The sequence below is a fragment of the Dyadobacter sp. 676 genome (assembly GCF_040448675.1).
GTDB lineage: Bacteria > Bacteroidota > Bacteroidia > Cytophagales > Spirosomataceae > Dyadobacter.
In genome coordinates this window covers 5322134-5437476 of the sequence record NZ_CP159289.1, presented here as the reverse complement: position 1 = coordinate 5437476, position 115343 = coordinate 5322134, and the positions used below count along the sequence as shown (strand labels likewise).

The window sequence follows — 115343 nt, the reverse complement described above, 5'->3', positions numbered from 1 at the left end:
CCGGGAGTATTTCACCGCTGGTGCCCTCATTTTGAACCGTAAGTTGCCCTTTTCAATCCGCGGCCGCTTCACGCTGATATTTTGAATGCTCTTGCTGGGAATTTTCGTGTGGTTCCATAGGAGACACGATTTCACCGCTCAATTACTGAGTGAAACGATGGGCATCAGTGCATTGCAGATTGGGCTGCGGGTGGTACAGCGGCTACGAAAAGATGCCACTCGTATACTCATTTCGATCGTTCTAAGCAGATTATGCGCTTTTTCTTTTCTACTACGATTATAGCCTTTATGAATAAAAAGGTTCTAAAACGTATTCGAAACGGAAAATTAAAGCGCGGGAAAGAAATCTGCTCATTTCGTCAATTGACGAGCAAATCAGTGATCATAAAGAGCGCGTGACAAAAATCTGTACAGTTTGCAAGGAGTGCAGTTGACCTTGTTGCGCACTATTTCTTCCGGAGATGTAACATAGAGGGCTTCAAAATCAAATAGGACGCGTTGATAACGGACTCTAATTTTCAGGTAGGTAAGCCACGTCCATTTTGGTACACCCCGCGTTCGAAAGCGGACATTTCTGGTTATCCGATTTTTTACAAAAAGTTGCCAGAAACCTGGAATAAGGCATTCCCTAAACTGGTACAGCATTTGATCGGCATTACCCGGGAAAATAGATGATATCAATAGGCACAAAAATCCGGCAAGCGCAAGGCGGACTGGCTTCATCTCTCCGGTACCGTCACGCTGCTTCGGCCTTTCGCACCGTCCAAAAAGCAGGTAGCATATTCATCAAGTAATGCATTAGGCTTAGTCATGATACAAAACTATTTCAAGATCGCACTCCGTAATCTATTGAAAAACAAAGGCTATTCGGTAATTAACATTGCCGGCCTTGCCATGGGCATGGCCGTGGCGCTGCTGATCGGCCTGTGGGTTTTTGATGAGTTGTCGTTTGACAAAAATCACGAGAACTACGACAAGATCGCGAAGGTCATGCAGAGCCAGAACTTCGCAGGTACGATCCAGACGGGCGATGGCGTGCCGAAGCAGCTCGAACAGGAGTTGCGAAATAAGTATGGCAGCCATTTCAAATACATCGCCATTACCGGTGGCGGCGGTGAACATTTATTAAGTTTCGGGGATAGAAAGGTGACGCAGGTCGGACGTTACATGAGCCCGGACATCGCCGAAATGCTATCGCTGCAAATGTTGAAAGGTACTCGCTCGGGGCTCACGGACATGAATTCCGTGCTGCTTTCCGAATCTGCCGCGAAAGCCACATTTGGCGACGCGGAGCCGATGGATAAGATTGTCAGGATCGACAACAAAAATGCCGTGAGGGTAACGGGCGTCTACGCCGATCTGCCAGCCAATTCATCCTTCGCGGGTCTGGAATTCATAGCGCCCTGGAAACTACTCGAAAAAGACCTGCCCGAATGGCTTGGCTGGGGAAACAACTGGTTTAATATGTATGTGCAGATCGGCGACCATTCGGAGATGGACCAGGTTTCAGCTGCGATTGCCAAAGCGAAGCTCGACAATATCGACCGGGAGGAATCTAAATATGAGCCGCTGATCTTTTTGCAGCCGATGCGTAAATGGAATTTGTACTCCGAATTTAAAAACGGCGTCAATACTGGCGGGCGTATCAGTGTTGTATGGTTGTTCGGAATCACGGGATTGTTTGTGCTGATGCTGGCCTGCATCAACTTCATGAACCTCAATACTGCACGCAGCGAAAAACGAGCCAAGGAAATCGGGGTTCGCAAAGCGGTGGGTTCGGCCAAAACCCAACTTGCCGTCCAATTTTTGGGCGAATCGCTGATGGTGGTGATCCTGGCATTCACAGTTTCGCTACTGATCGTGACCGTTTCGCTGCCAGCCTTCAACCTGCTGGTCGATAAGCAGATCGCATTACCATTTGCATTACCTTACTTTTGGCTTACATGTATTGCGTTCATTCTGCTAACCGGCTTGGTGGCGGGCACTTATCCCGCACTTTACCTGTCGTCCTTCAAGCCAATCACTGCGTTAAAGGGTATTTCCTTCAACCAAAAGCGCGGCCAGCTGGCGGGTTCACCGCGGAAGATGCTGGTCGTATTGCAGTTCGCTGTGTCAGTGACACTCATTATAGGGACCATTATCGTCTACCGACAAGTGCAGTATGCAAAAAACCGCCCCATCGGTTACAGCCGTCAGCAGTTGCTGAGCAGTCCGATTAAGTCCGAGCAGATCATCAAGCATTTCGCCGCATTCCGCAACGACCTACTTAATACCGGCGCAATCGAGGAAGTAACGGCTACTGACTCGCCGGTGACCAACACTTATGTGACCAACAGCGGTTTTACCTGGAAAGGAAAAAATCCGGCCATGACCGACGAATTTGTCACACTCCGCATTACCCATGAATTTGGAAACACTGTGGGTTGGAAGATCAAGGACGGCCGCGATTTTTCCAGGAGGTTCGCCACGGATTCCGTAGGTTTTGTGCTCAATGAAGCTGCGGTAAAATATATGGGCCTGAAAAACCCAGTCGGCGAAATGATTCAGTGGGGCGACAATGGAAAATACAGAGTGATCGGCGTGATAGAGGACCTAGTGACGCAATCGCCGTACGAACCGGCCAAGCAAACCATTTTCTTTCTTAACTATAAGCGCCTCAACACAATAATTATCAAAATAAGACCCTCGGCCAGCGCTTCAACTGCTGTCGCCGGGATACAAGCCATGTTCAAGAAATACGATCCTGAAAATTTATTTCAGTACTCCTTTGCCGACCAGGAATATGCTCGTAAGTTCAGCGACGAGGAGCGTATCGCCCGACTTACCACCTTGTTCGCTGTTCTTGCCGTGCTGATTTCCTGTCTGGGGCTTTTCGGACTGGCCTCTTTCGTGGCTGAGCAGCGGACCAAAGAAATAGGTATCCGCAAAGTGTTGGGCGCTTCCATAGCTGGGCTTTGGATGCTGCTTTCCCGTGAATTCGTATTTCTGATATTGATTTCCTGTCTGATCGCTGGCCCATTGGCCTGGTATTTCATGAATGGCTGGCTGGACAAATATACCTACCGGATTGAAATAAGCTGGTGGATCTTCGCCGTGTCGGTGTCTGGCGCTGTGTTGGTGAGCTTGGTTACGGTCAGTTTTCAGGCAATTCGGGCCGCCTTGCTCAATCCTGTGCGCTCGCTCCGATCGGAATGATGTGAAAAAGGGCCCGTCCACTGTGAACAGCAACAATCACTGCTTGTAGCGTCTTCGCCGTCTTGCAACCCTTCGTTGTAAACGCTATCCGGATGCAGTAACAGAACGGACTCGGCCTGTGATATCAATAATCTTTTTCCATCGTCATGAACTATGGCATAATAGCTGCCTGGTGGCAACCCGGGGCCATTCGTAAAGTCTTGCTTGACATAAACCGTATCACTATTATCGTATAGTTTCAACGAAAATGCAGTTGAGAAGGTGTCATTGTAAGTAAAATCCAGGGTTCTAATATCCTGGTCACTGGAAGTTGACCCACCGCAACTCAATGTAGCCCATATTAACAAGCCTCCAATCCTCCAATTTCTTTCTTTTCTCATCAAGATACTTATCATAAAAGACCGGGGAAACTGCGCTGCAATTGTTGATCCCCGTGTCGCAAGCTTGATTAAAATTTGTAACACAGATATATCGTAAGCCGAATTTATTTGTCTAGCATCGTGAAGTCAAGAAGGTAAGTTATGCAAAAGGAAATGACAAATGGTAGGTAAGAAAGCGCATAAAATTCGACTCTGCTGTGTAGCCCGACAGATACCTCGAATATTTTCTCATCTCCGAGGTTTACAAAGGAACCGATGATGGCAACACTGAAATAGATTAGAATAAAGGTGCAGACATATGGTGCAACACGGCTGGGAAAGAGCATATTGAGCCAAAAAAAGCTAACCGGAAATAACGTAATTGCTGGCATAATTGTCCATAACATTGTTGATTCGGTCAAATTGATTATTGAGGATTCTGGCCTCGGTCTCCCTGCTCAGACACTGCAATGGCTGAATGCCTCGGACGCTTGTGTGCTCCCGGCTGCTGGCACAGGTATTGGCCCTATGATTGTCAAGGAACTGGCGCCTTTTGCTGTGAGCAGCCTTCAAGTAATTTTATTAAATCCAGGAACTGCATTTTTTCTTGACCTGGCTATCTACAATGATATTAGCTCATTTATGGTACAGACCTTTTTCCTTTGCCTTCTTTTCCAGGTCAAACAGACTGCTTGCACCGAATTTCGAGAAAATCCGGGACTTGAAAGTGCTGATTGTATTGGCTTGTACGTTGAGCATCGCCGCGATTTCCTTTACCCACTTTCCTTCCAGTAAAAGGTGCATTACCTGTTTTTCCCTGACTGAAAGCCGAACGCTCGCCAACGGATTAGTCGCGCCATGCCTTCCGGAAAATACTTCTAACAGCTGGCGCTGCACGTCCGCGCTTACGTACCGCTTACCGTTCAGCACCGTCGCTACCGCCCTTGCAGCTTCTTGTGGATCAACGGATTTTTCTAGGTAACCGTCTGCCCCGGCAACAATATAATGTATAGCCATCTGCTCTTCATCGGAGGCCGAACAAATCAAGATCCGCACGTCATTACGTGCTGCCCTGATCTGTTTAACCATATTTGTACCCGTACCGCCGGGGATATCGATATCAAGAATGATCAGCGCAATATCCGGGTTCGAAAAATGCCGTTCGGCATTATAATAGTTATCCTCCTCAATGAATTCAATTTCACTATACAAATCTTGCAGCATGAATTTCATGCTGTTCCGGATCATAAAATGATCGTCAACAATTAACACTTTCATTGGCTTTGTGAATGGGTCAAAGGATCCCGCTAGTTAATCAATGATGCGGCTCGTTCCAAGCCTGGTGGAAATTACGACCGTAAAGTACAAGCGATTACTGGCTACACCCGCTCGCTGTCGATTTGCATTTTTGCCTTCAGCTGCGGTATTGAGGCGACTCTAAGCTTTTCAAAGATAATCCTTTTGTAGTTGCTCACCGAGTTGGGATTGATACCGACTGTTTGGGCGATTTCATTTCTTGACCTTGACGAGACCAATAATCTGGCAATCAATTTTTCTTTGACAGTAAGCCGGATCGTTTCACAACTACTGGTCAACTGGGATAGCAAAAGTTGTTCTATATCACTGCTAACATACTTGCTTTGCGGGTTGGATGCCAAGGCGATCACCGCACTTTGCAGTTCCACCGCAGAAGCTTTGCTGGATACGAATGCGTTTGCACCAAGGCGAATGTAAAAGTGGACGTCCAGCGATTCGTCTCCCAAATCTACCAGGATACCCAAGTCAGGGAAATGCTCTCTGATGCGCTTGATCAAATAGACGGTCTTACTATCCTGGGTGGATACCGCATCCAGGATCATTATTTCAAAATCCTGCTGGCGAATTATATGATCAGCTAGTTGAAGGGAATTTACCTCGAAAAAAATTGTCAGTGGAAACCTTGCCGCTATCGTTGACCGTAGTCCCAAAGAAAAAACAGGGTTGTCGGAAATGATCAGAATATTCATTTCAATACAATGGGGCGTGAGTAGGGTTATTTATAAGTGGTAAAAATCCGGGCAGTAACTTACTGCCCGGATTCGGATCTGGTATTACCTGATCACGGCCACTTTGTGTGTGCTGATAGTGCCGTCGAACAGGGTCATGGTAATGGTGTAAGTACCTTGTTGCAGCTTCGAAACATCGATCCCTTCCGAGGTCAGCTTCTGGCTCTGGTAGATCTTTACACCGGCAGCGTTATGTAAAACAACTTGTTTGATCTGCTGATAATTGCGGATCATCAGCCTATCGCTTACCGGGTTCGGGTAAGCGGTGAGCTCGGAATGCACGTCCAGGCGAACGCTTCGGATAGCGCTGTAAGCAAAGGTTTCGTCGGCGTCGATCATTTTCAGACGGTACAGGTTTTCACCATTCACCGGCTGTTTGTGCTCGAAGTCGTAGCTCACCCTGCCTTTGCTTTCGCCTTTAGCCAATACGGTGCCCACTTTTGTCCAAGCTTTGCCACTGGTGCTATGCTCGATCTCAAAGCGGTCGGAGTTGGTTTCCTCGGTGGTTGCCCAGTTCAATATGGTTTTGCCTTCCTGGATGTGCGCCTGAAAGCTCACCAGCGTAACTGGCAGTGGCTTTTCCCATTCCAGGCTGTAAATCGCTGGACTGCCTTGAACACCTGCTGCATCCACCCAGGCATATTCGAACGAGGTGTTGATATCGCCGATCGTCTCTTGGGTAAACTGCACCTGTAATTTCAGCGGATCGAAACTGCGGATTTCCACACCTGCCATCACCGGCTGGCCGTTGTAAAGCAGGGTGGTATTAGTCGGCAGCGTGGTAATCACCACCGACTTACCCGACAAGCTGCCTGAGGTAGGTTGGTCTTCCGGATCACTACCGGTCAGCTCGGGCAAACTGCCGCTCAGGTTGACGATGTCGCCTACAGAAGGCTGGTCGATGATCCGGTGGTAGGGATCGGCCGAAGGCGCCACTTCGATACCGAAGTTGGCATTGGTAACATCCACGTTGACAACCTGCACGTTGGTCAAAACACCATTAACGGCATCATCGCTGCCCGCTCCCGCGCCTAGGTTTTCGCCCATGTTCAGCCAGCCGCTTGGAAGCGAAGGCGTGATGGAACCGCCTGCGGTCTGGTGCAGGACGATGCTGTAAGTATCCGCATTCACGAGACCGAAATCAAATGTGCCGTTCGCGCCTACCTCCACAGTCGAAAGCAATGTACCGTCGCTGCCGATCAACGAAACGTGCAGCCCGGTTGGGATCGCGACTGGCGATGTGGTGTTTACCGTTACATCGGTAAGTCCATTCGCATCGTGGAACACATTACCACGCAGCGATACGGGTGCTAGACACTCGGCGGCTGGTTTAATGCTAACCGGGACCGACTGTACCAGCTGGCATTTCGAATCGGTGTCGGTAATGGTTACCGTGTAGGTACGTGCTGTACCGGTGCTCACGGTCGGGTTGGCGATGAATGCATTCGAAAGACCGGTAGACGGGGTCCATACGTACTGGTAGTTGCCGGTCGAGGTTACATTGAGGCTCATTGCCACGCTGGCATTGCTACAAACCGCAAGCGGAGTTGCATTGGCCGCGATTGTATTCGGGTTCACTACAACCACTACCTCTTTGAAGTTGCTGCAACCCGAAGCCAGGTTGGTCTGCGTCAAACGGTAGGTGGTAGTTGCCGTCGGAGCGATGGTGGTGGAAGTCGCATTCGGTGAAGATACCCCGGCAGTTGGGCTCCATTGCCAGCTCGTTCCGGCCGCCGGACTGCCTACCAGGCTCAATGTAGTGGTTCCGCCCGCACAAATGGTAGTATTACCGGTAATATTGAACGCGGCGGGTGTGTTCACGGTCACTACTACCTGATCGGTGCTGGTGCAGCTTGCCGTTGTTACGGTGACGGTATAGGTCGTGGTGACGGTCGGACGGATGGTCGGCTGGGCCACGTTAGCTGCACCTACGATGCCGGCGCCGGTCCAGGCATAAGTCGCACCTTCGATAGCCGGCGTTCCGATCTGGGTCGATTCGCCCGGGCAGATAGTCACATCGCTGCCTGCACCCGCATTCGGAGTAACCTCGATTTCGTCGGTGAAAGTACAACCGCTTGGCAATGTCACGGTTACCGAATAGGTTGTGCGTTGAGTCACAGTCGCAGTCGGGTTAGCGACTGTGGCGCTGCTCAGGCCGGTCGATGGTGACCAAAGGAAGGTCGCGCCCGCCGGCGCTGCCGGGTTCCCGTTGGCCCCAAAACCGATGGCTACGCCCGCTGCCGAACATGCCGTAGCATCGTTGAGCGTTACAGCCGGTACCGGATTGACGGTAATGGTAACTTCGTCGACCATCGGCGAAGTACAGCCAGGATAACTGATTTGCAGGCTGTATGTGGTTGTTGCGGTCGGTGTGGCGATCGGGTTGGCACAATCCGTGCAGCTCAGGCCTGCCCCGCTCCATTGATAAGTTACACCCGGCTCCGGTGCACGGCCAAGCTGGATACTTTCCCCTTGACAAATGGTGTCCGCCTTGCTGGCATATTCGCCCGGGATCAGCTCGTTTCTGAGCGTCACGCTGTCAGTCGCCGCACAGCCTGATTCAGGGTCGGTTACGGTCAGAATGAAGGTCTGCCCGCCTGTGGCCGAGAATTCCACCTGTGGCTGCGGCATAGTGGCATTGGTCCCGTTGGTCCAGGCAGCCGATGTCGGTTGCCATGCGTAGGTCCAGTTGGTACCGGTTGGAGCGGGCGTTCCAAGGGTGACGGTCGCGCCGTTACAGATGGTACGATCAACGCCAGCGTCGACTACCACGCGTGCTACTTTCACGTTGACTGTATCGATTGTTTTACAGCCGTATACAAGGTCCTCAATTTCCACGACGTACTGCTGGTCTGCCGTCAGGGTTGCCATCGGGTTAGGGATCGAGTCATTGTCAAGTCCTACCGACGGGCTCCATTTATAGGCATATCCCGCCAGATTGGTGCCGATAGGCGTCGCACTGTTGTAACAAGCGAATTTATCGGCCAGATTAATGTTTGGCTTAGCCGCACCCGCCGGATTAATGTCAATGGATTCCGAGCAGGTAATTGAAGGATCATACTTATTGGTAATGGTCAGCGTGATCGTTGCCGGGTTGCTGGCCAGTACTTTCACTTCACGGGCAGTCGCATTGTCGACCAGGTTAGCTGGGCTCCACCTGTAATTCCAGTCGGTGGTATTGATATATTTCGGGGCCAGGCGCAATTCTTCGCCCGGGAACGATTTGGGACATCCTTGTGCGGAAATGGTTTCGATTTCCACGTCGCAATTGCCCCCGCACGGGATAATATTCACCTCCGAGAAGCAGGAAACGCCGTTGAGCGTAACAGTCCGGCGGAACACAGTGGTACCCGTATTACTTTTCAGGTAAGCGTCCGCACCACCGTTGCGGGTGCTCAGCACCGTGCCATTTCCGCTCACTACTGTCCATGTGTAAACGGCCTCGGGGCAGTTGGGAAAACCTTCGTGCGTCACCCAACGCGGGCCGCATTCCGTATCATCCGTATCCGAAGTGGTCGAGTTCAGTACAGCGACTTTCACCTCGTCCACGAAGCTGCAACCGTTTTTAACGGCCGTCACGGTGTAGTTGACCGAGCAGGTCGGAAGGCCGGACGAGCCGGCTGTAAATGTCGGGCGTGCCACATCGGTAGCATTCAAGAACTGGCCCGGCGTCCAGTTATAGGCATAAGTTGCATCAATAGCGCTACCGAGCTGTACCGATGAGTTGATACAGATCGTACGGTCGGGGCCAGCAAATGCGTTTACCCCGCCTGGTGCGGTTACAGGAGTAACGGTAATATCATCCGTAGTGGAGCAAGTAGTGCCGTCCTTTTTCGTAACAGTCACCGTGAGCCGGTAAACCGTCGCTGCTGTCGGGTTGGCGATCGGCTGGGCGCAGTTGGTGCAGCTCAGCGTTGTGACAGGGCTGCCTGAGACGCGCGTCCAGGCGTAAACCACAGACTGGCTTGCTACCGGTGCCGAGCCGATCTGCACTCCGCCGCTGCCCTGGCAAAACGACTGGTCGGGGCCTGCATTGGCGACGGCCGGCACGATCGTCACCTGATCCGTATCGATACAGCCCGAAGCATCGGTCACTTTCAACGTGTAGGTAGTCGCCTGGGTTACGGCCGGCGTTGTGAAATTCGCTGCCGAGCCCACGAGCGTACCACCGTTCGAGCTTCCTTGATACCATTGATAGCCGTAAGGGCCGGTGCCACTGGTAGCCGAACCGTTTAATGTCACGGTATTGTTACCCGTGCCGCAAACGTACCACTGCGGGCCGTTGGCATTGGCTAGAGGCGCGGCGTTAGAGCCGATCGTCACAGAAGCCACCTCCGAAACTCCCAGCGTATCGAATCGGCAGAAGTAGCTTTTGCCCAGCACTATCCGTCGATAATACAGCGTTTCGCTGGATGCCAGCGGCTGCAAGTCCTTGAATACTTCCCCTTCCATGTTGGTCCACAGGCCGGTCGGGCTGGTGGCCTTCTGCCATTGATAGGAAATGCTGGTCGAATAGCCTGATGGCGCTGTTATGCCCACTGCATTGCCTTGAATAACCTGCGGGATACCCAGGATACAGGCTTGCTGCGTCATCGGCGAAAGCGTGCTGGCGGAAAGGGTTACACCGTCCGGAAAGGGTCTTTCCGTGAGTTTGAGGACGTAACCGCTATTTAGTGTCGAAGCGGTCGACGAAAGGTTATACACACATTCGTTAGGATCGAAATCGGCGATCTGATCAAACCACCCTCCGACGAGAACCTCGCCATTCTGGTTAGATGAAATCCAGACTGGGTTATCATCACCGGGACCGCCGACGCTTTTTGCCCATTCGATATTGCCAGAAGTACTCGTCTTGGCGACAAATACATCCAGACCGCCAGCAGAAGTTAGTGTTGTAGAGCCAAACGTTTCAGATCCGGAATAATATCCGGTGATGTACACACTATTGTCGGGGCTTATGCTGATATAGCCGATATTGCTCCCCCAATCCTTGGCCCAAAGTCTGTTCCCGCTGTTATCTAACGCAACCAGACTTGTACCTGTATTGCCTGCTGACCAGGCACCTCCGTAAACGGTTCCACTACCATCTACTTTTACATCCCGTAGCACTACAACATCTGTGGTTTGATTGGACCAGATAAGGTTTCCACTGGCGTCTAGCTTCAGAATATACCCACTAGTTCCGCTAAGGGACGCGATACCGGTTGTATTGCCTTCAATTCCCCCGCCAACATAAATGTTGCCGGCGGCATCAGTATCCAACCCCCAAAGAACGTCATTGCCTGGCCCTCCAATCCTTTTTGCCCATTGAAACGCACCTGCACTGCTTAGTTTGGCCAGAAAGCCATCATTTCCTCCGGCAGAAGTCAATGATGTGGCTCCAAAAGTGGATACCCCAGCTCCAATATAGCCTGATACCAGAAGATTGCCGTCGGGAGCGATTGCAAGATTGAAGCTGTATTCGGAGGAAGGCCCCCCCCCCCATCCGCTGCGCCCATAAATAATTGCCGTTAGGGTCCAGTTTCAAGACATACGGGTCAAGACTACCTGCACTCGAAACCAGGTTGTTTACACCTGCGTTCGGGTTGAAGTCTACTGTTCCGATAAACAAGCCGCTGATATAGGTATTACCCGCGTCATCAGCAATAATGCCATAGCCCCTATCATCGCCGGTACCACCGACGCGCTTTGCCCAAATGAACTTGCCATTTTGGTCATACTTTGTTATGAAAATATCGTTGCTGCCAGCCGAAACAAGATTGGCTGTGGCCGCGCTTGGGTCAAAATCTACGGTCCCAGTAAAAAGTCCCGTCGCATACACATTTTTCGAAGCATCGGATGAAACGGCATAAACACGGGCATTCTGAGCCGCAGGCGATATAATGCCGTTTGCCCACTGCAGGCCTGCATCCTGTGCCTGTGCCTGCGTCCGGAAACCGGCCAAGGTTAGCAGCATAAAAAGTAAACTGGCGTAAAATGCCCGAAGAACACCCACAGCTTGAACGGCTGTTAATGCCTCGCCCCTCCATTTAGCGGCCTGTCTTATCCGATTAAAAAGTACGTATTTTTGCATATCCTTTGTGGTTGGTAAAAAACTGTAACTGCATTGAAATCACCCTCTTGTCTTTTCATACGCGTTAATTAGATATGATTTGAAGAATTTGCCTGCGTTGATTTGGGACATAAGTGTCCCATCTAGGTTATTTTGACCTGTTCAAACCAATGCAAACGCTATCATGTATTCACGCCACCGCAAGTGGATCCTGATTGCGGAAGCTGGTAGGCGATATCAGCTCATCCGGATGTCCGAAGGCCGATTATTTTTCCGGTGAAGTCGTACAACTATTTCGATGAAGCAAATGTAAGAAGCTACCATCAGACCATTTGTCGAGATTTGAAATGAAGAATAAAGAGATGTCAAGACAAAATTTATCGAATAAATACTACAATTTTTTGCTATAAAAGTTTATAGGATTGAGTTTTCAAAGGACTTGAGTAGATTAATTTCAGGCCACATATGTCGGAACGCGTGCCACACTTAGTTACAGTGGCAACAACGATCGCCGCCAGTAGATATGAAAGGATAAATAACAGTAGTTAATGTCTTGGGCGCCTAGTAGATTTAAGCCGTTATAACATTGCCAGAAACGCAATTGTTGATGTACGCTTTCCCTAGTTACAATGCCGTAGTTCAGAAATTACCTGAACCAAAGCCAACGACAATTTATTTCAAACTATCTTTTACGCTGCATTATGATGCAATAGGCGACGCAAGGCAGCTCCGGCGAATGCTCAAAGAAGTCTCTTTTGCAAATTGAGAAAGTGGTAGTTAAGAGTATAGTTCTATGTCATTGAATAATCTTGAATACCCGAGATTACATGATATTAAGCAAAGAAAGAGACCCCAGATTCATTACCCTAAGACGTGGCGGAACGTTGACGGATGCAGATCAGTGTTTGCCCGCCGTATAGGCCGCAGTTTGCGCAGAACATGTACCTCCGCTTTTTGAAGAGGCCAATCCAGCCAATAAACGGCCCAGGGAAGCGAGAGCGCTAATCCGGCCTGAGTCAAGGGAGAAATAACCATGAAGCAGGCGCATAATGCTGCCTTTGCCACCAACGGTTGAGGTCAATATTGGCAAGGGCAAGTTGCGGGTAGTCCCCTTGCGGTAAAGGTTCAATCACAAGTGGTGAAACAATGGCCGACTTTTTGGAGCGGACATGCGCCGCCTTTGTTTTTAGCGTTTTCATATCAAGTCTAATTTATTTGGATAAAAATAATTGAAGGCCTTGCGCTGGTTGAACCAATGCACGGCCAGCAGCAGCGGCCCGAAAAGCATCAGGGCAAAAGAGACGATTAAAACAGCCATCAAGAACGGTCGGCAGCAGTGCCGCCCAATAATTGGGAAATGCTGCCGAACGCCCTCGCCCCGCCGTTCAACGCGGCGTTTACCAATGATGAGGCGAATATGGTCCCGGCCAGCAAAAGCAACTCCCGGTTAGTGGTTATGAAAAGTCAGCGTGAGGCGTGTCCCGGGGCTCAGGCGCTCGATCCGGATACTTTTGACTACGCTCGGCGCGAGCTCTTTGACCATCACAAGGCCAATCCCCGTGGGCGGCTCCTCTTTTTCGCTGCGATCCTCGCTTTCAAACCACATGACCAGCTCCTGGGAAATGCCGCGTCCATTATCTTCAATATACAATCGTAGCGAGTCGGGTTGAGATAGTACATAGGCTTTGATTACACCATTGTCGGTAAACTTGTTGGCATTATCGATCAGGTTATGGACAATGATTTTCAAGAGTGGCACATTCGTAGTAACCAAGGTGTCCGAAGGGACCTGATTTACAAAGGTGTTTGGATGGATGCGTGAATTATTTCCATAAAGTAGCATTGTTTCGTCAATGAGCTGGTTTAGGTTGACGATCTCTGTCTGCGGCTCATGGTCATAAATGCGGAATTTAGCATAGGCGAGCATCTCTTCCAACGACGCTTTAACTTGCTTTATCGACTCTTCAATGTCTTTGCTGACACTGAAAGCCATCTTATGTTGCCCCTTGTCGATCATCTTTTGCTGTTCGGCCGCCACCGCAATTACCGCCCCTAATGGCGAGCGAACATCGTGTGCAATGGAAGCCATTAAGCGGGACTGTAAGCGCATCTGGCTGATTATACTGTCCTGCGATTTTTGTAGATCCCTGAGCGTTGTCCGCAGTTGAGCGGTTCGTACATTGACTTGTTTTTCCAGCGCAAGGTTCACCCGCCGCACGCGGTTGACACGGTTTCTAATGAGTTCAGCGGCAACGGCAATCAAGAGGATACTCGCTAATGAATAGAACCACCAGGTTTGGTACCAAAAAGGCGGCACGGAGATATCGATGGTTTTATATGAGAAGCCTTGCTGACCAAAACCGTTCATTTTTCTAACAAACAACGTGTAATTGCCTTTGCCTAACGTCAGGATAGTGATTAGAGCCTTGTTGCCCGACACCACTTCAATAGGCAACCAATCAGCTTCTGCCGGGAACGAACCTTTCTTGCGCAATGCATATGAAAATTGCAGATTGTTCTGGTTCCCGAAAAATGGTGTAAGCAACTCTATGCGGAGCTCCTTTTGGTTTTGGGAAAAAGACACTGCCTGCCCGGCTTGCTGGATGTGCCGATCAACCTGGATGCTGTTAATGACGATTGGCCGGTCAGGGACTTCTGCAGCAATGGTTTCCGGTTTATACCAAACCAGACCGTCCATTGAGGGAAGGGAAACATGACCGGAACCAAGTCGAACCGCGCACGGCTCGCATCTACCGTTGAATTCGTCACTGTTAAAGCCGTCCTCCCTTGAATAGAGGTGATAGTATAACCGGCTACCGTGGCGGGCATAACTTAAAAGATCATTTTTAAGCACCTGAAAAAGACCGTGATTAGTCGGTATCCAGAAGAACCCGTTACGATCTTCTACTATGCAATGCGTATTGGCCAGGTATCTCTCCCGGTCGAGTGGAAACCGGGTTAGTTTCAAATCTTTCAATAGAAAAAGTCCACTTTTATAGGTAGTAACCCAGACTTCTGATCCGTCAGTGGAAATATGCAGGCTTCTAACATAAATGTCATTTAAACCCTTTATCCTAATAACCTTACCAGTAGCCTTTTCCACGCGTAGGAGCCCATCCACTGTCCCAATCCACAAAAAGCCGGCAGCTTGCTGTATCCATGAAACCTCGGGTAGCGGACCGATAAACTGGGTAGGAGTGTTACCGGCCTTTAACGGCGTTTTGATTTGGAAAATGCCAGCTGTGAGGGTACCGATCCAAATCGTCGCGTCCGGGCCATAATATAATTGTGTGATTTCCGACGGAAGGTTCCAAGAGGCCTTCATTTTCGATCCTCCTGCGCTGATAAGCATTAATCTCTTTTGCTTTTTGCACCAGATATCACCATTAGCATCGACTACAATGCTGGTTTTGTCCCATGTCACGCTTTTTGTTACCAGAGGGATCTGGCGTGCGACGACTCTTTGGCCAACAGAATCTATTTCATAGACAATGCCCTGGCTCGACAAAATACTTCGGTTTCCCAATCTGGCCTGTCCATAATATACCTGATCAGTGTCGGGAAAAGGGACGGCATGGGTTGCAAATTTCTTCCTGGTCAGCACGAGTAACCCATTAATATGGCTACCAAGAAAAATCCGTTCCGCTTTTTGATCATAATAAACTGCTCTAATGATGTCCTTGGAGAAATTGAAGCCTTCCAAGATCAGCTTTGAGTCCAGATTTCCGTTCTCGCCCACCGTAATGTAATATAACGACTGGTTTAAGCGAATAAATGTTTGATTGCTCGCGTTGTTCCAGAAGATCTCAAAGGCACCGGGATCCTTCAAAGAAGGATTACCGGCCAGCGCGCCTTTGAATACAGCTGGCTCATATTTAAGTCGTTCAGAAGAGGCAGTAAATCGGGTAAGACGTCCACTTCCCCAGTGATAAAGGCTGTTATCCAAGCGGAAGAAACCCCAGGGGTGCTTGTTGGGAAAAGCCAAGTGCCCTTTTAGTTGGTTGTTATCATAATAGCGTAGCGTCTTCTGATCGTAAACAAAATAGCGACCCTGTCCTATGGGGGCTACGTAGGGCGTCAGACCGGGAATGTCATCAAGTTTAGGCAGGCGCTCCAGAAGGTGCCCCTTATACTGTGACGGATAGGTGAAAGGCAGCCCCGTGAGGTCCTTAACCAATGAGGTATCGGCAACAGCGGAACCCTGATAAATTCGGATGAAGCGGTGCTCATTGTTAATTGCGTAGAGGCCACGCGCAGTCGGTCGCGGATCAATACCGATATTACGGATGCTCCCTGATGTATACGTATTGCCGAAATTGTCAAAAACGGTAAATTCTTTTCCATCATAACGAACCAGACCACGTTCTGTGGAAAGCCACATAAAGCCCAGTTCGTCTCGTACGATTGAATACACGCTGTTTTGGGGAAGGCCGTTTCCGACTGTAAAATGCTCGCTGTGGAAGCGGCTAAGGTGACTCTCATCGCGCTGCTGAGCGAGAGCTCTTGAAAGGATAATGGTTGTCAATGTCAAAAGTGACAATACCCGGAGCGTTAAATTAGCCACTTATGAAAAGAGAACTTAGTAGTTTGCGATGTCGAATTTAAAAATTATTCTACAAATGACGTACAGTCGATCCCAATGTATGATCGCAAGCAGTACAAGGATCAAGATCAAGGAGACGGGACAAGGTGTGCGAAAGCGGTGTGGCGAGGGGTCAGAAAAGTCTCTAAATTCCTTCTTTCCTGAACAACGGAACGCATTTCTTTATCGGTATCGACAAGGGAATGCTAAAAAAGGCCCCAGTGGTCTTAGTAGTCTGTTTCTTTTCACGTCTCGTCAGGAAGCGCCATTGATAGATTAAACGCGCAAAACCCATAAATTTAGAAGGAATAGGTCATTCGCTCCTGAGCGATTTAACGGGGTTGGGCAATGCAGCAGCGATGGTTTTCATTCCAATCGATACCAGCACCACCAGCAGCATTGTTAACGCCAGGCCTACGAACAGGTATGGCGAGCGATGCCCGTGTAGCGTAATTGTCAAGGCAGGTGGTAGCCAGGAAGTATGTCACAGGAGGCCAATAGCGGTAACCAGGATTGTAAGCTTGAAATACTCGGAGGACAACAGTGTTAATAGATCACCTATCGTTGCGCCGATAACCTTTCTGATGCCCATTTTTTCCGTCGGTTTGGAAGCAGTGAAAGCAGCCAACGTGAATAACCCTAGACAGGAAATCACAACCGCGATAATGGTCAGAATAAAATATCTGGTATGAAGGCCAATAAGCCCGAGTTTGAGTTGATGATGGGATTCTTGCGTGAAGGAGATACCATCGTGATCTGGCAATTGGACCGACTTGGACGATATATCCGCGCACTTATTTGAACTGATTGAACATCTGGGAAAGAAAGGCATCCACCTCGCATTACTCAGCGATCCCCTTGATAAATGCTCCATTATTTCGGAGTGATCATTAAACCAGTTGGTCATTCAAAGCGCCAAGGATGATTAGAATTGCGGGACGGACGTCCGCCGAGCGTAGCGACGCCCGGCACAATCCTTCGCTGCAGCCGCGCTGACCATTTGCCAGGAAAACCTCAATCAATAATTTGAAAGGGTTTCCCGGATCTGGTTAGCACAGACTCCGTGAAATGTTAAATTCACATTTAATTCCAGAATCAACTCTATCATCACGACTTAAGTATCCATGAAAGGCATCGAACCGGCACCAACTATCTTTTCACTGTGGTTGTTAATCTTAATTTTGATAATTACTTCGCCTGTTTTTGGGCAAATCCGGCATGCCCACCCACAAAGTGATACCTACGCAGGCCTAATAGCTAAATCCGAGGAGTACTTTGCTGAAAAACTCAAAACGGATAAAATTGTAGGACTCAGCGCGGCAATTATCATGGATGGCAAGGTGGTTTGGAAGGAAGGATTCGGCTATTCCGACCGACAGACCAAAGTCCCTATGACGGTTAATACCGTAGTGAATATAGGCTCAGTAACAAAGACTTTTACCGCGCTTAGTGTCATGCAATTGGAGGAGCGTGGTCTTCTCGATATCCAAAAGCCCCTAACAACATATCTTCCAGAATTTCATCCCCTGGCACGCCCAGGAATTCATCTGGATTCGATTACCGTGAAAACGCTCATTACGCACACTTCCGGTATTCAATCAGACATATGGAGGAATTCAGATCTCGGTTCGGGGAAATATACAGACGTGCTCGGTTTCATCAACCAAACCCACCTGGTTTATCCGGCAGGATTGGCGGGACTATATTCGAATGCTGGCTACAACATCCTGGGGCATATGATCAAAGATGTTACCAAGACAGATTATGCAGATTATGTGCATAAAAATATCTTTAATGTTTTAGGGATGAAGCACTCAGGCTTCGCAATGGACCGGCTTGAAAATCGTACAAAAATTTATGCGTATGGCCAGCAGGCCCAAGAGTATGAATTACGGGATATTGCCTCCGGCGGTATTTACACGGATATGAACGACTTCACCAGATATGCTATCGGCCTGTTAAAGGCCTACCGTGGTGAATCGACCCGGCTGCTTAGGCAAAAAACAGTAAAAGAAATGTTTTCCCTGCAAAACGCCCATGTGCCATTGGAAACAAATAAGAAAGGACTTGGCTGGTTTATGTTCCGCAATGATTCAACTTTTGCTGTATACCATGCGGGTAGCGCCGGCTTTACACATGCCAAACTATTACTAATACCCGAAAGTAATGCAGCCGTAATAGTGATGACAAATACCGCCGAAGGCGGACAGGCGGCTGAGAATTTTTGCTTTAATCTGCTACCTAGGTTGGATTAAGTATCCCTGACCTGTTTCCTATACCTAATACCCATTCAGTGAGTACGGAAAAATACCAGGTTTTTCTTCCTGACAGCGTGTTGGAGAGATATTCCGGGATCTATGCCGAATCAAACTCCTATAACGTTGTTAGAATGGATGGCCACCAACTTGTGCTGGCAAACGGTGGGGCAAAGCTGGTATTGAAACCTGTTAGTGAAACGGAATTCATTCCTTACGACATTAGAACTACAGACACGATTCCCAGAAGTAATCAGCGTCTGATTTTTAAAGACATTAACGACAACATTTTTCTTTCTCGAAGAGTGAAAGATAGGGAATACAATCTGGGATACCGCCTGACGTCGATTGATCCTGCGATATGGTCAAAAAGAAGTGGCATCTATGAACATTACGGATATCAAATGTTGATTGGGGACAGTAAATTCAAGAGCGCTGAATTGTATTTGTCAACAGACAGCGTGCTTATAATCAGGCTTAAAACAATGGGTAGTTCTAATGAAATCCCGCTGGATGTAATCGATTCTGGTTACGCACTGACCAGTGGGGTAAATTCTGGTTTTGGAGGTTTCAACGTGAAATTTCGTGAAGATGATTCGTATCACATCCTCGAATTCGCTGGGCTCAGTTTTCGAATGTCCAAGTAAATTGGCTTAAATTAAAGTTAGAACTGCGGCGGCCAAAAGGCCTGGTTCCAAAGTACCAGAAGATAGCATATTTTGAAGAACCCTATTAGCTCATCATACCACAGGGATAGAGGCACTTCCCGTAAGGCAAAAATTCCCATGTCCAGTACGGTTCAATCAATGTCGAGATGATGCAAGTAAGCTGATTAGTGCTTGTGAGACCGGCGCCAAGATTGTAATCAGTTCACTCAACCGCTTTCTGCAAGTCGGTGCCTTTACCGTTCATCTGATCTGTTGCGCCAAATTCTTCCGTCGGGTTAAAAAAGTCACCACCTCCCAGAGATCCGATACCCACCGCATGCCTGTTTACGATTTTAACAAGGACCTTACAATTTTTCAATTGGCTCCATGCTTGCACCCGGCAAACTTCTAGACATCGATACACAAATTTTCCCAGGTAAGGAACTTCACCGATTCTACCTCCTCCGGCCCCGGAATGAAAGATTTCATGTCCTCCAAAAAAGAAGTTTGAGGTGGTTCCGAAAAGCGGCACACATTTTTGCACAACATGATGCAAAATGAAAGACCAAAAATCTGTAAAAAGTCGTCGGAGCTACGACGCTGAGTTCAAGCAAGAAATGATCAGAATGCTCATTTCGGGCAGAAGTGCTAGGGAAATTTCGGAGGGTTTTGGAATTGCCGAGAAGCGGTCCGCCGCCGCGGGTTCTCTATCGTTGGAGAAGAATGGCAACAAAAAAGACAAAAACGAATAACGGCGAAAATGGCAACGATAAAGCAGCGAAGCTAGCTGCGGAAGTTGCTAAGCTCCGTGCGGAAAATGAACGCCTAAAAACCGACCGCGAAATTTTAAAAAAGGCATTAGGTCTTTTGAGCCAGTCCGACTCAGGGACGTCTATGAGCTGATATACTCATTTTCACGGACAGAAAAGATAAGTTATCTGTGCTCGCTTTTTGAGCGGCCGCCGCGCGGGTTAGCCGGACCGCTTATTATCGCTACCGGCAAGGAAAGAGCCACAATGCAGATAAGAAATATAACAGGCCTAAGCATGAGATCCGGAAGGAGTTTATTCTGAATTTTAAGCGATACGGTAGCAGGCGCATCAAGGAATCCTTGAAGCAAAAGGGTATAAAAATCGGGCGCAGAAAAGTGGCTGAAATCATGCGTAGAGAAGGATTAAGGGCTATTCAGCCACCGAAATTTATTCCAAGGACAACAGATAGCGGACACGGGAAACGGGTATCACCCAATCTTCTGCTGAATCAGCCTAAACCAAGCAAACCTAATACTGCGTGGGTTTCTGATATTACGTACATGCCTTTAAAAGGTGGCAAATGGGCATACTTGTGCGTGTGGATGGATCTGTTTTCACGACAGGTGGTTGGCTGGCAATTGGCTGATAATATGCAGGAAACCCTTGTTCGGGAGCCGCTGGAAAGTGCTCTCCTGAGGCGCAAGGTAAAGCCGGATATGATCGTACATTCGGACCGTGGCGGTCAATATCTGTCGCACAAAATGAAGAAACTGCTTAAGACCTTTAAGCTGAAACAGAGCATGTCCCGTGCCGATGATCCGTATGACAATGCTTGGGCTGAATCGTTCTGGAGTAGGTTGAAAGCGGAACTGAATATGCCGAAAGGTGGATATGAGAGTCTGGAAAAATTGAAGACCGTCCTTTTTGAATACATTGACGGATACTACAATACAAGAAGGCTGCATTCTTCTTTAAACTATCTGAATCCTGCTGCCTTCGAGGCAGAATACTATCGGCAAACTGGGTGAGAATTGAGAAGTTAAATATTTACTAACCCGCAAAAGTGTAAACCAAAACAGAACCACGTCAGTTTGTATAAATTTTCTTATGTTAAATAGAATTCGAATGATGGAAAGAATCTTGCCGGCACTATGTTCGCTGTCATGCTTCTGCTAAGGCGCTTTATCCATCAGTTTGTGTCATGACCTAGTGAGTTTCAATATTGCGCTTTGCAACTGGTCAATATCAACTGGTTTTGCCAAATGCGTATCAAAGCCTGCTTCTTTCGCTTTTTGTACGTCGTCGGGCTGCGCGTAACCGGATAAGGCAATCAAAATAACTTTTCTACCCCACTCACCTTGACGCATCAGTTGCGCCGTCTGGTACCCATCCAGACCTGGCATTCCAATATCACAAAGAACAACGGATGGTTTACTTTGTTCGACCGCCTTAACCCCTTCGATACCGCTTGTGCAGATATCTACCTGATAGCCCTTTATGCTCAGAAGCATGGATGTCACCTTAGCCAAATCTTCTACATCATCGATCACCAATATTCGCAGCGGTGCTTTTTGCCCCCCCTCATCTAGCCTCGAAGCTTGCTCTTGTGCCGGCAAATTTAGTAAAGGCAAATACACCAGAAACTCGCTTCCTAACCCCAGCCCTTGGCTTCTCGCTTCGACCTTACCCCCGTGCATTTCTACAAGCCGCTTGACCAGGGTTAAGCCCACGCCTAGCCCTCCTTGCGAGCGCGCGAGCGAATTATCGCCCTGCACAAACAGCTCGAAAACAGATGTCTGCTGTTCAGTCGTCAAGCCAATTCCATTGTCCTTGACCTTTATGAGTGCCTCTTGGTTTTCCATTTCAAGGCTGACCCATACCTGTCCATCATCGCCGGTGTACCTGAGACTGTTGGTTAGCAGATTGTTGATTACCTGTGTTAACCGAGTTGGGTCACCTTCAACGAATAGCCCGGTAGGCAAGGCCGTAGTGTGGAGTAGTTTGCCCCGGCTCTCGTATTGAGGCTCAATACCTTTTACGGCTAGGGATATTAATGTGCTAACTTCCAACCGTTCCGTTTTGAGCACTATTTTACCTTGTGTGACCCGGCTTACATCAAGCAAATCGTCGATCATCCGCACTAAATGCGACGCGTGATTATCCATCATGTTTACCACATCCGCGAGCTGGCTGTCCGGCTGTTGTGTTAGTTTGAGTACTGCAATCCCATTGCACACCGTTGAGAGGGGATTCCGCAGCTCGTGCGCAAGCATCGCCAGGAATTCGTCTTCCGCTTGCTGGCCTCTTTCAAGGCGTCCTCGCTTCGTTTTTCGTGTGTCAGATCGCGCATTACTTTCAGAAGCCCAATAACGGTACCATCCTCATTCAGCAGGGGTCTGGTGACGCCCGAAGCATAAAAGCGCGAGCCGTCTTTTCGAAGATGCCAGCGCTCATTCGTGGCGCGGCCATCTTTGATCGCATTTTCTTTTTCAATTTCATGAGCACCTTTTGCCCTGTCTTCAGGAACAAAAAATATTTCTCCGGACTGTCCGATAATTTCTTCTTCGCTGTAACCCAGCATATACTCAGCCCCGGCATTCCAATGATTTACCCGCAAATCCAGGTCAAGCGCGATGATGGCGTAATCTTTTGCACTTTCCAGGATCGCGCTCTGACGCGCCTGGCTGTGTTGTAAATCCTGCTCTGCCTGTCGTCGTGCCGTGACATCGAACATCACACCACTCATGGAAACAGGCTGGTCCCCTGACCATTCCATTACCCTGCCATAGCCACTCATCCAGCGCTCGGACCCATCTTCCAGGATAGCGCGAAACTCGGTATCAAATTCAACGTCACGCGCCAAGGATTCACGCAGCAATTGATCTACGCGTTCCCTGTCGGCGGGATGAACGTGTTCAAAAAATGTTTCCGGGCGGACGGGATCGCCACCAGGTTCCAACCCGAAAATCTGGAAATGCCGCTCGTTCCAAACAACCCGATTCCGTACCAAATCCCATTCCCAGGTGGCCATATCCGCCGCCTCTGTTGCTATCCGCAGGCGCTTTTCCGATTCGCGCACCTGCTGCTCTGTCTCTGCACGCTCCACAGCTTCCCAGGTGCGCTCTGCCACGTCTTCCATAAGCGCCTGCTCAATTTGGGTCCAACGGCGTGGCGTGCTCATCGCCGCTGCCAATGCCCATATCACTTGTTGCCCTCCTCTCCGCAGCGGTACAACCAGCAAAGCACACAAGTTGATCGAAGAAAGCAACAACTTTTCCGCTTCACCGAAACGTGGGTCGGCCGCCGAATCCTCGACCATCATCAATTCCGTCATGAGCTGCCGCATCGTTTCCGGATAGTCTGATAGCTGGAACACCCCTGACATCGGCGAAAGGCCGGGGCGAACCTGCTCAGGGCCGACCGTTGAGAAGCCTTCCGCCTCAAAGACCTCGCTCACCCAGCAGCGGTCAAGGCCCAGGTGCTCAGCAAGCATCTTTACCGCATGCTCTTTAATGGACACCCCGTCAGTCAGTTCCCTGAACTCATCGCTCAAGCTCAGCAGAAATTTTTGTTGTTCTTCACGCTGCTTACGTTCGGTAATGTCGTCAAATACCACAGCAACCCGCCGGGTATTTGCGTCCCCAATCCTTGTCGCGTAAGTCCGGTACCAACGGGCGGTCGGCTGGTGCCATTGATCGAAGTGATTTGGCTCACCTGTCTCAGAGACGGTTTGATAGATTTCGTACCAGTAATCTTCCGTGTCAAGTAAAAGATCGCTATGACGCTTGCCGACAACATCTTTCAATCCTGTCTGCTTTTCATAAGCGGGATTTACTTCAATCCATTCCAGATCGACTAATTTCCCCTTTTCATTATAAATCAGCTCATATATGCAGAAGCCCTCATCAATTGAGTTAAAAATTGTTTGGTACCTATCTGTCGCCCTTTCCGCTATCTCGTCTTTTAACCGGAGAATTTCCGCTTCATCCTTTTTGCGCTGGGTAATGTCTTCCGTATTCATGACAAATCCATCACCCATTTTTACCAGGGTCTGGTGAAACCACTGACCATTGAACTGTTCGTGCGAATAATACTGTTCGTGGTCAATGATGGTCCCTTCCTCGGTTACCTGTACGAATTTGTCAAACAAACCGGCTTCGATTACCCCCGGGTTCTCTTGCAAAAGACTTTTTCCAGCCATCTCCCCGTAAAGCTGGTTCCAGGTTCTATTGGTAAACACCCAAACAAAATCAATGATTTTTCCGGCCTCATTCCTCACTGCTGTAAAGGCTTGGATCACATATTGCGAGCTATCCAGGGTAGTTTGCAGATTTTCTTTGGCTACCCTCAGCTGCTGCTCGGTGATTTTTAGCTTTGTAATATCCGATGTCGTCGTAGCGACACCATCGTTCAACTTGACTACCGATTGATGGAACCATCCATTGAACTGCTCATGCACATAATGCTTTTCATACTGCTGGGGCACACCCGTTTCGACCACGTGCTTAAAAGCGTCAAATATACCCTCCTGCACCACCCCGGGTTGCAATTGCAGCAAACTTTTGCCGATCACATCTCCGTAAAACTTTTCGGAAGCGTGGTTATTGAGAATCCATGTGAAGTCCACTATTTCCCCAGCCTCATCCCTGACCGCTTTAAAAACCTGGATCATATCCATCGACGAGTCCAGTGTCGCCTGATGTAATTTCTCGTCCGCTTTATGGCGCCCTCCGCCTTCCATATCTGTAAAAATGGCCAGCCAGTTTTTGATAGAGCCGTCGGCGTTCGGGATAGGCGCTGCCTGCATATTGCACCAACGCCAGCTATCATCCGCCGATTTCACCCGAAATTCGGCACTAAAAGCTTCAAGCCGGGCAACAGCTTCGCGCCATGAGTGAATCACCTCAGCCCGGTCGCCAGGAGAAATTGCATTTGCCCAGCCCATCCCTGAAAACTCAGTGAAGGTCTGGCCTGTATAGGCCCGCCAGCTGGGAGAATCTGTTATGACCTGCCCGGAAACATCCGCCTCCCAGGTTGCCTGGGCGAAGGATGCCAGAAATGTTTGGCAATCCGGGGGATTGACAGGAAAAAGTTCGCCATCTAGATGTGAAGGAGACGCCATGTTTACATTGTTTTGCCGCTGGACCGTATGGCTCGACTGCCTGCGCCAGTCTATCCATCTGATTAAGTTGTTTCATAGCTGGTCACTCCTACAAGTTGTAGCGGTAATTAAAGGCGGGTGGCATAGAAAGAAGCATGCCAGAAGCTTCATACGCAGACTAAGCTCAGACCCCTATAAACAACCGGCAGGATCGTACACTTATTTGCGTACTCCAAGTCCATTGCGAACCGGTGGACCGCGCTGACAAGCATGTCGGACATTTCACCTCGAGACAAATTAGAGAAGCATAACCCAAACCATGGGCCATTTTTACAGATGATTGGTATCGGTACACATTTGGCTGGCTTAAAGCCACGGTCACAGCAAACGGGCCCGAGCATACCGGCACGGCATCCCGCTCTTTCTGACGCCAGAGCTGGAACACTTCTGGGTGTCGCGGACTTAACAGACGATAACTTACGGGCCGTATTCGACTATATGCTTCCGTCCACGGCGCTCGATTGTCACCCTGTTTGTAGCATTCGTGGGAAAAAGCCGCGGCCAGATGGGAAGCCCATGTTCGATTTTTGGCGGTACGAGAATTTACCGCCGGTTGGAAATAATGACGGGCTCGTAGCTCAAATGGCCTTGTTTTAATGTAAGTATGCCATGAAATTACTGCTACGAGAAACTTCATTTTGCAACGCTGTTACTTGCACGTAATTCGCGCGAAACCATATATTCGGCCAGCTTACGTACAAATCATTGCTCCTAAGAAAGATATTTGTGAACCACTTAGAAAATTACTCGCTACCCACCCGCGTGTTGCTGGTCGAAGATTATGCCATTATAAGGCTCGCAACCAAAGTATTGATAAAGGAAACTTTTAAATCGGCCATCATTCACGAAGCCGCAACTCTACGGGATGGGATCAGTTGCTTGGAGGCACACGAAATCGATCTTGTCTTGCTTGACATTCAGCTTCCAGACAGTGAAGGGGTAGCAATGATTTCAAAAATCAGGATGGTGCAGCCAAAAGTAAGGATACTAATTTTTTCAGGCTTAAACGAGCAAATATATGGTTTACACTACATTAAGGCTGGTGCGAATGGCTTCTTGTCGAAAGACGCTACAAAAGACCAGATGCAGGCCGCGATTTCGGCCACTTTAAATGACAGACGTTTTTTGAGCGAAGTGATGCAGGGAAAAATCTTAAATGAAAACATGTACCCAGGTTTTGTTCCTGAGAACCCGTTGGAAGCACTTTCAATACGAGAGCTTGAAGTGATGGATATGTTACTGGATGGCCTTTGGGTCAAGGAAATTGCCAACCAGCTTGGTCTTACCGAAAGCTCGGTAAGTACTTATAAATCCAAAATTTTTGAAAGACTTGGGGTAACCACATTGATTGAATTGTATACCGAGGCGGAAAAATTTAGACAATGACGCGTCTGCCGCCAAATATCTTGCGGCTGAAAGCCGCAAGGAAGTGCTCTGGGCGAAAGGATTACATGCCATAAATTGCCCCGACCCGGTACAGTTCAATTTGGTTAGTGACTTTTAACTTCCGGTAAAGACGCTGTTTGAATGTGCTAACCGTGTTTTCACGGACGCCAAGATCATACGCCATTTCTTTCGTCGATTTACCGCGCATCAATAGCTGCATCACCATTAATTCACGGGTGGTCAATTTCGATATCGACGGATACTTACTTGCTTGAATTTTGGGTATGAGCTTACCTAAAAGATCGACGCTTAAATACCTTCCACGCTCTTTGACTGTTTGTACAGCCTTGAGAATTTGATCAGGCCCAGCCTGCTTGGAAATAAACGCATTGGCGCCCGCCTCCATGAACGGAACGGCAAAAGTGTTTTCTTCGAGCCTCGAATATATGATCACAGCGCATTCCGGCCACTTATATTTAATAACGCCCACCACTTTCGTCCCAATATCATGACCATTGTCAGGTTCTATGATAATAAAGTCGAACGGCGGCTGGTCAACTGGCCGTAAAGCAGCCGTTACCGAAGCCGCTTCCTGTACGTAGCAATCTGCAAAATGGCTTTCCAGCAATCCCCTCAGGCCAATACAAATGAGCGGCTGGTCATCAATGATCAGAAAATTCATCGGCAAAATAGTTAAAATGATTTTGTATTGCGCGCTTCAAACGGATGGCCTGGGCTATCAATAAACTTCGACAAGAGTCTTCTGCGTAATAAACTGCATTGCAAGCACTCAAATGTACAAGTATGGGGGAAAGGGAGCTAATTTAAGTCCATAGTAATATTATGATACCACTTATAAGTATTTGCTGGTGCTATATTAGTAAACGTTTTTGTTATACAAACCAGCCTATTTTTAGCACAACGTACTTTGTTTTTGTAGAATAAATTCTATATTTTTGTCTTCTGCCCTTTCAGATTGCCGTTCTATGCCCCAATTTTTTCGCATTGTCTTTACTTTCGTTTTCCTGATTTCCGTGTCTAGCCATATATCGGGTGCTGGATTTGAAGGTGACCTGCCGTCAAATTTTAACATTACCCATTTCACTGATGAGAATGGACTGCCGCAAAACAGCGTTAAAGCCATTACCAAAGACAACAGGGGAAACTTTTGGCTAGCCACCGAGCGGGGTCTTGTCCGGTACGATGGAAACAACTTTGTGGTTTTCGATGATTTTGGAAGCTCTTTCCCAAACCGAAATATTGCCTCATTCCATATTGCCCCGTTAAACGCAAAAGACGATTTTTTTGCCATCAACGACGATGGCACCTTTATAAGAATCACTTCCGGTAGGGCAATGATCGAACCGTCCTTTTATCGAGGCCAACTTAAGGCACAGCCCTTCGGCATGCACGGCCAGGATGGGTATTTGACCGAAGGTCTGCCGAGCATACGTCTCATGCATGTCAGTCCTGATCACTATATCATTCCTCTTGGCTTTGACCGCTATTATGTCTACGACAATATACGCCTGACTTATTATTCCTCAAAGCGACGGGTCAACAGTGTGCCAATCGAAGATAAAGGTTTTTGGGGCTTTTTCCGGCTAGATCAGGACCTATATCACATGGACGAAAACGGCCTATTGAATTTCCGGTTAAAGGATGGTCTGATTCAAAAATCCATCGTCAGGCTAACGGGCGATCTAGCAGGTAATGTGTCACGGCGTTCAGGCAAAAAACACAAGCTGTTTTGGAGCAATGCTTCTAACCAGGTTTTCCTTCTGGTCGGCAACAACTTGTATTCTCTTCAGCGCCAGCAAAATGGCGATCTTCGCTCTCGCCTGGTGCTCGATGGATTTGACTTCACCGGCAATTTCATCGTCTCAATATACCTTCACCCACTTACTGGCCGTCTGCTATTGGGTAGTCAGTTGAAAGGCCTTTTTGTTATAGACAAAAAACCTTTTCATGCCCTTACCACGACTGCGATGGGCACCGACAACAATTTTTACGCACAAGTACCCTATTCGGACAGCACAGTATTGTCCAGCCAGGGCCTCGAATTTGGTCTGACCGCAGGTGAAAAAAATACATACGTCAGACAAATGCTGAAAATCACCCGGCACATCGGTTGGGACAAATACAGCGTCTTGATGGACCACACTGGCCATATATGGGCAAGGAATTCACAGACGCTATTCAAGTTTGATCACGAGGGAAAGCGACTTTTGGCTAAATGGGTGTTACCAACAGCGATCACCCAGCTATATCAGGGAAAAGACGAACGAATCTGGATAGGGACAAAACTGTCGGGGCTTTACTTTATAGATCCGCAAAAGCCTTCGGCCGCTCCGGAATACTTTTCTTTGAATACTGCCGACAATATCTCATGGATCCAACATCAGAATGCGGATACCCTTTGGATCGGTTCAGAAAAAGGCCTTTATCGACTTTCAATTCACAGCAAAAAACTGATATCTGTTAAGGAACTGGACGGGATTTATATCCGTAGTCTCTATATTCCAGCGGATGGGAAACAGATATGGATTACTACCTACAAGGACGGCGTTTTCCTTTTCGAGAATGGGCGACTGACGCGGTTTCCCCGTGACAAAAAGAATTACCTGGCCAGTGCCCACTGCATCATTGAAGACAAAAATGGCTTTTTTTGGATACCAACAAACAAGGGGCTCTTTCAAATATCAAAAAATGACCTGCTACAATATGCGCGCAAACCATTTGATATTTATTATCATCACCATATAAAGACTGCCGGCTTCAACACGAATGAGTTCAATGGGGGCTGCCAGCCATGTGCGGTAAGACTGGCCAATGGCTATGTCTCACTTCCTTCGATAAACGGGCTCGTCTGGTTTCTTCCGGAAGATATCAGGCCGGAACTTCCAATGGGAAATATTTATTTAGAAGGAGTAAGCGTGAAAAATAAACCGTGGAAATTTTCTGCGAACAAACTCCATTTGGATGCTGATGCCAGCGAGGTCAGTTTGAAGATCAACGTGGCCTACCTGGGTAACCCCGATAACCTTAAACTGGCCTACCGGCTTGGCAAAGACGGTGATCCGCTAACTGGCTGGCGAGAAATTAACCCTAAGGATCCCGGAATCCTTCTACCGCATTTAGCGTCAGGAGAATACAGACTTACGATCCGAAAAGTCAACGGCTTCGGCCCGCGTAACTATCAATATAAACGTATCGAAATTTCCGTAGCCAAAAAATGGTATGAAACCTGGTGGTTCCGTCTGGCCACGATCGCGGTTCTAACTGCCGCATTCGGTCTCATTCTCAGGCTACGTACTCGAAGCATTGAATCGCAAAAACAAGCACTGGAAGCTCGGGTTGACGAAAGGACCAGGGATTTGGAACTGGTGCTGAAAGCACTGGGAAAGTCGGAAAAACAACTGGAACTGCAGCTAAGGCTGCATGTACATATGATCGCCTCGATTTCCCATGATATCCGTACGCCAGTCAAATACATGGGTGCGGCGCTGCAGTTCGTCCAGCGCAGAATAGAAAAGAACCAGACCGACGAAGCCGTTAGCGCTATTCACACTATGACCCGAACGATCACTCAGCTAGACCAGCTTATCAGCAACATCGTGACCTATATCAAACCCGAAGTGCATCGGCATTACAGCGATTTAAAATCTGTGAACCTGCATGAGCTCGTATCTGAGCGCATGTTAATCTTTAAGGAAATTTTTGAAATGAACGGTGGAAGTTTTCAGATCGCAATCCGAAGCCAGGAGCAGGTGTCCAGTGACCGTGAGCTGTTGGGTGTGGTCCTGCATAACCTGATTGACAACGCACTCAAAGCGAAGCCTGATGGCGCCATCACAGTATCTACATTCGATCAAAATGGGGATTTGCACCTTGTGGTGACCGATCAGGGGCCGGGTCTGCCTGCCGCTTTGCTACATTGGCTGAATAACACTGGGCAAACCGAAACTTCCAGTCTTCCAGAACAATATAATGGGCTCGGTTTCCCAATGATAAAAGAAATTTCAAAACTGCTTGGCATAAGAGTATTTGCGGAAAACAAAACAGGCGCGCACATTCACCTTATTTTTTCCAAGCCTGCAACCTAGCTTTCAGTGAAAGTTAATACTATCCCCTTCGTAATAAGCATCCATTTTCCGTGTAAGCTCTACCATGTTGGACACATTTAGCTTCTGAAAGATGCTCGCTTTCTGGGTACCGACCGTTGGGATGGCCACGTTTAGTTCTTCTGCGATTTCTTTGAGCCATTTCCCTTTCAAAAGTAAAGCGAGCACTTGTTTTTCCCTTGGAGAGAGCGCCCGCATCGGATCGACTGGTAAGGGCTTACCAGTGACCAGGTTTGCGACCATCACCTTTTGCACCTGCTGGCTGACATACTTTTTTCCGTTCAGGACAGTCGTGATTGCCTTTTTGGTTTCTTCCTCGGGGCTGTGCTTATGCAAGAAGCCGCTTGCCCCACTTTGCATATAGATCGGAGCATTAAAGAGCTCGTCCCGGGCCGTGCACACCAGAATTTTCACATCCGGCTGAATATTAGTGAAATGGCTGATCATTTCTACCCCCAACCCTCCTGGTAAGCCAAGATCGAGAATAATGAGCTCCATTTGGCGCCGACGTTGGTGGCCAATTGCCTGCTCGAAGCTATGAGCAAAGTAAAGTGCTGCGTCTTCGACCACGCTTTCTACCATAGCGCCCATGCCAAAACATACCATAGGATGGTCATCGACGATCAGAATGTTAGCCATAAAATAAAGCTTGTAAAAGTAGTTTGGAACGTCAGGCGATAAAGGTAGAAAGATATTGTAACGATTTGCAAGTCGATATCGCCAGCCCAGACATCATAATTTTTCGATTTGCAGGCCGATTTTGTCGAATTCATATGCCAGTAATGGTTACCAGGGAAATATCCGTAAGGATAGGCTGCTTGAAAACGTAGCGCTATGCACAAGGCAAGCAAGGTAGCAAACGGTTTGCCATGCCATACAACATCTGTAGGACCAATTGCGCAGGAGTACCATTGGGTACATTAAGACCCGAGTTGACTTTCCCGTCCAATAAAATTTCTGCATCCAGTAAACCACCCTCATAAATAATAGGACCCGATCCTTTACCAAAGTCAAGTTGAGCTTAAACTTGTCAAAAACATAGCCAGCGATTGCATAACGAAGATAAGAAGTGGCACATCTTTACTGGCTTGTAGAACCCGAACTTTTTCGTATCATAATATTACTATTTTGTCGAATTACTTCTTTTGGTACGTTTACAGCGTCAGGTCTTCAGCTCCTGTATAAGCAAACCAAGTCAATATGAAAGAACGGTATCATTAGCCTGCATCCGGAACTAAAAAGCTCATCAAAAGGCGGATTCTTTAAGAAAAGGTCAAAACCCACTTTGGCGGGACGGGTATTTTATGTTCCAAAATTTATGCAAACAGCAAATAATCAATTAATCAACACAAATAAATCAATATGAAAACATCTCGACTACTTTCCACCCTAGCGCTGGGAACAGTGCTGACAGCATCTTCCGCTGTATTCGCGCAAGTCAAAATTGGCACCAGCCCTACCACGATCAGCGCCAATGTAAACCTGGAAGTCCAGGCGACCAACAACCACAGGACGGTGATCAGACAAGACAATGGTTTTGTAGGTATTGGGACGATTACCCCCAACGCGCATTTGAACGTCGAAGCAGGTAATATGTCTGTCAGCAATGGAGCCGACAATACGTTTGACCCAACTGTTCTAGGGGCTGCCTCTATTGGGCGGGGGAATATTAACAGGGCCAACTGGGCCGTTTCGATCGGACAAGAAAACGCTGTCGCCGGGATCCGGTCGCTGGCAGTAGGTTATCAAAATAGCATCCCTGTTGCCGGCGACCACAGCTTTGTGGTCGGTCAAAGTAACATGGCCAACGCAATCAATAGCTTTGCCGGTGGGAACGGAAGTGTAACCTCGGGATCGACATCAATGGCGTTTGGCTTGACCGCACGGGCTTCCGGGGCTTACGCCATCTCGCTCGGGCGGGAGACCACGGCGTCAGGAACCAACTCCATTGCTGCCGGGTATTCGGCCGTCGCAGGCGGGAGTGCCAGCGTTGCCATGGGGAACGATGTATCGGCGTCCGATATTGGTGCCGTTTCCTTAGGATGGCTTACTCAAGCGAATGGTCCAGCCTCCGTAGCGTTGGGATACGCATGTTTTGCACAACAAAACGCCTCCATTGCAATCGGCAACAACGCAAGGGCGAACCATGCTGACGCTTTCGTTTTTTCAGACAATAGCAGTGGCGGCGTGGCGATAGGTTCCTGGGCAGACAACACGATGACCATGCGGTTTGGTGGCGGATACCGGTTCTATACCAATGGCTCGCACACCACCGGCGTGCAACTAACGCCGGGAGACGTTACGTGGGGTGCCATTTCGGATATCCGGACAAAAGAAGACATTTCCGACATTGAAAGTGGCGTTGCCACCATCATGCAATTGCGGCCTAAGAAATACCATTATAAAAAAGCAGAGAAAAAGCACTTCTCATTAGGCTTCATTGCGCAGGAAATGGTCAAAGTGCTGCCAGACATCGTGAATGTGCCAGAGGATAAGGAGGATTTTCTATCTATTCGCTATACAGAGCTGGTGCCGGTGCTCACCAAAGCGATTCAGGAGCAGCAGGCAGAAATTAAAGAACAACAAGCAGAAATCGACGTCCTAAAAGCAAGACTATCAAAAATGGACGCGTTGGAAGCAAAGCTGGCTGCATTTGAAGCGAAGTTGGAAACGGCTCCGGCGGCCAACAGTGCATCTGCCCAGCTTGTAAATAGCAAATAGTCCTTAGACTGGCGCATGTTACTGCTCCAAGATCATTCATTCAAAATACATCAGGATGAGAACCATATACAAAATGACCCTCGAAGCCAGTAAAAGGCTCGGGGCGGTTGCCCTTGGCATATGCGTGCAATGGGGGCTTGCCGACGTAGCCCTCGCCCAACAAGGCGGGCAGGGCAATACCACCATCTTTGGTGGTGCACAGATGACTTTCTTTGGCAACTACAATTTCAACACTGGCGGTGGTGGCGCTCAACCCGGCGTGATTTTGACGGAGCGCGCGAGTGGAAATTTTGGTATACTCAACTTTGCACCGTCCGCGACCACCGCAACTAATGCTTCCGACGCAGGGTATGTGGATGGATATGTACGAAAGTATGGTTCGGGGCAGTTCATTTTTCCCGTAGGCGACAATACCCATTTAGGGCAGTTTGCCGCTTCGGCAGACGGGACAATGGGCGCATACTTTTTTGCAGACCCGGGCACAGCCACAACAAGCAACCTGTTCACCGGGGGAAACTATACTGCTTTGCCTTCAGGAGGTCCGTTTGCGACCAGCTCCTTTGAAGCCAAGCTAAACGCGGTCAGTACAGTTGAATATTGGGATATTGATGGGGCTAACGCAACACCGTTGACGTTAACCTGGGATGCCGCCAGTGCGATCGGAAGTTTAACAGGTAACGAGCTCAACAAGCTAACCATAGCCGGGTGGAATGGTAGTCAGTGGATCGCAATCCCATCCAAGGTTGATACCACCTCGATCCTGGGAGGAAACAGCGATTTGACGGCCGGCTCAATTACGACGACAGCAGCGCTGGCCCCGGACACTTACACTGCCTACACTTTCGCGACCCTCATCGCGCCACTACCGGTCACCCTGGTCAGGTTCAATGCAGCAAAAGAAGGGCAAACAAGCCGGTTGCATTGGGCGACGACCGAGGAAACTAACAGCGACCGTTTTGAGATTGAACGCAGCGGTAATGGCAAACAGTGGAGCAAAATCGGCTCCGTTGCATCAAACGGCGAAAGCAGGATTACAAGGGAATACTATTTCATGGACACAACCCCATTACGCGGACAAAACCTATACCGTCTGAGAATGGTAGACAAGGACGAAACGTTTGCGTATAGCGGCATACGTAATGTCACGTTTGCCGAACTGGCTACCGTCAGTCCATATCCTAATCCAGTTTCAGACAGGTTCCATATCAAAGATTTTCAGCAAATCAAACAAGTAGTTTTACATAACGCCAGCGGCACAAAGGTTTTTGGCAGTCAGCGCATGACATCCGAGGGAATCGATGTGACCAGATTACAGCCAGGCCTTTACACGCTTACTATCGCCCTGTTCGACGGCACTATCAGCACACATAAAGTAGCCGTTACCAGGTAACGCTTTGTTTTCCACCTGGCAGCGATTGACGCCGGTCTTCTACATATTACAGTTTAAAACATATTTACAACTAGACGACAAGAATTATGAAAAAGACAATACTGATCGTGATGACGTTATCACTTTTCTCGTTATCGTTTGGTGCCGTAAAAGCCCAGGCACAGACCGGTAACGTTGGAATAGGAACAACCACCCCCGGTTCGAAGTTGACTGTCAACGGCTCATTTGCTGCTGCAAATACCATTGTTACAGCCAACTCTCATTTAGCCGGCGAAAACGAGTTCTTTATAACCTGGAACGGGACTGCTGCGGGCACTATTACACTACCAGCTTCCACAAGCGCACCAGACAGGACGGGTCGGTTGTATTTCTTTAAAAATACTTCCAACGTATACACGCTTACAATAGATGCGAATGGCAGTGAACTGATCGATGACACACCAACCCTGGTGTTGGAGGCAGGTGAGTCGGCCCTATTGGCAAAAACTGGCAACAACACTGCATCCGGCACAACTTACGAAGTGGGTATGCTCGCCAAGACATCAGTAAGGTACCTGTATTCCGTTTCATCAGCCGTCGAGCAGACCCATGCTGCCGGGGTTGCCGTGGATGCGGACTTCAGCACCATTGACTTCAGCTCCAACGGAGGTGTTGATTTTAATTTGGCAACCGATACCTGGACATGCCCGGAAACAGGTTACTATAATATTGAATTCTTCGAATCAGGTTATCTGACAGTAGCAAATTCGACATCGCATCGTGCCCTGAGTATTAAAAAAAATGGCGCCTGGGCCGCACCACTCCAATATTATACAATGACCAACGGAACCACACCAACTATGCGGTCTGGGGGACAAAATTCTTCAGTCGAATACTTGGTCAAAGGAGATAAAATTACGGCCTCTATGTCATTGTGTATTGGTTGCGGCCCTACCAGCATGAGATCGTTTAGCCGCCGCATGGTCATTTCCCGGCTTTAATGTTAAGGAAAATTTGAGGCTAACAAGCACTCATACATTGCAAGTCCGTTTTTTAACCTGGAAAAACATGAAAAAGGTATTTTTAAACTTTATACCGCTGGCATTACTCGCTGTTACCGCAAGAGCGCAGCTCTATAATAGTGGGCTTATGACCAATGACGGCGGGCTGATCAGTGATTGGGAAAATCAGTGGTTCAATGCGGGCACCGGTGTATACAACGGCAGCAATAACGGCATCTTTGAGCACCACGGGCCATCTGCCCAAACATTTGTCAACGACGGCATCTATAATGCATCTTCGGGTCATATCGATAAATTCCTGGGTCCCTTGGGAGCTACCGGTCCCCAGGAAATAGCCGGATCTTCAAGCCCTAATTTCTTTAATCTGGAACTGAGTAATGGCGCAGGGCAGCTTATTAACATTACCAATACGGCCGGTGTGAATGTGCGCAATCTGGCTACTTTTAGCAACGGCATTACCACCACAGTCCGCGCCAACACAGGTACAGGCGCATTGCGTTTCCAGAACGGCGCCAGCTACACAGGAGGTAATACCGACGCGCAGCACGTAAACGGATATGTGGGTAAAATTGGTAATGATGCGTTTACATTTCCTGTCGGTAATGGAACCGATTCAAGGACGCTGAGCATCGCGGCTCCTTCGAGTGCCACCGCGCAACTCACCACTGCCTATGATGCTACCAATGTAGAAAACGCCGCAGCGTTTGCAGGACCGATCCAATCCGTCTTTAGATTGGGCAGCTGGGATTGGATCGCAGCATCACCAGCTGATGACGACGGTTTAGCTGTGACAGTGTCTATACCCGACCTTACAGGATATGCGACCACAACCAACCTTCGTTTAATAGGCTGGAATGGCACGCAATGGATCGATCTGAGTGGTGCCGGGACTGCATCGGGCAATACGGAGAACAGCTCGCTATCAGGTACGATTCCGGCAGGAATAGCCATTACCCAAATTGGCATCGGCTCCACCGAGGTGCCACTGCCAGTTACCCTAGTTACTTTCAATGTAGAAAAGGAAGGCCAAACGGCTCGCTTGGAGTGGGCGACGACTGAGGAAACCAACAGTGATCGTTTTGAGATCGAACGGAGTGATAATGGTAAGCAGTGGAATCAAGTAGGTATAGTTGCATCCCACGGTGAAAGCAGGATCAGAAGGGAATACATCTTCGTAGATAAACGTCCACTTTCCGGCCAAAATCTGTACCGTTTAAAGATGGTGGACAAAGACGAAACATCTGCGTATAGTGCCATGCGGAATGTTACGTTTAGCGAATTCACCGCCGTCAGTCCGTACCCCAATCCTGTTTCGGACAGGTTCCATATCAAAGATTTTCAGCAAATCAAACAAGTAGTTTTACATAACGCCAGCGGTGTAAAGGTTTTTGGCAGTCAGCGCATGACATCCGAGGGAATCGATGTGACCAGATTACAGCCAGGCCTTTACACGCTAACTATCGCCCTGTTTGACGGCACTATCAGCACACATAAAGTAGCCGTTACCAGGTAACGTTTACCATTCCGGGCGGCAAGGTGCCGCCCGGAACAAATTATTTGCTTCTCACACACCAAATCATGGACAACAATACCTGCAAAGGGCCATCCGGTCTGGATCGAAAAGATTGGGTATCCATCATATTTTTTACCGTCCTACTCTCACTGGTTTACTATGCAAGAAACCTCTGATTAAAAAGTCCTTATCCTCCACTGTAAACAATTCACGAACATGAAAAAGTACTTTGCTGAATTCATTGGAACATTTTGGCTAGTGTTAGGAGGGTGCGGCAGTGCCGCACTTTCCGCTACATTCCCTGGCGTAGGCATTGGCTTGCTAGGTGTTTCGTTCGCTTTTGGCCTGACCGTTCTGACGATTGCGTATTCGCTAGGCCATATCTCGGGGGCTCACTTGAACCCGGCCGTCTCATTGGGCCTATGGGCAGGAGGCCGCTTTGAAGGTAAAAGTCTTGCACCTTACATGATTGCCCAGACGCTCGGCGGACTTTGTGGCGCATCAGTCCTATATTTAATTGTCACCGGCAACGGCAGTGCAATCGGCGATTTTGCTGCTAATGGTTATGGTGAGCATTCGCCAGGACATTACAGTATGACAGCCGCCCTGATGACCGAATTTGTCATGACCTTTATCTTTCTGATTATCATTTTGGGCTCCACCTACCCATCCGCGCCATTCGGCTTTGCGGGTATCGCAATCGGTCTGGGCCTTACCTTAATCCATCTGATCAGTATCCCGGTGACCAATACTTCGGTCAACCCGGCGCGGAGCATCAGTCAGGCAATTTTTGTTGGCGGATGGGCCATAGAGCAGCTGTGGCTTTTTATTGTTGCTCCTCTGGCAGGTGCTTTTCTGGCTGGTATGTTCTATAAAACGGTGCTTGCCAAGGATTGAGCAGGAAAACAACCAATTTAGAATAGACAATTATGTGAAAAAACGGATAATCTCCTGGCTTTGCCAGGAGATTATTTTTCGTAGCGGTGCCGACCATATATCCTATATGGTTGCGTTTATCGGTGATGCCTTTCAAAAGTAGACCGATAAAATATGAAATATCCTACTGGAAATTTCGTATAAATTGACTCACCCAACTTGCAATTGTAATCACCCACTTTGTTAACCTGAAATCAATGTCAAGCATCGTTATTATCGATCTACAACCGCTATCCTGCCTGGGCATGCAGGCATATCTTAACCACCTGCTGCCTGGCAGCAAGTGCAAAACAGTATATCGTAAGGACGAGATTGATACCTTTCAGCCACCCGCGGAATTGCAACTGATCATTGTTGGCTTTAACCAGGAAGACAGGCCGACCGCCACCTTATTAATGGAGAAAGTGCTAATGATGGGAGCAAATCTTCCTATAATCGTCATGTATGATATTTTTGATTCTGAATATCTGCGGCAGTTTGCCGGCCACACCCCAACCGGCTTTATTTCGAAGGACAATGTGAGTAACCAGTTATTAGAATGCATCCAGAAAGTGTCTTGTGGCCAATCGTTCCTATGTGAAAAAACCGGCCAACATGTCATCAATGCCTATACATTAGGCAGTCAAAGCCCTACCTATAAGCAGCCTCGAAAAAAGGCTGGCATATCGGATTGACCCTTCCGTTTGTTGATCTACACAACTGCGCCTGCATACCATTAACGATAGATCTAGTCAGCCCATCAATTCTTTTGACAAGTACTTCTATCCAGTACTACACCTAATTCAAAAAGCCCAGCGATAAAAAAAATAGTTTGCTCGAAAAATTATGATTTCGCAGCATTCGCTTCGAACCTAAATTTGCATCGCTTTAATTTTGAACCCTGCAAGGGCTGTTAACCCTGCGTATCATTTATTCCCCTCTATGAATTGAAATCAACTTTCGGAAATGGCCGGCCATTTTCCGCAGGGTTCTTATTGAATATGCTTTAATCAATTTTTATCGTCAATCAATCAAGAAACTATGAGCAAACATTTGCAAAGATTCATTAGCAGTGTTAAAAACAGCCTTAGGTTGGCCGCGATAAGCTCGGTAATGGCCCTGCCTTTTGATGCATTGGCACAACAGCCTACCTTTGACTGCTCGCAGGCCAGTTACGTGATTGGGAACCGGAACATCGGCGGCGCCAACGTTTCGGACGGCTACACGCTCGACCTTTCCACCGGTGAGACGGCCCTGGCAAAATCGCCGCTGATCAGCAGCGGTACTCAGTTTGTCAATGCGATCGGCTACAATACAGTCGACAATTATATCTGGGGATACCGCAGTGGCACTAACCAGCTCGTACGGATCGGCAGCGACTGGTCAGTCGAATTTTTTACCGTTACAGGACTAACAGGGACAACCTACGCGACCGGGGATGTGAGTCCGGAAGGGGTGCTGTATTTGTACACTTTCAATGCTTCCAGTTTTACCAAAATTGACCTGAACCCGGGTTCTGCCAACTATCTTGTAGCCCAAAATGTGCCAACGACTGGCACGCAACTGAATGACTGGGCATTCAATCCCGTGGATGGTAAGCTCTACGGCTTTGGTACTAATAAAACACTTTACCAATTTGACCCTGTTTCCGGTACACGCACTACAATCGGAGCTGTGACAGGCGGTGGCATCGAAGGCGTAACCGGCTCATTCGGCACCGCGTTTTTTGACTCGGAAGGTCATATGTTCGTCGGCAACAACGACAGCGGGGCAATCTTTAAATTCACTGCCCCACTGACAGATTTGACTGCCAGCCTGTTCTCAAACGTAGGCATCGCTCCCGGTGACGGTGCCCGCTGCGCGAACGCTGCCGTTCCGGTGCCCCCGCAGACTGTCAACGATACAGCAGCTGTCGCCTGTGAAAGTACAGTAATTGATGTACTGGCAAACGACCTTGCAGGCGATGCGGCAATCGTACCCTCCTCTGTGCGCCTGATTGAACCAGGGACGTTAGCGCGTGTAACCTCCCTTTCAGTCCCTGGACAGGGCAGCTACCAGGTTGATCCGGTCACCGGAGCCGTTACTTTTACGCCGGTGGAAGGTTTTGTTGGAAGCGCTTCGCTATCCTATGTAGTGGCTGATGCCGACGGACTCGAAGGGCAAGCGAGCCTTGTAATTACCGGCAACTGCCCGGCCCAGCCCGCTTTCCCCTGCTCAGAGCTCAGCTATGTGATCGGGAACCGCAACATTGGCGGCTCGAACATTTCCGACGGCTACACCCTTGACTTATCCTCAGGCGGTACCGTCCTGGGCAAACAAACCCTGATTGAAGGGCCTAACGCGTTTGTCAACGCCATCGGATATAATACCGTCGATAACTACATCTGGGGTTTCCGTTATAATACCAATCAACTAGTCCGTATAGGAAGCGACTGGTCTACCAAATTCTATGATGTGACCGGCTTTCCTTCGCCCGTCCCAGGCTATGCCACAGGAGATGTCGGTCCCGACGGTGTCCTGTATCTGTATGCAGCGAATGCTAACCAGATCACCAAGGTTGATTTGAACCCTGGCTCAGCCAATTATTTGACAGCCGTCACTGTGCCTACCACGCCGACCGAACTAAATGACTGGTCGTTCAATCCCACTGATGGGCAGATTTATGCATTCGGTACGAATAAAGTGCTGTATAGTTTTGACCCCGCCACCGGCGCCCGCACCACATTAGGGGCTGTAACCGGCGCAGGGATCGAGACTTCTGCCTATACGGGCGCATTCGGTACCGCATTCTTTGACACCGATGGGGATATGTACGTTGGTAACAACGGCAGCGGGGCAATTTTCAAAATCACCGCTCCTCTTACAAATCTAACCGCATCCCTGTTTTCAACTGCAACAGGTGTAACCCCCGGCGATGGCGCGCGCTGCCCAAGCGCGATCGTGAACGATCCACCAGTGGCCGTAGACGACGATGGTACCACTACTTGTAATGCGACCACTGTCGACGTGCTAACAAATGATGTGGCCGGAAGCGCTCCACTGGTGGCTTCCAGCGTCAGACTGATCACCCCCGGTTCGCTTGACCGCGTTACTACCCTTGTGGTTGACGGCCAGGGGCAGTACAATGTTGACCCGACTACAGGCGCTGTGACGTTTACGCCTCTGAATGGGCTGCGTGATACTGTATCCATAGACTACGTTGTCACTGACGGCAATGGGCTCGAATCGATCGCAACGGTGACCATTGTTGTAGACTGCCCGATGCCGGTTAAATTGGTTACGTTCGACGCCCATAAGGAAAACGGCACAGCACTTTTGAGCTGGTCGACAACCGAAGAAGTGAATTCTGACCGCTTTGAAATCGAGCGAAGCACAACCGGGAAAAACTGGACACAGATCGGCATCGTTGCTTCCAATGGCGAGAGCAACTCCTTGAAGACTTATCAATTCACTGACCAGGCGCCACTTGAAGGAGATAATCTTTACCGTCTTAAAATGGTCGATAAAGACCAGACATTTGCTTACAGTCGAGTGCGCAGCCTGAACGTGGAAAACGGTCCGGTAGCATACGTTTATCCTAACCCTGCAACTGAAAGGGTGTTTTTAAATACCGGCAAGAAGGTGGTCACGCAGGTGACAATTGTGAATGCGTCAGGGGCAACTATCGCTGCCAAGGTGCGAGCAGGCTATGTCGATGTAAATGTGCTTCCAGCAGGTATCTACATACTTAAAGTTACTTACCAGGACGGCTCGGAAAGCTGCTTCAAGTTCCTGCGGGGCAAGTAAATGGCGGAACGCAATAAGTTGGCCACCCGGCCCAACATATGATCTAGAAAAAAACACCTTTCCTGCAGGGCTGGAAAGGTGTTTTTTTCTCCTGTCGGTAGCATCCGCTCTTGTCCACGTGTCAGATGCTAAAATTCAGTACCTCCTTATGGCGCTCCCTGACATGCCAAAAGCTGGCCGGTATCTATTGGCATGTATATTTCCCCGCCGCACCATTCAAAACTTAGTCTGTTTTCCATTGAAAAAATATCAAGTTGCCCTAGGCCTGATCATCGCTACTTTTACTACCCTAGGTATTTTGCCTGTAAGAATTTCAGAAGGACAAGGCAAAGACCTTTTCAACCTAATCGGTTCAGAGATTGTGATCTGGCTGTTACTCTTTTAGCTCTTGGACGGCAACCTGTGTTGTTCACCAACGCGAACAGCTGCGCAGCTCGCATAAACTCGCCATTTCCGTAGCAATTTGCATCGGCCTGTCAATTATTTTTTATCACCTTGCCAACCCGTTTTTTGAAGACTTCCCATTGGCACCGATCCGAAAAAATCCCTTTTGGGTTGGGATGTTGCGCCTTTCAATTCGCGGGGCGCTAATCAGCATTATGGTCGTGCCGATCACCTTCTTCATTGAGCGCGAACGTCAGCTACAGAATGGGAAACTCGAAATAGAAAAAAGACACGCCCGTGAACTGGAAAGGCGCAATAAACTTCTAGAGGAAATCGTGGCTGACAGGACGAACGATTTACAAGTCATGCTTGCCGACCTGAATACTTCAAACCAGCAGCTGGATAATCAGATTTATTTACTTTCCCTCCTGCTTGCATCAGTCACTCATGATGTGCAGGGCCCGTTTAACTTTGTCGTGTCTGTAACAAGAAAAATCAATCAATTAATAGACCAACGCACATTTGAACAGCTACCTGTGTTTACCCACGAGTTGCAAGCTTCACTTGAACGTATGCAAGCGTTTATGTCGAATTGTAGGCTTTCCCGAATTTGTAGGCTTTCCCGAATTTAGGACAGTGTAGGATTAGACTCGAAATGAGCTAATTTTAACTGTCACATGAAAAAGAAAAACTACTCAGAGACCCAGATCGTGGCGATCCTCAAACAGTATGAGGGTGGCCGAGAAGCCATGGATGTTTGCCGCGAATACGGCATTTCCAAGGCAACGTTGTTCAATTGGCGCAAAAGATACAGTGGTATGGAAGCTGCGCAATTGAAAGAACTGAAGGCTTTGCAGGATGAAAATCGACGATTGAAGCAGATGTATGCGGAACTAAGCCTGGATTACAAACTTGCAAAGGACATCATCGAAAAAAAGCTGTAGAGCCTTGTCGACAAAAGGAACTTGTGGGGTGGGCTGTTGAAGAAAAAGTATCCGTTGGCAGGGCTTGCCGGGTAGTTGGGTTACATCGATCTAAGTGGTACTACCGTAGCAGAAAAGATGATCAGCCAGTGATTGAAAAATTACGAGCATATGCGGAAGCCTACCCGACAAGAGGCTTTGACGACTACTATGGGAAACTTCGCAATGAGGGTTTAGTGTGGAACCGCAAAAGGGTTCTAAGAGTTTACCGACTGCTAAATTTGAAGCATCGCCGTCGTCACAAACGGCGTTTACCAGCTCGAATCAAGCAGCCCTTACAGGTACCCAGTGAGCCAAACAAGAGTTGGAGCATGGACTTTGTCTCTGATGCGCTGGTGAATAAACGTAAGATCCGAGTGCTGACAATTCTGGATGATTGCAGCAGAGAAGTACTTGCAGCACATGCAGATTTTTCACTTCCTGCTCAGAAAGTAATCGATGTTTTGGAACTAATAGCATTAGTCAGACCATACCCCGAACAAATTCGGGTTGACAATGGGCCTGAATTTCTAGCAGATAAATTCAGGCAATGGTGTGAAGATAAAGGCATCGCAATCCACTATATTCAGCCAGGAAAACCGATGCAAAATGGGTATGTGGAAAGATTGAACCGCACTTATCGCGAGGATGTCTTAGATGCCTATTTATTTGAATCCCTTGAACAGGTTCGTATTTTGTCTGACGAATGGATGGAAGATTACAATCGATTTCATCCGCATCAAGCACTGGCTGGCTTAGCACCGGCAACGTTTGTCAAGAAACTAGAAATGGATAAAGTCTAAACGTGCACTGTCCTCATTAGGGTAAGGCTTCAATTTCGGGAAAGCTTACAGTAGTATCGTAATGATCTTGAAACGCCTCAATAAGAAGGTTTTTTGGCCTTTCCTTCACCGATGCTCATTGGGACAACGTTGCTTTCCGTCGTTGCTAAAACTTAACTTTACAATAATGGCTGTTACCTATATCTCCCTTATTCGAGACACTTATCAATGCACTCGGAAGCGGCTGATAGTTGGTACGCCCTGCCCGGTTGCAAAGTTCATCGTACTATGACGTGGTTCCGTTTTGGTTTACACTTTTGCGGGTTAATAAATGTTTTTAAACTTCAAAACTCATCCCGTTTGCCGGTAATATTCTGCTTCAAAAGCTACCGGATTTAGGTAGTTCAATGAAGAATGTAATCTTCTGGTATTGTAATATCCATCAATGTATTCGAATAAAGCAGACTTTAATTTCTCGATGCTTTCGTAGCCGCCCTTTGGCATGTCTAACTCGGCCTTCAACCTCCCCCAGAATGACTCTGCCCAGGCATTGTCATACGGATCATCGGCGCGGGACATGCTCTGTCTGAGCCTGAACGTTTTGATCACGTTCTTCATTTTTCGTGACAAATATTGTCCGCCACGATCCGAGTGCACGATCATTCCCTGTTTGACCCTTCGCCTGAGAAGTGCCTTTACCAACGGTTCCCTGACAAGGCTTTCCTCCATGTTGTCGGCTAATTGCCAACTGACAATCTGCCTGGAATACAGGTCCATCCAGACACACAGATAAGCCCATTTCCCGCCTTTTAAGGGTATGTAAGTAATATCCGATGTCCAAGCTGCATTGGGCTGACTTGGCTTCGGCTCATCAGGCAGCAGATTCCGGCAAACTCGTTTTCCGTGCTTACTATCCGTGGTTCTCGGAATAAATCTGGGTGGCTGAATGGCCCTTAAACCTTCCTTTCGCATGATTTCAGCAACTTTACGACGGCCAATCTTGATGCCTTTTTGTTTTAAAGATTCTTTGATTCGCCTGCTACCGTATCGCTTCATATTCCGGACAAACTCGATCCGTATTTCATGCTTTGGACGGTTGTATTTTTTGTCCGCATTATGACTTTCTCCTCGCCTGTACCGATAGTAGGCTGTGCGACTCACCTCGAAAAGCGAGCACAGATAACTTACCCTATTTGTACTGGAAAGAGATATTATTAAGTCATAGACGTCTCTTAGTCGGACGTGCTGAAGAGACCCAACGCCTTTTTTAAGATCTCTCGGTCGGTTTTTAGGCGTTCAACTTCCGCTCGCAGTCTAGCATTTTCAGCAGCAAGTTTTGCTGCTTTGCCACTCTCTCCATGCACCTGCTTTGTTTTTGTCTTCATAGTTGCCATTCTCTTCCAACGATAAAGCAGATTCTCAGCAATTCCAAATGATTCGGAAACTTCCTTAGCGCTTCGACCGGAAACGAGCATTTTGGTTACCTCTTGCTTAAAATTGGAATCGTAGCTCCGACGAGTCTTTACAGTTTTGGTTTCTTTCACTTTGCATCACGATGTGCAAAAATGTGTGCCGCTTTTTGGAGCCACCTCAGTCAGATCTACGCCCCAGACTGGTCGCCTCACGCGCCCAAAGATGCGATAAATGCCGCCGGCGTTAGTCCAGCCTTATTCCTAAAACAGTTCGCCAAATGACCGGGGGGGTCATGAAAATCCAGTTTAAGAGCTTTCTCGATGATACTTACGTCCGTAGTCGAAACGTCCTAATTAAAAATCACTTAAACAGTTTATCAAAGGTGCGTGCTGTGGCACGCAAATAAAACATGGCCTAAGCCACCGCTTGCGCCGGGTTCTTCGGATTAAATCCCAATTCTGTTTTCGCCTTCGTCTATTCCGTTCCCAACGTACACGGAAGCTGGGCATTTGTCCTCTTTAAGGTAAGGCTTCAGAATGCGGGATTCGGCAGGCAAAGCTTCGTAAGGTTGACATATGGGCTTCGGACATTGGTGCGCATTTGTCGCTACAATGTAATTAATGACTGATGTGCATTACGTTGTCGACCGTTTACAGAAAATAAGTTTCTCACATTAATTACCTTTGAGGTCACAAATTCGTTTATCCTACTATGCAATCGCCGAAACCGCTTATTTACTTGGACAATAATGCGACGACCCAAATTGATCGAACAGTGCTTGACGCAATGATGCCTTATCTTACCCACGACTATGCGAACGCGAGCAGTACTCATCAGTTTGGTGTCGGTGCTTATGAAGCGGTGAAGCTTGCTCGGAAGCAGGTAGCGGAAATAATTGATTGTGAACCGCATGAAGTTGTCTTTACCAGCGGTGCTACGGAATCGATCAATCTTGCGCTTAAGGGCGTTGCTGAAAGGTATGAATCCAAAGGTAGGCACATTGTTACGCTAGCGACAGAGCATAGTGCAGTTCTAGATACTTGTTCTTACTTAGAACAGCGGGGCTACGAAGTTTCTTATGTAGGCGTGGATGAAAAGGGTTTAGTCGATTTGGACAGTTTGAAATCCCATTTACGTCAAGATACAATACTTGTCGCTGTGATGTATGTGAATAATGAAACAGGGGTAATCCAACCAATCAACGAAATTAGTCAGCTTGCGCATAGTGTCGGAGCGATATTTTTCTCGGACTGTACGCAAGCTGTAGGCAAAATGGAAATCTCGGTTCGTAGCTTGGACATAGACCTGCTATGTTTCAGCGGGCACAAGATTTATGCACCGAAAGGAATCGGCGTCTTGTACGTAAGGAATCAGGCCAAGCCTATTAAAATTCCGGCGCTCATACATGGAGGGGGTCACGAAAGGGGTTTAAGGAGCGGCACACTTAATGTACCTGGTATCGTTGCCCTTGGAGCCGCTTGTGCACTCGCTCAGAAGCATATGTTAAGCGATTCGCGAAGAATTAGCGAGCTCCGTGACTATTTGGAAACGGAGTTGTTAAAGATTGATGGTACTTCAATAAATGGTGATATCGAAAACCGACTTTTTAACGTGACAAACATTTGCTTCGAGAATATTGATTCCGACGCAATGATTATGGGACTAAGCAATCCGGACTCATCCGCGCCCCTTATTGCCGTCAGCAATGGCAGCGCTTGCACCTCCGCAAGCATAGAGCCATCACACGTTTTACTAGCCATGGGTTTGAGCGAAAATCAAGCATTCAATTGCATTCGGTTCTCGCTCGGGAAAAACAACACAAAGGAAGAAATTGAAACAACGATTGCTCAAGTCACGGCTATGGCAGGACTCCTGCGTTCCATGATATCCTGACCTACGCCCAATGGATAAATTAGATGTAATCTGATAGGTCCAATTTGACGGCGAGTACGATGTAGACGTGCAAGCATCAAATTCGTTTAGCAGGTTATGATGGAGGCCACAAAGCGTTCATCGAATTTGAGCCGGGTACCATCAATTTCTATGTTATTGCAGTAGTTTTTCGCGATTGCCAAAGCAAACGGCATCCAAATGTTGCGCTTCAAATCCTTGACAATTTTAGTGTAGGCTCGGTCTTGCAATAAGTCAAGGGAGCCGCGTGGAATGAAGTGGTTAAACACAAAATCGAGTCCAAGAATTAGTTCCATTGGTGGGTGCATGATTCTTGGACTTCGTACGATCAACGCATTACCAAAAAAGTCATGATCGTCGACCTGCAGATCTTCCATGTGATATCCGCCAAAAGTTAAGTGATAAAAGGGGTGCAGGGTTTTGGGTGGTTGATGATTTGGACCTTCTTCCCACTCGTGCCTGTCAAGATGCCAAGAAGACGTGTATTCACCACAACTTAGGACCATGTTGAACTTTTTCAGTCTCTGAAGGGGATCTTCGACAACACTCTCGTTCCGACGCTTAATCACTACATCATCTTTGATCGAAAGAACAATATCAATGTCCCCGATATTACGAGGGATCGTATGACTTGGGCGATGCACCTTCGGGATAACGACCCTAATGTTGCTAAATGTATAGGTAAACGTTTCCGCACTCGTGACGAGCGTCTTTTTTATTTCATTTAGTTTGTCCAGATCGACCTGGAATAGTTGCAGCTGCTTTCTATGCTTTTGTAGGATAGCAACATACTGATTGAAGAGCATTGGAAAGTTCATCGGATTATTGTTTCTCTAGATCGTAGAAAAGTTTTAACTCGTTTGCACCTAACAATTCCACAATTGCTTTTCGGTCCCGATCCTCACTCTGGATATAACTGAGAGAAATGTAATTTGGCTCTTGCCAGGCGTATCTTGGCATTTCAATAGTTCGGAGGCCGTCTGACGCCTCCAACGGAAGACCAGATAATCGACATGCATACCAAAACGTGTCAAAAGTATGGCTGGATGGCATTTGAATTGGCAATATTTGCGTTATACCTGTATGCTGTCTCAAAAAATTAACTCTTTCATCGGCTGACAAAACCTTCAAGCTAGTACCAGCCATCTGCTTCCACCAATTCAGTATGTCATCTTGCCACCAGCGTTGGTAATAATCACCTAGAATTCCTTCGTATTTAAATGCGTTCAAAATTTCCGTTTTTAGCTGGCCCCAGCCTTCGGACTTTTCCAAGTCGATTCCAAGTCGAATTGAAAGAAGCTTTTCATCGAGTAGCACGCCGTTTGCGTGAATTACAAATTGATTTACCAGATATACTACTTCATGCGGGGTTTTACACTTCTCCAACTCCAGGGCAACTGCAACCAATTCATCATTTTGAGCAACGTTTCTTTTTAGAACTTCCTCAACGCCCATTGGGCCACGCAAGGCTTTGTATGCATTCGAAAAGGCTATAAATTCATTCTTGATCTCGGCACTTGAAAAATCAGTTTCCTTTTTATACTTACGATCAAACAGGTCAATACTTGTTCTATCAAAAAATGACATGTAGTTTTTATCGGTGCTGCAAAGAAAAATAGGGAGATCATTGATCTTTTTAGCTTTGACATCTGTCCGAATAGTCTGAGCCAAATCTGACCCATTGAATTTCACATCAATTTCAGTCCCGTCGGAAAACTCTAGTTTTAAATCCAAAAGCAGTCCATCATATTCATTGAGACCTTGCCGTTCAACAAGGTCCTTTTTTGTCGCATCCCACGACTGAGGTTGGGCGACATGAAATGTCAGTGTTTCGCCATCGTTTAATAGCTTAACAAACCCCTTCGCCTTTTCGGGTTCATCATCAATGTAAAGAAAGTTAATAGCCATACTTTTTAAGTTCAGTAGTATTTGCAAGAGGAAGCGTTATACGGATGTTTGTCTTGAAGCCTGCTTCTGGCAACTCAACAGTAATAGCGCCCCCTCGATTTACGATCATTTGTTGAAGAATGTGCAGTCCAAGACCAGTACCAGTGCCAAGTTCATCATTTCTGTTTGTTGCAGTAGTGAAAAAAGCGTCAAATATTCTTGACTTATCTTTCTCTTTGATACCAGAACCGTTGTCTTGAAACTCAAAAATAATATTTCCAGACGAGATGTCTTTCCGTGCCGAAATAAGAATTCTCCCTCGCCCTACTCCCGCTTTAATGATTGCCTTTTTAGCGTTGCTGTAGAGATTTTGTAGAATCGTATTCCATTCTGAAGGATGCATTGGAGTTGAGATCAGGTCTTTGCCAGTTAAACCAAGCTGTATATCAATTTTTCGTCGTCTGAAATCCCAAGCCGTGACCTCCATGAAAGATTTAACTGCTATGCGAAGATCGATTGGTTGTAAATCTCGTAAAACATTTTTTGAAATAGTTTCATCAAAATAGGATGTATAAGCCTCAAGAGAAGATAGGATTGACTTTATATTTCGAAGATTCTCCGAAATTTCCGTATCTGGCTTTTTAGCAAGGGTGTCTTCTATGTAATTTTTCGTTGAGGGAACAATCTGTTTAACCTCGTGTATAAATTCGGCAATAGTCAGCCCGGTTCCCGCAAGAACGCGCATCATCTCTAATTCGCTAATTGCTGCGTTCGAGGCCGAAATAAAGATTTTTGTAGCGACTTCCAGCTTAATAGACGCTTCAGCCTTTTGTTCCTCTGTAGCATCAGGATTGCGGAGAGTTTCAGCGGCATCTTTCAGATTTGCAACATTCTTTTTTACGGAGGATGCAGTCGGAGCCGGTTTCTTATCTGGATTCGATGCTTTGTATTCATCGGATTTCCGAAACCAAGAGATAAATCGAAGGAAAGCATCTTGCAGTGCTTTAGATATGAATTGCTGCAGCTGAGTAAATGCCTCTTTTTCAATTAAGCCTTCACGACCAGCAGATTCCTCAAAAACCTCCCCCTTGGGGTCGGTCAATTGTACGAATCCCACCAGGTTTTTGTTGCTGAACGGAATCCCTTTCCCAATACGTGAATTTTTTTCGATACTTAACCAGTCATTTTCTTGATCGCCATACTTCGGTACTCGGAACCCGTTCCTATATAATTTAATACCGCCATTTTTTTCAAGATAGTCAGAAATCACACCAAGTTCGGATCTAGTTATTCCATAGTAAATAGTTCGGTCACCACCGATGAAATAATAGGCTTTAAAAGCTATCTGAGATTTGGTCAGTAACTTGCCTAATGGGCTGTCCATATCAAGTTCGTCGCTCAGTCTTTTTTTCTTCCTTCGAAGGTAAAGCCCTTTGATTCGACCTTGCAGTGCCCATAGCCCTTGCTGTCTATATAGCCAGAAAATGTAGCGAGCGCTCGATCGAGTAACATAACCTGAGGGTCAGCAACAATAGCCCAATCCTCGGTAGGAAGATTTCTGCGGAAGAATCTTACTTCAAAACCCTCTTTTTTTGCTTCAGTGACAACAGTACCGCCAGCCCCGACCTTCAGAAGATCTGGCTGAATCAATTCTGCAACGTATCGGTAGACCCGACGAATGTCCGCATCGCTCCATTTCTCTCTCAAATCACTAATGAGCAAAGTCGTTCCCTCACCTTTAGGTCTACCTTTAATTACTACATTTAATTCATTCGTGACTTGGCTAATTTCTTTATCGGTCCTATAGTCATCCCAATTGATGACAAGCTTGTGAGCCGTCTTCTTATTCTCAGCTTGGGTAATTATTTCAAGACGTTTTCCAAGGCGCTGGGTCGAAAATCTACCAATCCCCTTCCGGCCGGCTTTTGGCCGGTTATACTGTTTAGAAATTGAATTATGTAGCTTATCTGTAGTTGCAAGCCTCATAAAGCCTTTTATCAGTTGAGTTTTGTCCATTCCGGCACCATCGTCCTCAATAGTCAAACTACCTCCCTCCGAATCTGCATTTTCAAAGTATAAACTGACAACATTTGCGTCTGCATCGTATGCATTTTTGATAAGTTCTGCCAATGCAGTTTCAGATTTAGCAACAAGTTCGAGACCAAGTCGATTAATGATGCCCGCATCAACGGAAAACGCAACTTTTGCCATAGAGGTTATGCTTTAAATAGTTCGGCCACCTTATATTCTTTAAGGTTACTCACAAGTTGATATCGTTGAATGTTCTCCATACTTTGTTTTAACCTGTTAAGATCCTTGTCACCGACACCCAGAAATTTCTGCATTAGCCTTAGGTTAATTTTGTCTTTAATATCGAATAAGAAAGCCGTTTCACACATACTACTGAAGTCAAAGGTGGGCTGATTGAACTCTTCAATACCCTGGGAAAGCAACATTACAGAAACGCCCTTACTACGAATTTCCCGAAGTATTTTTTCGAGAAGGTCTTGGCTTTTCTTCTCCTTAAATATTACATGTGCCTCATCGATGAGTAAAATATAACGCATTCCTTGGAAGTTTCCTTCAATCGGTGCATTATCCATATTCATGAACGTGTTATAAATGTAATTGATGATGAGGAAGACTGATGTAAAGCGCACATTGTTCGGCAAGTCGCCGGATAGGCTTACATAGATGTTCTTATTAAGGAAGCTGTCCTTTAAGTCTACAGTAGTTTGGAAAAGCTCCATTTCACTTAAATCTTGAAGGATCTGAGTCAATGTGCTCGGTTTATCATCAACGGCCAGAACATTCTTATATATTTCCAGAAGTGATGGATACGTCCCTTTTTTTGAGTTCTGAAATGCTAGTCTCGTTGCTTCTTTCAACGTTTGCTGTTGAACTTTTCCAATGTTGCTATAATTGGAAATTATGTCAACGAATTTATTTATTCCCATTAGGCGATTTTTTTCATTGACAATATCAATAAAAGCTAATGGATTTATCGGAAATGGCTTTTGTGGCGCATCGATATACGTGGCCTTGGTCTTTTCAAAGAAAGGTTGTAGCGCCTTTTCGTCTTCTTTTTTAAGCCCCTTGAAGTCTAAATAGATGAAGTTTACGAGGCCGGTTGATTCACTAACGACCTGCTGCAAATATGAATTCGCGAAGTAGGTTTTCCCAACACCTGAATTGCCGGCAACGGCTACATGAGCATTATTGTGGATACTGATGTCGTTCATCTTAAAATAAATATCTTCTCCGTTGAACGTGCTCCCAACCTTAATTTTCATTGAATTTGCAAAGTACCTTTTATTGGAGATCCGATTCCTTCTGGTTTGCTCATCTAAAAGGATGGCGTCGTTATCTTGTGTGGTTTCATCTAAGGCTTCAATTCCCTTCTCAATATGTTCCAGCAAAAAGTCTAGTCCTGAATAATTTTTATTTTCTTCAAATAACTTGTTCATCAACTTCAATCCATGATCAATATGCATTTTTATATATTTTGCAATACTTGGATCAGTTTTGTGGAGTTGATAATGTTGGCATATTATCGCAATGTAATAGTCTCTGTAATTTCCAAATAGAATATCGTCCTTGTATTCTTTCCCACGACTATCTAGCAAATGTTCTTTGTTGCTTGGGTCGAAATGCGCACCGCGAGATATTGAGTATGCAAAGGCAACCCTCGATATGTAATTTTCTGAAGCACCAGGAAATACTTTTCTAGAAAGTTCCTGAACGACCGGCTTGTTGGATTCTGAAGTCCGTATGTTAATTAACATGATTATACATTCTATTATAGGTGTTCAGGAAATCGTCTGGAGGGAGCGAAATGAATTCACTCTTGTCTTCATGCAGATTGTTTATTAATACCGTCTTTGCGATATGCTTTGAAATAAATTTATATTCCCTCTCCGTCAACTCCTTATTAATAAGTGGGAATATCACGACTTGATCGGATATATTGGGGTAAAAATACTTTACAATATTTTCAGCGTGCTGCTCGTCGAACTTTTGCATAGGTGAATCAATAAAGACAGGGAACTGAATGTCACTCTCTTCTACCAGACCGCGCAGCAGCGCGGTTGCGTACATTTGCTGTTCACCCTTGCTGAGAGATTCCTTTTTTATCTCTTCTCCACGTATATTCCTTAAGATGATGTCAATATCATCGCCAATTATTTCAACTTCTACTTTCTTGATGAAACCTTTTTTATGCATAAGTGTTTCTAGTCCTGCCAGAATTTGAGACTCTAGGGATGCTTTCTTTTTAGCCTTGAATTTTGAAATAAAATCTTTAAGGTTTGTGATATTTCGGGCAATAATTTCGTCTTTTGTTTTATTTTTCTCCGAAACACTTAATTTTTTTTGAGAGCTCCTCTATACGCTTTGCCCGTTGGGTTTTTTCGTTCAGAAATTCACCAATTTCCCTGTTTAGTGAGTCTACCGTGTCGTCGATTCTGACGATTTCTGTATCCAGCTCTTCTTTTCTTCGCCGGAGTTCGGCTATTATCGGGTTTTCCTGATTTGCCTCAGCATCTTTTATGCGTCTCCGAATATTGTTTAATTCGTTTCGGGCCAAATTGTACTCGGCATTTATCCGCCTAAACGACTCTCGAAAGGAAAGTTTAATGTTGCTTAGCAGTGCAGAGAGCTCGTTCTTTTTTTGAATCGGAAAATTCATGCAATACCCTAAACTCGTCCGGTAGGGCAGGCGTGTCGGCAAAGAAATGTTTTCTGATTAATTTCTCAAACGAATCTGCATAGAAGCCGTGAACCCTGTGATCGATTGGCAAATCAGAGGGCTTCGGAGTGTTCAATAAATCTGTTAAGATCTTATTTGTCACCCCCCGCACATTTTCTTCTTTGTATTGCGCCGCTTTAAAATTCGCTTCATTTTCGAGTTGTTTGCTGACGTCGAGGAAAGTCTCACCAACGATGGCAAAAGGAATGATATCGTATGAATCCTTCAACTCAGTCTGTAAATCCGACTGCCGCTTATTTAGTTCTTCTTCGAGTTGCCTAAGTTTTTGTAACTCTTCTACCGTGATTAGGCTACCTTCTCTTATTAACTTTTCCTGGATATCTCGGGACTCCTTGTTTTTTTCGTTACGCAATTCTCTTAGGTCAACGATTTTACCCTCGTTCTCCTTAATCTGCTCTTCGAATGAATGGACTTCCGCTTTTATTTTTTCTAATTGTCCCTTTTCAGCCGCGCTTGCTGACTCTTGGCGGAGTTTCAATTGTAGGTTTTCCAGATTTCCTCTTATGTCCTCGTACTTTTTTATCCCTAGAACTTCCGAATATGCGCGGCTTAATTTCTTTCTTTGCTCGTTAGTTGTGACTTCGGCTAGATTCACGATTTTTTCTGCATCAAAAAAGAAAAATTTCGCGATTTCAATTGGCATAATAAATTCCCGGATAAAAATCTCTTGGCCGACTTCCTTTGCCAACTCACTTTGGTAGCCGTCAATCAAAACGTCTAAATCCTCACTACCGGTGAGTGTGTTATATTGCCTTTTTATAAGAATTTCCTTGCAAGGGCCAAGCTGAGGAATATTTATGTTTTCGAAAAGGATTGAAACCGAGAAGCTATGCTCTCCTTCGGTTTTGGCCAGCCTATTCAATGAGCCTGTAATGTACTTACTGTATCCTCCTTGATCTTCGATTTCTTTTTTATAAAGATCATCTACTTCCTGCATATTTCGACCATACATACACCATACTAACGACATTAAGAACGTGGTTTTTCCGAATCCATTCCTGCCGCTCACTATGTATATGTTTCTCTTTCCCTCTGAGCTGAGGTCGATCAAATTCTCGCCCTTATAGATGCGGAAATTATTCAGTGTAATATCTTTTATCGTCATTAAATATTTCTTTCTTGTGAATCCTTAATGAACTGGTCAAGCCGATTTTCGATATCGTCTAATAGGCCTCTTTTTCGCATCATCAGCGTTTTCGTCTTCTGAAGGGCTAGTAGGTCTTGAATTAGTTCCACGTCACTTGGTTCTTGTTTGCATGACTTGCGCAAGAGTTCTTCTTCCTCTCGGAACTTCTCATCATGTTTGCTCATGTCCAGATGTGTTTTGTAGATCTTGTTATATATGTCGGAGACCTTTGTTTTAAAGAAAAGGTCTCGGTACCAATGAAACTGAATTAGCACCAGTTCTTGATGTGTAATAAGTTCGACTCCTTCCGTTTCCTCTAGACTCTTTTGAGCCTTGAGAACCCTTTTTAATATCTCTACTCTTGTGTCAAACCTATAAGGCCCCCAGATTCCCTCTTTCTCCGTACCGTCCCGTCGTTTTTTTTCTCTCCATTTTTCCGGATTATCTCTTGTTTCGACTAGAAAATTTCGAATTGTAGACAAGGGTTGCATCCATTCTTCGCCGTTTTCAATCAATCCTTCCATGGATCTGTCTTTGTTCACCACAGTGCATACCCAGCAACCGAATCTGCTGTTTCCGCAGCTCGGAGTACTATCGTCAATTACAAGTGGACAGTCCCCGGCGTTCGCATTCCTATAAAGTGTTACAAGTTCTTTGTGCGTTCCGCCCCATGGTGGCGGTACTTGATTTAAATATTGCCATAACTCATTTGTCGTAACATCTTTGATAGCAGCATAGACATATGCGTTGGGCAATTGGTGTTTTCTTAACCGCTGGCCGGTTACCTCGAATTTCTTTATAGATGCTGCCCTGCTGGAACTCTCTGCGCTCCTTGTACCTAGCAAGAGAATCACCTCCCCGTTTTCAGCGATTTTTTCTGTTATTAGACGAGTAGTTGGGTTAATTTTAAGTCTTTCCGTGCACCATCGGTAAAACCTGTTAGGCGCCGGGTAACCAAGTCCGATGAGCCTCACCCAGAATGTGTCATCTAGCTTTGGGATTGTTTCTTCTACAACAATTGGAATTTGTTGATCCACAGCCGCCTTTTGGATTTTTTTCAGTGTTTTGTTAATGAACTTAACAATTTTCGGATTTTCAACCAAGGTATCGTTACACACAACATACACCTGCCTAGTCAGCAATATTGGATCAATTTTCCGCAGAGCATTCCATACGACCTGCAAGAGCATTGTGCTATCCTTTCCGCCGCTAAAACCAACGATCCAAGGCCTAGAAGGATGCGTGTCATATAGATATTGGTCAATTATTTCATGTTCAAGATGCTGTATGTTTAATGCCATGATTTTACTTCTAATCTAATTGTTTTGAGTCTGATACCCAAAGTAACAATTTTGTTGATGCTTTGGGTAACTGTATTTTGTAATTGTATAATGTTTTTTTCGACACCTGAAACCGCTAATTTTCAATTTGCTGAATATAAGCCACTAGTGCGTCAGTGAAGATGTAAGTATCGAGCAACCGCCCATATAGGGAAAACGACTAGCATACCGGCTGGTGGAGAATTTGATTGCTGATGGCGGGAACGGCAAGTGCATTTTGTGTCAGTTGAGGGTGTTTTCGACAAATTTAGCCTTTTTCCTGCATAGCTCTCTAATATTTGTTAGTGACAAGCGCTGGCCTCGAATGATGACGAAACGTTTTGAAGCTGATAGCGCCGGACAAACTAGAAAATTGACAACTGCGGTTGCCTTGGCTCATCATTCCCCAAAGGCGGGAGGTCGTCATAATGCCACGGCTCATACTTATGTTTCCCATCGGGTCGCGGCTTTTTACCTCTCACGCTGAAAACCGGATGATAAGCAAGCATTTCAGATGGTAGCTGATAATCAAAAACTGCCTTCATGTCAGCATCCGTGAAATGTTCAGACAGCCAGAATTGCTCCAATTCCGGCGTCAGGAACAGTGGCATCCGGTGCTTAAACTCCCCGTCATTATGAATATTGGCCATCACTTCATTGGCTGTGCGCGTCAGCATTCCAAAGCTGCCCAGTTGTATTTTTTCACCATTTGGACCAATGCTCTCATAGAGCTGGTACAAGCCAGGCAAAAATTGTATTGCGCGATCTTTTGCCCAAATGTAATACGGGACCTTATTGGCCCAGCCGGTAATCGCCCGATGCTCGTAAGTGCCACTCACCGGAATCAGGCACCTGTTTTTGCGCAAACGGTACCAGTATGAACGTGTATCGCCGAGCACGCGCTCGGATTGCATGTCAGCCATTTTGATCCTCTTTTTCTTGCGCATTACAGGGTCTTTCTCGTAGGTCGGATCGACCGACCACTCCATGTTCGAAAGAATCAAGTCGGCTCCTTGCCGGGAAATAATCGGAAATTCCGGAAAACCGAAAGAAAGGACGTGTTCCTGATTTGGGGATTCCAGGCTGACACGCTGATCCTTGACTTTTGGGAACACTTCCCGAGTCAGCTCAATGTCGCTGTGTAGTGAGATGTCGTAACACATAGGGCGCTTTATTTAATCATTTCATATGCATCAAAAGTGTGTTCCGGTCCGTTCGCAGTAACAACTGCTTTGAGCCTTCCGTACTGTAGCGAAAGGTTGATGTCAATCTGGTCGGTTTGCCGGATGGGCATTCTCGCTTTCAGGTAAGATATAATATTTCTTTGATAATGTTTAAGAATTCTGTTATCCCAATTGGGGTCACGAAAAGTATTAAGGAATAAGTAGTATTTCGGATCATTGATCAGGTCGGTAATTTTGGTGGCGTCTGCACTGAGGTTTAATACCTTTCCTTCTTTCTCTGACAAGTGCGAAACGTGCTGCGCTGCTTTGACCTGATCGGTGTAAGGAGTGCCCATAAAGCCGCGGCCAGGCTCTATGCCGGGCCAGTTGAACCGCTGCAGCACAATGAAGTGATTGCCATGCTGCGCAATCCGCTTCAACATCGGAATATTGAGGATTTCAAAGGGATTGTAGGCGGCGGTCATTAGGTCATCAGGGTTTACATTCAATTTAGTAAAGTTGTTTCAAATTGTGAAAACTACCTGAAATTCCGCCCAGAGGGAAAGATTTCAAGCTGGACGGCTTTTTTGCGAACCTGTGTTTTTTTATTGACTGCCTGGCTGGCGTATTCGTCCCTTTCGTCTGCTCGTGACAGGGTCGACACATCCGGGTCTTCGTCATTACTTACATTTAATCCACGTAGCAGGGCCGACATATTAAAGCATCGCTTAGCCACGACGTGAATGACTTCACCTTCGATCTGCAACTTTCCCTCAACCATTAAAAGGCGGGATGTCAGGATTTCCGATCGAAACTTTTCAAACAGGCTTTTAAAGACAACCAAGTTCGCAACGCCTGTTTCGTCCTCGATTGTAATGAAGCATACGCCACCTGCGGTGCCCGGCCTTTGGCGTACCAGGACAAGACCAGCCACTCTGATGATCATACCATCCTTAAACTTAGAAAGATCGCTGTTGCAAGTGACAAAGTTTGCGGTAAGCTGCTGGCGGACAAAGCTCACGGGATGTGCCTTAAGCGACAGAGCAATAGAAGCGTAGTCCTGAACGACGTGCTCTGACAAAGACAATTTGGGAAGCGAAACAGGCTCTTCGAAATCGCTTGCTGATTGATGGCCGGTAAATATGCCCATCGGACGATCAGAAAGTGCGGTGGCTTCCCACATAGCTTTCCTGCGATCCATGCCCATTGAGCGAAAGGCGTCGGCATCCGCGAGTCTTTCCAATGCCGCCTGCGACACACCGGCATCCCTTATGTGATGAATGGCTTTATAAGGTGTTACTCTTCCACTCACCAGCAGTTCCATGTCCTCCTGACGGATACCTTTTATTTGGCGAAATCCCAGGCGCACTGCGCGGTATTTGCCATCCTGCTCTTCAAGGGTGTTGTCCCAATAGGAAAGGTTTACATCTACCGGGCGAACAACAACCCCGTGGTTTCGCGCATCGCCAACTATCTGCGCCGGCTGATAAAATCCCATGGGCTGGCTGTTGAGCAGAGCAGCGCAAAACACATCCGGGTAATAGTATTTGAGCCAACAGGAAACATAGACCAGTAAGGCGAAGCTGGCCGCATGGCTTTCCGGGAAGCCGTAACTGCCAAAGCCTTCTAGTTGCTTAAAAATACGCCTTGCGTACTCTTCCGTATAACCGCGACCGGTCATGCCGTCAACCAATTTTTTTCAAATTGGGTGACCATACCGCTAAGTTTGAAAGTTGCCATGCTGCGGCGCAACTTGTCTGCCTCTGTAGGAGTAAAACCTGCGGCTACAATCGCAATTTTCATTGCCTGTTCTTGAAACAGTGGTACCCCAAGCGTCCTTCCCAAAATGTCTTCCAGCTCCTTGGAAGGAAATTCGACAGGCTCCTCGCCGTTCCGGCGTCGCAAATAGGGATGCACCATATCACCCTGGATCGGTCCAGGCCGCACGATCGCTACTTCTATGACCAGGTCATAAAAGTCCTTTGGCTTTAGCCGTGGTAGCATTGATTGTTGTGCACGGCTCTCAATCTGGAACACGCCGATAGTGTCGGCATGGCCGATCATTTCATAGACTGCCGGGTCGTCCTGCGGGATATTGGCCAGCGTGAGATTGAGCCCGTAATGCAACTTAGCAAGGTCGAACGCTTTGCGGATACAGGTGAGCATACCCAGGGCAAGCACATCAATTTTGAGAAAGCCAAGCGCATCAATGTCATCTTTGTTCCATTCGATGTTTGTGCGGCCCGGCATTCGGGCATTCAGGATCGGGCAAAGGTCCGTAATCTTTCCTTGGGTGATCACAAAGCCACCTGTATGCTGGCCAAGCTGCCGAGGAAAGCCCATGAACTGACGGGTTAAATCAAGAGTTTTAATTAAATGAGGATCGTCTGCATTAAAACCCTGATCTGAAATCCGCTTACCCTCAAACCATTCATCGGTAAACTCCCAAATGGAGCTGGAAAGCTTGTTAATAGCATCCACTGACATCCCCATTACCTTTGCGACGTCGCGGATGGCTCCTTTCTGGTGTAGCTGCGTAACAGTAGCCACAATAGCCGAGCGGTCGCGACCATACTTCTCATAGATGTATTGAATGACTTCCTCGCGCCGCTCATGCTCAAAATCCACGTCTATGTCCGGTGGTTCATTTCGAGCCGAAGATATAAACCGCTCAAAGAGCAAATCGAACTTCGTTGGATCGACACTAGTAATTCCCAGACAGAAGCATACGGTGGAATTCGCGGCCGATCCGCGTCCCTGGCAAAGGATGCCGCGCTCGCGGGCGAAACGGACAATATCATATACTGTTAGAAAATACGCTGAATAGTCCATTTCCTCGACAAACCGTAATTCATGGTTGATGGCGTTTACCACCTTTTCAGGTAACGGCTCGCCATAGAAGTCGCGTGCTCCTTTCCAGGCCAAAAAGGTAAGTTCTTCCAGCGGCGTGCGGCCTTCGCTCGTAATCTCTTCCGGGTAGACATATTTCAGGCTATCCAAGGAAAAAGTGCATGCTTCGGCTATTTCCTGCGTACGCCGGATCGCGTCCGGGTAATTACGGAATAAGCGTAGCATCTCCGCCTGGTCTTTTAGATAGCGCTCAGCATTTTGATGAAGGCGGAAGCCTGCATCGTATATCGTGCACTTTTCGCGGATGCACGTCACAACATCCTGCAGCTGGCGGCGCTCGGGGTGATGGTAGTAGACATCATTAGTTGCGATCATGGGGATGCCAAGCTTTTCACATAGCTCTGAGATCCTGAACAGCTTTTTGTGATCGGTTCCCAGGTACGAGCGGCACGCTGAAAGGTACAGGTCCTGGCCGAGTTCGGAGCGATAATCCTTCAGCGCAGTCTCAAATCCCGGTTCAAATTTATAGCCTGACGAGAGGCAATCCGGTGAAACTGCAACGAATTTCATACCCTGGGCATGCTCATAAACATCACGCCTGTACAACTCACATTTTCCTTTCTCCGTCCTCAGGTTCCCTTTGGAGAGCAGGGCTGACAAGCGAGTATAGGCTTCTTTATCTGTCGGATATGCCAGTAAACTGGGGCCGTCCATCAGGTCCAGGCGAGCCGCCGGGATGATCTGTAATTTGGTGTCACGGGCGGCAGCATGTGCCCGAACGATTCCAGCGAGTGTGTTGCGGTCTGTTATAGCAATTTTATCGTAACCCAACAGACCAGCCTGCTCGACCAGTTCCTCAGGATGCGAGCCGCCCCTAAGAAAGCTAAAATTGGTGGTCACTTGTAGTTCAGTGTATCTCATTGCAAATACTTTTTAAGCGAAGAAGCCGTGGAGGAACCAATCAGGATTATGATCATCTCCATAATGCCCCAGGCGGAATATCCAGTAACGGTTTCCGTTTTCATCTTCAACCAGGTAATAGTCGCGGTGCAATCCGTCGGAAAGCCACCATTCTTGTTCAATGCGGTCAGGGCCATCGGCTCGCTTTACCTTGTGCACCGTGCCCTTGTAGCGGAAAACCATAGGCGGATAATCCGGCACTGGCGCACTCACCTCAATTCGTTCGGGGTTGGCCAAAAGCTCAACAGGCCTTGGCTGGTCTGTGCGCCAATAAGTTTGCGGATGGTCTTCAAGAGATGAGGCTTCCACTATTGAGCGCTCCGGCCAGTGATGTTCTGCCGGAAGATACCGGTGTATCACCTCGCTGCCGGCCCGGGCTGCCAGGCGGTCCAGCAGTTCGGCGATAGCCACCTTTTTTATTGCCGCTGCTCAGGTTCCATAGTGCTTCCTGGGCTGCTGGCATGGGCTCGACCACCGGGGCATCGAGTACGAATAGCTCTATACCTAGCGCCGGCTCAATAGTTGGAATTTTAAGTTCAAACAGCTTGTACAGGTGAGCTGTACTGCACGAAGGGCCGCTGGTTCCAATCTCGACCTGCCTGATTTCGCCATCTAAGCGGTAACATTTTAAAATGGCCTGCCGAAGTCCTTTATCCTCGGCTGCAAGCCTGGTGCACATCTTTTCAAGCAGCTTTTGGAGAGCTATCTCGATGCCCGTTGCCGTGCGGATCGGTTCCATGCTTGGTAGGCGCTCCTGGAAAGGTTCAAGAGGCTGTACGGGCATAAATCCTTGATGGACATGGCCAAGCGCTTTTCCTAATTGATCAAGCATGATTTGCCCAAACCTGCGCCTGAGCACCGGCCGTGGCATTGAAATGAAGCTTTTAATTTGATACAGGCCCAACTTATGCAACTTCTCTACGACTTCACCCGGTAGCCTGAGCGCATTGGGCGGCAGTGGCATAATAGCCTCCATTTGTCCGCCGGGAGCGATAATAGGGAAAGCCCGGCTAAACCGGGACATAGCCCATGCAGCTCCGATCGTGTCGGCCATCGCGGCGCGTACATCATAGCCAGACGTTTTCAGGCGGCCCATGATGTCTTTTAGGTATGGCGTTTCGCCTCCCCATAGATGCGCACAACCGGTCGCATCCAGGATCAGCCCGTCGGGCAGGTCCAATGCCACAAGCGGCGTGTAACGGATCGCCCATTCGGCAATCGTTGTCAGAAGGCTCTGTTCAATCGAAGGATCATAGTCAATTACTATTAATTTCGGAAGCACGGCACGCGCATCGGCGACCACCATGCCAGTTACTACCCCCGCCTTCTCGGCGATACTGCTGGAAGCCATCACGATCATGCGTCCCCTCTGCTTGGCAGCGAGCACAAACGGCTCTCCCGCAAGCTCGGGCCTTCTGAGCAGCTCGCGATCTGTAAGCAGATGCCGGAACCATATGGCCACATACCGTTTCATCTCTATCCGACTTGTAGTAGGTGTTCCTGAGAAACTTGCTGTGTTTCGGTTATATGCTCAAAATGGTCTTCTGCCCAATTGATGCGCCATCTGCCCGGTTCGCCGTTGCGGATTTTGAGGACGGAAACATCCCAGGTGGCATAACCAACACCGGGGAGCTGTCCACCCACGGGCTTCGCGGGTACCGGTTTTATCTGCCACCTGCAGGCCGCTGCAACGGCGGTGGCTATACGTGGGTTAGCTCTATGGATGAGTCCGGTGACCCGGCTTTCTTCCACAGCCAGCTGAAGGCGGCGTGATTCGGTGAGGTTCAACTCTTTTATCTGGCCAACCACCACAGAAAGTGCGTCGCATTTTAGGGCTTCTTCAAGCGCCCACAACAGATCGCGGTCCCTTTTGAGGTCAACAAAGATGATCCTGTCGGCGGCTACGCCAAACGGAGAAAGCCCTAGAGGGAAGACGTTTCGTTTGGTGCCGATCCAGGCGCACATGCCGTCTGTTTTCATGAGCCGACCAGCCAATGCCGCCATAAAGCCGGTAGTAGCCGCCGACTCTTCTGGCAGACTGCTGATGAATTCGTGGATTGCGCCGGTTGGAAAAACACCGCCCGGGAAAGCCTTTTCGATCGGACCTAAGCCTAAATTGGTATGGCTGCCCCCTGGTGAAGGTGGGCGGAAACCTTGCAGCGAAAGAATCTCACTCCGCAGCTTGGCAATCAGCTCATTTTTTTTCTTCGCAGTTTCCATCGCATCACAATTTTACTTTAACTTTGATACTAATTGTAACAAACTAATGATACCAATTGTAGCTAAACTCGATGAATCCTCCAAAATATTTTTTTGCACAGAACATTAAATTTCTCCGGGAGCGAAAGAGAAAAACGCAGCAAGAGCTTGCTGACGAGCTTTTTATGACGCGGGTGAAATTACATGCCTTGGAATCCGGAAGGACAGCCGCCCCGCAGCCGGAGGATTATTTCAAATTCTCTGACTATTTCCGGCTTAGCATCGACACGCTGATGCGGATAGATATCTCCAAGCTTGGGGAATTGAAGCTACGGGACCTTCAGGCGGGCAACGATGTCTACCTGGCCGGAAGTAATCTGCGGATACTTGCGATCACCGTCGACAAAGCCAATAAGGAAAATGTTGAGTATGTGCCGGTGAAGGCCAAGGCGGGATACCGTGACGGGCATGCGAACCCGGAATATATTGCTGCGCTGCCTAAGTTTTCCTTTCCTAACCTTCCCTCAGGCACGTTCAGGATGTTTCCGACATCAGGCGATTCGATGCTGCCCTTGCCCGAGGGTGCAGATGTTCTCTGTCAGTTTGCGGAGGATTGGACAGCGATAAAGGCCGGAACTTTATGCATCGTCATTCTCAAAGGCGAGCAGGACTTTGTTTTCAAAAAAGTAACGGTTAATGCTGAAAAGAGATCACTTCTTTTGGAATCCCTCAATCCGCAATACAAGCCTTATGAGGTGGAAATTAAAGAAGTGCTTGAAATCTGGAAGTACCACAGCTATCAGTCCAAGGCGATTCCGGAGCCGGTTGCTGATGTTCAACACATATCCCATACGTTAAGTGAGGTGTTGAAGCGATTAAGTAAAATAGAAGAAAAGGTAGAGAAGTGATGCAGTTCAAACTATTTGATGATCAACAGCAGCTCCGGCTGCCGCAGCATTTAATGCAATATACACCGGGCTTTATCAATGAGAGCGAGGCAAGCAGGCTGCTGAAGCTCTTCTTAACAACAGTCCCCTGGGAACAACATAAAGTGATAATGTATGACAAAGAGATTGTGACGCCGCGCCTTTGCGCCTGGTATGGACCGAGGCCGATCAGGGAGAATGATGTCAGGACACCGAGGCCAATGACCGCGGAACTGCAATCACTCAGGCAAAGGATCATGGTTGTGACCGGCATCCGGTTTGATGGCGTGCTACTAAATTATTACCGGGACGGTAACGATAGTGTCGCCTGGCACGCTGATAAGGACACAATCCCTGGCGTCAAAACCGATATTGCCTCGGTGAGCCTTGGACAGGTACGCAATTTCGACTTCAGGAGTAAGGACAATCATAGCCAGCGGTATTCCATTGCGCTCGAACACGGCTCTCTATTACTCATGAAAGCCGATCTTCAAAAATATTGGGAGCACAGGATCGCGAAATCAAGTACTCCTATGACCGCCCGGATCAATCTGACATTTAGAAAGACGCATGTTTAATGAGCTCTATATCGTGGCTACTTCATGGTACCGCATCAAGATCTCATCCTGACGCAGCAGCTCTTGAAGCCTCATTTTTTGTCCTTGCCAATAAGGTAAGTCTACTTCCTGCATCAATATTTCGTAAATGATCATTTCATCTGTTACAAGAGAGCTGCCTGATTCTTTCCAAAGACCTTTGGCAGGTGAGCGGCTATAAATCGTTATCCCGCCGAACTTGGTCGCCAACTCTTCCCGAAGGTCTGCAAAGTAGTGTCCTGGGAAAGGATCGCCCTTCTCATCCTTGATTGGCAATAGCATTTGGAGTAGCAGCATATTAGTCCTTTAAACGTAAGTAGAAGAAGTTAAAAAGTGTTCCAGAAATACAAGAGTTGACATCGCCTGAGGAATGTTGACTTAATAGATACGAACCTCCGGATTAAAGGTCTTGGACTGGTACGCTTGTTGCATCACAACAAAGATGTGCCAGTATTGTTTTCATTCTAAAATGAGCTAGTTATGAAACAGATGGATATACCACAGGAAATGCAGGTTCCCGTCGATTTTGAATCGGAAGGCCTGTCACATCGGGTAAAGGAACTGCGACCGGTTATTTGGCGAGAGGGGACGGATTTCTGTTGCCTGCTCGGCCCTGATCCCCAGGAAGGAATATTTGGTTGCGGTAACACGGCTGAGGCCGCAATGAATGATTGGGAAGCACACCTGCGCGAGCGTATAGAAAACGCGAGCATCTCAGATGACATAGCTCAATACGCTATAGATACGCTAAATATCTCAAAGGACGACGTATGGTAAAGCGCAAGAAAGACCCAATGCCGGAACGCATCGATCCAATGTTATGCACACTGGTAAAGGAGGTGCCAAGCTTACCTGACTATCTTTTTGAAGTGAAATGGGACGGCTACCGGATCGTATCCTACGTAAAGTCGGAAAAAGTCCGGATGGACTCGCGAAGCGGCCTCAACTATACGGCGAAGTATCCACCGGTTGAGCAGGCGCTTAAAGCGCTTAAACATGACGTAGTCATTGATGGCGAGGTTGTTGTTTTTAACCAGGAGGGCAAACCAGATTTTGATGCGCTGCAAAAGTACAATGGCCACAACACACCGATCAGCTATTGTGTCTTTGACCTGCTGTGGATGGACGGTAAAAGTCTAATGGACTTGCCGCTGACCAAACGAAAGGAACTATTAAGGTCCGTTATCAAGGATCAGCCGGTATTGAAATTCAGTGAGAGCTTCGATGATGGCAAAGCTTTGTATGAACAGATATTGGCAGAAAACCTGGAAGGGATTGTCGCCAAAAGAAAAGACAGTGTTTACGCCCAGGGTGAACGGGGCAACGACTGGCTGAAGATTCCGACAAGGAAGCGGCAGGAATTTGTCATCGGTGCCTGGGCGGAATCGACAAAATCACGATCTTTCAAAAGTTTGCTTTTCGGTGCCTATGAAAACGGCAAGTTTATCTGGATAGGCCGCAGCGGTGGAGGCTACAAGGACAAAGAAATGCCCGAAATCCTAAAAAAGCTCAAGGCTTTGGAAATAGACAAATCGCCCTTTGCAAATCCTATCCTGGATACAAAGGGCGCGGTTATGCACTATGTCCGCCCGGAGCTGGTAGCAAATTTTGAGTTTGCTACTTGGACAAAGTCCGGCAGGATTCGCAAGCCCGCAACCTTTCTTGGTTTTCGTAAAGATAAAAAGGCTAAGGATGTCGTCCGTGAGGTGCCCAAAGAGACAGAGATTATCGAGGCCGAAGCAGAAGAAACGCAGAATCGGGTGTCAACCCGTAAACAGAAAACAGCCTCAGCCAAAAAGAAAACCTACCTGAATGAAGGCAGTAACTGGCGGCGCGTCGACGAAAGCTATGAAGGCAAGGAGGTAACAGACTTTGACCTTGAGCACTGCAGGATACAATTACATGACATTGAGCGTGAAATATGGTCCGGTGTGGCTAAGGGTGACCTGGCACTGTATTACAATCGGGTTGCTCATTACATTTTACCACATCTTGCCGATAGACCGCAGTCGCTCAACTTAAAGCTTACCCATGCCGGCGGTCCGACCACCTTTATAAAAGACATGGAGAACCGCCAGCCGGCTTGTGCAGACATTTTTACCGATAAGCGGAGAGTCGCCAAAGCAGGAAAACGAAACCGGATTGACTACCTGGTGTGCAACAACCTGGAAACGCTGCTGTTTATGGTCGATTGCGGCTGCGTGGATATCAACACATGGGCATCCAGGACCGAGGCGCCGGAGACTCCGGATTACATTTGGCTGGACCTGGACCCGACCGTCAGCAAAGGGGATTCAGGTTCGGAAGAGGCTGGATTTAAAAAAGCCGTCGATGTGGCTTTGGCAGCAAAAGACGTGTTGGCGAGCCATAAAGTAAAATCGCTGATCAAAACCTCGGGTAAGACAGGGTTACACATTTATATTCCTTGCCAGGGGTTCGATTTCACACAGAGCCGTATCATTGCTAACGCTCTGGCCGATCAAATCCACCCACTTGTTAAGGCGATCAGTACCAGAAGCGAAACGATCAGCCTACGTGGTGACCGGGTCTATATAGACGCCAATCAGAATGACTATGCCGACACGCTGGCTGCACCCTACTGCATTCGTCCTTACCACCAGCCTACGGTAAGCACCCCGCTGGACTGGCGGGAAGTTACGCCAACGCTCGATCGCTATGCTTACAACAAGGACACCATATTCAAACGGCTGGAAAAGAAAGGCGATATATTTTCTTCGGTCCTGGACGCGAAAATCGCCGCTAGGAACGCGGAGAAACTACTATTTTTCTTGCATAGATAGCTATGGCTGACCATTAGCACAATTTTTGCCTGAACATTCGCCGATGTCAATTGTTGGACATAAAAACTTAAGTTATGGCAGACGATAAATCAAAAAGAGACTTCCGCGACCGTAACCGGATCGCCGCCGATGAAGAGTATGAACTCGATTACGTAGCGAAGGAGCACGGTGTTAGCAGGCAAGACGTTTTGGATGCGATAAAGGCCGTCGGCAATGAAAGGTCGAAAGTCGAAGAGTATCTCAAACGTCAAAGCAAGTAGCTATGCCCGAGCTCCCAGATCTGCAGGTATTTGCCAGAAACCTGACAAAGACACTGAAAGGCAGCAAGCTGGAAAAGGTTACCTTGCTGCATACCTCGAAAGTGAAGGTTTCTAAAAAGGAGCTCAACGAGGTGCTTTCCGGCAAAAAGCTTCGCGAAGTGCGCAGAGTTGGAAAGCAGCTATGCTTCGACTTTGCCAAGAACGCCCAATTACTTATGCACCTAATGCTTCATGGTAAACTGGTTCTAGAGGCTCGCAATGCGGAGCCACCGAAACACGTAATCGCAGAGCTCCGGTTCGATAACAACACACTCTACTTAACCGACTTTCAAAAGGCAGCGCACTTACTGTTGAATCCCGAGTCAAGCCGGGCCGTCGATGCACTTTCAGATGAGCTGACCGCCAGTTGGCTGACCGCGAAGCTTGAAAGGAGTCGTGCGAAGATCAAATCCATTTTGATGGATCAGAAAGTCATCGCCGGGATAGGCAATGCGTATGCCGATGAGATACTTTGGAAAGCGAAGATCAATCCCGAATCTATCGCCGGTAAAATTCCTGATGATGTTGTAAGGAAGTTGAGCTCGGTGATTGGCCAGGTTCTGAAGCGTGCAGAAGATGCTATTGTCAAAAAGCACCCGGATATTATTAGTGGTGAAATCAGGGATTTTCTAGAGATTCATAATCCCAACAAAGAAAGGAGCCCTGGCGGGGCTGAAATTCTTACGGCCACTGTCGGTGGCCGTAAGACCTATTATACAGATGAGCAGAAGCTATACAAATAGCGTTAAGCATGCACCCGCTGTTCTTCAAGCAGGCTAATAAGCGCCCGGGCCGTTGGTCCGGCCGATAGCGGGTTTTGTCCAGTTACCAGTAGACCGTCTGTTTCTACATGACTTGTGAACGGGAGCGTTGCACTATGAAAGTCCGCACCGAGCTCTTTAGGCCTTGTCTCTAATTTGTAGGGCACGTTGTCCGCTCGCAGTGTCAGCGTTTCTTCCGTGTTGGTGAAAGCTGCAATCCGCTTTCCGCTCAAAAAACCAGGCTGCAACTCGGCAGCTTTGATCAACGCAGCCGGGCCATGACATACCGCGCCGACTGGTTTTGCTGCCGTGATGAAATCCAGGATCAAGCGCCCGCTGAATTCATTGGACGCAAGGTCCCAAAGCGGACTTTGTCCCCCGAGATAGAAGATGGCATCAAACCGAGTGGGTCAACGTCAGTAAACACGCGGGTATTATCAAATGCAGCTTGGGCAGCCGCATCATTATTGAAGCGCCGGTTTGACTAGAGACGGCTATTCAGGAATAGCTAATCTTCCAAATTGTAAGCGATGGTGATGTCTTTATACCGGGTAGGTGGAGCCATGCGGAGTAAATCTTAATCATTGAGTGGGAATTGGACAAGTGCACATTTTGGTAAAGCTATTCATTTCATTGGCTCCTCAGAAGAGGAATAAGGACGAAAAAGATTTGGGTGATCCGTAAACCGAAAATACAAAATTGGGTAGCAAATTTAGTTAGCACTTTAATCTAATATTGATGAAATATGAAACCCGCAAATGATCGTCTTTAATACAAGGGAAGGTTTTGATTGCTGTTTGTCGCCACGGGTAACAATAAATGCTTTGACCGGAAAGTTTAAAATAGGAAGCGCCCTCACTATTATCACATGGCCGCGCTTCTTACGCTGATTGCAAGAATGAACCCATTTATTTCTTACCTAAATACATTCGTTACATTGCCGATAGAGGCGCAGCAAGCGATTGAATCAATAACCATTCATCGAGAGCTCCCGCGAGGTAGCTTACTGCTTGCCAATGGAGATGTCTGCAAAGAATTCCATTTTTTAGCTTCAGGGCTTGTGAGAGTTTTCTATTACAAAAGTGGTAAAGACGTTACCGCCTGGTTTGCTGCCGAAAAGGCGATAGCCAGTGCCATAGATAGTTTGTTTTCGGGCAATCCCTCGATGTACAATATCGAGCTTTTGGAGGATTCCGACATTTACAGTCTCCAATATCACAAATTAGAATTGGTCCTCAGGCAACATCCGGTCGTAGAGCGGTTAGGAAGGCTTCTTGTGACCCATAACTACTTGCTATTGGATGAGCGGATGAAGCTGTTCGCTTTTTGCACTGCTGAGGAAAGATATGAGCGCCTTCTGCAACAGCTGCCGGACGTATTTCAAAGGGTGAAGCTGGGCCATGTTGCCTCTTACTTGGGCATCAGTCAGGAACATCTAAGCAGGATCAGGAGTGCGTACAGAAAAAATAACTGACAGTCCATAACAGCCATTTATGAACTGCCAGTATCTATCACAGGCTGCTGGAAATCACGACCGCCTTCCCACCAGCCGCAGTATCCAGCATACGACCGCAAATACAGTAGACGATATCACAAGCATGTTAGCCAATGCGAACCAGCCGACAGTGAAGGATTTGCCATGTTCGTTTCGAAAGAATCCCACAAGTTCCCAGGCAAGGTAAACGAAGAAAACACCTGAAAATGCGATCGCGAGCGTTCTGATGATATCTTTATCACTATGATAAAGACCATTAAGCAGCTTTACGATGATGTAACTTACTACGATTAGGTAGATTGCTGCGGGTATTAGAATTTCCATGGTTCAAAGAGTTAGTTGCATGGTCCTTTACTTGCCGGCGCGGTACCCCCATCAAGATCAAGGTCTCCGGATGAGCTTTGATGGTCTCTCAGATCCTTTCCGAGTTGCCCTGGGGACATCCCTTTCCCGATTCCAAATGGGAAATCCGTTTCTGTTTTTGGAAACGTCAAGCCAACGGCGTCGGCCACGGACGCCACAGCAGTAGTACAATTATACTCATTTACATCATACATCATCCCGAACGCTGAAATTACGCCGTTTATGGCACTGGTAAATCCTTGATAGTCTAGATCCCATGAGGCGGACACCGTGTAGCTGTCGCCGCCGTTGCTTGCCGCGTGCGAGCTCACCCAACCAGTGCCCATTGAATTAGGATAAAAGCCAACAACCTGCCGCGTGATGACGCCATTCGTCGTTTTTTCGAGGCCGATAAAAGCATGGCCGACGTTTGATCCTTTTACCGTTTTCCCGGTTCCCGACATAGGTTCGGCTACATAAACTGTCATCTTATAGGTAGATGCCGCTGTATTGGTGCCGAAGCAGTCAAGGTGCTTGCGAAGGTTGATGGCGGGGTGTGACGAGCCAGGCATTGTCATCTGGGAAGGCGACGTGATCGTCAGGTCAGATGGACCACCGGCGTTGGGGTTTGGCTGCGTGGGAAAATCTGGGACCCAATAACACTGTGGAACTATGATCTCATAGAACTCACAATAAGTAGGCGTGCTGTTGGGCTGTAAAGGGGTGCAATCGCCATTTTTACATATAGCATAAAAGAAGTTGGTACAGGTGCCGGCTTTAAAGACGACAACATCACAGATGGTCATATCGATCCGTCCGGATTTTACACCCTTGACCATTTCCGTTTCGACGCCCTGCACACTTTGAAGAAGGCCAACAAGTTTATTGTTCTTGTAGGTAAAACCGTTTAACAGTTTGCCGTTCCAATCTCGTACGGTCATCGCGCCGGAAAAATGTTCTATGTCAACCTTGAAGTCATTGTCTTTTGCCGAACTGAGGTATTCGATTACCTTGGCTGTAAGCTTGTTTTCTTTATGGCGGAAAACCCATAGATAGGTGTCTGCGTTCGCAGGTTCGCCTGGCTGGTGGTGCTCGATCGGGATAATAAGCAGGTCTTGGCCATTTTCCATTTTGCCAAACCTAGCGCGCTCCCAGTAAACATTTCGAACAAGGTTTTTCGAATCGTTTGTTGCAGTGCGTTCCTGCTCTTTAAGGTACTCTTCGTAAAACCATTTTTTAGCAATTGGAACAGAAACTTCGTTGGATAAAAAGGATGTAGAGTCTGCCCGATCTATTAATGGCGTGTGAACTTCGGGCTTATCGCAACCCATGATAGCGGCAAGCAAGATCATTAATAGCGCCAGTGACTTGGAAATTGTTTTCATTCAAATGAGCATTTAATTGATGGATAAATTTTCCATCAAATCTCATTTCCCGGAAACTAAATTGCTTTGATAATTATCAAAAAAGGTCCCGGAGCTTTATTTTTTTAATGATAAGGCTACCCGCATCAATAAACTTATAGTGCCGAGCGGCCAGTACTTTCACTTGTATATGGAATGCAAAAGCCATGGATAGACTTATCATTGCAAGTAGATTTGAAATAAAAACAAAAAGCAGGCGGTTGCCGTCAGCATAACCAATCTGCAAACGTCCTGCATGTGGTTCCGGCGGGCGAGCTTAATGGAAAAGAGGCGGAATAACCGCCTCTTTAAGAACATCGCTTACTTATTCGAGCACTATCCTGATTTTGTCCGTTTTTTGATCGGAATCTTTTCCCGGTACTACATGTAAAAAATAATTGCCGCGTGGTAAATCCCGAACCGGCAATTCGATCGTATTGCCGTTTTTAAAGGCACCTTGATTGTAAGTACCTTTTACCAAAACGCTTCTTGCCGGTGCAGTAGACTTCTCGCTGTAAAGGATGATCTGTTCTGGCAGGGCTGCCAGTGTTTTTGTGTCTTCAAAGGTAATGTTCAAATAATCCTTTGCCGGATTAGGTAAACGGTGTAAGCTGCCATAAAGCAGTTCTTGGTGCAGATGGATAGCCCTGTATTTGTTGTACCGCAGGAATTTGATGCAGCGAGACTAATGCCGGAACAGGCAATATTATAGTCGGAGAACGATGCGCTTGGGCCATTGCCGCTTAAACTTGCACTAGACCCTGCCTGTAATGACCACGAATAAGAATTCATAAGATCATGGCCCACGAGGTCGATATAATGCGTCTGTCCGGCACAGAGCTACCCGTTAGTGAAAGGCTGCCCATTGACGGTGAAACTGATTATCGGTTTGCCGACGTTGACGGTCTTGGTCACGCGAAATGGGGTACAACCGGCAGTGTATTGTATGTTTGCAGTAATAGTCGCTTGCCCATCTCCGACCCGCGTGGCTGCAGCTGTAGGGGCATTGATGGTAAGGATACTGGTATTGCTGCTCGACCAGGTTACTGTAGCCCCAGCAAGCATATTCGTTACGGAATAGCTCGCTGAAGGGCATACCACGGATGGTCCGGAGACGAAGGATGTAGGCAACGAAGACTGAACAGCTGCAAGCGCATTTACTCGGCCGTAGCCAAAGGAATTGTCGAAACCGCCCGGTCCCATGTCGATGGCTGTTTGTTGCAATTTCGTTCTTACCTGGACTTCTGTTGGCGTAGGATTAACAGAAAGCGTCAATGCGGCTACCCCGGCAACCTGCGGACGCGCAGCAGATGTGCCGCCGAAATTTGCGAAGTAATTGCTTGGTACGTAGCCCGCAGTTGACATCCGATCAGTCGTCATTACGTTGCCACCGTCATCAGGTGAGCCGGATGGCGCCAGCAGGCCATAGGTGACCCTTTTTCCGCTGTAGTCCTATATGGCGCCAGTGTTTTGTATGGCGCCGACCGCGATATTATTTAGCATGGCTGGCAGGAAAGGCGACACCGTTCCAGCTTTTTTGCCCGATCCATAGCGCTTCATAGCCAAGCCGCTCAATGTGTCTGACGGGAAATTTGTCGTGAACAGCCTTCAATTCCTGCAGACAGACTATATCAGGCCTGGCCTGTTGCAACCATCTTAGCAATACCGGAAGCCTTCCGTTAACCCCGTTGATGTTATACGTAGCTATCTTCATAGTCTGGATGTTCACCGTCTCGTGGGGGCTGGTCGAATTAGCGATCTTGGCTTGATGCACAAATTTTATGCCTCAACCGATGTCAGCAAACGTGATGGCTTCGCGCTTGCCGGAAAGGCACCAGTTCATAACGGTCTTTGATCAAAACAGTCAACTTCGGGAAAGATTGGACTAAGCAAGGAAAGGCATGTCGAATGCCCGTTGAAGTGTAACCTTGCAGTAGAACATCAGATAATTCACATTGCACAATGAGCATATCCCTAAGCTTACTTCGTTCTATTGACCTTTCCTTTTTGTGTCACCACAATCAGAATGGCAAGAAGTACAAGCTGAACCAGGGAGTCCGCCAAATAGATCTTCGAGATAACACCTGTTGCGGTATAATATATGTCGATGGCCGCAAAAGCAAGCGCCGAGCCTGCCGCAAGTACCGTGGCAACGCGACCGGGAGACTGCGTTGCTGCAAGTAAGGTGACACCAATCGAGCAAGACAGCAGTCCAACCATTTTTACGAGCCAAAGGTCCGTTTTTTCCCCGGTCACCCACATAAAACTCTCTATGTGTATTACAGGCCAGATACCTGACCCGATATAATAGCAGCCCTGGATGAAGAATAGGCGCCGCATAGTTGCCTTTGTCGATTTTTTAGGTTTCATGTATTCCGGTCTTGGTCTAGGATGATGTGCGCGGCCTGTTTCCCGGAATACACCGCCCCTTCCATGGTAGCCAAGTAACGCTGTCTGGTGTAATCTCCGGCGAGGACAAGTCCTTTCACCGCTGTTCGTTGTTCGGGTTTCAGTGCTTCGGCACCGGGCACTAACGCATAAAAATCTTCGGCCTCAATGACTATCCGTGAATCTAGGATGGTATTCCTAATATGGATGTCAATCGCTTCAAGATCGGCAGTGACCCGCTGCAAAATGGTTTCTTTGTCCAAATTGACAAACTGTTCAGGTGGTGTCAAGATAATTGATAGGCGTCCTTTTGACGCTTTAAACGTGCTGCCGGCTTGTTCAGAAAAGCTTGCAAGGCAGGTCTGTGGCGCAAAGGTGGTCCTGTCCTTTGGCATGCATCTCTGAGAAAGCTCAATTTGAATGGTGACAGAAGGCATCGTTTGCAGTTTCAGCATTGTAGAAAAAGAAGGATAATGGGGTACCAGATCTGCGAGCAACCTTTGTGCCGGGGCCAGAGATGTAGCCAAAACCACACTGTCAGCATCATACCGCCGGCCAGCCACGATCACACCGGTTGCTTGACCGTCCTTAATGACAAGTTCATCGACAGGGGAAGACAGGAAGATCTCACCACCCAGTTTTTGAATATACTCTCCGATTGGTGCGGCCATTACCTCCGTCATTCCGCCGTTGAAGGCACCGACTCGATTCCGGTAGGAGCGGTGCAGGAATGGCAGAAACAGACCAAAGAAAACAAACGCTGAATACTTATCTGGCTGCAAAAAGAACAGACCCGCAGAGAGTGGCGTCAGAAGTTTCGTCACAATATCCTCAGGCAAGCGTTTTTGCTGCGCATATTCCAGTATCGTCAGTCCATCCATCACTGTTGGCTGGCGGGCGGTTTTCCACAAACCGGAAACGAAGAAGCGAAGGATTAGCAATTTCTGGCGTGAAGAAAATATATGGGAATTGCCGAAAATGCTCTTTAAAGTTCGGAAGGGACTAAAAAGCGGTGCCAATCCGAAGGTGCCACAGATGCCTCCTTTGAGCCGGATAATAATTTCATCCTCCCAGTAAAACAGCTTATCAATATCAATTCCGGCTCTTTTGAGCAAGGCAGGCATTTCTTTATAAAAGCCCAGGTATCTGTGTAGGCCGGACTCGACCATCATACCACCCTCATTCCATGAGCTCGTCCGCCCCCCCAAGGCAGGCCCTGGCTTCAAACAGCTGGACTGCTGCACCGTTCTCACAAAGATGTACAGCCGTGCTAAGTCCGGCAAGGCCTCCTCCAATTACGATCACCTGCTTTCTTTTCTGCATATCGGTTGCCATTTTGATCTAACATTTTTTCAGGGCTTTGTTAGCTAAAATGATTGTGCCGGAACAGAACTTACCTTTCGAATTAGGTTGGAGGCATGCGATCGACAAGTCTCGGGAAATTTCTGCAAATGCTTGGCATTGCTCTCCGAAACGGGAAATGGCCGGTGCAATTGATACCTGGAAACAAGCGCCTCGGCGACAGCATTGAAAAACGAAGGTCCCGGAATACCTGGGACCAAAGTAAGGTGATAATTGAGTTTCCGTGGAAGTTCAACGCTTCCCAAATATGTGCTGTCCTTCGGCGTGGCGGACACCTTAGTGAGTCGGCCTTCCGGCACTCCATACTCTCTGTAAGGAAAACCTTCCAATTTGATTAACACATTTTTGCCCGGCCCTGATTTTCCCGAGATTAGTCTGCCGAATCGATAGTATCCCGGCCACCGCCCCGCCGGCCGGCCCTATTGTCTGAAATTCCTGCCCGGCAATAAGCTGCCGTTTCAACTGCGAACGTGCTGAAAAAGATATTTGCTCGAAAACAAGTGCCACTAGAACATTTTTCTGTTTCCACTCCCCTACACCTGTCTATTTCGGAGATGACGGAAATCACTGTTAGGTATAAAAAAAAAGCAGCTATACAATTGTCTGCTCTTCATTGATGCCAACAGCCTGTCCCGGACTTGATTTTATCCTCGGGAGCTTCAACGCCTTCTTTCCGGGCAGATCCGCCTGTTTCTTGGCCCCTTAACTAATTGGACAGAATTATCAGAACAGTCATGTCCTCGTTCCGATTAGCCCCATTTAATATTGCAATCACCAGTAAACAAATCGGACGGCTTCGGCCGTCCGATTCGACACAGAGGACCGTAATTCGATCGTACAAGTCACTCTGTTAAGGTCGCCGACACAGAAAACGAAAGCAGCGGTTTCTGCAAGAATAGGCCTGACAAGCGGTTCCCTTACCCCTTTTTGCACTTTGACTAAGATGCCGAGAAATTGGACAACCTGTAGAGATTGCTTGAACCCTTACACCATCCCACCCAAAATGCATTGTGGACAGGTCAAATAAACTGTAGTTGACTAAATTCACCTGAGGCAGGCCACTCGTCGAGTGGTCAAATATCACCGTACGAATACATTTCACAAACTTGATCGTCATTGAACGTGTGGAGATTTCACTATTCGCAGCGACTACCTGGTCTGAAGTATAAATGAGGAGAAATGGAGAAACTGGAAAAGGCACAGCAGCGAAGAAACCAGGAAACGGAGGAAGCATTTGTAAATTTGATTGCCTCGACATTGGTTGAATCTTTCTTTAAAAAAGTGAATCATGAAAAGAGGAATAGCATATCTGAGAATATCCAACGATCGTCAGAGCAACCACAGCATCGCCGGTCAGCAAATGATGGTCCAAAGCTGGTGTGAGAGAAATGAGGTGGAAATCGTCGATGTATTCAAGGACGTGGGTTTCAGCGCTCGCAACTTCGACAGACCCGACTTTAAAAGACTGTACCGTTTTATTGAGCAGCATTACCGGACAGTCGATCATCTTCTCGTATTCGCGTTTGACAGATTCAGCCGGGATGCGGGTGAAGCCATCCTCGCCATTAAGAAATTGCAACGTCAATTTGCCATAAAGGTCGTCAGCGTGTCCGAGGGCGTTACTTTTGATGCCGACGACCCAGGCAGCTTTTTCTACGCGGGCCTTATGCTGCTCAAAGGTGAAGACGAAATCATACGCAATAAAGTTAGAATCAATCTGGGCATATACACCGCAAAGAAAAAGTATGGTCGTTACTTGGGGGCCGCCCCGTTTGGGTACAGAAACGAAAGGGATGAAAACAGAAAGCCGATCATAGTTCCCGACACGGAGTCTAGCGAGATTGTCAAGTTCATTTACCGACAGTTTCTAATGAACGTTCCTATTTATTTGATCAGAAAAGAAATAACCCAACTTGGATTTAAACTACAAGGTAACAGCGCGATTCACAGGATACTGCAAAACCCTGTTTACTGTGGTCTGCTCCGCGTTAAAGCCTACCGAGAACACCCCGATGAGCTCGTCAAAGGAATCCACCAACCGATCATCGATGATATCACCTGGCAGCAAGTCCAGGACCGGTTTAAACCATTGCGACCGCATGTTCAGCTTTCAGATGACTTGCCGTTGCGAGGTGTTCTAAAATGCCACTGCGGGTTATATCTGACCGGCGCAGCTTCAAGGGGAAAAGCTGGCAATTACTATTTTTACTACAAATGCAAAATACGAGGCCATAACAATATCTCGGCTATCAAAGCTCATGACCAATTTCAAAAGCTGCTCACTCAATTGGATTTGACTCCCGAAGTGATCAGGGCCATTGAAAAGACCTCGGTTGAGATGTTTGAGAGAAAGTTGAATGCAGACCGTCAATTGCTTAAAATCAAGACATCCGACTATGAAGCCGTGAAGAAAAAGCTTTACAGTATCGAGGAAAAATGGATTAATAACCAGATTTCGCATGAGACATATTCTCGATGGCATTCAGAGTTAAATACCCAGCGCCAAGTGCTAAGGGAAAATATCGACAATTTGAGTCAGACTCAAAGCGAAATCACCAGGAATTTCAAGCTGCACTTGCGCAAGTCTCTTCACATGCGACATTTATATGAATTGGCTGCTACGCCTGCAAAACACCAGATTGTCCGGATGATATTTGGTAACCAGCTTTACTATGAAAAAGGTAGTTACCGAACGCCCCACATTTTTTACATTTTCAAAGATCAGCTACCGTTGCGGTAATGAGCATAGCTGTCTTTTAAGCCAACTTAAGTCAAGTTCCCCTATATGTCAGGTACAGCGCAATGTCAATTTGTTGCTAACATTAGCATAACACAGAACTGTTGCGCGAGCACCTCCATTACATTTATTTGTTACTCATGAGAGCCAAGAGGTATTTCAGGTAACGCGCCCCCCCTTTAATCCCTTCTTAACCAATTTTGCTATAAATTCAGTAAACTCTGTGATATCCTGGTTAACGCTTGCCTTTTCAAGCGCTTGCATATAGCTCTTCCGCTGCCCGAGCGGTACAATTGTCCAGGGATATCCGCCTGAGGCGAGCATTACATTCATTAAAAACCTTCCGATCCTTCCGTTCCCGTCCATATAAGGATGAATGTAAACAAAGATAAAATGTCCAAGCACCGCTCTTACGCACGCCTCCTTTTCTTCTTTCAACAAATCGAAAAGTAGGGGCATCGTATCGCGGACGGCATCTCTGTTCAGGGGTACGTGCATGGAATTTCGTATATAGACCTGTCCGTTACGATATCCGGCTAGATCACTTGCTCTTAACAAGCCCGCTGTTACACTCGGTGCAAATAACTCCCTGTACCAGACACGATGGTCATTATCCAAAACTTCGCCGGGATTATCTCCTTTTAAAATCTCAGCGATGCTACTCTTTACCGCTACAAACGCTTGCCAGTAGCCCCGGGCAGCCAATGCATTCTTCTGATCGTAATCGGCCTGAATATTGTCAGGATTCCACTCCCCCTTACGAACCCTTTCAATCAGCTCCGGTGTAACGTGATATCCTTCGATTGAAAGCGAATGGTAAGCATCCGTTACGAAAATATCGTCCACAGTTTTCAGATATTCGTCCGGATCAGTCGGACCGCCAGGCGGAACTGGAAAGCCGGCAATCACCGTTTCACGCATTTGATGCCACATGAGCCTGACGCGGTTAACGTAAGGGGAAATCTCACGGAACGAAAACACCGATGACAATTTATCTTCAAACGGGTCATGCTCACGGGTGTCATAGCCAGCAGCTCTCATCGTCTCTATAATCTGGTCGGCAATACGGCCGTTACCAATATTGCGAAAAGCCCCGGCAAGTCGCCCTGCGACTACACTGTGCCCGCCATCAAGCAACAAGGCAAGTAAATCTGATCCATCCCGAACCATGGATAATGCCGTGCGTGCATCCGTTGAACTGCTTGTAAAATAACCAGGGGGAGTCGAGATCAGCGCAGATTCCAAGGAATACAATCTCAGCCCTTCTAATTCTATCATTTGACCTTTCGCGGGTAACGCTAACCGAAAGTCAAAAATAGATGTATCGTAGGGCAGATTGAGCACGTTGTTATGTGCGAGTGGCGATCTTACCAGGAGTTGCCGGGGAACCTTTCGATTAGCTCCATGTATTGACAAAGACTGCTCGGGAGACAATATCCAGTCTTGGCCAAAACGACTGTTTAGATAGGCAGCGCAAAAGTGCCAAAATGACGTGTACCATCCGGTAGTATCCCCTTCTACGTCTTCTGGCCGGGATGGCATATACCAACCTTTGATCACTTCCCGTAAGAAACCATTTTTCAGTAGCCGTTCTCGGTGGGTTCGACTAAGTTCACCGGTTCGTATGACCGTTTTATGCTCCTGTAACTTGTGAAGAGCCTCTAATGAATCTGCCAGTTTTTCGGACGGTGTAGCCACATTAACTTCGTTTTTGCTGTTGTATTATTCTTCGTTCTTCACGAAGTACAAAAAATCGTTTTTTTTGATGCACTAAATTTCGTTTTAATTGTCGAACATTCATAACTTAGCGCGAGAAGAATTGCGATGACATGCATTCTACGGACCTAACAAATCGCTGCCGCCAAAGTTGAAAAAGGAATAAGAACCATTGTCCAACCACTACAGCGATCACAACCCTATCGATAACCCGATTCAGGGTACAGGAAAATAAAACTGAAAAGCATAAAATTCATTAAATTGAAATTGTCTTGGGACCTTTATTTCAGAATTCATGAAACGGGCAATCAGATATTTGCGCTTTAGCCAGGTGGGCCAAAGTAACAGCTCAATCGAACGACAAGAACTGTATACCGACCAGTGGCTTAAAGTCAACGGTGTGGAACTTGTTGACACATTCATTGACCGGGGCAAGAGCGCCAAAACCTTCGATCGCCCGGACTTCATCAAGCTTCAACAGTTCATTGCCAAACATTTCAGGCATGTCGACTATTTACTGGTCGATCAACTGGACCGATTCAGCCGCGATGCAGGGGAAGCAATGAGCATGGTTAAAAACCTGCAGAGAAAATACAATATTCAAGTTGTCAGCGTCTCAGAAGGAATCACTTTTGACTATGACACTCCTGGAAGCTTTTTTAGGGCAGGTCTGCAATTACTCCTTGCTGAGGAGGACAATATAAATAGAAGCATCAAGGTAAGAGGAGGACTTTATACTGCTAAGGCAAAAGAGGGGCGCTATGTATATAGTCATGCGCCATTCGGATATAAAAAGGAAGGCGAACGCAAACAAAGGCGTTTGGTCATCGATGAAAGGGAAGCCCCAATTATCAGGTATATCTTCGAGGCTTATCTTAAAAATGTTCCTTTGTACCTGATCAAGAAGCAAGCGCGTCTGCTGGGGCATGATCGGAAGGGAAATATGGCCATCGAGAGAATCCTTTCAAATCCGGCCTACGCAGGAATGCTGTATGCAGAACCTTTCAAAGAATATCCCGGAGGTTTATTTCCTGCCACGCACGAACCCATTATAGACTGGGCAAGTTGGCAGTTGGTTCAACGCAAGATGAAAAAGCCCTCGAAACAAAGAACAGTAATCGACGACGAAATTCCGCTAAGAGGACTTCTCAGGTGCCATTGCGGACAACCGTTAACGGGCGCAGCTTCTCGTGGCAAATCGGGGAAATACTTTTACTACTACAAATGTAAATTTACCGGGCACAACAACATCAGTGCAAAAAAGGCCCATGAGCAGTTACTGGCTGCGTTGAGTTTAATGAGCCTTTCTGCCGCCCGTTTGAAATCGGTCATGAATAGCTGCCAGCAAACGATTGACAAGCAACGCCAATCAAATCTGCTACTTGTGGCTGAGAAGAAAAAGCTTCTGGAGCAAACCCAGGCAAAATTATTGACCGTCGAAGAAAAATGGATCAAAAATGAAATTAAACGCGATACCTACCAGAGATGGCATTCAGAGTACACATTCGAAATTACCAGCCTGAAGGCGGCCATTGGTTTGTTAGGTAAGGGCCAAAATGAAGCATCTTTGAAAATCAAAAGAAGCCTGCACCTGTTAACCGATATTCCGGAAATTTTTGCCAGTGCTAACAGCTTGCAAAAAAAGAGAGGTTATTTCTCTGGTGTTCGATAACAATCTTTACTATGAAAATGGCACCTATCGAACACCTACCATGATGGAACTACTCACCCATAATACATTGAAAATGAAGCAAAAAGAACTACTCATTTTCAATAAAAAAGAGGGATTTCACGAAGAAATCCCTCCAAGTGCACCCGAAGGGATTCGAACCCCTATCGATGGTACCGGAAACCATAATTCTATCCATTGAACTACGGGTGCGCTTGTTGGCTTTTAGGCCTTATTGGGGTGCAAATATAGCTCCTATTTTGAATCTTGACCAAATCAGGCCCTATTTTGTTTGTAAATTTTTGCTGCCGGAATCACAACTTTTTCAGTAACTCCCAGTCGCCCACGCTCTTCAGATAAAGATAATCCAGCAACACGCCGTTTACGTTCGTGATCAGTTTGTGGCCCTCTTCGAAAGGTACAACGTAGGTTTTGATGTATTCGTGGTCCGATAACAGGCCCTGGACGGTATCGTGATAGGACCGGATCGCTTCCGAAGTGAGTTCCAGCTCGCAATAAAACATGTACATGGCCTCGTCGCTGGTGCCGGTCGAGGGGTAGAAGGGCTCGCTGTTAACACTGATCAGCTGCGATTTATCGACGGCAATACCGGTTTCCTCGAAAACTTCGCGTGCGGCTACGGAGGCGGCATCGCTTTCGCTGTCGAGCATGCCGGCAGGGTGCTCGTAGGTCATCGAGCCGTCGCAGATGCGGCGTTGCTGCACCAGAAGAAGGTATTTTTCCCTGGAAACCACATCGATGAAACAGACCAGAACACTCACCACCTCGCCTTTCAAAAAGCAAATGGGCGGGATTTTATTCCCTTCGGGCGTAGTGGCGTCGGTGTACAGCAGCGAGAACAGCACTTCGCCATGACCGTTGCGGCGTGTATAAAGTTCGTCTATCCTGTGGATATCCAGACCGTTCGCTGTCAGCCGGTTTTTCCAGAGGTTATATTTATGGGAATCCGTCAGATTCTCTGCCATAAGCCAATGAGTATATCGGTGATTTAGTTATATAGCGGAAACGCCAACGCCACGTAAGGAACGCCATAGGTGGTCGAGTAGCGCGTCTGCCGGTTGATGAGCTTTTCGGGCGAGGCGTACGTTACCCGGCCATGCACAAAGGCTACTTTTACGCCTATCCGGTCGGTAATCCAAAAACGGACATATGCTTCCGACTGCCCGTTTTGTTTGTCCATGAAAAGCGGTAATGCGTTCAGCGTGGCCGGGCCGCTTTTCAGGTACGAATTATAATGGTCGCCGCCCTTCCCGGATAGCCCGCCGCCGGCGTATAGCGCGCTGCGTTTCAAACCGAACGCGATGCCGAAAAGATCAGTGTTTGCGCCGATATCGAATTTCCATAGCCTGACATTAGCCCCCAGCAGGAAACTGGCGCCGTTCGTTGAGATTTTTCCGAACTTAAGCGTATCCGCGTTGAGGGCGCTGGTTTTGGGAAGCATATCGGTGCGGCCGGCATAATAGCCCCAGCCGCGCACGCCCCAGCCTATCCTGAACCATGGGAAGTTACTGAGACTCAACTCCTGATGATATGTAACGGATGGCACCCAAACTTTGTCCTGATAGCCCAGGCCAAGGTCGATGCCAGATGTAACGCGGGAGAAATCCTGAGAAAATGATTTTACTGAAATAAAAAAAACAAAAAGTACTACTAATCGAATGCTTTTCATTGGCCCGTGATGTTTTGATCGGCAAAGGTAAAAAAATAAGGCAGAGACCTGAGCCTCTGCCGCAAGATCATCGGTGAATTAAGTAAACGGCAGACACGCATAAGCCATTTCATCGTTGCCTGTCTGCCGAACTATTTTTGTTTCTGTGCCACTTTCCGAAGCACGACAGCACCCAGCGGTGGCAGATCGAGGATCAGCGAATGGGCCTTCCCGTGCCACTGGTGCACTTGTGCGGTCACCGGATCGTAATTGATGATGCCGCTTCCGCCGAATTGTTCCGCGTCCGAATTGAATATCTCCTGCCAGGTTCCCTCCGAAATAACGCCTACACGGTAACCTTTTCGCGGCACCGGTGTGAGATTGAGCGCGATAATAAGGTTGCGCGACGGGTCCGAGGATTTTCTTGCGTACACCAGCACCGAATTTTCCCGGTCCTGGGTATCGATCCATTCAAAGCCGTCATGCGAGAATGAGTAGTCGAAAAGTGCCGGCTCTTCCTTGTAAAGCCTGTTCAGCGCTTTTACACATTCGCTCATGCCCTTATGCGGCGCAAATTCGAGCAAATGCCAGTCGAGACTCTGCTGGAAGTTCCATTCCGAAGTCTGCCCGAACTCCCCGCCCATAAACATCAGCTTCGTGCCCGGGTGGGTGAACATATACGTGAACATCAGGCGCAGGTTCGCAAACCGCTGCCATTCATCGCCCGGCATCTTGTTGATCAGCGATTTCTTGCCATACACCACCTCGTCGTGCGAGAATGGGAGCATAAAATTTTCAGAAAACGCATATACCAGACTGAAAGTGAGCTGGTCCTGATGCCACTTTCTGAATGTGGGGTCTTTTTCGAAATACTTCAAAGTATCGTTCATCCAGCCCATCATCCACTTCATACCGAAGCCCAGGCCTCCCACAAAAACAGGCCGCGATACGCCCGGGAATGCGGTCGATTCCTCGGCAATGGTTTGTATGTCGGGGAATTCGGTATAAACGGCCACGTTCATTTCCCGCAGGAGCGATATCGCTTCCAGGTTCTCCCTGCCGCCAAATTCGTTCGGGATCCATTCCCCGTGCTTGCGGGAATAATCCAGGTAGAGCATCGAGGCCACCGCATCCACGCGCAAGCCGTCGGAATGATACCGGTCGAGCCAGAAAATAGCGTTACTGATCAAAAACGAGCGGACCTCATTTCTGCCATAATTGAAAATATAGCTTTTCCAGTCGGGATGGTAACCTTTGCGCGGGTCTTCATGCTCGTAAAGCGCCGTGCCGTCGAAACGGAACAGGCCGTGCAAATCACCCGGGAAATGCGAAGGTACCCAGTCCATATACACGCCGATGCCCGCCTGGTGCAACTGGTCGACCAGGTACATCAGTTCCTGCGGCGTGCCCATGCGCGACGAGCATGAAAAATAGCCTGTTATCTGGTACCCCCACGACGGCGCATAGGGATGTTCCATCACCGGCATAAACTCCACGTGCGTAAAGCCCATTTCCTTTACATAGGGCACCAGGCCCGCCGCGATTTCCTTGTAGGTCAAATGCCGCTCGGGGTTCGACGGGTCGCGCTGCCAGGAGCCCAGATGCACTTCATAGACGGAGATCGGTGCGTTCAGCTTGTTCTTTTCCTTGCGCACCTTCATCCATTCGGCGTCCCCCCATTCATACCAGGTATCCCAAACGATGGAAGCCGTCCTAGGCGCTACCTCGCACCAGAGCGCAAAAGGGTCCGACTTTTCGAGATGCTGCCCGTTCTGTGAGATAATGTAGTATTTGTAAACCTCTCCTACCCCCACATTCGGTATCCAGCCTTCCCAAATTCCCGAACTGTCCCACCGGGGCGCCAGCGAATGACTGCCGTGGTTCCAGCCATTGAAGTTCCCTATCACCGACAGGTAGGTCGCGTTGGGTGCCCAAACCGCGAAATAGGTCCCTACCACCCCGTTAACCTCCATCACATGCGAGCCCAGCTTATCGTAAAGCTTGTAATGCTTTCCCTGACGGAACAGGTGTATATCGAAGTCTGTAAAACGGCTAATTGTTTCCACAGCATTCACCGATTGGGCCGCGACAGGGATGCCGGCGTCTTCGGCGGGATCGATGGTTGCGTTTGTTTTTTTCTTTCCGGTTGACTTAGCCATTTGTAATTCTTCAATTAAGTGTAATCTGTTCGAGGACGTAAGATTTACAATTTTATTAAACTATTTATTAAAATGTATATATTTTTTAGTCCTCCTTTAACGTCCGGGACGCCGCTAAAAACGGGATCAGAGATTACCGGCGACCCTTTCTGCCTGATCCAGAACACGCATGATGTTGCCGCCCCAGATCTTTTCGATATCCTGCGCAGAATAACCTCTTTTGACCAGTTCCTCCGTAATGGCGCCGATTTGGCTCACATCCTGCAAGCCTATTACCTCCCCGCCGCCATCCATATCCATGCCAATGCCTACGTGGTCCACGCTGGTAAGCCGGATAACGTGCTCGATATGGTCAACCGCGTCCTGCACGGTTGGCATATCCGACTTATACTTCTCGCCTATCGCCTTCATCTCATCGCGCAGCGCCTGCTTGTCCGCATCGGAGAGGTCGGTCTGACGGATCTTTAACCGTAAGGCTTTCAGCGACATTTCATGCGGTTCCGAAGGTTTTTTCACAAAGCCCGGCACAAAGTTGATCTGGATTACGCCGCCATTTTTGGCCAGTGTTTTGATCATATCGTCGGTCATATTCCGCGGCACGTCGCACAATGTCCTGCACGATGAATGGGAAGCGATCACAGGTGCTTTCGTAAGTTTGATCACGTCGTAAAAAGTCGAGTCGGAAACGTGCGAAATGTCCACCATAATACCCAGTCGGTTCATTTCTTTCACCACTTCCTCCCCGAATTTGCTCAATCCGTTGTGCTCGGGGCCGTCGCCGTCGGTTGAAGAGTCGCAAATATCGTTGTTCAGCGAATGCGAAAGGGTAACGTAGCGCAGCCCGAGATCATAGTAGAATTTAAGATTGGACAAATCCCTGCCGATAGGCCAGCCGTTTTCCATACCGATGAAAACGGCGCGCTTGCCTTCTTTTTGAAGTCGATAGGCGTCTTTGGACGTCGTAGCCAATCCACAAACGGCCGGATTGGCTTTCACCGCTTCGTGTATCTTGTCAAAAATGGCGAGTGCTTTCTTTTTGGCTTCGGCGTTGGCTTCCTCGGTACGCTTGCCCTGGCCGAGATACACGGCGAAAAACATTCCGTCCATTCCACCCCGGATCATCCGGGGGAAATCGATCTGGGAGCGGTCCTTTTCAAAATCGTGTTCGACGGCCACATCGAAGCCGGGTTTCATCATATTGATAGGCACGTCGGCGTGGGTGTCGATGGTCAGCGCGGCCTCGTGGATCCTCCTGGCCTTGTCCGACATCACAGGTGGTGCGAGTTGCGCGTGCGTGAACGCAGGAACGAGTAACAGCAGTAAAAATCTTTTCATTTTTGGGAATAATTGGTGATTGGTAAAGGAATATTTGCTGTTTATAAGTTGATCCTTTTTTTCCGGATTATCAATTGTGCCGCCGCTTTCCCTGCTATTTTCCAAAATATCCTGCGCAGGATTCTATGAAAACTTTTAACCGATATGTCGCGCCGCGTTACGCAAAGTTGCCGGGAGGTATTACAGGTTTTATATTTACGCCTGATTTGCGAAAACTCCCTATGAAACACCGCCTCGTTGCTCTCCTCATCGTGATTTCCGCCGGCGCAGCCCAGGCGCAGGTCACCTATTTTGCAGATTTGATGGGCAAAGGCTTCAAACAGGCGACGATCGTGCAGCCCTCCGATTACGAAGGCAGCGTAACCTGCACCATCATTCGGAAAACTACACCGGAAAAAAGTACCAAAGCGGTACTTTACGTTCACGGTTTCAACGACTATTTCTTCCAGGAGGAAATGGCCGAGCGGTACATCCGGGAAGGTTTCAATTTTTACGCCGTCGATCTGCGCAAATGCGGGCGGTCGTGGCTGAGCCATCAGAAATTCAATAACGTAAGGGACCTTTCCGAATATTACGCCGATATCGACACGGCATTGGCGGTTATCAAAAGCGAAGGAAACGGGAAGGTGCTTCTGAGCGGGCATTCCCTCGGGGGGCTGGTCGTATCGCTCTATGCAAGCGAACGGACAGGCCGCGAGCAATTCGACGCGGTGCTGCTCAATAGCCCGATGTTTGCATTAAATATCAAATCCGGTCTTAAAAAAACAGCCCTGCCGTTGCTTCTTAAACGGGCCGAAAAACATCCGGAAACGAACTTCGACCTGGGCCTGAACCCGCTTTATGGCGAGAGCCTGCACATTACCGCGCATGGCGAATGGTCGTACAGCCTGGGCTTGAAGCCATTCATCGCCCCTCCGGTAAATCTGGGTTGGATACGGGCGGTACATAACGGCCAGGAGCGCGTTTCCCAGGGCATTCAAATCGATAAACCCGTACTGGTACTGCACTCGGCCAAATCCATCGACGAAAAGAAATGGAGCGATGTTTTCTTCGCCGGCGACGCGGTGCTGAATGTGGAGGACATCGCCCGGCAGGCGCAGAACATCATCGGACAATACAGCATCCAGGCGGTTCAGGGCGGCATGCACGATCTGGTGCTTTCCAAACAGCCCGTCCGCGACGAAGTGTACTCCACCATCTTTAACTGGGCAAAGCGGACGGTGAAATAGCCCCGCAGGAATTGCGACTTCAGATTTCCTCCAGAATTCGTAGTTTCATTTGCACAAAAGACCTAGCTATGAAACTGCTGCTCATTGAAGACGAAAAAGCACTTGCCACCAGCATCCAGAACTATTTTCAGCGCGAAAACTTCATTTGCGAATGGGCAGCGGATTACCGGACGGCCGTAGAGAAGATCAATATTTACCGTTACGACTGCGTGCTGATCGATCTGATGCTGCCCGATGGCGATGGTCTCGATGCCGTCCGGGAGCTCAAACGCAATTATCCCGAAACCGGCATCATCATTATCTCCGCCAAAAACTCGCTCGACGACCGCATTACCGGCCTGAATCTGGGCTCGGACGATTACCTTACCAAACCTTTTCACCTTTCGGAGCTCAATGCGCGCGTGCAAGCCGTCATACGCAGGCGGAATTTTCAGGGAAGCCAGCAGATCCGTTTCGGCAAAATCCAGATCGAGCCGCAGGAGCATCTGGTGCTCGTCGACGGGCACGAAATTATCCTCACGCGCAAGGAATATGACCTTCTGGTGTATCTGATCGCCAATAAAAACCGCGTACTTACCAAGGAGTCCATCGCCGAGCACCTCTGGGGCGACGATGCCGATCTGATGGACAATTTCGATTTTATATACACACACATCAAAAACCTGCGGAAAAAGCTCATGGATAAAGGCTGCCCCGATTACTTGAAATCCATCTACGGCGTAGGCTATAAATTCAGCGAACAATGAAACTGCTGGAACGCATCCTGAAATACCAGATCATTACCTCGCTTTGCGTGCTTACCCTGGGAGCGATTCTTTTTTATTTTTCCGTGAATTACCTGATCAACCAGGAGGTAAACAAGGAACTGATGCACAGCAGGACGAAGGTCAGCTGGCAGCTGCGGCACATCGACGAGCTGCCGGTGTACATCCTGCAACTGGGCGACAGCCTCCAGCTGGAACCGGTCCGCTCGCCGGGGCATACGGTGCTTGTCGAACGGAAGCTGTTCAATCAGTTCGAAAACGAATACCAGCCTTACCGGCAACTTATTTTTTACGAGCGCGTGGAGGGCACCTGGTACCGTGTGACGATCAGCAAGCTGCTGGCCCAGCGCCGGCAATTGCTCGAAGCGGTGGTGATGACCGTGACATTCATCGTAGCCTTGCTGCTGATTTCACTGCTCATCCTCAACAGCTGGCTGTCCCGCCGGCTCTGGCGGCCGTTTTACAAGACATTGCGCGCCCTGGACTCCTACCAACTCGAAAAGCACGAGGTATTGACCTTTTCGAGACAGCATACCATCGAATTCGAACAACTGAATCAGTCGGTAACACAATTTACCGACCGGCTGGCGGCCACTTACCAGAACCTGAAAGAATTTACCGAAAACGCGTCGCATGAAATCCAGACGCCGCTCGCGGTGATTTTGTCCAAAATCGAGGGGCTGTTTCAGGACGAAAGCCTGAAAGAATCCCAGCTGGTTGCGCTTTCGGAGATCAGCGAAGCGGCAAACCGGCTCGCCAGGCTCAACCAGGCATTGCTACTATTGACAAAAATTGAAAACCGGCAGTTTCTGGCCGGAACCGAGCCGATCGATCTGGCGCCGATTATCAACCGGAAACTCCGCGACCTGGAAGATCTGATCGAGCAGCGGGGAATTACCGTAAAAACCAGCGCGGAAGCGACAGGCCCGGTCATGCACCCGGCATTGGCCGAAGTACTGGTGAATAACCTGCTGACGAACGCGATCCGTTACAATATTCAGGGCGGTACTATTGAAGTCACGCTTACGGCGGGCAAACTGATCGTCCGAAATACGGGCACGCCGATCCACATCGATCCGGAGCTGCTTTTCGAACGGTTTCGTAAAGAGGGTACGCATTCGGCATCTTTAGGACTGGGATTGGCATTGGCAAAAACGATCTGCCAGGTGAACGGACAAACGCTTACTTACAAAACAGACGGTCCGTGGCACATTCTGACGGTGGACTGGTAGCAGAATACAAGGATTTTCATGGCTGGTAGTGCATAAAGGGAGGGTCTTTGATTCCTCCTTTTTTATGATTCCGGAAAAACAAGGCCAACTACAAAATGTCTTCAGAATGTCCACAGGATTACGACAGGATTGCTATTGAAATTTGAATACACTTAATCAATTTAATAGCTATGTCAACATCCAGAAATTTTAGAAAAATTACCGCAATAGCCCTCGCATCCGCGCTGTTAGGCGGTACCTCCTATGCTACCTACGAACATTTCGGCAAACCCGACACTATTTCTACCTGGGTCAACAATGCCACCCCATTTGTAAGGCCTGCACGGCTCGACGGCAAAGCGGCTACGCCGGGCGCCGGCGCACCCGCTGCCATGATCCCCGCCGACTTTTCGTTTGCGTCCAAAAAAGCCACTGCGGCGGTCGTACACATCAAGTCGACGCTGAAACCGGAGCGCACGGTTAGTCAGATGGACATACCCGAGGAGTTCAGGGACTTCTTCGGTGATCGCAATCCGTTCGGCCAGCAGGCCCCGGACGGTAAAATGGAAAAACCGCAAGCCACAGGCTCGGGGGTAATCATCAATCCCGATGGATATATTGTAACCAACAACCACGTGATCCAGGGTGCCGAAACACTCGAAGTAACCCTGGCCGACAAGCACACCTACAAGGCCGAAGTAATCGGCAGCGACCCGAACACCGATATTGCGCTGATTAAAATCGACGCGAAGAACCTTCCGTCGCTGTCGTTCGGCAACTCCGAAAACGTGCAGGTAGGCCAGTGGGTGCTCGCGGTGGGTAACCCGTACAACCTCACTTCGACCGTAACTGCCGGTATCGTCAGCGCCAAAGGCCGAAACATCAATATTCTCGGCGAAAATGCCAAGGCGCCGATCGAATCGTTCATCCAGACCGACGCGGCCGTGAACCCCGGCAACTCGGGCGGTGCGCTGGTGGACCTGAACGGCAACCTGATCGGCATCAACACCGCCATAGCAAGCCAAACGGGCTCATTTGCGGGTTATTCGTTCGCGGTCCCTTCCAGCATTGCCCATAAAGTGGTGGAAGACATATCCAAATTCGGATCTGTACAACGCGGGTACCTGGGCGTGGGAATCAGCGAGGTGGATGCGGCAAAAGTCAAATCGTTTGACCTGAAAGTCGATGAAGGCGTCCGTGTCGAGAACTTCGCCGATGAAAGTGCGGCCAGGGAGGCAGGCATCAAAATCGGGGATGTGATCACCAAAATCGACGGCCACGACATTACCAGCGTGCCGCAATTGCAGGAAGCCATCGCCCAGCACAAGCCTTCCGACAAAGTAACCATGAATGTGAACCGCGACGGGGTCGAAAAAGCGATCACCGTGACGTTGAAAGGCATCTCGGAACCTTCCGCCGTCGAACGCCCTTCCCCGGCCGTGATGGAGCAGCTCGGTATCGAACTGAAAGACCTGACCAATCAGCAGAAAAAAGAGTATGGAATCGGTTCCGGCGTACAGGTGGCGCAGATCAATGCCGGCAAGATCCGTCAGAATACCGACATGGAGGAGGGTTTCGTAATTACCAAAATCGATAAAACACCGGTTGCCAATGCCCGGGAGGCCGTGAAAATGCTGCAAGGCAAAAAAGGCGGAGTGATGATCGAAGGGGTTTATCCCGGCAACGAGGAAACCCGGTACTTCGCAATCGGACTGTAATGTAACCCCGGTTTTCCGGGCTCGGAACCCGGAAAACCCTTCAAACGACCCTTTTAAAATGAAAAGGAAACTTATCTTGTTGGGAATGCTGACTGTGCTGAGCGCCGCGGTGTTCGCACAAAGTCCCCAACAGCCGGGAAATGCTTCCGGCAAGGCATTGACCTACAACTGGATTGTACCAGACATGAAAACTAACCAGAACCCGATGTATGCCAGCTCATTGGCACGCCATCACATTCAGGCAGCCTTCGATAAGGCATTGGAAAGCCGGGGCCTGACGCGCAATACCCAACACCCCGATTTGCTCCTGCAATTTCATACGTATACGCAACGCGTGCGCAGAAACTATTACGGAGGACCACCCTATCCCATGATGATGGGCTGGAGCCGGTTTGGCTGGGGACTCCCCTACTATGGCTTCGGCGGATATGGCGGCTACCCCTATTCCACGACCAGCACCGACGGTACGCTGGTCCTCGACGTGGTGGACACCAAAAGCGGGGATATAATCTGGCAAAAGGCGATTTCGGGTGATGTGAGCAATCCGAACCGGCTTGAAAAGCAGATTAACAAGGGTGTTAAAAAGCTGATGAAAAGTTTCCCTGTTCAGCAGCAGGGATAATTTAAAAGATATTTCCCGCAGGCATTTTCGTATTCACGGTTTCGGTTTGGGGGAATGTGGTGGGTCCGGAAAATTATGCGGGAAATTTATTTTCAAAATGGCCGGATCTTCAATTTTTCAACAGAATCGACCGATACCTTGGTATCATCAAAGTTCGGAAGCCATTCAATTTTAACAGTATCATACCATGAAACCGCTTCATTTGTTTGCCACTATTCTGCTCTCCGCCACCAGCCTTACCGGTTACGGCCAGGACGACCAAATGGTTGATAACGCGCAACAAAATATAGTTACTGACCAAAGCCTCCTCAAAGCCATTGCACCTTACAATGACGACGTACGCAACGATATCCTCGTTGCCACCCAATATCCCGACATTCTGGCTAAACTCGCGCAAATCCGGGAGAAAACCAGTGCCGGGTTCCTGCAAATCATTCAGGGTTACGCACAGAAAAAACAGAACTGGTTTTACGAGATCAGCCGCTACCCCGAGCTGATGCACCGGCTGGCGACGCTTCCGCGTAAAAATTCCCGTGAAACAATCGAGGGTATGCTGCCCGAACAGTCGACCGAATTGAAAGAAGCGGCCTGGAAGTTGTACCACAACCACCACGACGACCTGGTGAGAGTCGACAACCTCAATGAAGAAGCCAGCCGATCGTTCCAGGATATGATTGCCCCGCTTAGCCCAGATGCGCGGCAAGCTTTCAAAACCCTGGAAGAAATGCCGGACGCTCTTTCGCTGCTGAACGATCATTCCGACCTTGTGGCGCGGCTGGGCGAACGCTTCAAAGACAATCCGGCCGACGTGCGGCAAGACCTGGCCATGATCCACGACCAGATCGAAGCCGGGAACAAGGAGGAGCTTGCCGCTTATCAGGATGAATTGAAACAAAATCCCCAGGCCATGCAGGAGCTTAGCCAGGCTTCGCAGCAATACGCTACCCGGGGCGGTTACAGCTATCCCGCGCCCACCGGCGATAAAGTGGTGAATTATGGCAGCCCGTATTCTTACTGGTTCGGCTACCCTTACTGGTACGGCTCGCCGATCTGGTATCCCGGCCTGTATGGTTATGGCTCGGGTTTCTATTTTGGGTTAGGCGGATATCCGGTTGTGTATGCGATGCCTTCGCCGGGCTTTTCCAGATGGTTCTTTGGCGGGGCCTACCGGTATTATCCGCACCTGTACCGCCAGTATGACCATTACTACCACACCATTGCCCCTCGGCATTACGCGTATTCGCCGGGAACGGCGTTTATCGGCTCGGCCGCCAGGCATTTCAATCCGCGCGTCGGCTCGCGGTCCTATCTCTTCGACAGGGGCCCGTCGTTCCGGCCGATACCCTCACAAAGTTATCGTCCGATCACGCGGGGCAATACGTTCAGCACACCTTCGCGGTCCTATGGTTCGTTTGGCCCCCGCACCTTTAACGGAGGAGGCGGCGGATTTAGCCGGGGCGGTTTTAGCGGCGGCGGCTTCCGCGGCGGGCGGCGGTAAGACGTCCCCCGGGTGGTGGTTTGAAGATGACCTTTAAATGATAATTTACTTTGTTTAATCTGCCTTGGCAATCGATGCGAATATCGGCACCGATTGCCATTTACTCAGGAGGAAAGCTTATAAATCTCGCCGCGTCGGGCAATGATGATCACAATCATATCCGGATGAATGTATTTAACACCTATCCGGTAATCGCCGACACGAATCCTGTAATACTTGGCGCCTTTCGCTCTACCACGCATCAACGCATAGTCGACGCCGGATGATTCCAGATTACTTGCTGCTTTAAGTTTTATCAAAACCTGCTTCACCGACTGCTGAACCCGGGCGGGCAATTTGCTGAGCTCCTTATAAAATCTTTCGGCGTATACTATTTCCATCCCATCCGTTTAAAAAGCTCTTCGTGGGTAATGGTCGCGTCATCCTCCCGCTCATCCATTTCGGCAGCCATGAGATAATCCTGTACGTCCTCGTTGTCGATAATTGCCGCCAACTTCTTTATTTCTTCCAACGTGAAAGTTTTCCGGTTCTTCTTCGCCGAAAAATTGACGGTAGTCAGCCCTAGTTTACCGGCCAGATAATCATTGCGATACCCGGATATCTCAATTAGTTCTCCAATGTTCATAACAATGCGTTCGTAGCGTTTTACAGTTTCATTCATCATTGTCAAGGAGCTTTGAGTAGATAGTGGAATACAAATGTGTCAATAATTATCTACAAGATTGTTCCAGATTTCAGACAAACATACTTTCGAAACCAATTCTGATTATACAAGTGGAAATCACAAATTATCCCCACATCTTTACGGCAAACCTTTAAGATATTTTCCATGCAGACCAGCGATCTCAAGATCCTCTTTTTCGACATCGGCGGCGTCCTTTTAAGCAATGGCTGGGGCCATGAGTCCCGCATCCTGGCGGCCGAAAAGTTCGGCCTCAACTATAAGGAAATGGACCAGCTCCACAATTTCATATTCAATGTGTACGAAATCGGTAGCGTCAACCTCGATCAGTACCTTGACACCGTGATATTCAACCACCCGCGTGATTTTGTGCGGGAGGATTTCAAGGAATTCATGTATTCGCAGTCCGTGGAATTGCCGGGAATGCTGGCCTGGCTCAAAGAATGGAAGAAAGATTGCGGTTTCCGGATCATTTCCATCAATAACGAGGGTAAGGAATTGAACGATTACCGCATTCAGAAGTTCAAACTACACACCTGTTTCGATGCATTCATTTCGTCGTGCGAGGTAAAAATGCGCAAGCCCGACCCGCGCATTTTCGAGTTGGCGATGGGCATCGCGCAGGCAACGCCCAGCCAGTGCGTGTATTTCGACGACCGCATTATGTTCGCCAATATGGCTAAAACCCTGGGATTGAGGGCCTACCAGCATACCAGTTTCGAATCGACGAAGGAAATCCTCGAAGAGCTCAAAAAAGAACAGTTCGACCGGTTCGGTCCTCCCCGCTGATCAGAATGTGCGGTCGTCTGCCGACGGGCCGTAAATCGACGGAACGGCGATGTCTTTCAGCCGCATATAAACCGTCAGTTGTCCGCGGTGATGCACCCAGTGGTTGATCGTCGAACCGATACCCTCGCGTTTGGGCTGGGTGAACAGCACCTGGCCCTGCCGTTTGAGATAGAAGGGAGCATCGAGGTCATCGTCGCTGGCACCCGCCAACGACTTTTTGGCGCCGTCGAAAACCTCCTCGAAATGGTCGAGCAATTCATCGGTTGTCGTGAATTCAAAACGTTTGTAAGTGGCAAAATCGACTTCGCCCTGTTCCACCATAAAAGTGATCCACAGGGGGGATCTCGGCAACCAAAAGAGCCAGGTAACCCAGTTCCATGGATCTGGGATGCGGCTTAAAGTCAAACAAGGTCACCGGAATGCGTTCCAGACACTTACGGGTCGAAATGTACTCCGCTTCCAGCTCTTTGATGTAGGCGTCGGTTAAGATTCTGTTGCTCATAGGATAGTTGTTCTTTTTTTAAACGATTTATAAAAATAGTGCCGCAAATCCCGGTCGGGAAATCAAACGGCAAACGCTGTGCCGCCGCAATGAAATACGATCTCGAATGGCTCCTGGAAAAGTCAAACCAGGATTCAAAAATGAAGTTCCTTCATTTCTGGGGCCACCAGCCCGCAAAGATCGGATTGATTACCCGGTCATGCCTAAGCCAATGGTGGCACGCGCCGTTTACAATTGGCGGCGTACAGTATCGCACCGCCGAGCATTGGATGATGGCCGAAAAGGCCCGTGTGTTCGGTAATGATGCATTGCGCGACAAGATCATCGCCTGTCATTCACCCGGCGAGGCAAAAGCACTAGGCCGAATGGTCCAGAACTTCCGGGAGGAGGTTTGGATGGAAAACCGGTGCGCGATCGTGCTCGAAGGCAGTATTCAGAAATTCAGCCAAAACCCCGAACTCCGCGGGTTCCTGTTGAATACCGGCGCGAGAATCCTGGTCGAGGCGAGCCCCGTGGATCCGGTCTGGGGTATCGGTTTAGCCGCCGACGATCCGCATGCCGCCGACCCGCGGAAATGGAAGGGTCTCAACCTGCTGGGATTTGCCCTGATGGAAACCCGGGATATTCTCACAGACCGATAGCTCCTATACGTTACTTCCGCCGCATCATAAAGTCAAAATCGCGATACTGGTGCCGCCAATGTGCCTGAGGCCCCTGAACCGGCTGTCGTGCTCGTAAAGCTCGTTAAGCGCCGTCCAGACGCCCGGCCAGTTGGTGTAGTCGTGCCAGATGATAAGGCCCCCCTTCCGCATGATAGGGAACACTTTCTCACTGTCGTTCAACACATATTCATAGGCATGCGAGCCGTCGATGAAGGCCACATCGACCGAATCCTTGTATTCGTCGAAGGAAAAAGAAGCGGAATCGCCAAACACCTGCCGGATTTTGGAAGCGGCCGGGTGCCCGATAAAGCGCTCACCGGAAACCTCTTTTTTTACATAGCGCACTTCTCCGTCCTCGATATCCATTTTGGTGCTAGCCAGCTCTCCCGCAGGAAGATCGAGCGTTACAATCTCGGTGTCGCTGCCGCTGTTGAGCGCCATATTCAAAGTAGTCCTCCCCTGGAATGTCCCGATTTCGAAAATGCGGCGGGGGTTCCATTTTTTCACCAGATTGCTGATTACTTTGAGCTCGAACTCGGTGGTATGCCCGAAGCCGCACTCATATACGCCTTCGTACGCAGCCGCATCGTTGCCAAAAAGTTCGAAAACATCGGTTTTGGGGATAACAAACGGGTCCATCGGCGTATCGTCGCCGGAAGGTTCCTGGCCACTGCAACTGTTGTACAATTTCAGCAGCTCATCCCTGAAACCGGAATGCAGCATGCCGAGCGTGAGTGTGTAGCCTACCCTTTTCACAACGCCTGCATACAGGCGCAGATTGTCAAATGCTTTGCTCATAGTTGTGTATGTGTTAAATTCAACGCTGCATGGCAATCGAAATGTCCCGGATTTTGTCACCGGAAAGAATTAATAAACGGCAGCAAACAGAGTGAAAGTATTGATTTACAAATAAATATGTTTTTATCAGATTTCAAAATCCGTGCCACACAGATCATCAAAGCCCATCACTAACTCCTAAAAAGGCCCGAGCCGAATGTTTCGAACGCCAGATATCCGCGGGTTGTACATACCCATTCAACCGACCGTCAGGCAGTCGGCGGAGCGGGTGACTTACCAGGAGTTTCTCCCCGATCCGGCCTTGCAGGGCATTATTTACTGTTACTGGCAATTACGGACTACGCTTCGGCTCGATGAGCCATTTACCTACCGCGTCGTAGCCGACGGCTGCATCGATATTTTTTTCGAGCTCGATAATCCCGCCGAAAATTTCGTCATGGGATTTTGTAAAAAGTACACCGAATTCCCGCTCGAAAACAGTTTCAACTACGTGGGTGTACGATTTTTACCCACGATGTTCCCCCAACTCTTCAAAATCAACGCCGCCGGGCTCAGCAACCGCTTTGAATGCCTGGATGCGGTGGTACCCGAAACCGCCCGGTTCATTTCCTCGGATTTCGGCGCCGGATTGTCGACGGAACAAATAGCGGCACGGCTGGACAATTACTTTCTCCGGCTGGCGGCCGGCGTCGGCTTCAACCACGATCCCCGTTTTTATCATGCATTATCCATTATCCTGCAAAATTACGGCGTGTTGAATGTCGAAAAAGACCTCGATACCGGCCTGAGCCCGCGCCAGCTGCGCAGGTTGTTCGAATATTACATCGGCGACTCGGCCAAAACATTCAGCCAGGTCGTGCGTTTCCAGAACATCCTCCGCGCAAAACCTTCCGGGCAGAGCCTGCGCGAAAACAAGCTCTTTTACGAAAACGGCTACTACGATCAGGCGCATTTCATCAAAGAATTCAGAAACCTTTACGGCGTGACACCCGGGAAGGCGTTCGGGCGGTGATTTTGTCCGTTTTTTACAATACAGCCTTCCTTCCCCAACCGAAATTTGTATCGTCGACAATACAAAACGGTCAGTATTATGAAACGGCTCATCACCCTATTCGCGTTAGCGTGCATCTGCTGTAACGCTTTCTCTCAAACCATTTCATCCACTCAAACCAAACAGAAAATGAAACTGAACGCGGGCATTATCACTTCAAAACTAGCCGAAACCAAGGCATTTTACACCGAAACCCTCGGATTCGGCGTGACTTTCGAAAACGAATTTTACCTGTTGCTGCACACGCCGGACCGCGGTTCGGAAATCAGCTTCCTGCTGCCCGACCATCCCTCACAACAACCGCTTTTTCACAAAGCGTTTCAGGGACAAGGAATGTACCTTACTATCGAGGTGGACGACGTCGATAAGCTCTACGAAGAATTGAAACAAAAAGGTACGGCTATCCAGATCGGGCTCCGCGACGAGCCCTGGGGCGACCGGCATTTCGCTGTTCTCGACCCGAACGGCATCGGCATCGATTTTGTCAGATATTTCCCGCAGCAAGGCAACTAGCCGAGTTTGCAGGCAAGATGTATATTGCCGGAGACATCCGCCGAAATTTCCCGAAACATTTCCATTTTTAAGTGTTACCTTGAAACGCATATCGAAGTAACGCCGCGACGGCCATAAGCGGATTTGTCCCTTCCGGGACCGCGCTTGGCCTGCCAGTACGGCCTTGCGAAGAATGCAAGGGAAACGCTTAATCAATATATCGACTCACGTATGTCTATTACCAAAGAATACGAACTGACAGGAATGCAGGAAGCCAGCCGGGCGGTGGCTACCACCTTGCGTGCCATGCGCGAGCACGCCAAACCCGGAATGACGGCCCGGGAGCTCGACGAGTTCGGAGGAGAAATGCTGAACAGCCTTGGGGCCAGGTCGGCGCCTAAACTTACCTACGGTTTCCCGGGCTGGACCTGTATCAGCATCAACAACGAGGTTGCCCACGGCGTGCCTTCGGAACATAAGGTGTTGCGGGAAGGCGATCTTATAAATATCGATGTTTCAGCCGAATTAAATGGGTTTTGGTCAGATAATGGCGGCTCGTTCGTACTCGGCCGGGATATACACGGTCACGGGAAGCTGGTCGATGCCTCCAAACGCATTCTGAACAAGGCGCTCGGGCAGATCAGGGGCGGCGTCCGGATCGCCGATATCGGGCGTTTGATCGAAACGGAAGCGAAAAGATCGGGTTACAAGGTGATCAAGAACCTGACGGGCCACGGAATCGGGCGCAGCCTGCATGAAGAGCCGCACGAAATCGCCAACTATTACGATCGCCACAACACTACCCGCTTCCGTAAAAACAGTGTCGTGGCTGTGGAAACTTTCATTTCAACGCTATCCTCCACCGCCGCCGCGGATCGTGACGGCTGGACGCTGGTAGGCTCGCGCGGCGGATATGTGGCGCAGCACGAGCACACGATCGTCGTGACGGACGGCAAGCCGGTCATTCTGACTGCGATGAACGGCATTTTCGACTGATCATGACCAGAATCCCTGGACCTGTATTCCAAGCGGCGGCTGTTCCCGCTTTTTGAGCTCCTTACGCAAGCGGATGCAGGTAGGAATGTGCCCTGAAATGTAGATGTTCGAATTGGCCAGCGGCCTGTCGCTGGTCCATTTGAGCATCGAGGCCAGCCCGCCGTCGCCATTCTTTTTCACCGGCTGGATTTTCCAGTTGAAATATTCCCTAAACTCCTCGCGGTGATTTTCATGCGCGATGGTGATGGCCCCGCTGATTTCCCGGGCGCCGGCCAGTTGCTGCAAAGCCAGGTAATGCCCTATGCTGCTCATATCGCCGAACACTACCATTTCGCCATTGGCCGCCGGCCTGTGCATGGTTGCTCCCACGCCTACGTAGGTAACGCGGTCGCCCGTGCGAAGCGAGCGGATCAACTGCGCGCCCGGGCCATCCTGTTCGGCATTGATGTATAATGTACAGGTGCGGATGTCCGCGTCCCACCCGGCCGGTGTATAATCGCGGTAAATGCCTTCGCCAACGCGTACCTTAATATGCTGGACGCGTTTCCAGCCGCTCATATCCATATCGGGAAAGTGGACGTCCACTTCGAAAAAGGTAGCGGGCTCCCAGGCCCTGATCGCCAGGACGGTCCCGGTTTTGCCGAAGGCGGTTTCGAGCAGGTGCAGCGCTTTCTGTTTGATGATGTTCATTTTTCGTGCGATTGGTGTTGTTCCCTGGCTGACGGTCCAGCCGAAATTTTACTTTACAAAACAACACGCGCGGGCGCATCGGATAAAGGGAGCAAGACAGGGAATGATTGGATAAATCGCGGTTTTAATCACGCCCCCTATCTCCGGCATTCATTTCGGAACTGTCCCGCCGACCGCCCCGAAACTTTACGAAACAACCGGGAAAAATAGGCGTGATCTTCATAACCCAACCCGAAAGCGATCTCCTTAATACTCAAATCAGTATAATAAAGCAGCCTTTTAGCTTCCATCATCACTTCATTCTGAATCCAGTGGCTTACCGGCTGGCCGGATGTTTCTTTCACCACCTCATTCAGATACGACGATGTGATGTTGAGCATTCCCGCGTATTCAGAAGGACTTTTCACTGTTTTGAAATGCTGTGACAAAAGTTTGCGAAACTGTGTGGTGATCGACGACGGCCGCGATTGCACGGTCTGCTGCAAGATCTCGCGTTCAAAAAGCGAAGTAAAAATGCCCAGGCAGGTTTTCAGCATCGACTGCACCACCTGCTGGCCGTATTCGCCAGGCGATTGGTACAAATCCAAAAGCAAACCCAGGCTGCGTGTGAGCATATCCGCCTGCCGGGTGTCGACGCTCACCGGAAACCCGTGTAATGCATATTCGTCGACCACCGACCTGTGATGCTCGTCCAGCAGGCTCATATCCACAGCCAGAAACCAGCCGTAGGAACCTTCGGTGTGCAAAGGATAATGGACCTGGCCGGGCAGGATACAAAACACCCCGCTTCCTTCCAGCTCCACTTCCCGAAAATCGACCATCAGGCGCGCGCGTCCGTCTTCCTGAAAAAAGAAATTACCATAGTCGTCGCGGTGCGCGTCCATGTGGGGCGCATTCATCCGGTTCATCCGGTCGATCCGGTGCATGGAAATCCCTATTCCCGACTCATTTTCCAGATAATGCAGCGGAATGCTCTTTTTGGGCATGGTTTGCAGAAAGTTTTACTGAACGATCGAGCAGGTCGGTCGCTTGCAGAATTTTGTTTTTTAAAAAGTAGGGATAATCCGGATGCTCTTTCAAAAAAGTGCGGACAATACCGGCCGCTTCCAGAGAAGTATGGCCCGCGAATGTATTGTGCAGCCAGCGCGTGGGAAAGAAAATGTCGCCGGTAAGCTGGATTTCCTGCAACAGATCGAGTGACGGCCGCAGGTATTTTACCGCGCTCTGCGCCCGTAGCGGATGGTGCAGGTAGAGCAATGCATCCAGTACCCGGCTTCTTTTTCCCGGTTTTCTTCTTTTTTCAACGACTCGAAAAATGCATCGCGTTCCGCCTCACTCCGGCTCAATGCCGGTATCACAAACTGCATTCTGGCTTTACGGTCGGGGTTTCCGGTGGCATTCAGCTGCTCGTCCAGGATGGCCTTGCCGTCGCTTTTCCCTTTCAATGCCAGCTCGTAAGCCAGCGCGATTTTGTCTTCTTCCGAAAGCGCAAGGCCTTTCACCTGCAACTTCCCCGTCCATAACCCATGCAACCGCTGCCAGCCGTCGTCTGTTTCTGCCAGCGCTTTGAACGCACGGAAATAGGACGTCTGAATGCCTTTGTCTTTGGTTTGGTTTAAAAGTTGCCAGAGTACCTGCTCTGCACGCTCCTGATATGCTGCGCGCTGCCCGACGTTCAGGAACACCCACCAGCTGCTTTGTAAATTACCCAGCAGGTAATCGACCAGCAGCGGGTCATGCTCTTTGGGCAATGCATTCAATATGTAATGCACCAACTGCTCCGGCGCCGGTCCATCACCGCGCAGTAATCCTTCCCAAATATTCACCAGCATCGCGCCCTTGAAAACCGGATCGGACGACACCGCATTTGCATTACCATAATTCTCAAAGAACCACGCTTTGGAAGCCGTATCCATTTTGAAATAACCATAGCCAGCACCATCGCTATTGGGAAAAACCAGGCGGCCGTTTTGAATAGATTTCAAAACCAAAGGCTGCTCCCACACACGCCCCGACGCAGAATCCTTCGCCTGAACCAGTTTACCCGCGTCCATGTCATACTCTGGCATTCCGGGCGTTTTTACCCATACATTACTCCATCCGGCGATGTCCTGCGGCGTGCGTTTGTCGATAATGCCGATGAGATCGTCCCAACGGGCATTGCCGAAAGCGTAGGTTCCAAGGTATTCGCGGAGGCTTTCCCGCATCATTTGCCGGCCGATTTTCCGTTCGAGCTGCCGCATCACAATGGGCGCTTTCATGTAAATGATCGCCCCGTACAAGGTTCCGGCGTTTTTCAGGTTCTCCAGTTGTTGCAGAATCGGGTTGGTGCCCGCCGTACGATCCACTTCGTAGGCATTAGGATAATGTGCCAGCAGAAAGCGCAGCTCGTGATCGATTTCAGGGAAGCTCGGGTGGACTATTTTCGCGGCCATGAAATTGGCAAAAACCTCTTTGAGCCAGACGTCGTTGAACCAGTCCATCGTAACCAGGTCGCCGAACCACATGTGCGCCGATTCGTGGGCGATCACGCTCGCACGCGCCATCCGGCGATTGACGGATGCGTTTTCGTCCAGAAAAAGTGCCGGTTCGTTATAAAAAATAGCGCCGGGATGTTCCATTCCGCCATATTGAAATGAAGGCAGCAATACGAAATCGAACTTCCCGAAAGGGTAACCGATGCCTGTGTAGTCTTCGAGCCAGGCAAGTGACCGGGCATGAAGCCGGAACACCTCGTCGCTGTTACGGTTGACTTTTGCCGTGTCCGTCTCCCGGTAGTACATCGTCATTTCCCGGCCATCCGCCACTTTGCTCTTTTTGAAAAATTTACCTGCCGAAAACGCAAAAAGGTAAGAACTGATCGGCTTCGTTTCGCCGAACCGGTAGATACGCCTGCCTTTTTCCTGTCCGCGGGCCTCCAATTCCCCATTCGAAACCGCCTCCCAGTCACCGGGCGTTTTCAGCGTTAGCTGGTAGGAAGCTTTCAGGTTGGGCTGGTCGAAAAGCGGAAAACAAGTTGAAGCCCGGTCCGGAACGAAAAGTGTGTAGAGATAGTCGTCGCTCCGGTTCAGCGACTGGTCGCCCGCGGTAAAATCGATGCTGACCTCGTTTTTGCCCTTGTTCAAATACCTCGCTTCGATGACGATATGCTCATTCACAAACCGGTATCCGATCTTTTGGCCGCCCACCCGAACCTCCTGCAAATGGCCCGCATCCGCATTGAAATCCAGCACCAGCGCCAAATCCAGGGCATTCAGATGAAACGTGATCGTCTCTTTACCCATGATTCCGGCCGTCTTCCCCAACGGAATGTCCAGCTCGATTTTATAGCGGATACTGTCGATATGTTGCCTGCGATATTCGTTCAGCGCGAATGAGACCCCTTTTTCAGGAACGGAGCCTTGCGGTGTAGTGCATGAAGAAGCGGCCCAAACAAAGGCTGTGCAGAAAAGTAAGGAGTATATGGTCGTCATCGTGTCCAAAAATAGCATTTCAATTTTAAAGCAATGCGAAACAAGGCGCCTATTCTGCCGGGAAACGTAACGTTTCGTATATTGGGACGAACAATAATCCACCTGATCAAAGCGGCCCCCTTCCGGGAAGAAAATTTGCTGACAGCATTGCATTTTCATAATTTCAAACATGAACCATTTTAACAAATTCATTTTTTTCGCTTCACTTTTCTTTATCAATAACCTCAATGCCCAATCCCTGACGCCCCTTACCGTCGAGAAAATCATGCGCGATCCGAAAATGTGGATGGGAACTTCCCCTACCGATATTACCTGGGCCGACGATTCCAAAACAGTGTATTTCAACTGGAACCCGGACAAGAACCCATCCGATTCGCTCTATGCCTATTCGCTGGCTGCGAAAAAGATCAGTAAAGTGTCCCCGGCCGACAGGCGGCGGATCCCCGGCAGAAGCGGTGTTTACAATCGCAATCGCTCACTGCGCGCATATGAAAAGAATGGCGACATTTTTGTGATCGACTATAAGGACTTCACTATCCGCCAGCTTACCAATACTACCGAACGCGAGACCAACCCGGCATTCAGCGGGGATGAAAGTGCCGTCATTTTCGAGCGAGGCGATAATCTTTTCAGCATCGGCCTGGGGTCGGGGCTCGTAAGCCAGCTTACGGATTTCAAGACGGGAACCGGGAAGGCCGACGGCAAGCCCGGCGAGCAGGAAAAGTTCCTGAAAGCCGATCAGCTGGCCATATTTGAAGTTTTGAAAGAAAGAAAAGACAAAAAAGATGCGGGCAAAAAGATTACGGACGCCGGCAAACCCTGGCGTCCCAGGGAAATTTATCTTGGAGATAAGCAGGTATCGAACCAGCAGGTAAGTCCCGACGGGCGGTTTGTCACCTACCGGCTTACCCGACGCGATAAAGATGCCAAGTCGACGATTGTGCCCAATTATGTGACGGAAAGCGGTTTCACCGAGGAGATTCCGGCCAGAACAAAAGTAGGTGCGCCCGAATCGGAAACAGAGTTCTGGGTATACGATATTAAAAAGGACACTACCCGGAAAGTAACAACTACCGATATTCCCGGCATTTACGACAAACCCGATTATCTGAAAGATTATCCCAAACAGGATTCCGCCTGGAAGAAAAAGGAACGCAAGGTCATTTTCCACGGACCATTCTGGTCGGAGAATGGCCGGAATGCCGTGGTGGTAATCCGTTCGCTGGATAGCAAGGACCGCTGGATCATGACGTTCGATCCTTCGACGTCCGGATTAAAACTTATCGACCGTCAGCGCGACGAGGCCTGGATCGGCGGGCCGGGCATTGGCAGCTACCCGCAGGCGGCCGGTGAAATCGGCTGGCTCGACGATCAGACAATCTACTTTCAGAGCGAGGCCACCGGTTACTCGCATTTGTATTCGCTTAATATCGCAACCTGGAAGAAAAACGCATTGACCTCCGGCCGGTTCGAAGTACAGAACGTAGTACTTTCGAAAGACAAAAAGACGTTCTATCTGATTACCAACGAAGCACATCCGGGTGAGCAACACATTTACCGGATGCCGGCAGCGGGCGGCCCGCGGACGCGCCTCACGCATACGCCCGGCGCACACGAGATGACCCTGTCGCCCGACGAAAAGAACCTCGCCATCCGGTTTTCGAAAAGCAATAGGCCCTGGGAGCTCTATCTGCTGGAAAACGGGATCGCAAAGAATGCGCAACCGGTGCAGGTTACGCATTCCGTTTCTCCCGAATTTCTCTCCTATCCCTGGCGGGAGGCGAAGGTAGTGACTATCAGGGCGGGCGACGGACAGGATATTTACGCCAGGGTATACGAACCGAAACGATCGAACGGCAAAGCGGTGATATTCGTCCACGGGGCGGGCTATTTGCAGAATGCGCACAAATGGTGGAGCCAGTATTTCAGAGAATACATGTTCCATAACTTACTCACCGACAAAGGCTATACGGTCCTGGATATGGACTACCGCGCAAGCTCGGGCTACGGCCGTGACTGGCGCACGGGCATTTACCGCTTCATGGGCGGCAAAGACCTCACCGATCATACCGACGGCGCCCAATGGCTTGTCAAAACCTATGGGATCGAACCCGCCAGGATCGGCATTTACGGTGGTTCCTATGGCGGGTTTATCACATTGATGGCGCTTTTCACCACGCCCGATGTTTTCGCGGCAGGCGCGGCATTGCGGCCCGTTACCGACTGGGCTGCATATAACCAGTCGTACACAGCCAATATCCTCAACGAACCACAGGCCGACAGCCTGGCATACCGCAAAAGTTCGCCCATTTACCATGCCGCCGGTTTGAACAGTCACTTGCTGATCTGTCATGGGATGGTCGATGTGAATGTGCATTACCAGGACGTGGTGCGGCTCTCGCAACGGCTCATCGAGCTGGGTAAAAATAACTGGGAGCTGGCCTCCTATCCTATGGAAGACCACGCGTTTGTGGAAGCATCGTCATGGACCGACGAGTACAAGCGGATTTTAAAGCTGTTCGAAGAGAAATTATGAGGGAAAACCGTCGTGGGCGAGTAATTCTAAAAAAACCGCCTCTTATATCCGTTGCCGAGCCATTTTCCGGCGCAAACCAATACTCAAACAAACCACAACAATGAACGGAAATCTTCCAAAACTGAAACGCATAATCCTCGGCCAGGCCATCGCTGCCCTGGCTTTTACAGGACTCGCATATGGACAGGTAGGCGTGGGCGCGAAGCCGCCCAAAGGCGCAGAAGTGTATCTTGACGGCAGCCGCAAAATGCTCGACGAAAAATGGGTCTACTGGGAAGGCCCGCGCTTTGCCGCCAAACCTCCGATAAAATGGACGGTGGTAAACGATCCTATCGACAAGGGAACGGTAATCAATTGCAATGATCCCGCCTCCGCCGGCGGACTGTACGGGGCAGCCGACATTGTTACCAAGAAGCAATTCAGGGACTTTCGGGCGCATGTGGAGTTTCTGATCACTAAACCGGGTGGTAATAGCGGCGTTTACCTGCAAAACCGCTACGAGATCCAGGTGCTCGACGGCGATACCACCTCCCATGGAATGGCGGCGGTGATCAATGAGTCCAAATCACCCTATTATGCCTATAACGGGATCGGGAAATGGAATTCGTATGATATCCTTTTCCGCGCCGCGCGTTTCAAAGACGGCAAGCTGGTAGAACAGCCGATGGTCACTTTGTATTTCAACGGCAAAAAAGTACACACCAATCAGAAGATCAGCCAGGTGTGGGGCGGTCCTAATTCGGGAATCGATGGCGGCAACGACGGCGGCAAAGGCATTACCGACACGCCCGGCGGCCTGAAACTGCAATCGGAAGGGCACGACGTCTATTACCGCAATATCTGGATCAAAGAGGAGAAACTCGATAAGGCGGATACGGATTTCTGATGTTTGACAAACGCATAATGGATCACAGGGTAGTTTTTGATTTTGACATCGAGTTTACCAACGGCGGCGGCATCCAGGGACAGGATTTTCGGCTCGATATTGCCGGGGAAACCATTTCCGATGCCGAACTGGCCGATTATATTGTAAAAGACCTCCGCTTGCTGATGGTCGGAAAAGTCAGTATCCTCAATAAATACTACATTCAGGAAAAGCACAAGCGCCAGCCCATCGACCAGCTGTTGCCGGAACGACTGGTCGATCTGAGCCATACCATCTTTGACGGGCTGGTTACCTACAAAGGCCTTCCCGCCCCGGCCATTTGTGATTTTCTCAGCCGGGAGGAATCCCGGGGCAGGTACGAGGAGGGCACCGAATTTCAAATCGGAAAGATCGAAATGGTAAGCAACACCGGCACCTACATCGACTGTCCTTTTCACCGCTACGGGCATGGGAAAGACCTTTCGGAAGTCGAACTGGACGCATTCGCAAACCTGGAAGCAGTGACCGTCGACGCAACCGGCGTGTCGGAAATCGGCACCGGGTTTTTCAGGAATCTCGAAATCCGTGGCAAGGCGGTTATCGTACGCACAGGGTGGTCGAAAAACTGGAATACCGAAGCCTATTTTGAAAATCATCCGTTCCTGACAGCCCAGGCAGCCGAATACCTGCGCGACTGCGGCGTAAAGCTGGTGGGCATCGACAGCCATAATATCGACGACACCCGCGGCAACAGCCGGCCCGTGCACACCATTCTGCTCGGCGCCGAAATCCTGATCGTCGAGCATTTGTGCAACCTCGAAAAACTGCCGGCTTCCGGGTACCTGTTCAGCGCGGTTCCGCCAGGGTTCAAGGGCGTCGGAACGTTCCCGGTGCGGGCGTTCGCAACTTTACTCAAATCGTAGACGACCCGTTAAGCGCACAAGTATGCGGGCGGGCGCTCGCATACCTGTGGCAATCCTGTTTTCCCACAAAACTACGTCCCTCGCGATACCATCGTAAAGTACCGCCTTTGGTTACTTCATCCTGTAAGCGATCTTGAAAATAGTGCCGTTAAGGTCGTCGGTCACATACAGGGCGCCGTCGGGCCCCTGTGCCAGCCCGCACGGACGGTGCTGGATAGGCCCTGTGGGTTTAACCAGATCGGTGCCCGCGAAGTTATCCGCAAAAATTTCCCATTTGCCCGGTTTACCGTTCACGAACGGTACAAATGCGACCATATAACCCTTTTTCAACTCCGCCGACTGGCTGTGAAAGGCGATAAAGGCACCGTTTTTATAGCGTGCGGGAAACATATTGCCTGTATAAAACATCAATGCATTCGGCCCCAGGTGCGCAGGGAACGCCACCAGCGGGTCTACCGCCTTTTCGCCCGCTGTCTTTTTGCCGTCACCGCCGTACTCGGGTGCGAGCATTTTCTTGTTCTGAAAATGATCGTAATAAATATACGGCCAGCCGGCATCGTCGCCTTCCTTCAAACGATAAAGCGTTTCGGAGGGCAGCTCGGCGCTGTGTTTGGGAGTATAATATTGCGGATACATGTCGTCGAACTTGCCCCGGCCATGTGATGTCGCATACAGTGCATTGGTCTTATTGTCCCAATCGATGCCGACGGCATTTTTCACGCCCGTGGCGTAACGGGTACCGTCGGAAAACTGCTGGTTAAGCTGCCCGGCTTTGAAGCGCCAGATACCACCCGCCGAATCGAGGATCGTGCAGGGCGACATGCCTTTGGCCGAACCTGCGGCCCGGCAATTGTCATTGTAGGAACCCACCGTTACATAGATATTGCCCGCGTTGTCGAGCGCGACGGGTTTGGCATTGTCGCGGCCGTGATCGGCCAGCCCGCTTACGATGGTTTCCGGTTTTTCGAAATCGATGATCTCGTCCTTTTCATTTAATTTATACCTGAAAACACCTTTATTGGAGGAACTGTACAAGTAGCCGGCCTTGATCGCGATGCCGGTGCCGGGATAATCGCCGAAGAGTTTCTGCTCGTCGATCGCCCCGTCGCCGTTGGTATCGCGCAACAGGTAAATGCCTTTGCCATCTTTAAGTTTGGAAAGCTTTACATACATGTCGCCGTTTTTACCCACCGCCATATGCCGGGTAGCACCCAGGTCGGTAGCCAGTATGGTCGCCGAAAAGCCGGCGGGCAGTTTCAGTTCTTTTGCTTCGATGGGAGTGTAAAGAGGGGATTTTTCGGAACGGGTCAGGGTTTCGTTTCGGTAACCAAACAGCGCCGCGGCTGCCGCCAGCATTGCCAGGGCGCCGGTTGACCGCATTAATTTTCTTTGCATGCAAATCGTAAAATTGGGTGAAAAACATTTATTTTAGGTAAAAGCGCCGGCGGGCTGTTTTATAACCTGACTAACGCCGGGTTTCCGAAGGAATGCCGCAGGAATGCTTTTTTAACCAATATCCGGAAACAGGAAAACTGACTACCTGATTTTTTAGTCCACTTAACCATTACGACTATGGGCCCATACGATGATGACGACGAATTATATGACGATGACCTTCCCGGAAACTATCCGGCTAATGAAGATATTTACCGGCAGGGGCTCATTGACCCGGATATAGATCCCGAAGATCCCTCCCGCGCCAAACGTGCTGTCGAAATCGATTCGGACGAATGGAACGAAAGATCGTTCGAAGACGATATGGTCGGCGACGATCTGGACGTGCCTGGCTCGGAATACGACGATGACGACGAAGAAATCGGCCGGGAAGACGAGGAAAACAACTATTACAGCCTGGGCGGCGACAACCACGAGAGCCAGGAGGAAAACCAGGGCGACTAACGGATAGCCCGCCCGGGAAAACCTGATGCAATGCGCATCAGGTTTTTTTATGTCTGGCAAACCACTATTCTTCGATTAAAAACCTAGGTGAATACCTGACGATGGGCAATTCAGCCGGATCATGTAGGTCATCAGACCGCCGAAATTCGCAGATTGTCGAACAAATAGCTCTTTTGTTTGCTAAGGATGCTACGCACACCGGAACAAGTATGATCTCCCCGGTGGCTGCTTTTTCCTAAAAAACAACCCGGAGCCATGGCCGCATTTACCCCCGAAGCATTCAGAAAAGAATTCATCGCTATTCTCGATTATTGGGAAAAATACGGGCCCGATCCTGAAAAAGGAGGTTTTTACGGCCGGGTCAATTATGAAAACCAGCCTGTGAAGGACTCGCCGCGATCGGTGGTGCTGACCGGGCGTATCCTGTGGACATTCTCGCTGGCGCACCGGTTGCTGAAAGAACCCAGGTACCTTACGCTGGCCGACCGCGCCTACCAGCAGCTGGTCAGGTATTTTTTTGATCCCGAACATGGCGGCGTATACTGGTCGGTGAATGCGGACGGCTCGCCGCTGGAAACGAAAAAGCAGATTTACGGCAACGCGTTCGCAATGTACGGCCTGGCCGAATATTACCGCATCACCCACTTCAAACCCGCACTCGAGAAAGCACAGTCGCTTTTCGAAATCATCGAAAAACATGCATTCGACCCGGTTAATGGCGGTTACCGCGAGGCATTTGCTCGTGACTGGTCGAATACCGACGATTACATTCTGAGCAAAAGCCCGTGGATCAAGAGCATGAATACGCATTTGCACCTGGTGGAAGCCTATACGAACCTGTACAGCGTATGGCCGGACGCCAGTCTAAAAAAACAGACCGCCGGAATGCTCGACGCGATTATTACGCATATCGTCAATCCGCAGACAGAAACAATGCAGTTGTTCTTTGACGAGAAATGGAAAGCAAAGGACCGTATCGTTTCCTTCGGTCACGATATCGAAGCTTCATGGCTGCTTTTTGAAACGGCCGAAATACTGCGCGATGAAAAGCTGATCGCGCGGATGAAGAAAAAGTCGGTTGCGATGGCCTCCGCCGCTTTGAAGGGCCTCGGTCCCGACGGCGCATTGAACTACGAATACGACCCCGAAACCAAACATACCCAAACCGACCGGAGCTGGTGGGTTGTCGCAGAGCAACTTGTCGGTTTTTACAATGCCTATCAGCTCACCAAAGATCCGCAGTTTAAAACCAGGGCTGAAAAGAGCTGGGATTACATTGTCGATGAATTTATAGACCACGAGCGCGGCGAATGGTTCGGGACTGTCAAAGAAGACGGAACGCCGGTTAAGGGCGACAAGATCAATTTCTGGAAATGTCCCTATCACAATGCACGCGCCTGTGCGGAAATGTGGCGCAGGGTAAGCAAAGCGTAATCTCGCATTAATTCAGGAACATTTCATCCACCAGCAATAGCGCCCGGTTACCTTTGCTGCGATGCCAGTCGGGTATTTTGCTCAGCGGTTTGGCTACGATTTTAATGTAGGAGACCTGCTGTGGCTTAAAACTGCCCGTTACGCTCCGCAATGAGGCCCTCTCCCCTTTCACAGGCATAGGCGCCTTGAATTTGGTGAGCAGCTTCATGTTATCCCGGGTAGTACCGCCCCATATTTCGACCAGCTCGGGCGGGAAAATGCCCGTATCCTCCTCCACCATGTAACGAACACCCAGCGAGGAAAGCATAACCGGCTTTTTGAACTCGGAAACGAATGCCATATCGTTGTTCCTAACACCCGCCCAGTTGTTGGCCCAGGCGGGATTGTTAGCTCCGATAACACCCAATTTGTGATCAAAAAAAGTCTTTACCCCATCGGCCTGATGCACACGGTTCAGCGGGGCGAGCATTGTGCCGCTGTCGGGCTTATAGGCGCTTTTATAATAATCGAAGGTAACCATATCGCTGCCGTACCAGCCATTTTTGAAGGCCCTGGCACGAACGGTGGTATTGCCCCGGATCACCGTTTTATGATCGAGCACCGGAGACTTCACGCTGTCGGGCTCAGAACCGTCCATCGTAAAACGTACATCCACTCCTTTGATCGGGTGCTGAATGTCGACGATCAGCGACTCGGCGAAAATCGGCGAGGCGTTCTTCATTTGCGGCGGGTTGAGCTTCAAAGGGTTCTTGCCATCGTCTTTGAAACCCCCGATGATGTTCACGCCTTTATTTGCCTCCTGTAATTGCCGCACATCGGCCGCCGACAGTTTCGTATCCCAGACAGCGACCGTTTTAACGCTCTTTAACTGAGGCAGCAGACCTTTCAAGCCATTCAGATCCAGGCCGGTGCCCGATAAGGTCAGGTTTTGCAAATGCTTCAAAACCGCGAGATCTTTCAACCCGGCTGCGGTGACGTCGGTAAAGTTCAGGTCGAGCTTACGCAGGTTTTCGAATTTCACGATACTCTTGATGTCCGCGTCCTTCACAGGCATTTTATTCAAATTCAAGGAAATAACCTGCTTGCGGATGTCTTCCAGTTCGTCGAGCTGCTTCACATTGTAAGCCGACGCATTGTAAATATTCACCGCCAGCGCCGGAGATTCGCGCGCGAGCGGCAGGATCGTGCGATAATCGGTATTTAATGCCTTGACCTTCTCTTCGTCGGCCGCCTCAAAATCGTATTCCTGCTCCTGGTTTTGTGGTTGCAAATAGGCCGTTGCAAGGATCCTCAGCGAGTCGGAAACAGGTAAATCAGTCAGTTTTTTAGTGAAATCGGCTTTTTGCTTTACCCATAATGTAAGCAATGAGATTTCCTGTAACGTAAGCTGGGCCTTGCCCGACGGCGGCATGTGTTTTTTTTCCTCCATGGGTAAATGCACCCGTTGCAGCAGCAGGCTCATCTGCGGATTACCGGGAACGATCAGCTTGCCTGATTTGCCGCCCTTCACGATCGAACGCGGGTCGGTAAGCCCCAGTTCGCCTTTCAGTTTGTCGGGATTGTGGCAGCTCGTACATTTCTGCTCGAAAATAGGCTTGATCACGTTCGTATAAACAACCGCCTGGTCCAGGGGCACTTCCGCTATTTCGCGCTGGTTTGAAATGGGTTCCCAAATAAAATTGCTCCCATGCGTGAGCGCGGCGCCATAATGGCCGGTCAATACCAGTGCCGCCACCGCCAGCAACGCCCCTGCCCTGGCAGCAACCGATTTATACCATTTCGCATTTCTTATCCAGTAAATTATCGAGGCGAAAAAGAAGATACCCGCGCCGGTCCACTTGTGGTAAGTCAGCGTATCGCCCGCATAGCCCTCTTCGCGGGACAAAAACAGGCCCATAATCACCGTCACCGCCGCGAACAGTGCGCCTATCAGCAACAAGCCTTGCAGAAAGTTGCGATAAAACGCATTGGACGCGTACTCCGGCTTAAAGCGGAAGAATTCCAGCAGCATTGCCAGCAGCAGGATCACAATAGGGAAATGCAGGATGAGCGGGTGCATCCGGCCGATGGTCTGCAGCCAGGCCGGAATGACGAGCTTGCTTTCGAAGAGCAGTAAAAACAATATGAAAATATTGGAAGCAACTAGTAACTGTTCCGCGAAAACCCTGAGTTTCAAATGCATTTAGAATTCCACCAAAAAATTGACCGATGATAAAACACTTAACGGATCAGGCGATAATGTCCTTCACCACTTTTCCCGAAACGTCCGTAAGCCTGTAACGACGTCCCAGATGCTTGAATACGAGCTTTTCGTGGTTCAGGCCAAGCTGATGCAGAACCGTCGCCTGGAAGTCATGGACATGCACGGGGTCTTTAGCGATATTGTAGCCGAGCTCGTCGGTTTCCCCGTAAACGATACCGGGCTTGATGCCCCCGCCGGCCATCCAGATCGTAAAGCAGCGCGGATGGTGGTCGCGGCCGTAATTATCGGCCGTAAGTTTGCCCTGGGTGTAACTGGTGCGGCCAAATTCACCGCCCCAGATCACGAGTGTCTCGTCCAGCAATCCCCTCTGTTTCAGGTCGGTTACCAATGCGGCGGATGCCTGGTCTACATCCATGGCTTGTTTGGTGATTTCAAACGGCAGGTTACCGTGCTGGTCCCAGCCCTGGTGATAAAGCTGCACAAACCGCACGCCATTCTCGGACAGCTTCCGGGCAAGCAGGCAGTTGGCCGCGTACGTACCCGGAACCAGGCATTCGGGACCATACAGCTTGATAATATCGTCCGACTCTTTGGAAAGGTCCATTACCTCCGGCACGGCTGTCTGCATGCGGTAGGCCATTTCATATTGTTTGATCTTGGCGGTAATCTCCGGATCGCCGAATTCCTGATAGGACAATTCGTTCAATTCCGAAAGCTTGTCGAGCATTTCGCGGCGCTCCTTGCGGTCCATCCCGTCCGGGTCGCGCAGGTAAAGCACAGGGTCTTCCCCTTTGCTGAACTGAACGCCCTGGTGCACCGAATCCAGAAAGCCGTTCGACCATAATTTGGAATAAACCCCCCTGCCCGTTTCCCACGCCGCGCGAGAGCAATACCGTAAAATTCGGCAGATTTTTATTTTCGTTACCCAGTCCGTAGCTCAGCCAGGCGCCCATACTCGGCCGGTTGCCCTGCTGTGAACCGGTTTGAAGGAATGTCAATGCGGGGTCGTGGTTGATCGCCTCGGTGTACATAGACTTTAT

98 protein-coding genes, 1 tRNA gene and 2 pseudogenes (1 of these 101 cut by a window edge) are annotated in these 115343 nt (G+C 48.8%); 45 read left to right on the top strand and 56 right to left on the bottom strand.

Features of this window, described 5'->3' with window-relative positions:
• Window positions 1-810 precede the first annotated feature (810 nt).
• Window positions 811-3195: an ABC transporter permease gene (locus ABV298_RS24155; protein WP_353718714.1), complete on the top strand. Its 2385-nt coding sequence runs from the start codon at window positions 811-813 to the stop codon at window positions 3193-3195.
• 995 nt (window positions 3196-4190) lie between these two features.
• Here the strand turns inward: ABV298_RS24155 and ABV298_RS24150 are convergent.
• From ABV298_RS24150 to ABV298_RS24120, 7 genes are all read right to left on the bottom strand, one after another.
• Complete coding sequence (locus ABV298_RS24150; RefSeq protein ID WP_353718713.1) at window positions 4191-4832, bottom strand: response regulator transcription factor; 642 nt, start codon at window positions 4830-4832, stop codon at window positions 4191-4193.
• A 101-nt stretch (window positions 4833-4933) separates the two neighbouring features.
• A complete protein-coding gene (locus ABV298_RS24145; protein WP_353718712.1) occupies window positions 4934-5560 on the bottom strand; it encodes a response regulator transcription factor in 627 nt (208 codons plus the stop codon).
• Window positions 5561-5644: 84 nt separating this feature from the next.
• On the bottom strand, window positions 5645-10708 hold the full coding sequence (locus ABV298_RS24140) for a T9SS type A sorting domain-containing protein (protein WP_353718711.1): 5064 nt from the start codon (window positions 10706-10708) through the stop codon (window positions 5645-5647).
• Between the two features lie 238 nt (window positions 10709-10946).
• Window positions 10947-11672 carry a hypothetical protein gene (locus ABV298_RS24135; protein ID WP_353718710.1) on the bottom strand — a complete coding sequence of 242 codons (726 nt, stop codon included), beginning with the start codon at window positions 11670-11672 and terminating at the stop codon, window positions 10947-10949.
• A gap of 995 nt (window positions 11673-12667) precedes the next feature.
• Window positions 12668-12850 carry a hypothetical protein gene (locus ABV298_RS24130; RefSeq protein WP_353718709.1) on the bottom strand — a complete coding sequence of 61 codons (183 nt, stop codon included), beginning with the start codon at window positions 12848-12850 and terminating at the stop codon, window positions 12668-12670.
• Between the two features lie 248 nt (window positions 12851-13098).
• Window positions 13099-16191 carry a two-component regulator propeller domain-containing protein gene (locus ABV298_RS24125; RefSeq protein ID WP_353718708.1) on the bottom strand — a complete coding sequence of 1031 codons (3093 nt, stop codon included), beginning with the start codon at window positions 16189-16191 and terminating at the stop codon, window positions 13099-13101.
• Between the two features lie 355 nt (window positions 16192-16546).
• Window positions 16547-16693 (bottom strand): hypothetical protein, encoded by a 147-nt coding sequence (locus ABV298_RS24120; RefSeq protein WP_353718707.1) that lies wholly within the window; start codon window positions 16691-16693, stop codon window positions 16547-16549.
• 228 nt (window positions 16694-16921) lie between these two features.
• Here ABV298_RS24120 and ABV298_RS24115 point away from each other — a divergent pair, with 228 nt between their 5' ends.
• The 5 genes and pseudogenes from ABV298_RS24115 to ABV298_RS24095 form a co-directional block, all read left to right on the top strand.
• Complete coding sequence (locus ABV298_RS24115; protein WP_353718706.1) at window positions 16922-17035, top strand: recombinase family protein; 114 nt, start codon at window positions 16922-16924, stop codon at window positions 17033-17035.
• A 322-nt stretch (window positions 17036-17357) separates the two neighbouring features.
• Complete coding sequence (locus ABV298_RS24110; RefSeq protein WP_353718705.1) at window positions 17358-18488, top strand: serine hydrolase domain-containing protein; 1131 nt, start codon at window positions 17358-17360, stop codon at window positions 18486-18488.
• A 38-nt stretch (window positions 18489-18526) separates the two neighbouring features.
• Complete coding sequence (locus ABV298_RS24105) at window positions 18527-19135, top strand: hypothetical protein (protein WP_353718704.1); 609 nt, start codon at window positions 18527-18529, stop codon at window positions 19133-19135.
• A 723-nt stretch (window positions 19136-19858) separates the two neighbouring features.
• A complete protein-coding gene (locus tag ABV298_RS24100) occupies window positions 19859-20038 on the top strand; it encodes a hypothetical protein (protein ID WP_353718703.1) in 180 nt (59 codons plus the stop codon).
• Between the two features lie 118 nt (window positions 20039-20156).
• Window positions 20157-20915 (top strand): annotated as a pseudogene (locus ABV298_RS24095) (IS3 family transposase); the annotation flags it as partial.
• A 171-nt stretch (window positions 20916-21086) separates the two neighbouring features.
• Here the strand turns inward: ABV298_RS24095 and ABV298_RS24090 are convergent.
• Entirely contained in the window at window positions 21087-22160 is a 1074-nt protein-coding gene (locus tag ABV298_RS24090) for an ATP-binding protein (protein ID WP_353718702.1), read from the bottom strand.
• Complete coding sequence (locus ABV298_RS24085; protein ID WP_353718701.1) at window positions 22094-25009, bottom strand: PAS domain S-box protein; 2916 nt, start codon at window positions 25007-25009, stop codon at window positions 22094-22096. The genes ABV298_RS24090 and ABV298_RS24085 overlap by 67 nt, the downstream gene beginning before the upstream one ends.
• 765 nt (window positions 25010-25774) lie before the next feature.
• Between ABV298_RS24085 and ABV298_RS24080 the strand changes: the two genes are divergently transcribed.
• On the top strand, window positions 25775-26434 hold the full coding sequence (locus ABV298_RS24080; protein ID WP_353718700.1) for a response regulator transcription factor: 660 nt from the start codon (window positions 25775-25777) through the stop codon (window positions 26432-26434).
• A gap of 61 nt (window positions 26435-26495) precedes the next feature.
• Here ABV298_RS24080 and ABV298_RS24075 read toward each other — a convergent pair whose 3' ends face one another.
• The gene (locus ABV298_RS24075; RefSeq protein WP_353718699.1) at window positions 26496-27116 is read right to left on the bottom strand and encodes a response regulator transcription factor; all 621 of its coding nucleotides are present in this window, start codon (window positions 27114-27116) and stop codon (window positions 26496-26498) included.
• Between the two features lie 274 nt (window positions 27117-27390).
• On the opposite strand from ABV298_RS24075, the gene ABV298_RS24070 reads away from it, so the two are divergent.
• The gene (locus ABV298_RS24070) at window positions 27391-30540 is read left to right on the top strand and encodes a two-component regulator propeller domain-containing protein (RefSeq protein ID WP_353718698.1); all 3150 of its coding nucleotides are present in this window, start codon (window positions 27391-27393) and stop codon (window positions 30538-30540) included.
• A 3-nt stretch (window positions 30541-30543) separates the two neighbouring features.
• On the opposite strand, the gene ABV298_RS24065 is transcribed toward ABV298_RS24070, so the two are convergent.
• Entirely contained in the window at window positions 30544-31197 is a 654-nt protein-coding gene (locus ABV298_RS24065; RefSeq protein WP_353718697.1) for a response regulator transcription factor, read from the bottom strand.
• Between the two features lie 723 nt (window positions 31198-31920).
• On the opposite strand from ABV298_RS24065, the gene ABV298_RS24060 reads away from it, so the two are divergent.
• From ABV298_RS24060 to ABV298_RS24010, 11 genes are all read left to right on the top strand, one after another.
• The gene (locus tag ABV298_RS24060; protein WP_353718696.1) at window positions 31921-33279 is read left to right on the top strand and encodes a tail fiber domain-containing protein; all 1359 of its coding nucleotides are present in this window, start codon (window positions 31921-31923) and stop codon (window positions 33277-33279) included.
• Window positions 33280-33334: 55 nt separating this feature from the next.
• Complete coding sequence (locus ABV298_RS24055; protein ID WP_353718695.1) at window positions 33335-34669, top strand: T9SS type A sorting domain-containing protein; 1335 nt, start codon at window positions 33335-33337, stop codon at window positions 34667-34669.
• An 86-nt stretch (window positions 34670-34755) separates the two neighbouring features.
• Window positions 34756-35649: a hypothetical protein gene (locus tag ABV298_RS24050; RefSeq protein WP_353718694.1), complete on the top strand. Its 894-nt coding sequence runs from the start codon at window positions 34756-34758 to the stop codon at window positions 35647-35649.
• A gap of 67 nt (window positions 35650-35716) precedes the next feature.
• Window positions 35717-37183, top strand: a complete 1467-nt coding sequence (locus ABV298_RS24045; protein ID WP_353718693.1) for a T9SS type A sorting domain-containing protein — start codon at window positions 35717-35719, stop codon at window positions 37181-37183.
• A gap of 189 nt (window positions 37184-37372) precedes the next feature.
• On the top strand, window positions 37373-38080 hold the full coding sequence (aqpZ, locus tag ABV298_RS24040; protein ID WP_353723239.1) for an aquaporin Z: 708 nt from the start codon (window positions 37373-37375) through the stop codon (window positions 38078-38080).
• Window positions 38081-38316: 236 nt separating this feature from the next.
• Window positions 38317-38793 carry a hypothetical protein gene (locus tag ABV298_RS24035; RefSeq protein ID WP_353718692.1) on the top strand — a complete coding sequence of 159 codons (477 nt, stop codon included), beginning with the start codon at window positions 38317-38319 and terminating at the stop codon, window positions 38791-38793.
• Window positions 38794-39190: 397 nt separating this feature from the next.
• Window positions 39191-41884 carry an Ig-like domain-containing protein gene (locus tag ABV298_RS24030; protein ID WP_353718691.1) on the top strand — a complete coding sequence of 898 codons (2694 nt, stop codon included), beginning with the start codon at window positions 39191-39193 and terminating at the stop codon, window positions 41882-41884.
• A gap of 148 nt (window positions 41885-42032) precedes the next feature.
• Window positions 42033-42269 (top strand): hypothetical protein, encoded by a 237-nt coding sequence (locus ABV298_RS24025; RefSeq protein WP_353718690.1) that lies wholly within the window; start codon window positions 42033-42035, stop codon window positions 42267-42269.
• Window positions 42270-42444: 175 nt separating this feature from the next.
• On the top strand, window positions 42445-42900 hold the full coding sequence (locus ABV298_RS24020; RefSeq protein WP_353718689.1) for a hypothetical protein: 456 nt from the start codon (window positions 42445-42447) through the stop codon (window positions 42898-42900).
• Window positions 42901-42945: 45 nt separating this feature from the next.
• Window positions 42946-43212, top strand: a complete 267-nt coding sequence (locus ABV298_RS24015; RefSeq protein ID WP_353718688.1) for a transposase — start codon at window positions 42946-42948, stop codon at window positions 43210-43212.
• Window positions 43140-44033, top strand: a complete 894-nt coding sequence (locus ABV298_RS24010) for an IS3 family transposase (protein ID WP_353723163.1) — start codon at window positions 43140-43142, stop codon at window positions 44031-44033. The genes ABV298_RS24015 and ABV298_RS24010 overlap by 73 nt, the downstream gene beginning before the upstream one ends.
• Window positions 44034-44363: 330 nt before the next feature.
• Here ABV298_RS24010 and ABV298_RS24005 read toward each other — a convergent pair whose 3' ends face one another.
• Entirely contained in the window at window positions 44364-45224 is an 861-nt protein-coding gene (locus ABV298_RS24005; RefSeq protein ID WP_353723238.1) for an IS3 family transposase, read from the bottom strand.
• Between the two features lie 20 nt (window positions 45225-45244).
• Window positions 45245-45556, bottom strand: coding sequence for a transposase (locus ABV298_RS24000; RefSeq protein WP_353718687.1), 312 nt, complete (start codon window positions 45554-45556; stop codon window positions 45245-45247).
• 607 nt (window positions 45557-46163) lie between these two features.
• Between ABV298_RS24000 and ABV298_RS23995 the strand changes: the two genes are divergently transcribed.
• The gene (locus tag ABV298_RS23995) at window positions 46164-47318 is read left to right on the top strand and encodes a cysteine desulfurase family protein (protein ID WP_353718686.1); all 1155 of its coding nucleotides are present in this window, start codon (window positions 46164-46166) and stop codon (window positions 47316-47318) included.
• 86 nt (window positions 47319-47404) lie between these two features.
• Here the strand turns inward: ABV298_RS23995 and ABV298_RS23990 are convergent, their stop codons facing one another.
• The 16 genes from ABV298_RS23990 to ABV298_RS23915 form a co-directional block, all read right to left on the bottom strand.
• Entirely contained in the window at window positions 47405-48142 is a 738-nt protein-coding gene (locus ABV298_RS23990) for a hypothetical protein (protein ID WP_353718685.1), read from the bottom strand.
• 16 nt (window positions 48143-48158) lie between these two features.
• The gene (locus ABV298_RS23985) at window positions 48159-49244 is read right to left on the bottom strand and encodes a hypothetical protein (RefSeq protein ID WP_353718684.1); all 1086 of its coding nucleotides are present in this window, start codon (window positions 49242-49244) and stop codon (window positions 48159-48161) included.
• The gene (locus ABV298_RS23980) at window positions 49234-50607 is read right to left on the bottom strand and encodes a HAMP domain-containing sensor histidine kinase (protein WP_353718683.1); all 1374 of its coding nucleotides are present in this window, start codon (window positions 50605-50607) and stop codon (window positions 49234-49236) included. Before ABV298_RS23980 ends, ABV298_RS23985 begins: the two co-directional genes overlap by 11 nt.
• 14 nt (window positions 50608-50621) lie before the next feature.
• Window positions 50622-51434, bottom strand: a complete 813-nt coding sequence (locus tag ABV298_RS23975) for an ATP-binding protein (RefSeq protein ID WP_353718682.1) — start codon at window positions 51432-51434, stop codon at window positions 50622-50624.
• Window positions 51435-51439: 5 nt separating this feature from the next.
• The gene (locus ABV298_RS23970) at window positions 51440-53008 is read right to left on the bottom strand and encodes a DndE family protein (protein ID WP_353718681.1); all 1569 of its coding nucleotides are present in this window, start codon (window positions 53006-53008) and stop codon (window positions 51440-51442) included.
• On the bottom strand, window positions 52998-53447 hold the full coding sequence (locus ABV298_RS23965; RefSeq protein ID WP_353718680.1) for a hypothetical protein: 450 nt from the start codon (window positions 53445-53447) through the stop codon (window positions 52998-53000). The genes ABV298_RS23970 and ABV298_RS23965 overlap by 11 nt, the downstream gene beginning before the upstream one ends.
• Window positions 53448-53565: 118 nt before the next feature.
• Entirely contained in the window at window positions 53566-53808 is a 243-nt protein-coding gene (locus tag ABV298_RS23960; RefSeq protein WP_353718679.1) for a hypothetical protein, read from the bottom strand.
• Between the two features lie 46 nt (window positions 53809-53854).
• Window positions 53855-55096: an AAA family ATPase gene (locus ABV298_RS23955; RefSeq protein ID WP_353718678.1), complete on the bottom strand. Its 1242-nt coding sequence runs from the start codon at window positions 55094-55096 to the stop codon at window positions 53855-53857.
• On the bottom strand, window positions 55096-56418 hold the full coding sequence (dndC, locus tag ABV298_RS23950) for a DNA phosphorothioation system sulfurtransferase DndC (RefSeq protein WP_353718677.1): 1323 nt from the start codon (window positions 56416-56418) through the stop codon (window positions 55096-55098). The genes ABV298_RS23955 and dndC overlap by 1 nt, the downstream gene beginning before the upstream one ends.
• A gap of 383 nt (window positions 56419-56801) precedes the next feature.
• Entirely contained in the window at window positions 56802-57599 is a 798-nt protein-coding gene (locus tag ABV298_RS23945) for an SOS response-associated peptidase family protein (protein WP_353718676.1), read from the bottom strand.
• Window positions 57600-57607: 8 nt separating this feature from the next.
• Window positions 57608-58084 (bottom strand): hypothetical protein, encoded by a 477-nt coding sequence (locus ABV298_RS23940; RefSeq protein WP_353718675.1) that lies wholly within the window; start codon window positions 58082-58084, stop codon window positions 57608-57610.
• Window positions 58085-58137: 53 nt separating this feature from the next.
• A complete protein-coding gene (locus tag ABV298_RS23935; protein WP_353718674.1) occupies window positions 58138-59292 on the bottom strand; it encodes an OB-fold nucleic acid binding domain-containing protein in 1155 nt (384 codons plus the stop codon).
• A complete protein-coding gene (gene dnaE / locus ABV298_RS23930; protein WP_353718673.1) occupies window positions 59277-61370 on the bottom strand; it encodes a DNA polymerase III subunit alpha in 2094 nt (697 codons plus the stop codon). The genes ABV298_RS23935 and dnaE overlap by 16 nt, the downstream gene beginning before the upstream one ends.
• A gap of 12 nt (window positions 61371-61382) precedes the next feature.
• Window positions 61383-61718, bottom strand: a complete 336-nt coding sequence (locus tag ABV298_RS23925) for a hypothetical protein (RefSeq protein WP_353718672.1) — start codon at window positions 61716-61718, stop codon at window positions 61383-61385.
• Window positions 61699-62883: a DNA polymerase Y family protein gene (locus tag ABV298_RS23920; RefSeq protein WP_353718671.1), complete on the bottom strand. Its 1185-nt coding sequence runs from the start codon at window positions 62881-62883 to the stop codon at window positions 61699-61701. Before ABV298_RS23920 ends, ABV298_RS23925 begins: the two co-directional genes overlap by 20 nt.
• A 2-nt stretch (window positions 62884-62885) precedes the next feature.
• Window positions 62886-63629, bottom strand: a complete 744-nt coding sequence (locus ABV298_RS23915) for an Error-prone repair protein ImuA (RefSeq protein ID WP_353718670.1) — start codon at window positions 63627-63629, stop codon at window positions 62886-62888.
• Window positions 63630-63700: 71 nt separating this feature from the next.
• On the opposite strand from ABV298_RS23915, the gene ABV298_RS23910 reads away from it, so the two are divergent.
• Both ABV298_RS23910 and ABV298_RS23905 read left to right on the top strand, forming a co-directional pair.
• Entirely contained in the window at window positions 63701-64516 is an 816-nt protein-coding gene (locus ABV298_RS23910; protein WP_353718669.1) for a LexA family transcriptional regulator, read from the top strand.
• A complete protein-coding gene (locus tag ABV298_RS23905; RefSeq protein ID WP_353723237.1) occupies window positions 64516-65112 on the top strand; it encodes an alpha-ketoglutarate-dependent dioxygenase AlkB in 597 nt (198 codons plus the stop codon). The genes ABV298_RS23910 and ABV298_RS23905 overlap by 1 nt, the downstream gene beginning before the upstream one ends.
• Window positions 65113-65118: 6 nt before the next feature.
• Here the strand turns inward: ABV298_RS23905 and ABV298_RS23900 are convergent, their stop codons facing one another.
• The gene (locus tag ABV298_RS23900) at window positions 65119-65427 is read right to left on the bottom strand and encodes a hypothetical protein (RefSeq protein ID WP_353718668.1); all 309 of its coding nucleotides are present in this window, start codon (window positions 65425-65427) and stop codon (window positions 65119-65121) included.
• A 183-nt stretch (window positions 65428-65610) separates the two neighbouring features.
• Here ABV298_RS23900 and ABV298_RS23895 point away from each other — a divergent pair, with 183 nt between their 5' ends.
• The 4 genes from ABV298_RS23895 (at window position 65611) to ABV298_RS23880 (ending at window position 68973) form a co-directional block, all read left to right on the top strand.
• Window positions 65611-65907, top strand: coding sequence for a hypothetical protein (locus tag ABV298_RS23895; protein WP_353718667.1), 297 nt, complete (start codon window positions 65611-65613; stop codon window positions 65905-65907).
• A complete protein-coding gene (ligD, locus tag ABV298_RS23890) occupies window positions 65901-67931 on the top strand; it encodes a DNA ligase D (protein WP_353718666.1) in 2031 nt (676 codons plus the stop codon). The genes ABV298_RS23895 and ligD overlap by 7 nt, the downstream gene beginning before the upstream one ends.
• A gap of 74 nt (window positions 67932-68005) precedes the next feature.
• On the top strand, window positions 68006-68191 hold the full coding sequence (locus ABV298_RS23885) for a DUF3606 domain-containing protein (RefSeq protein ID WP_353718665.1): 186 nt from the start codon (window positions 68006-68008) through the stop codon (window positions 68189-68191).
• 2 nt (window positions 68192-68193) lie between these two features.
• Window positions 68194-68973 (top strand): DNA-formamidopyrimidine glycosylase family protein, encoded by a 780-nt coding sequence (locus ABV298_RS23880; RefSeq protein ID WP_353718664.1) that lies wholly within the window; start codon window positions 68194-68196, stop codon window positions 68971-68973.
• Window positions 68974-68975: 2 nt separating this feature from the next.
• On the opposite strand, the gene ABV298_RS23875 is transcribed toward ABV298_RS23880, so the two are convergent.
• Window positions 68976-69383 (bottom strand): DJ-1/PfpI family protein, encoded by a 408-nt coding sequence (locus ABV298_RS23875; protein ID WP_353723236.1) that lies wholly within the window; start codon window positions 69381-69383, stop codon window positions 68976-68978.
• A gap of 476 nt (window positions 69384-69859) precedes the next feature.
• Between ABV298_RS23875 and ABV298_RS23870 the strand changes: the two genes are divergently transcribed.
• Window positions 69860-70465: a Crp/Fnr family transcriptional regulator gene (locus tag ABV298_RS23870; protein ID WP_353718663.1), complete on the top strand. Its 606-nt coding sequence runs from the start codon at window positions 69860-69862 to the stop codon at window positions 70463-70465.
• A 54-nt stretch (window positions 70466-70519) separates the two neighbouring features.
• Here the strand turns inward: ABV298_RS23870 and ABV298_RS23865 are convergent, their stop codons facing one another.
• The 8 genes from ABV298_RS23865 to ABV298_RS23830 form a co-directional block, all read right to left on the bottom strand.
• On the bottom strand, window positions 70520-70810 hold the full coding sequence (locus ABV298_RS23865) for a hypothetical protein (RefSeq protein ID WP_353718662.1): 291 nt from the start codon (window positions 70808-70810) through the stop codon (window positions 70520-70522).
• 11 nt (window positions 70811-70821) lie between these two features.
• The gene (locus ABV298_RS23860) at window positions 70822-72213 is read right to left on the bottom strand and encodes a hypothetical protein (protein WP_353718661.1); all 1392 of its coding nucleotides are present in this window, start codon (window positions 72211-72213) and stop codon (window positions 70822-70824) included.
• Between the two features lie 343 nt (window positions 72214-72556).
• Window positions 72557-72808: a hypothetical protein gene (locus ABV298_RS23855; RefSeq protein WP_353718660.1), complete on the bottom strand. Its 252-nt coding sequence runs from the start codon at window positions 72806-72808 to the stop codon at window positions 72557-72559.
• Window positions 72809-73071: 263 nt separating this feature from the next.
• Window positions 73072-73611, bottom strand: a complete 540-nt coding sequence (locus ABV298_RS23850; RefSeq protein WP_353718659.1) for a S8 family serine peptidase — start codon at window positions 73609-73611, stop codon at window positions 73072-73074.
• A gap of 112 nt (window positions 73612-73723) precedes the next feature.
• Window positions 73724-73945: an endonuclease/exonuclease/phosphatase family protein gene (locus tag ABV298_RS23845; RefSeq protein WP_353718658.1), complete on the bottom strand. Its 222-nt coding sequence runs from the start codon at window positions 73943-73945 to the stop codon at window positions 73724-73726.
• 266 nt (window positions 73946-74211) lie between these two features.
• A complete protein-coding gene (locus ABV298_RS23840) occupies window positions 74212-74601 on the bottom strand; it encodes a hypothetical protein (RefSeq protein ID WP_353718657.1) in 390 nt (129 codons plus the stop codon).
• On the bottom strand, window positions 74598-75791 hold the full coding sequence (locus ABV298_RS23835; protein WP_353718656.1) for an FAD-dependent oxidoreductase: 1194 nt from the start codon (window positions 75789-75791) through the stop codon (window positions 74598-74600). Before ABV298_RS23835 ends, ABV298_RS23840 begins: the two co-directional genes overlap by 4 nt.
• 7 nt (window positions 75792-75798) lie before the next feature.
• Window positions 75799-75942: an FAD-dependent oxidoreductase gene (locus ABV298_RS23830; protein ID WP_353718655.1), complete on the bottom strand. Its 144-nt coding sequence runs from the start codon at window positions 75940-75942 to the stop codon at window positions 75799-75801.
• A gap of 1327 nt (window positions 75943-77269) precedes the next feature.
• On the opposite strand from ABV298_RS23830, the gene ABV298_RS23825 reads away from it, so the two are divergent.
• Window positions 77270-78721: a recombinase family protein gene (locus ABV298_RS23825; protein WP_353718654.1), complete on the top strand. Its 1452-nt coding sequence runs from the start codon at window positions 77270-77272 to the stop codon at window positions 78719-78721.
• 156 nt (window positions 78722-78877) lie between these two features.
• Here the strand turns inward: ABV298_RS23825 and ABV298_RS23820 are convergent, their stop codons facing one another.
• Window positions 78878-80416: a Fic family protein gene (locus tag ABV298_RS23820; protein WP_353718653.1), complete on the bottom strand. Its 1539-nt coding sequence runs from the start codon at window positions 80414-80416 to the stop codon at window positions 78878-78880.
• 313 nt (window positions 80417-80729) lie between these two features.
• Here ABV298_RS23820 and ABV298_RS23815 point away from each other — a divergent pair, with 313 nt between their 5' ends.
• A complete protein-coding gene (locus ABV298_RS23815; RefSeq protein WP_353718652.1) occupies window positions 80730-82106 on the top strand; it encodes a recombinase family protein in 1377 nt (458 codons plus the stop codon).
• A 138-nt stretch (window positions 82107-82244) separates the two neighbouring features.
• On the opposite strand, the gene ABV298_RS23810 is transcribed toward ABV298_RS23815, so the two are convergent.
• The 5 genes from ABV298_RS23810 to ABV298_RS23790 form a co-directional block, all read right to left on the bottom strand.
• Window positions 82245-82316: transfer RNA gene (locus ABV298_RS23810), tRNA-Arg, on the bottom strand.
• Window positions 82317-82417: 101 nt separating this feature from the next.
• Window positions 82418-83089: an NUDIX domain-containing protein gene (locus tag ABV298_RS23805; RefSeq protein WP_353718651.1), complete on the bottom strand. Its 672-nt coding sequence runs from the start codon at window positions 83087-83089 to the stop codon at window positions 82418-82420.
• A 23-nt stretch (window positions 83090-83112) separates the two neighbouring features.
• Window positions 83113-83793 (bottom strand): hypothetical protein, encoded by a 681-nt coding sequence (locus ABV298_RS23800; RefSeq protein WP_353718650.1) that lies wholly within the window; start codon window positions 83791-83793, stop codon window positions 83113-83115.
• A gap of 131 nt (window positions 83794-83924) precedes the next feature.
• Window positions 83925-85931 (bottom strand): 1,4-alpha-glucan branching protein GlgB, encoded by a 2007-nt coding sequence (glgB, locus tag ABV298_RS23795; protein WP_353718649.1) that lies wholly within the window; start codon window positions 85929-85931, stop codon window positions 83925-83927.
• Between the two features lie 126 nt (window positions 85932-86057).
• Window positions 86058-87266 carry a dipeptidase gene (locus tag ABV298_RS23790; protein ID WP_353718648.1) on the bottom strand — a complete coding sequence of 403 codons (1209 nt, stop codon included), beginning with the start codon at window positions 87264-87266 and terminating at the stop codon, window positions 86058-86060.
• A 221-nt stretch (window positions 87267-87487) separates the two neighbouring features.
• On the opposite strand from ABV298_RS23790, the gene ABV298_RS23785 reads away from it, so the two are divergent.
• The 6 genes from ABV298_RS23785 (at window position 87488) to ABV298_RS23760 (ending at window position 94308) form a co-directional block, all read left to right on the top strand.
• Window positions 87488-88495: an alpha/beta hydrolase gene (locus tag ABV298_RS23785; protein ID WP_353718647.1), complete on the top strand. Its 1008-nt coding sequence runs from the start codon at window positions 87488-87490 to the stop codon at window positions 88493-88495.
• A gap of 68 nt (window positions 88496-88563) precedes the next feature.
• Window positions 88564-89241: a response regulator transcription factor gene (locus tag ABV298_RS23780; protein ID WP_353718646.1), complete on the top strand. Its 678-nt coding sequence runs from the start codon at window positions 88564-88566 to the stop codon at window positions 89239-89241.
• Entirely contained in the window at window positions 89238-90491 is a 1254-nt protein-coding gene (locus tag ABV298_RS23775) for a HAMP domain-containing sensor histidine kinase (protein ID WP_353718645.1), read from the top strand. The genes ABV298_RS23780 and ABV298_RS23775 overlap by 4 nt, the downstream gene beginning before the upstream one ends.
• A 170-nt stretch (window positions 90492-90661) precedes the next feature.
• Window positions 90662-92188, top strand: a complete 1527-nt coding sequence (locus ABV298_RS23770; protein WP_353718644.1) for a Do family serine endopeptidase — start codon at window positions 90662-90664, stop codon at window positions 92186-92188.
• 58 nt (window positions 92189-92246) lie between these two features.
• The gene (locus ABV298_RS23765) at window positions 92247-92810 is read left to right on the top strand and encodes a DUF4136 domain-containing protein (protein ID WP_353718643.1); all 564 of its coding nucleotides are present in this window, start codon (window positions 92247-92249) and stop codon (window positions 92808-92810) included.
• A gap of 187 nt (window positions 92811-92997) precedes the next feature.
• The gene (locus tag ABV298_RS23760) at window positions 92998-94308 is read left to right on the top strand and encodes a hypothetical protein (protein ID WP_353718642.1); all 1311 of its coding nucleotides are present in this window, start codon (window positions 92998-93000) and stop codon (window positions 94306-94308) included.
• Window positions 94309-94412: 104 nt separating this feature from the next.
• On the opposite strand, the gene ABV298_RS23755 is transcribed toward ABV298_RS23760, so the two are convergent.
• Window positions 94413-94688, bottom strand: a complete 276-nt coding sequence (locus ABV298_RS23755; RefSeq protein WP_353718641.1) for a hypothetical protein — start codon at window positions 94686-94688, stop codon at window positions 94413-94415.
• Window positions 94679-94972, bottom strand: a complete 294-nt coding sequence (locus ABV298_RS23750) for a hypothetical protein (protein ID WP_353718640.1) — start codon at window positions 94970-94972, stop codon at window positions 94679-94681. The genes ABV298_RS23755 and ABV298_RS23750 overlap by 10 nt, the downstream gene beginning before the upstream one ends.
• Before the next feature lie 165 nt (window positions 94973-95137).
• On the opposite strand from ABV298_RS23750, the gene ABV298_RS23745 reads away from it, so the two are divergent.
• Window positions 95138-95779 carry an HAD-IA family hydrolase gene (locus tag ABV298_RS23745; protein WP_353718639.1) on the top strand — a complete coding sequence of 214 codons (642 nt, stop codon included), beginning with the start codon at window positions 95138-95140 and terminating at the stop codon, window positions 95777-95779.
• On the opposite strand, the gene ABV298_RS23740 is transcribed toward ABV298_RS23745, so the two are convergent.
• Window positions 95780-96130, bottom strand: coding sequence for a DinB family protein (locus ABV298_RS23740; protein WP_353718638.1), 351 nt, complete (start codon window positions 96128-96130; stop codon window positions 95780-95782).
• A 240-nt stretch (window positions 96131-96370) separates the two neighbouring features.
• Here ABV298_RS23740 and ABV298_RS23735 point away from each other — a divergent pair, with 240 nt between their 5' ends.
• Entirely contained in the window at window positions 96371-96922 is a 552-nt protein-coding gene (locus ABV298_RS23735) for an NADAR family protein (protein WP_353718637.1), read from the top strand.
• A 24-nt stretch (window positions 96923-96946) separates the two neighbouring features.
• On the opposite strand, the gene ABV298_RS23730 is transcribed toward ABV298_RS23735, so the two are convergent.
• Entirely contained in the window at window positions 96947-97741 is a 795-nt protein-coding gene (locus tag ABV298_RS23730; RefSeq protein ID WP_353718636.1) for a class I SAM-dependent methyltransferase, read from the bottom strand.
• Between the two features lie 196 nt (window positions 97742-97937).
• On the opposite strand from ABV298_RS23730, the gene ABV298_RS23725 reads away from it, so the two are divergent.
• From ABV298_RS23725 to map, 3 genes are all read left to right on the top strand, one after another.
• On the top strand, window positions 97938-98753 hold the full coding sequence (locus tag ABV298_RS23725; RefSeq protein WP_353718635.1) for a helix-turn-helix domain-containing protein: 816 nt from the start codon (window positions 97938-97940) through the stop codon (window positions 98751-98753).
• A 168-nt stretch (window positions 98754-98921) separates the two neighbouring features.
• Window positions 98922-99305 carry a VOC family protein gene (locus ABV298_RS23720; protein WP_353718634.1) on the top strand — a complete coding sequence of 128 codons (384 nt, stop codon included), beginning with the start codon at window positions 98922-98924 and terminating at the stop codon, window positions 99303-99305.
• Between the two features lie 210 nt (window positions 99306-99515).
• Window positions 99516-100280: a type I methionyl aminopeptidase gene (gene map, locus ABV298_RS23715; RefSeq protein ID WP_353718633.1), complete on the top strand. Its 765-nt coding sequence runs from the start codon at window positions 99516-99518 to the stop codon at window positions 100278-100280.
• Here the strand turns inward: map and ABV298_RS23710 are convergent, their stop codons facing one another.
• The 4 genes from ABV298_RS23710 to ABV298_RS23695 all read right to left on the bottom strand — a co-directional run bounded on the left by ABV298_RS23710 (window position 100281) and on the right by ABV298_RS23695 (window position 104443).
• The gene (locus ABV298_RS23710; protein ID WP_353718632.1) at window positions 100281-100970 is read right to left on the bottom strand and encodes a hypothetical protein; all 690 of its coding nucleotides are present in this window, start codon (window positions 100968-100970) and stop codon (window positions 100281-100283) included.
• Window positions 100971-101107: 137 nt separating this feature from the next.
• A complete protein-coding gene (locus ABV298_RS23705; RefSeq protein ID WP_353718631.1) occupies window positions 101108-101956 on the bottom strand; it encodes a helix-turn-helix domain-containing protein in 849 nt (282 codons plus the stop codon).
• Complete coding sequence (locus ABV298_RS23700) at window positions 101916-102227, bottom strand: hypothetical protein (RefSeq protein WP_353718630.1); 312 nt, start codon at window positions 102225-102227, stop codon at window positions 101916-101918. Before ABV298_RS23700 ends, ABV298_RS23705 begins: the two co-directional genes overlap by 41 nt.
• Window positions 102185-104443, bottom strand: a complete 2259-nt coding sequence (locus ABV298_RS23695) for a M1 family aminopeptidase (protein ID WP_353718629.1) — start codon at window positions 104441-104443, stop codon at window positions 102185-102187. The genes ABV298_RS23700 and ABV298_RS23695 overlap by 43 nt, the downstream gene beginning before the upstream one ends.
• A gap of 169 nt (window positions 104444-104612) precedes the next feature.
• On the opposite strand from ABV298_RS23695, the gene ABV298_RS23690 reads away from it, so the two are divergent.
• From ABV298_RS23690 to ABV298_RS23680, 3 genes are all read left to right on the top strand, one after another.
• Window positions 104613-106979 (top strand): prolyl oligopeptidase family serine peptidase, encoded by a 2367-nt coding sequence (locus ABV298_RS23690; protein WP_353718628.1) that lies wholly within the window; start codon window positions 104613-104615, stop codon window positions 106977-106979.
• Between the two features lie 100 nt (window positions 106980-107079).
• Window positions 107080-107865: a DUF1080 domain-containing protein gene (locus ABV298_RS23685; protein WP_353718627.1), complete on the top strand. Its 786-nt coding sequence runs from the start codon at window positions 107080-107082 to the stop codon at window positions 107863-107865.
• A gap of 17 nt (window positions 107866-107882) precedes the next feature.
• Entirely contained in the window at window positions 107883-108767 is an 885-nt protein-coding gene (locus ABV298_RS23680; protein ID WP_353718626.1) for a cyclase family protein, read from the top strand.
• A 111-nt stretch (window positions 108768-108878) separates the two neighbouring features.
• On the opposite strand, the gene ABV298_RS23675 is transcribed toward ABV298_RS23680, so the two are convergent.
• A complete protein-coding gene (locus ABV298_RS23675; RefSeq protein ID WP_353718625.1) occupies window positions 108879-110162 on the bottom strand; it encodes a PQQ-dependent sugar dehydrogenase in 1284 nt (427 codons plus the stop codon).
• A gap of 177 nt (window positions 110163-110339) precedes the next feature.
• Here ABV298_RS23675 and ABV298_RS23670 point away from each other — a divergent pair, with 177 nt between their 5' ends.
• Window positions 110340-110666 (top strand): hypothetical protein, encoded by a 327-nt coding sequence (locus tag ABV298_RS23670; protein WP_353718624.1) that lies wholly within the window; start codon window positions 110340-110342, stop codon window positions 110664-110666.
• A 255-nt stretch (window positions 110667-110921) separates the two neighbouring features.
• Window positions 110922-112100: an AGE family epimerase/isomerase gene (locus tag ABV298_RS23665; RefSeq protein ID WP_353718623.1), complete on the top strand. Its 1179-nt coding sequence runs from the start codon at window positions 110922-110924 to the stop codon at window positions 112098-112100.
• A gap of 7 nt (window positions 112101-112107) precedes the next feature.
• Here the strand turns inward: ABV298_RS23665 and ABV298_RS23660 are convergent, their stop codons facing one another.
• The gene (locus tag ABV298_RS23660) at window positions 112108-114222 is read right to left on the bottom strand and encodes a c-type cytochrome domain-containing protein (protein WP_353718622.1); all 2115 of its coding nucleotides are present in this window, start codon (window positions 114220-114222) and stop codon (window positions 112108-112110) included.
• A 106-nt stretch (window positions 114223-114328) separates the two neighbouring features.
• Window positions 114329-115343 (bottom strand): annotated as a pseudogene (locus ABV298_RS23655) (DUF1501 domain-containing protein) (it continues 441 nt past the right edge of the window).

Excerpts from the sequence above, each read along its gene's own strand:
- ABV298_RS24025 (WP_353718690.1), top strand. The coding sequence starts at position 42,033 with ATGGCGCTCCCTGACATGCCAAAAGCTGGCCGGTATCTATTGGCATGT.
- ABV298_RS23675 (WP_353718625.1), bottom strand. The coding sequence starts at position 110,162 with ATGCAAAGAAAATTAATGCGGTCAACCGGCGCCCTGGCAATGCTGGCG.
- ABV298_RS24065 (WP_353718697.1), bottom strand. The coding sequence starts at position 31,197 with ATGGCTAACATTCTGATCGTCGATGACCATCCTATGGTATGTTTTGGC.
- ABV298_RS23770 (WP_353718644.1), top strand. The coding sequence starts at position 90,662 with ATGTCAACATCCAGAAATTTTAGAAAAATTACCGCAATAGCCCTCGCA.
- ABV298_RS23920 (WP_353718671.1), bottom strand. The coding sequence starts at position 62,883 with ATGAAACGGTATGTGGCCATATGGTTCCGGCATCTGCTTACAGATCGC.
- ABV298_RS23695 (WP_353718629.1), bottom strand. The coding sequence starts at position 104,443 with ATGACGACCATATACTCCTTACTTTTCTGCACAGCCTTTGTTTGGGCC.
- ABV298_RS23760 (WP_353718642.1), top strand. The coding sequence starts at position 92,998 with ATGAAACCGCTTCATTTGTTTGCCACTATTCTGCTCTCCGCCACCAGC.
- ABV298_RS24115 (WP_353718706.1), top strand. The coding sequence starts at position 16,922 with ATGAAGGCCAATAAGCCCGAGTTTGAGTTGATGATGGGATTCTTGCGT.
- ABV298_RS23915 (WP_353718670.1), bottom strand. The coding sequence starts at position 63,629 with ATGGAAACTGCGAAGAAAAAAAATGAGCTGATTGCCAAGCTGCGGAGT.
- map (WP_353718633.1), top strand. The coding sequence starts at position 99,516 with ATGTCTATTACCAAAGAATACGAACTGACAGGAATGCAGGAAGCCAGC.
- ligD (WP_353718666.1), top strand. The coding sequence starts at position 65,901 with ATGGTAAAGCGCAAGAAAGACCCAATGCCGGAACGCATCGATCCAATG.
- ABV298_RS23685 (WP_353718627.1), top strand. The coding sequence starts at position 107,080 with ATGAACGGAAATCTTCCAAAACTGAAACGCATAATCCTCGGCCAGGCC.
- ABV298_RS23800 (WP_353718650.1), bottom strand. The coding sequence starts at position 83,793 with ATGAAAAGCATTCGATTAGTAGTACTTTTTGTTTTTTTTATTTCAGTA.
- ABV298_RS23980 (WP_353718683.1), bottom strand. The coding sequence starts at position 50,607 with ATGGACAGCCCATTAGGCAAGTTACTGACCAAATCTCAGATAGCTTTT.
- glgB (WP_353718649.1), bottom strand. The coding sequence starts at position 85,931 with ATGGCTAAGTCAACCGGAAAGAAAAAAACAAACGCAACCATCGATCCC.
- ABV298_RS23780 (WP_353718646.1), top strand. The coding sequence starts at position 88,564 with ATGAAACTGCTGCTCATTGAAGACGAAAAAGCACTTGCCACCAGCATC.
- ABV298_RS23730 (WP_353718636.1), bottom strand. The coding sequence starts at position 97,741 with ATGAGCAAAGCATTTGACAATCTGCGCCTGTATGCAGGCGTTGTGAAA.
- dndC (WP_353718677.1), bottom strand. The coding sequence starts at position 56,418 with ATGGCATTAAACATACAGCATCTTGAACATGAAATAATTGACCAATAT.
- ABV298_RS24135 (WP_353718710.1), bottom strand. The coding sequence starts at position 11,672 with ATGCAAAAATACGTACTTTTTAATCGGATAAGACAGGCCGCTAAATGG.
- ABV298_RS23825 (WP_353718654.1), top strand. The coding sequence starts at position 77,270 with ATGAAAAGAGGAATAGCATATCTGAGAATATCCAACGATCGTCAGAGC.
- ABV298_RS23755 (WP_353718641.1), bottom strand. The coding sequence starts at position 94,688 with ATGGAAATAGTATACGCCGAAAGATTTTATAAGGAGCTCAGCAAATTG.
- ABV298_RS23900 (WP_353718668.1), bottom strand. The coding sequence starts at position 65,427 with ATGCTGCTACTCCAAATGCTATTGCCAATCAAGGATGAGAAGGGCGAT.
- ABV298_RS24015 (WP_353718688.1), top strand. The coding sequence starts at position 42,946 with ATGAAAAAGAAAAACTACTCAGAGACCCAGATCGTGGCGATCCTCAAA.
- ABV298_RS23720 (WP_353718634.1), top strand. The coding sequence starts at position 98,922 with ATGAAACTGAACGCGGGCATTATCACTTCAAAACTAGCCGAAACCAAG.
- ABV298_RS23680 (WP_353718626.1), top strand. The coding sequence starts at position 107,883 with ATGGATCACAGGGTAGTTTTTGATTTTGACATCGAGTTTACCAACGGC.
- ABV298_RS23690 (WP_353718628.1), top strand. The coding sequence starts at position 104,613 with ATGAACCATTTTAACAAATTCATTTTTTTCGCTTCACTTTTCTTTATC.
- ABV298_RS23905 (WP_353723237.1), top strand. The coding sequence starts at position 64,516 with ATGCAGTTCAAACTATTTGATGATCAACAGCAGCTCCGGCTGCCGCAG.
- ABV298_RS23945 (WP_353718676.1), bottom strand. The coding sequence starts at position 57,599 with ATGTGTTACGACATCTCACTACACAGCGACATTGAGCTGACTCGGGAA.
- ABV298_RS23910 (WP_353718669.1), top strand. The coding sequence starts at position 63,701 with ATGAATCCTCCAAAATATTTTTTTGCACAGAACATTAAATTTCTCCGG.
- ABV298_RS23830 (WP_353718655.1), bottom strand. The coding sequence starts at position 75,942 with ATGCAGAAAAGAAAGCAGGTGATCGTAATTGGAGGAGGCCTTGCCGGA.
- ABV298_RS24100 (WP_353718703.1), top strand. The coding sequence starts at position 19,859 with ATGGCAACAAAAAAGACAAAAACGAATAACGGCGAAAATGGCAACGAT.
- ABV298_RS23895 (WP_353718667.1), top strand. The coding sequence starts at position 65,611 with ATGAAACAGATGGATATACCACAGGAAATGCAGGTTCCCGTCGATTTT.
- ABV298_RS24155 (WP_353718714.1), top strand. The coding sequence starts at position 811 with ATGATACAAAACTATTTCAAGATCGCACTCCGTAATCTATTGAAAAAC.
- ABV298_RS24020 (WP_353718689.1), top strand. The coding sequence starts at position 42,445 with ATGTTGCGCCTTTCAATTCGCGGGGCGCTAATCAGCATTATGGTCGTG.
- ABV298_RS24050 (WP_353718694.1), top strand. The coding sequence starts at position 34,756 with ATGAAAAAGACAATACTGATCGTGATGACGTTATCACTTTTCTCGTTA.
- dnaE (WP_353718673.1), bottom strand. The coding sequence starts at position 61,370 with ATGAGATACACTGAACTACAAGTGACCACCAATTTTAGCTTTCTTAGG.
- ABV298_RS23840 (WP_353718657.1), bottom strand. The coding sequence starts at position 74,601 with ATGAAACCTAAAAAATCGACAAAGGCAACTATGCGGCGCCTATTCTTC.
- ABV298_RS23965 (WP_353718680.1), bottom strand. The coding sequence starts at position 53,447 with ATGCATAAAAAAGGTTTCATCAAGAAAGTAGAAGTTGAAATAATTGGC.
- ABV298_RS23775 (WP_353718645.1), top strand. The coding sequence starts at position 89,238 with ATGAAACTGCTGGAACGCATCCTGAAATACCAGATCATTACCTCGCTT.
- ABV298_RS23985 (WP_353718684.1), bottom strand. The coding sequence starts at position 49,244 with ATGGCTATTAACTTTCTTTACATTGATGATGAACCCGAAAAGGCGAAG.
- ABV298_RS23885 (WP_353718665.1), top strand. The coding sequence starts at position 68,006 with ATGGCAGACGATAAATCAAAAAGAGACTTCCGCGACCGTAACCGGATC.
- ABV298_RS23955 (WP_353718678.1), bottom strand. The coding sequence starts at position 55,096 with ATGACGATAAAAGATATTACACTGAATAATTTCCGCATCTATAAGGGC.
- ABV298_RS23750 (WP_353718640.1), bottom strand. The coding sequence starts at position 94,972 with ATGATGAATGAAACTGTAAAACGCTACGAACGCATTGTTATGAACATT.
- ABV298_RS23970 (WP_353718681.1), bottom strand. The coding sequence starts at position 53,008 with ATGTTAATTAACATACGGACTTCAGAATCCAACAAGCCGGTCGTTCAG.
- ABV298_RS24060 (WP_353718696.1), top strand. The coding sequence starts at position 31,921 with ATGAAAACATCTCGACTACTTTCCACCCTAGCGCTGGGAACAGTGCTG.
- ABV298_RS23725 (WP_353718635.1), top strand. The coding sequence starts at position 97,938 with ATGTTTCGAACGCCAGATATCCGCGGGTTGTACATACCCATTCAACCG.
- ABV298_RS23845 (WP_353718658.1), bottom strand. The coding sequence starts at position 73,945 with ATGAAGATAGCTACGTATAACATCAACGGGGTTAACGGAAGGCTTCCG.
- ABV298_RS24085 (WP_353718701.1), bottom strand. The coding sequence starts at position 25,009 with ATGGCGTCTCCTTCACATCTAGATGGCGAACTTTTTCCTGTCAATCCC.
- ABV298_RS23870 (WP_353718663.1), top strand. The coding sequence starts at position 69,860 with ATGGCCGCGCTTCTTACGCTGATTGCAAGAATGAACCCATTTATTTCT.
- ABV298_RS24035 (WP_353718692.1), top strand. The coding sequence starts at position 38,317 with ATGTCAAGCATCGTTATTATCGATCTACAACCGCTATCCTGCCTGGGC.
- ABV298_RS23735 (WP_353718637.1), top strand. The coding sequence starts at position 96,371 with ATGAAATACGATCTCGAATGGCTCCTGGAAAAGTCAAACCAGGATTCA.
- ABV298_RS24055 (WP_353718695.1), top strand. The coding sequence starts at position 33,335 with ATGAGAACCATATACAAAATGACCCTCGAAGCCAGTAAAAGGCTCGGG.
- ABV298_RS23790 (WP_353718648.1), bottom strand. The coding sequence starts at position 87,266 with ATGAAAAGATTTTTACTGCTGTTACTCGTTCCTGCGTTCACGCACGCG.
- ABV298_RS23765 (WP_353718643.1), top strand. The coding sequence starts at position 92,247 with ATGAAAAGGAAACTTATCTTGTTGGGAATGCTGACTGTGCTGAGCGCC.
- ABV298_RS23815 (WP_353718652.1), top strand. The coding sequence starts at position 80,730 with ATGAAACGGGCAATCAGATATTTGCGCTTTAGCCAGGTGGGCCAAAGT.
- ABV298_RS24150 (WP_353718713.1), bottom strand. The coding sequence starts at position 4,832 with ATGAAAGTGTTAATTGTTGACGATCATTTTATGATCCGGAACAGCATG.
- ABV298_RS23850 (WP_353718659.1), bottom strand. The coding sequence starts at position 73,611 with ATGACGACTGATCGGATGTCAACTGCGGGCTACGTACCAAGCAATTAC.
- ABV298_RS24045 (WP_353718693.1), top strand. The coding sequence starts at position 35,717 with ATGAAAAAGGTATTTTTAAACTTTATACCGCTGGCATTACTCGCTGTT.
- ABV298_RS23835 (WP_353718656.1), bottom strand. The coding sequence starts at position 75,791 with ATGATGGTCGAGTCCGGCCTACACAGATACCTGGGCTTTTATAAAGAA.
- ABV298_RS24090 (WP_353718702.1), bottom strand. The coding sequence starts at position 22,160 with ATGCTTGCGCACGAGCTGCGGAATCCCCTCTCAACGGTGTGCAATGGG.
- ABV298_RS23705 (WP_353718631.1), bottom strand. The coding sequence starts at position 101,956 with ATGCCCAAAAAGAGCATTCCGCTGCATTATCTGGAAAATGAGTCGGGA.
- ABV298_RS23940 (WP_353718675.1), bottom strand. The coding sequence starts at position 58,084 with ATGACCGCCGCCTACAATCCCTTTGAAATCCTCAATATTCCGATGTTG.
- ABV298_RS23990 (WP_353718685.1), bottom strand. The coding sequence starts at position 48,142 with ATGCTCTTCAATCAGTATGTTGCTATCCTACAAAAGCATAGAAAGCAG.
- ABV298_RS24075 (WP_353718699.1), bottom strand. The coding sequence starts at position 27,116 with ATGAATTTTCTGATCATTGATGACCAGCCGCTCATTTGTATTGGCCTG.
- ABV298_RS23860 (WP_353718661.1), bottom strand. The coding sequence starts at position 72,213 with ATGAAAACAATTTCCAAGTCACTGGCGCTATTAATGATCTTGCTTGCC.
- ABV298_RS23710 (WP_353718632.1), bottom strand. The coding sequence starts at position 100,970 with ATGAACATCATCAAACAGAAAGCGCTGCACCTGCTCGAAACCGCCTTC.
- ABV298_RS23785 (WP_353718647.1), top strand. The coding sequence starts at position 87,488 with ATGAAACACCGCCTCGTTGCTCTCCTCATCGTGATTTCCGCCGGCGCA.
- ABV298_RS23670 (WP_353718624.1), top strand. The coding sequence starts at position 110,340 with ATGGGCCCATACGATGATGACGACGAATTATATGACGATGACCTTCCC.
- ABV298_RS23880 (WP_353718664.1), top strand. The coding sequence starts at position 68,194 with ATGCCCGAGCTCCCAGATCTGCAGGTATTTGCCAGAAACCTGACAAAG.
- ABV298_RS23805 (WP_353718651.1), bottom strand. The coding sequence starts at position 83,089 with ATGGCAGAGAATCTGACGGATTCCCATAAATATAACCTCTGGAAAAAC.
- ABV298_RS24145 (WP_353718712.1), bottom strand. The coding sequence starts at position 5,560 with ATGAATATTCTGATCATTTCCGACAACCCTGTTTTTTCTTTGGGACTA.
- ABV298_RS23975 (WP_353718682.1), bottom strand. The coding sequence starts at position 51,434 with ATGGCAAAAGTTGCGTTTTCCGTTGATGCGGGCATCATTAATCGACTT.
- ABV298_RS23665 (WP_353718623.1), top strand. The coding sequence starts at position 110,922 with ATGGCCGCATTTACCCCCGAAGCATTCAGAAAAGAATTCATCGCTATT.
- ABV298_RS24110 (WP_353718705.1), top strand. The coding sequence starts at position 17,358 with ATGAAAGGCATCGAACCGGCACCAACTATCTTTTCACTGTGGTTGTTA.
- ABV298_RS23745 (WP_353718639.1), top strand. The coding sequence starts at position 95,138 with ATGCAGACCAGCGATCTCAAGATCCTCTTTTTCGACATCGGCGGCGTC.
- ABV298_RS24130 (WP_353718709.1), bottom strand. The coding sequence starts at position 12,850 with ATGAAAACGCTAAAAACAAAGGCGGCGCATGTCCGCTCCAAAAAGTCG.
- ABV298_RS23865 (WP_353718662.1), bottom strand. The coding sequence starts at position 70,810 with ATGGAAATTCTAATACCCGCAGCAATCTACCTAATCGTAGTAAGTTAC.